We start from the raw sequence: 102,400 nt of genomic DNA on the forward strand, positions 1-102,400 counted from the left end.
ATTTTTCGACATATAAGTTGCTGTTATGCAGACTGCAACACCACCTGTACTCGCTTTTTCCCTTTGTTTTAAAACATCGCATGTGGCAGGAAAAGGCCCTGACCGCTTCTATGCACGGCCAGATGCTCTCGTCCTCCCCTAAAAAGAAAGAGGTTTTTATGTCGGTTTTTTAATTCGTATTTATATAGTATCGATAATTTGTAACAAAGTCTCCATTGATAGCAATGGAGACTTATATTATGTAAAAAAGCCATTCTACTTCTATGCTCAAAATTTAAAAATTTCGATATAATCCTTCATCGGTTGCAAATATACCGTATTCTCTTTTTTGTATAATGGATTCTCATGATTGTTTTATGAATATATGGCTATGGCACTTGACTTGGGATGGGTATATTGTTAATTATTATATTTAAATAAAAGGTTATTATGAGTGTTTTAAATAAGAGAAATGTTTTTACATTATTATAAAAGAACAGCGGGGATTCTAGTTATGAAAAAAAGAATTGTAATTGTGGAAGATGAAGAGAATATTAGAGAAATATGTAAGCGGTATTTAGAGAGGGAAGGGTATGAAGTATATACAGCTGAAAATGGAGCAGAGGGCTGGGATGCATTTCAACAATATCAGCCAGATTTAATGATTTTAGACTTAATGATGCCCAAAAAAGATGGTTGGGAACTATGTGAGGAAATTCGTCAACAATCTAATGTTCCTATTATTATGTTAACTGCTCGGGGAGAGGAAAGAGATCGAATTTTAGGTTTAACAATGGGAGCAGATGATTATGTGACAAAGCCGTTTTCGCCGCGTGAATTAGTATTGAGGGTTCAAATTATATTAAGAAGAGGAAGTCAGCCAGCAGTACAAACGAAAGAACCAGAATCGGAGCTAGAATTAGAAGTGATAGAGTTCTCAGATTTGGAGATTTATCCAACGAAGAGATGTGTATTTGTTTGTGGACATGAGGTTGAGTTAACAGTGAAAGAGTTTGAAGTACTTTATACGATGGCAAAACATCCAAAACAAGTGTTTTCTCGGTCGCAACTTCTTGAACAGATTTGGGAGTTTGAATATGACGGATGCACAAATACAGTAACGGTGCTAATGAGTCGCTTACGCGAAAAATTAGATAAGCATACGACAAAGAACCGTTGGATTCATACAGTTTGGGGCATAGGGTATCGTTTTGATCCAAATGGAGGAAATGAAGCATGAAACTACGTTATCAATTGTTACTGATGAATTTATTAAGCACGAGTATCATGGTCATTGCGATATGGTATAGTGATACGAAAATGTTCTTGGCACCGGAACAAACACGGTTATTAACAGGAATTGCGCTTATAGCAATGCTTTTGTCAACGTTTATTTATTGGTTATTAACACGTCCTATTATGAGATCGATTCAAAATTTAATCGCATTAACGCAACAATTTAGTGATCGACAATTTGAAACAATCTATATAATTGGACAGGAACCACGAGAGTTTAAAGAACTCGCAACAGCTTTTCAAAAGATGGCTAAAAAGTTAGAAGAAGGGTTTACGAAGTTAGAAGAAGGGGAAAAAGCACGTACAGAGCTCATTGCGAATATTTCACATGACTTACGAACCCCTATAGCCAGCATACAATTGATGATAGAAGCACTACAAGATGATGTGATTGAAGACCCTGACATGAAAAAGCAGTACTTAGCGACTATATTACAGGAAATACAAAGACTAAATGGCTTAATTAATAATTTATTCGATCTTTCTAAGTTAGAACTCGGGCAAGAAGAGTTTTATCCAACTTTAACACATGTGGACAGAGTGTTAATAGACGTACTAGATTCACATTCTATTTTACTAGAGGAAAAACAGATGCATTTAGAAATACATGTTTCTGATACATTGCCTCAGCTTTGGATGATGCCATGTAAAATAGTACGTGTGATTAGTAACTTGTTACATAATGCGATTCGATATTCTCCTGCATCTTCTACAATTGAGCTGATTGTGCAGGAAAATAAGCAGAAGCAGTATGTTCAATTTATTGTGCGTGACGAAGGAGAAGGCATTTCATACAATGATCAATTACGCATATTTGAGCGTTTCTATAGAACAGATCAGTCAAGAAGTTCACAATCTGGCGGATCGGGGCTTGGGTTAGCTATTGCGAAGTCATTAGTTGAAATGCATAAAGGAGACATTGGTGTGCGCGATCGCATAGATGGAAAACAAGGAAGTGAATTTTGGTTTACACTTCCTATCACATCAGAAAAGAAATAAGGCGTGAAAGACTTTTGTAATAGTTATGTTATGAAAATGAGAGATTTTCTTGCTAATATATAAGTGTTAGAGGAGGGAATTTAACTTATGAAAAGAAAATATATATTCCTTATCGGAGCATTTATAATTGTTGGGGGGATATTGTGGTCCTTGTTCCGCCCAGAGAAATTATTTATTGATAAGAAAGTAAATGAAACATTGCCGCAAACAGAAATGAAGTCAAAAGAAACGAAGCAGGTAATAAGTGAAGGGCAGTTTCAAAGCGGTGTCCATGAAACAACGGGAACAGCAACAATTCACCAATTAGCAGATGGAAAACGTATTTTACGCCTTAGTAATTTTGCAACTTCTAACGGTCCAGACGTTCGAGTTGTGTTGGTTCCTACGAAGCAATTGAAAAATAATGAAGATGTTAAAAATTATAAGTATATTGAATTAGGAAAATTAAAGGGCAACAAAGGCGATCAAAACTATGAAATTCCTGATGAGATAGATGTAAGTACATACGGAGCAGTTTCTGTATGGTGTAAGAGATTTAACGAGAATTTTGGTGCAGCCTATTTTGCAAAATAAGAAATAATAAAAGCAGGTAATAGAATTGAAGTCTATTGCCTTTTTTTGTATATAAATCTATTTTAAGTTTTCGAAGTAAAAGTCGTTGTTATGCATGGTTAGATTCTCTAGCTCATCTAAAAAGAAAAGTAGATAAATTGGAAGAGAAAATAATTAAGGGCAATAAATTCATTTAGCTCATTAAAACAAATGAAAGGAAGCGGCTTGTTTCAAGAAATAACAACCCCCACAGAGAACAAGAATGTTCTTTGTGGGGGTTGTTATTTTAAAAAGGCTTGGGGGAAGCTCTTTTTTATTTCGTCATGCCTGTAAATATTGCGATATCAAAATATACAGTTAATGGGTTGATTCGCGCATGTATTCGCGATAAGTTTATCTTACTTTTAATATCTTTCAAATTACTTTCATAAATGTTATAAAAGTCTTTCATAAATATTACAAAAGTCTTTCTTTGACTGCAAAGACTTTCAGGCAATAGGAATGAAAAGTAAGTGAATAGCAGTCTCTAATGCATGTTAACAATAATCTTAATTAATGGGATTTAAAAGCAACAATTGTTAATGCTCTTCGAGAATATTTATTGCTTTTTCAAGTAAAACATCAAATGCATATGATATATATACTGTATTCTATAATACAATAACTGAAATAAGAGGCTGCAGATCACTTGCTCTATGCAATTGATCCACATACGAACAATCAAGAATTTCTCCTAATCGATTAAAAATACATCTCAAGTAACATTATATATTGCTTCTCCTTTATTCAAGCAATATGTACATGTCTTCTATTTTCAACACGCTGTAACCATTTTAACACTTGTTGATACATATTTTCTTAATAAGTATTTTAATCTCCTCACATGAATATTTAATACTTTCCTTATTACAAATTAAGATCAACGAAAGCTTTTTGTAACATTTACGAAAGTCTTTTGTAATAGTTATGAAAGTAATTTGAAAGATATTTAAATTAAGATGGGATTCCGAACATTAAATTCTTTTTAATCAGTAGGGAAAAACATACATACATACATACATACATACATACATACATACATACATACATACATACATACATACATACATACATACAAAGTGAGGAATGGCGTTATGAAAAAAAATTTAAAAACAACTGGAATTGGAAAAAAGGTAATCCCTGCAACAGCAGCATTAGGTATTCTTTTTTCTATGGCCCCTGTTGCAGAAAATAAGGCTAGCGCAGGGATAGGTACGGTACTAGATGTAACGATTACTGCATTAGGTGCTGTAGCAAACATTTATGAGGGACTTGGATTAGCTCCAGGGGATATAGAACCAAGCACTACTATTGATGTATATGCAGAAAATATAGGTTACAAAGCTCCTAATTTTGCATCTGGGGAATTTAATATTTCCATGCATCATACAAAAGGTGATTCAAATTTTACTAAATCAGTTAAAGTACTCTATCCAAATGGGAAAATTGAAATTCATAAATTAAAATCTGGGCAGCAACTTAAAATTACTCAAGCGGGTATAATTATAGATCTAAACCCTGATGCAAAATCTGTCTCAGAACACGATCTTCTTTACATTACGCAAGCACAATTAGACGAAGGAAAGACCGGAGTTGTAATGAATCAAGATCACACTGCATTTGTAGAAAAAGCATCTGGTAAAAATCCAAGATTGCTTAATCCACTTTATAAAAAATATTCAGGCGATTCGGCTCAAGACTGGAGCGTGATTGTTTATAGTCAGGATGTCCTATTTGATTATATATCAAATAAATTATCAAATGAGCAAAAACAACTAGTAACATTGACTTCAAAACCAGTATCCAAAGATGTTCTTTGGAATTATCTCACAAGCGATTCTGAAGCTCTTGCAGATTTTCATGATCGATCAGTAAATATATTAGCAGATACGACTCAGGCTCTAGAAACATCTATTAGAGTAGGAAACTCTGTATTAGACGATAAACCTTATCAAATTATCCCAATTAAAAAAGGAAGCAATAAAGTAGTTGTAAAAAAAGGTTCAGAGTATCTTTCAGGGAAAGATAGAACTAAGTTCCAATATTCACATTCAATTGGGGATGACGAAATATTAGAACTTGTCCCAATCGAAAATTCTGATGACAATCAATTTAATCTGGTAAACAAGAATGGAGAACGTTTGGCGAATGATACCCTTCGTTTCAAAGGAAAAACAAACAATGAAATTCATAATTGGCTAAGAGAGTGGTATCCAGGTAAAGAAAATGAGAAACAGAAGCATGACGGGATACAGATAGTACCTGATGAAAAGGATTCTAGAATATGGACTGCAAAAGATTCTTCTGGGAACGTGATAAAAAACAGTTGGGTAAGATATGGTGGTGATCATTATCATTATGCAGGTTCTGATGGAGTTTTCGTGAAGGGCTGGCATGATGTTGAAGGGAAGACGTATTATTTTGGTTCAAATGGTGCATTCCGAGGAATGTATATTAACCCAGATATTGATGGTAAGCAATACCACTTTGATCATGAAGGTGTTTTGCAAAAATCAGCATGGCTAAATAAAAAATATTCTGATCATACTGGAGCATTTGTTAAAGAAGGTATACGAGAAATTGATGGTAAAATTTATTATTTCCAAAATTATGAGGCCACTACAAATGAACTGCGTCTAGAAGATCAATATACCATTCTTCACTTTGATGATAAAGGCGTACTTGAGAGAGTTACTGATCTGAATGGAAAAGCGCCAGGTAGCATAACTTATGTTACTCTTGACGAGAAAAAGGTAGCGTTTGAAAAAGATGGGTCTATTAGGAAAAAAGGAGTCTCTAAAATCTTTCTACCTGGAATTACTATGGAAGAAAAAGACCAGCCTACACTAGTTTATTACAGCTTGGAAGAAGGGCCTTTCTATTCTGGTTGGAAGGAAATCGATGGTAAAAAATATCATTTTCAGAATGGTAGACACTTTACTTTTGATGGTCATGAACCTATTGACGGAAAAAGATATTATTTTAATCAAGACGGAGAGGCTAAGTTAACTGGGTTTGATAAAGTTAATGGTAAAATATACCATTATAACGATAAAGGTGAAATGCAAACAGGGTGGCAAGAAATCAATGGTAAGTGGTATTACTTCGATGAGTCTGGAGCAGCTAAAATAGGATGGTTCCAAGTTGGTGGCGGATACCACTTCCCTGATTACGGATACTTTACTTATTATGCTAAAGAGGATGGTTCTATTTATACAGATACCAAGGTTGAAATTAATGGAAAAACCTATAAGTTTGACAGCCATGGACACAAAGGCTATTAAGTAATACAAAAAAAGTCTATTTTTATAAGTATCACTCGTTAAAAGGGATGCTTTTACCTGACTTAAGCATACAACCCTGAAAAACTAAAAATGACGGTTCCACTCAGTGAGTGAGAAAATCGTTTGAAGAGTTAGCTTATATATACAAAAATGGGTCATATTATGTACTGGATTTTATTCCTATAATATGGTCCATTTTATTTTTACAGGTATACTCATTTCTTGTTGATTCTATCTTTTGAGATTGACGAAAATATAAATATTTTTGCTCAATTGAAATCACTCTATGAAGCTTTGAGAATTTCTTACTGTACAAAAAAGTTGAAATGTATATAACCGCTCTAAAAAAGTAAACCCTAACTCAATTTGTATAGTATTGGAGGTGTAACAAATACATATAAAATTATCTCTCATTCAATTATTTCTGTTAATACTGAACTTATTTATATTTTCTTCAGCCATGCCATTTTTACCTTGGTTTATCGAGAGCGCTTTCGGATGGTTAGGGATCTTGGCTACTACTCCTTTATTGTTAATTATCGGTAGAATCATGCCACAACTAAAAAAAAGCGAAGGATTTTGCATAACAAGAACAAGACAAGTTGTTCCTTTTATTGCATCCATTGTTTCACTATGTATCATGTTATTACCTACCATTGAATTATCGATTGTAATAGCTCTTGCGGTGAATGGTTTAATGGCGATCATCACAATTGCATTTTTGTTGCAAGATTTCTATAGATTGAATAAAAAACATAAGTTCATAAGGTTTATTATATAAATCTGATTTAATTTTTCGACATCAATATGGTCGCTACTTACTTGCTCCCTTCCTTATTTTGTTTTAAACCTTGCATGTGGCAGGAAAGGGCACTGACCGCTTCTATGCATGGCCAGATGCTCTCGCCTGCCTAAAAAGAAAGAGGGCTTTTATGTCAATTTTTTAATTTATATTTATAGAGCTTGTTTATTTCTATCAGCCTTACAGAACTGTCATCTTTATGTAAGGTTAGTAGATAGTTTATTTAATATTTAAATGTAATAATAAAATCATAAGAAGTGATAATAAATTTTTAGAAATGATAAGAAAGTGTTGTTCGTAGTTATAACAACAACTAAAAAATGATTGAGAAAAAATTCAATATATACATAATAAATGGAGGTAAATGTAATGGCTTTAAAATTATTCGGTATCGTTCTTGGAGTGGTATTAATCTTATGGGGTTTATATAGAATGAAAAGAGATGATGCATTCGTAGGAAAAACTCAAACAAGAAAAAATCTTTTCAATTTGTTGATTCTTGGAGAGGCTTCTGGGTTAGGACAATTATTAGGTGGAATTCTACTTGTCATTTTAGTAATCGTATCCTTTATAATAAAATAATTTGCAAATAAAAGGAGCTAAGATCTATAGTTTAGCTCCTTTTGTTGTGATAAAACCTTTAAGTAAGATTAATAATTTTTCTAGGTAAGGAGGGGGTAGCATTAGCAACCTATAAATTCCGTGTTCGCTATCTACCCTCTCACGATAAACTCTTGTATATATTTAAACTATATCTTATAATCTAGATACGGACATTTATTAAAGCGGTAAGTTATTACCAATCCATTTTCTTACCTTTTTTCAACAAATCTTTTTCGATGAACCTAGTTTCCTTAGGTTCTTTTTTTTATGCAACAACTAAAGTATATAAATCAATTTTAATTTTTCGACATATAGATTGCAACTATGAAGAGGGTCCTGCACTTATTGTCTACTTTTGTTTTCAAACCTTGCACGTGGCAGGAAAAGGCCCTGACCGCTTCTATGCATGGCCAGCCCTTCTCGCCCATTTAAAAAAATGCTTTTCTGTCGGTTTTTCATAAAGTAACTGAGTAGTTACCTTTTTTCTAATAATTCTTCATTTCAATTCTTTTGAGTTTCACGTTTGTTGAACTAGTTGATTATATAAAAAAAGTACCCTCCACAATCAGAAATCTTTTCAGATGTGGCGGGTTATTCTTTGAATCGTTTCCGTCCCTTTAGGGATCTTACTCATACAAATGATCTGCATATCAATAATACATCTTTAATATACAGATCATTTGTATGATAATTCTTATAAATAATAACTGAATGATAAACTTACATAAATGCTTTTAAAAGTTCTTGAACTAATGGAAGTACTCCGCCTATAAATTTCAAAACTGCCATTGCGATTTCCATATTATTTCCTCCTCTTTTTGTGTGTTAAGATGTGATACATCTTTATACTTCTATTATAGTAAGCGCTTACAATTATATCAACACATTTTAATATGCAATATTGCATATTAAAATGTGTTTTAAACTCTCTTCTTTTTTTATCCTCTTTACAAAAGGGACATTTTAAAGGGATATTTTTCATCATTTTTAAATTAATATAGTTCGTTCACATCTAAATCGAATAATTTTAAGGGGAATATATGCCAATCCTCTTATATAGGGGAATAACACATGCCCCTCAACTTAAGTAATTTTAATACTTTCAAATATACAAAAACGTTATTTTTATGCCGCTACTGGTACTTTACTTAGCCTTGAGGGTTTAAATGCTAAAGCAGATACAATAACTAAAAAATGATTAAGAAAAAGTTCAATATATACATAATAAGTGAAGGTAAATATAATGATTTTAAAATTATTACTGATCGTTATTGGAGTGGCATTAATCTCATGTATCTTTTATCATTAAATAATTTGCAAATAAAAACCACCCGTGATAATGGGTGGTTTTTGTTTACGGATGGTAAACTCCAAATGCGTAATGATAAACAGTATCCTCATTAACTGTCGGAATTGGGTTAGTTTTGTTAGGTCCATTGTAATATCCAAGAGTTACAATGTCATAATAATGTGTTGATCTTGAAGCATCAAAAGTGTACTCTCCCTTACCAGTAGGGATTTCTGTTGAACCTTCAAATGCACCATTTTCTCCTACAGTACATAAAATATCCTTTTTAGAAAAAGACATAACGGCATCGAAATAAATGTAAAAAGTTGTACCAGCAGGTACTGCTTTTCCTTCTGCATCATATGCAAAACCTTTAAATGTGGCATTTTTATGTGCATTAACACGATACTTCTTACCTTGGCCATAGTTAATGTACTCATTATTACCTATGTTAGTAATTTGTACTTTGTTTACAAGTGGAGTGTTTTCAGCTGCACTTGCATTAGTGTTTGGTAACATAAAACTAAACACCATTAATCCAATAAACATAAGTGACGATATAATTTTCTTCATCATTAAATCCTCCTGTATATTTTTTACAACCCAAATTTTACATGTTTTGAAAATATATTTCAATATCTTTATATAATAATACAATATGCAATATTGCATATTGTATTATTTTGTTGTAATAATATGTTATTTTTTGAAAGGAAAATATAAATGGAGGTAGTATTATGAACAAGAAATCAAAATTTACCCAAATGATGCTAGGCATTAGTACAATGGCCTTATCATTTGGAAGTATTCAAACACAAGTGTCAGCGGAAGAAAACACACCTTATAATGTATTGCAAAAGAAACCAATTGGGATAGAAACTTCAACAGATGAAATTGCACATTCTACAATAGCAGACGAAATGTTGTCTTATGAAGAACGTTTAAAAGTAGGCGATTTTTCACAACGTCCAGCTAAGGCCGTGAAACGAGCAGCGGCAAAACAATATCAGCAAAAGTACTCTGTGGCAGAGCTGAATAGAATGAGTGATGACGAATTAATTGATACATTAGCAAATGTTAGTTGGGAGCAAATCATAGATTTAGGTCAATTTAATGAAGAAACAAAAGCGTTTTATCAAAATAAAGAGCGAATACAAGTTATTATTGATGAATTAGGTCGCCGCGGAAGCACATTTACACAAGATGATACAAAAGGAATTGAGACGTTTGTTGAAGTATTATATTGCGGTTTTTATTTAGGCTTTAATAATAAAGAATTAGACTATTTAAATGAGCAAAGCTTCCATGATAAATGTTTACCGGTATTAAAAGCAATTGCAAAAAATCCGAATTTTAAACTTGGTACAGATAAACAGGATACAGTGGTATCTGCATACGGTAAATTAATTAGAAGTGCTTCTTGTGATGCTGAAACGGTTCAATATGCAGGGAATATATTAAAACAGTATAACGATAATCTTTCTACATATGTAAATGACAAGAATAAGGGAGATGCTTTGTATAATCTTCTCCAAGCGATTGATGAGGATATACAGTCTTACGTGAGTGGTACAAGAAAAAAAGCAGATGAAACAATATGGTATGGGAAAATTGATGATTTTATAAATGAAATCAGTCGACTGGCTCTTCTGAATCAAATGACACCAGAAAATACTTGGTTAATTAATAACGGTGTTTATTATACTGGTCGTTTCGGGAAATTCCATAGTGATTCAAATAAACCTTTAGAAGTACTTACACAAGCAATGCGTATGTATCCTCGTTTTAGTGAAGCTTATTTTAATGCTGTGCAAGGAATCGCAACAAACTATGGTGGAAAAGATTACAACGGAAATACAGTAGATTTACAGAAAATTCGTGAGGAAGGCCAACAGCAGTACTTACCAAAAACGTATACATTCGATGACGGTTCTATCGTATTTAAAACAGGAGATAAAGTAACGGAAGAAAAGGTTAAGAGACTGTACTGGGCTGCTAAAGAAGTAAAGGCGCAATATCATCGTGTCATTGGAAAAGATGCAGCGTTAGAAGCCGGAAAAGCTGATGATGTACTGACAATTGTAATTTATAATAGTCCAGATGAATATAAACGAAATAGTCAACTATATGGATATGACACGAATAATGGTGGGATTTACATTGAAGGAGTTGGAACGTTCTTTACATATGAGCGTACACCGCAGCAAAGCCGTTATAGTTTGGAAGAATTGTTCCGTCATGAGTTTACACACTATTTACAGGGAAGATACGAAGTTGCAGGGTCATGGGGACAAGGAGAAATGTATCAAGATCAACGCTTAACTTGGTTTGAAGAAGGAAATGCAGAGTTTTTTGCGGGATCGACTCGCACGAATAATGTTGTTCCACGCCAAAGTGTAATTAGCGGGTTATCATCTGATCCTGCACAGCGTTATACAGCAGAACGAACATTATTTTCGAAATATGGAGACGGACCAGATAAATGGGACTTTTATAATTATTCTTTTGCACTGCAGTCTTATCTATATACTCATCAATTTGAAACTTTCGATAAGATTCAAGATTTAATTCGTACAAATGATGTGAATGGTTATGATACATATCGTGAAGCTTTAAGTAAGGATCCAAATTTAAATAAAGGATACCAAGACTATATGAAGCAGTTAGTTGATAATCAGGGTACATATAATACCCCGCAAGTATCAGATGATTATTTAGCTGACCATGCACCAAAGCCACTAGCTGAGGTAAAGAAAGACATTACAGATGTAGCAAAGATAAAAGATGCAACAATGACAAAGCATAAGTCTCAATTCTTTGACACGTTTACATTAGAAGGAACATATAGGGGCGGCGTAACAAAAGGAGAATCTGAGGATTGGAAAACGATGAGCAAGAAAATCAATCAATCTTTAGAACAGTTAACGCAAAAAGAATGGAGCGGCTACAAAACAGTTACAGCGTATTTTGTCAACTATCGTGTGAATGCGAAAAATCAATTTGAATACGATGTTGTATTCCATGGCGTTGCAACGGGAGAAGAAGAAAAACAGACTGTTAAAGTAAATATGAATGGACCGTACAATGAGATATTAAATGAAAAAGTTGAGTTTCATAGTGATGGTACAGAAAGCACAGGCGGAAAAATTGTTTCTTATCTTTGGGATTTTGGAGATGGTACAACAAGTACAGAAGCAAATCCTACTCATGTATATGGAAAAGAAGGAACATATACTGCAAAGCTAACAGTGAAAGATAATAAAGGAAAAGTGAGCCGAGGACAAACAACGGTTACCATAAAAAAGGATGAGCCGGCAGGTCATAACTATCAAGAGGCAAAGGTACTTAGTTTTAATAAGCTTTCAAAAGGAAATATGGATCGACCTAATATGGCGTATATGTACACATTCAATGTCACATCTCCAAAAGAAGTAGATATTTCTTTTATAGATGAACAGGGAATTGGGATAAAATGGGATGTGTATCACGAATCAGATCTAGGAAATCCTGTCATTACGGGCCAGGCGGATGGAAATAATATTAAAGGGAAATTTGAAGCGAAACCTGGGAAGTATTATTTAGTTGCGTTTTTTGAAGAGGAAAATAGAAATGGAACATATTCATTAATAGTAAAGTAAATCTACTTATGATTTATATATAGGATAGTTGTACAAGCTTCCTCCTATCATTTTTCCTATCATATTATGAAAAATGATAGGAGGTTTATTCATTTGAGGAATAATTTCAATGAAAACAATGCCCAGCTTTCACCGCCTTGGAACACATATTTTAATGAAATCAAATTTTCTATCGGGGCAGATCCAGGAGCAACAGTTGGACCACTTATTCCTGCTGGTAACAATTATATTATTCTCGTAACAGTAACAGGGAATGAAAAAGCGAGAGCACTTGCAACACTTCTCAAACCTACAATGAATTTTGGAAATGTGAATGTAAACATTTTTGTTTCAAATAGAGAAGGGCAGCTCGTTTCGCCGTTACCTTGTCCGTTAAATGCGTTTGGAATAACATCTTTAGTTCAAGTGGCATTAGAAGGGAATCCGTATTTTGCGAAAGTAGTTGCACAGCCCCAATTACCGGGTGGAAAGAATGTGGTGTGCCAATTTTGTTTTCTACAAATTGTAATGAAACAAGAGCAGTTAGTGAAAAGAAAGCGGATGTTGAGATGAAAAATAAAGGTATCTTACCGCGTCTTTTTTATAAATGAAAAGAATATCTTAAAGCAACCAAATGCATGATGAATTTGGTTGCTTTCTAGATTAATACCACCATTTCTCCTGCGGCAGCAAGACAACATTTACATTGAAATTTTGCGCAAACCAATCATACATGAGTGTCTTTTTTACTAAATACTCCGATGCAGAGTGGGAAACACCAATGAGTGACATATTTGTATGCGGTATGTACTCTTTCATGATGGCATATTTCTTTTTGCCGTAGTCGTTATCAATATGACAATGCACTTCCCCGGTAATATAAGCCTGCGCTCCTTTTTCCTCAGCTTCTTGCATCATGCTCACTTTATCACCGCAGCCAGCGATAATTGCGATTTTCGTAATATGAGAACGTGTTTGTCCTTCAAAGTCTACATACGGGATGTCAAAAATCTGTTTTGCTTTTTCTATTAGTTCATTTGTATTGGTTGGGGCAATTTTACAAATCAATCCATCGCCATTAGCAAATGTTTCATTTACTGATGCGTGCAGTGCTTTAGCAATGGCGATACTTGTACCATATGTTTGATGGCGGTCCATTGGTGCATGGCATGTATATACGGATAGCCCTTTTTCTTTTATTGCTTGTAAATAATGCTCTGGAATAGGAACAAAACCGCGCCCTGGTAGGCCATGCGGATCGCCGCATTCCATAACAAGCGGGTGATGCATGAATAGTAAGTCTCCAGCTGTTCCTTCAGAAAGAAATCGATCCAGGACTTCGTCAGTTGGAAAAACAGCTAAAAAGACGTTGCGTACAACATCTGATCCCTTTATCATGAGCCCATTAAAGTATGTCACGAAATCATCTTCAAAGAATCTTTGCCAAGGAAACGAAATGGGATCATAAGCAGCTGGGAGGAAACGGCTAAACCCAGGGTCTATTCCATATTGGTGCACAGAAAATAATGAATGTAATTGATGTTCTATCTCTTGAAGTTTTGGCATGAGGAAAACCTCCTTTGGAAAAATATATCAATTCAATTATATAGTTAAAAGAATTTTCTGTATATATAAATCAAACCGATTCATAAAAAAGAATGCTACAATAGGATAATCGTGATAGATGTAGGAGGAAAAATAATGAATGTTACAGTGACGGATGCAGCATATGCGAAAATAAAAGAGATGATTCCGAGTGAGACAAAATATATAAAATTATTTTACGATACAGAGGGATGCGGCTGTGTGATGAGTGGCATTATTGACTTAGTTGCTGTGTCTGAAAAAGATGAGCGCGACGTAGAAATTTCATCAAACAAGTTTCAATTCATTGCCGATCGAACGAAGCTTGTTTTTATGGATGATAATTTGACTGTTGATTTTTCTGATGTCGGAGGAAACTTTCAATTAAAAAGTCCGAGTCAATATTATAATCCGAATATGAAGTTACATGTTCGGGTGTAATTGATGAAATAAAAAGAAGAAAGCAGATTATATTTGCTTTCTTCTAATTTATTACCAAACATAAAATATCAAAAATTAACGAATATTATTTATGGTAATTTCTTAGTGAAAAGTGAAATTAGGCATATTTTATTGCGGAATCTATGCTATGTTTCTTTTTTTTATTTCTTATAATGCTTCTTAAAAGAATGAAAATCATCAACATAATGAAAGTAGTAATAGAAGTGTAAAAGGAGAATTTTTGAATACCTGTTCCTGGGTATGATATTTCTATTTTACCTTTTCCTTGGATCGGTACTTCTATCAATCCGTTGTTAGACATTTTTACAGGAACTATTTTGTTGTTAATTTTCACTTCATAGCCTTTGTAATAAATCATTGGAAGTTCTAAGATATCTTTATTCTTTGCATCGAAATTTATATAAAGTTCATTGCCTTCCTTTACTATACGACTTAATTTCGTTGTATGATTTCTTGTTTTCACTTCGTCTTTCTTTCGTGATTTTAAAACATCAATCTTTGTAACAGAAGGTAGGTATTCAGAACCTGCACCTATATCGTATGAATCTTTAAAAGTTTGCTCTCCTCTAAATTGATTTTTGTCATGTATACGAAAATCTTTATAATATTGAGCTATTGTCGATGCATTATTGATTGATAGAGACAGAAGAATAACTAGCAAACCGATTAAATGATATTTTTTCTTAACAGCATAGGCTATATAAACAGAACAGCTAAATGCCATTAATAATGTTACAAGTGCAAAAAGTCTAAATGTGAATTGTATAACGTCTAGCATATGGAAGTGTTTCCATGGGAAATAGTTTGTTGTCATTAGTAAAAATATCATTGCGATTAATAAGCATTTGTCAGCAAAACTAATTATTGTATTTTTCTTTTTAATATTAAATCTATATATTAATGGTAAAAACGGAACGTATCCTAATCCTATAATTGCAGAACCTTTATTGTTTAATGTAATACTTCTCCATAATGTTCCAAGTGAATACATCGTATCGCTAGGTGTTGTCAAAGTATATGTATTGAGATAGAAGGTATTCGATGCCATTTGCTCTACCATTGGAAAAATAAAAAAAGATGATAGTAAGATTGTTACTCCGCCAGCAACAACAAAATAAATTATTTTTGTTTGGAGTCTATTAATTGAAAGGAGCAGGAAGAGCAGTAACATGCAAAAAGCTAATACACTTGATAAAACATGAGTATAAATTATTCCAGTGAACCCAATCGTTAAAATGTACCACTTTTTTTTCTGTCCATATAAAATTTCATAAATTCCATACAATATAACAGGAAGAAAGATAAACGCCAATGATTCCCCAAGTGCAGCTCTTTGATAAACATCGAATGCTCTATAGAGTGAAAAGACATACAATATAGTCATAAAGCTTGATGAAGTTACTTTTTTGCTCATTTTATAGGTACAATAATAAGTTACGCATGCTGTTGCTATTGTATAAATTATTATATAAGTTTTATAGGAAACAACTAAACTGTATCCTAAATTCAATAAAATAGCCATTGGAAATAGAAAGAGGTTAGAATAAAACCAATTTGTTGCATAACCATATCCATTTAAAAAGGTGCTATCAATGTAAAATGGGTAGTGAGATGTTTTGATTGCTTCAGCTAATCCGAATACACGATTTAAATGGAATCCTATATCATCTCCCGCCAATACTAAATCTTTGTCCCAAAATAAATTTATTTGTATAATAACACATATTAATATAAGAACGATGATAGCCAAGAATGCTAAAACATCTTTTTTATTAACCTTTATTAAATCCACGATTCTTTATCCTCCGTATATTTTGATTTATATATATTATATGGGAATATAAGGTTATCTTAACAAATAAACAGTAAATATTTTGTCTAATTTTTGTCTAATTTACGAATGGAAAGAAAAAGGTATTACTTATAAAAAAAGAGGAAATGTTTGAGTGCTATATTTCTCCTGTGAATGGCGAGATAAATATAGTACTCAAGATGTAGAGAGAAGCGAGGAAGATAGGTGGGAATAGTTCAATGGTCCTATGGTTTGTAAAGTTGGAGAAACAGGTAAAAGAAAATATATCAAAATAAGAAAGCAGAGTAGATCTACTTTCTTATTTTTTGATTTTCGGTAAGAAAATCAGATATAAAATTGCGATAACAAATGGAATCCAGTTAAGAAAAGGGAAGTGGAAATAAGTGACGAGAATCATACCAGTGAGAAGAACGCTGAGGACGGCATAGAAAACACTATGTTTTGGTGTATACCAATATAATGTTAAACCGATAAGAGCTGGAATAATAAAATGAATAAGAGCAATCAGAAAGAAGAGCAATGGAAGTCCCTCCTTTATTGTGAACTTACTATATCATATCCATATTTTGTTAGAATGATATCTTTTTTTATAAAAAATGTTTGAAAAAACGACACAATTCGACTCGTTATTTACAAAAGAAGTTTTGTATAATGTTATTTCTTAAACATATTTAACAATATAAACACTATCGAAATAGTTAGAACTATATAAATTCATTTGGATGTTCCAACATATAAAGCATTGCTATGGAGAAGTGATTTGTTTTTGTATTGCGTGTGATATGGAATGGATTACATTACATACATTCAACCGCCAGTGGTTTTTAAGTTGTGGATGAAGTAGATATAGAGATTTTGCAGTAGAGGAGTCAAAAGATGATCAATATGTCGTTACAAACATTTAAAGTACAAACGTATTATATTTTAGCATTTATGATGCTCGGCTGGGCATTTACTCCGTTTTCGCCGCATTTTTTAGGAATCGGTCTTGGTTTTCTAGTGAGCACGTATTGTGTTTGGATTTTAGGACGCCGCATTGAAAAAATCGGAGAGAGTATAGTGAAGAAAAGTAAGTCACCAACTCTTGGTATGATAAACAGATTTGCAGCAGCGATACTTGGTGCCATTATTATGTATGAAATTGAACATCATATGGTGATGTGGGCATTTGCTGTTGGTATTATGGGCGGATATATATTAATTGTGATTAATTTAGCATATTACAGTATGAAAGATACGGAGAAATAGGAAAGAGGCTTGCGAGATTACTCGTAAGCCTCTTTTTATATGTAAGTATGTGCATTACAAGAAAACGTGGGCTTTGTCGGTGAGTACTCGTTTTCTTGCAATAACAACATACTTATTCACATGATTTAGGATATTTCACAGTAAAGTCAGGTTAAGCGATTGGACCGCCAAGTTTTACAATTGTTTCAGAAACAGTATCAAATTTCTTGAAGTTTTCTTTGAACTTATTTGCAAGTTCAGTTGCTTTTACTTTATAAGCTTCTTTATCAGCCCATGTTTGTTCTGGCATTAATACTTCATCAGGTACACCAGGAACATGAAGTGGTACTTCAAGACCGAAGATATCATGTTTTGCTGTTTCAGTGTTGTCAAGCTCGCCGTTTAATGCAGCTTGCACCATTGCGCGTGTATGACCTAAGTTCATACGTTTTCCAACGCCATATTCGCCGCCAGTCCAGCCAGTGTTCACTAAGAATACTTTTGCACCATGTTTCTCGATTTTTTCACCAAGCATTTCTGCGTAGCGAGATGCATCAAGCGGTAAGAATGGAGAACCGAAGCATGTTGAGAATGTTGCTTGCGGTGAAGTAATACCGCGCTCAGTTCCTGCTAGTTTACTAGTGTAACCGCTTAAGAAATGATACATAGCTTGCTCTTTCGTTAATCTACTGATTGGAGGCAATACGCCGAATGCATCAGCAGTTAAGAAAATGATTGTATTTGGATGACCTGCAACGCTAGGTAATACGATGTTATCAATTGCATCAATTGGATAAGCTGCACGCGTATTTTCTGTTAGTGTTGTGTCATCGTAATTTGCAATGCGTGTATGCTCATCAAGCACAACGTTTTCTAAAACAGAGCCGAATTTAATTGCATCAAAGATTTGTGGCTCTTTCTCGTGAGATAAGTTCACACATTTAGCATAGCAACCGCCTTCAATATTAAACACACCGTTATCAGACCAACCGTGCTCATCATCACCAATTAATTTGCGATGTGGGTCAGCAGATAATGTTGTTTTCCCTGTTCCAGATAAACCGAAGAATAAAGCAACATCGCCTTCTTCGCCTACGTTTGCAGAGCAGTGCATAGAGAAAATGTCTTGCTCTGGAAGTAAGTAGTTCATGATAGAGAAGATTGATTTTTTCATTTCACCAGCGTATTCTGTACCACCGATTAACACGATACGCTTTTCAAAAGAAACGATAATAAATGTTTCTGAATTTGTACCGTCAACTTCTGGATCTGCTTTAAAGTTTGGTGCAGATACAATTGTGAATTGTGCATCATGATTTTGTAATTCTTCCTCAGTTGGACGAATGAATAATTGATGTGCAAATAAGTTATGCCAAGCGTATTCATTAATAACTTGAAGAGGAAGACGGTAGTTGCGGTCTGCTCCTGCAAATCCTTTGAATACGAATAGTTCTTCTTTTTCTTTTAAGTATTCCAACACTTTTGTATATAATTTATTGAAATGTTCTTCAGAAATTGGTTGGTTTACAGATCCCCAAGCAATTTTATCCGTAACAGATGCTTCGTCTACAATAAATTTATCTTTCGGAGAACGTCCTGTATATTTTCCTGTTGAAACAGAAACAGCGCCAGTAGAAGATAATTGACCTTCTTTTCTCATTAATACCTTTTCCGTTAATTGCGGAACGCTCAATTGAACCTGTGCATTGCTTCCGTTCAATAGTTCATGTAATCCAATTTGGACATTCGCAGTACTCATATTTATATACCATCCTTTATTTGATTTATGAATATTCATCGTAATCCCCACCAAAAGTATAACACAATCATATAAATAATGTATACTATTTATTTATTTTTGTTTGTGTTATTATATTATTTTTTTCCATAAATTTCTGGTGTGAAAAACTTATAGGAATATGTGTATTTGGATTGACAAATGAAAGTCATTTCTTTAGTATAGTTGAGGACGGATACTCTCTTATCCCGAGCTGGCGGAGGGACAGGCCCGATGAAGCCCGGCAACCTCACTTGTATGGATAACAAACAAGTGAATAGGTGCTTAAACCTGTGCGAGGCGAATAGTCTCGAGCGATAAGAGCGAAGGGCAAAAAGCAGTATGCAAGTAGCAAATACAACCTTTCCTCTATAAGGAAAGGTTTTTCTTTTGCACTTGTGTGGGAAAATACATGAATGTCGCAGTTTGTGGCAAATTAAGGATGAGTTCCGTACAATATATACAATTACTGTAGGGAGGTTTACCACATGACAAAAAAACGTCATCTGTTCACATCTGAATCTGTAACTGAAGGACATCCAGATAAAATTTGTGACCAAATTTCTGATTCTATTTTAGATGCAATCTTAGCAAAAGATGCAAACGCACGTGTAGCTTGTGAAACAACAGTAACAACTGGTTTAGTATTGGTAGCGGGAGAGATTACAACTTCTACTTATGTAGATATTCCAAAAATCGTTCGTGAAACAATTCAAGGAATCGGTTATACTCGTGCAAAATACGGATTCGATGCAGAAACTTGTGCAGTTTTAACATCTATCGATGAGCAATCTGCTGACATCGCAATGGGTGTTGACCAAGCGTTAGAAGCACGCGAAGGTCAAATGACTGACGAAGAGATTGAAGCAATCGGTGCTGGAGACCAAGGTTTAATGTTTGGTTTCGCATGTAATGAAACAAAAGAATTAATGCCACTTCCAATCTCACTAGCTCATAAATTAGCTCGTCGTTTAACGGAAGTTCGTAAAGATGACACATTACCATACTTACGTCCAGACGGTAAAACACAAGTAACAGTTGAGTATGATGAAAATGGTAAACCAGTTCGCGTCGACACAATCGTAATTTCTACGCAACATCATCCAGAAATTGCTTGGGAACAAATCGATCGCAACTTAAAAGAATTTGTAATTAAACCAGTTGTACCAGCTGAATTAATCGATGAAGAAACAAAATTCTTCATTAACCCAACTGGCCGCTTCGTTATCGGTGGACCACAAGGTGATGCTGGTTTAACAGGTCGTAAAATTATCGTAGATACTTACGGCGGATATGCTCGTCACGGCGGCGGTGCATTCTCTGGTAAGGATGCGACAAAAGTTGACCGCTCTGCAGCATACGCAGCTCGTTACGTTGCGAAAAACATCGTAGCAGCAGGACTTGCTGACAAAGCAGAAGTACAACTTGCATACGCAATCGGCGTAGCACAACCAGTTTCTATCTCTGTTGATACATTCGGCACTGGTAAAGTATCTGAAGAAGTACTAGTAGAACTAGTTCGCAGCAACTTCGATCTTCGTCCAGCTGGTATCATCAAAATGTTAGACTTACGTCGCCCAATTTACAAACAAACAGCAGCTTACGGCCACTTCGGACGTACTGATGTAGATCTTTCATGGGAACGTACAGACAAAGCTGAAGCTTTAAAAGAGCAAGCTGGTCTATAATATAGGAAGAAACACGGAGCTGAGCAAATTTTGCTCAGCTCTTTCTATTGCTTAAATTCGCCGATAAAATTTGTAGCCTCTTAGTTATTTTTCTGTTTTTCTAATTTCCCAACGCAAGAAGTACAATACACTTCTCCGCTAAGTTCAATATGTTTTTGCATATTTGTCATCCCGCTTGGCGGATATTGCATGTAAATCCAAGAACGTTCGTGTACCGCAATTTCTTTTCCGCATGATGTACACATAGTTGATTTTTTACCAAACATAATTAGTCCCCTTTACGATAACGAATTTTTCCTGCGCAAAAAGCCGAACAGAGTAAAAAGAGTGTACCAAATCCCCATCCGCCTATTGCTGCGTATGGTACAACATCTTTTAATGCCATGCCAGCGCTAATGGAAGCTACGAAAAGGAGAATGAATAGTGTTGTTAATTTTCTCATTGTATCCATGTGAATCTCCTCCTTTAGAAATCCTTTATTTAAATTATAAGGTAAATTATAGAAAAGAAGTGTGACAGGTTTTACATTTTTTTGTGGTTGTATCGTGTATGATAAAATTGAGAGAGGTTTATGAATGGGGAGGAAAATAGAATGAGCGTCACCGAACATAAAAAACAAGCACCTGTACAAGTTCGTTGTAAAATTATCACGATTTCAGATACGCGAACAGAAGAAACGGATAAAAGTGGACAATTATTAAAAGAGTTATTAATAGAAGCAAATCATCAAGTAACAGCGTATGAAGTTGTAAAAGATGATAAAGAAAGTATTCAGCAAGCGGTTTTATCTGGATATCATCAAGAGAATGTTGACGTTGTATTAACCAATGGAGGAACAGGTATTACAAAGCGTGATGTGACAATTGAAGCTGTTTCTCCATTATTAGATAAGGAAATCGTTGGTTTTGGTGAGTTATTTCGAACGATTAGTTATTTAGAAGACATTGGCAGCGCAGCAATGTTAAGCAGAGCGATTGGCGGGACCATTGGTAGAAAAGTCGTCTTTTCGATGCCAGGGTCAACAGGTGCGGTGCGCCTTGCGATGAATAAGTTGATTTTACCAGAGCTTGGCCATATTACATTCGAGTTGCATCGTCAATGAAAATAGCAGGAATTGTATTAGCCGGCGGAAGATCAAGCCGTTTTGGAGAGCCGAAAGCATTAGCAATGTGGCAAGGAAAAACGTTTATTGAGCATAGTGTAGAGGCACTAAAAGAAGTTGTTACAGGCATTGTTGTCATTAGCCATCCAAGCATTACAAATGAGCTTTCACAAATACTGAATGTCCCTGTTGTAGAAGATATCGATTTATATAAAGGAAACGGCCCCCTTGCTGGTTTGTTAACAGGCATGGAATTTGTAAGCGCAGATTGGTACGTCGTTGCACCATGTGACACACCAAACGTTTCGAAAGGGTGGGCATTAGAATTAATAGAACGAGCCGATGAAACATATGAAGCAATTGTTCCGCTCGCTGAAGGACGAAAACAATCGCTTTTAGCGCTATATCATTATAAGGTAAAAGAAAAAATAGAGCAGTTATTAAAGGAAGAGAAAAGAAGCATGCAGGGGTTATTATCACAGTGTAACGTTCAGTATGTAATGGTGGAAGAAGCTGATGTATTTGTTAATGTGAATACAAAAGAAGAGTATAACGAATTACAGAAGAAAAAGAGCTGAGACTCTTTTTCTTTTTTTTGTAAAAAATGCTGAAAATTATTATTCTTCTGGTAAAATAAGTAAAGAATACTTTTAATATTGGGATATAAAGTTTTTAATAAAAGAATGTTAAACAAAAGGAGCATAAATAATGGAAAGCGAATTACTAAAAATATTTGATGAACATAGAAACCCAGTCGGCGTTGCAACGCGTGAAGAAGTACATAAAATAGGGCATTGGCATGAAACATTTCATTGCTGGTTTATAAGTAGAGAAAATGGAGTGAATTATATTCATCTGCAAATTCGTAGTCATACAAAAAAGGATTATCCGAGTTTGTTAGACATTACAGCGGCGGGACATATACTAGCTCATGAAACTATGTATGATGGAATACGCGAAGTGCAAGAAGAAGTAGGGATTAATGTCTCGTTTGATGAACTTATACCATTAGGTATTATTAATTATTGTATTACAATGGAAGATTTTATTGATAAAGAATTGGCTCACGTTTTTTTATATGAAATGAAAGGCACAATGGACGATTATACACTGCAAGTAGAAGAAGTGTCAGGGATTGTCAAAGTTGACTTTAATCATTTTTCTGAACTTTGGTTAGGAGAAAGAAATGAAGTTACAGTAGAAGGGTTTGAAATGAATGAAGCGGGAGAAAAAGTTTCTATTCATAAAACGGTAGATAAAAGTCATTTTGTGTCGCATGAGCTTTCGTATTATGAGAGTATTATTACGCTGATCAGGGAGAATATGAAGGTATTGTTCTAAAAAATGATCGCTCTGTATTTACGAATCTCCTAAAAAACAACTACATAAGATTGAATTAGAGCAAAAGCGCTCAAATATGAGCGCTTTTGCTTTTTGTTTTAAACCCTGCATGTGGCAGGAAAAGGACCTGACCGCTCCTATGCGTGGCCAGATGCTCTCGTCCTCCATAAAAAAGAAAAGGGTTTTATGTCGTTTTTTAACTTATATACATATAGAATATCTAAAGCATCAATCCCATAATAAGAGTATTATAATACTTACCATTTATATACGTATCTTGTTCCAATAATCCTTCTTCTTTAAAGCCAACCTTCTTATAAAGTTCTATTGCTTTATCATTGTCTTCGCGAGTTACAAGATGTATTTTCTTCGTTGTGTCATTCTCTCCTGCCCATTCAATAAGTTCTTCCATCAATTTTCTACCTAAGCCAAATCCGCAGTACTTTTCTGCAATTACGATTCCGAGCGTTCCGACATGTTTCGTTCGCGCCTTTTGTCCGGAGGTAATAGAGGCAATGCTGATAATCTTATCATCCATTGTTGCTAGTAATATAATTGAATGATGATCTGCTTTAGTGGATTCTATGAAGTTTTCATAATCATGTAGAGACATACTGAACTCATTTTTTCCGAACGAAAGGAAATCGGTCTCTCCGCCGACTATATTATAAAATTTGATCATAGACTGAGCGTCTTCTTGGGTAGCCTCTCTGATTAGCACTTCTTTTCCATTTTTTAAACACATTTTTTTCATATTTCTCAACTTCTTTCAATGTTAATTTTTTGATATATAATTGGCGGCTATGCAGAATACAACATGACCGCTACTTGCTTCCTCCTTTTGTTTTAAACCTTGCATGTGGCAGAAAAAGGCCCTGACCGCTCCTATGCGCGGCCAGATGCTCTCGTCCTCCAAAAAAAGAAAGGGGTTTTTATGTCGGTTTTTTAACTAGTATATATAGTTATGTTCATCATAATATTAATGTTTAAAATTTTATACTGTTAATTTTTTAAAGTGGTTAGTGAACAAAAAAAAGCGAAGAATCTTTATGATTCTCCGCTTTTTTGAAATAGAATACTAGGGTATCTTGCTATATATGAGGTAATTTCACTCACTATATATTGTAACACCGTAAACCACCCAAATTTTATGCAATATTGCATATCCTAATTGTTGGATTTTATTAATTTGTCCCGCTATTCGCGGGCAGTAATACTCCCGCCTCAAAATTCAGCAAAGGCATTGTCCAGCTTCAGTGGCTAGAATGTTTGGTGGCCTTGCTTCTTCCTACGAGGTAAAAAACACCTCTACGTCAGAAACTCCATCCCCCTCACATTCTGAACGAGCCACTTCCGCATTTCTTAAGAAGTTAGGTGGGAGATAAACTGCCCATAAAAGCCCGATTGGTTTAACTAATAATCAGTGGGGGGATGAAGGCCCCCCACTGATTAAAGTTTCACTTTATTATTTACGTTAAGAAACACACATAAAGTTTCTAATTTGTGAATATCGATAGCTTACTTTGCGTCGTCGTCCTGCTCTCCATGTATATCCAGCTACTCCGTGTGTTCTTATTTCAGTAGGGTAAAACCAAAAATCTCTTCCAAAAGGTCCTTGTCCTTTTAACCCAATAAATCCCCATCTTCCTAAACAATTACACATCGCTGCTCGTATTTGCCCCATTTGTATAGGAGAAGAAAATGCTGATGGTGCTGATGGTGGCTGTGCTGGTGGTGCTGATGTTGGCGCATCTTCAGCATCGTCGGGACGATATACGTCATCATCGATTTCTCTCATGTCCCCTAAGGACTGATAATTAGGATTTTGCGGATAATACTGTGGTTGATGATAATTTGGATGCGGAAAATACATTGGTTGATTATTCATGAAAACATCACCTCATCTTTTTTTATTCACATTTACAATATTAGTATGTAGTGTGCTTCCTATATGAAGCTTATTCGTAGCCTAAAAATGCCTGTATCTTCTTTTTGAAAAATTCATAAAATGTTCATAAATTGTTGGGAAATAATATGAAATATTACATATTTAGTTATTTATATTTAATGATATGTTATTTTATTTTAATGATATACAGATATGGGGGAGAATTATGAAAAAGAAAATGAATAAAATTATGCTTGGAGTTAGTACAATGGCATTGTCGTTAGGGGCATTGCAAGCTGAAGTATCAGCGGAAGAAAAAGTACCTTACAATGTACTGCAAATGAAACCAGCAGGGATAGAAACGCCAAAAGATGCCATTTCTCATTCTTCAAAAGCTGATGAAACATTATCATATGAAGAGCGTTTAAAAGTCGGGAACTTTTTACAGAAGCCAGCTCCCACTATGGAAAGTGTAAAAGAGAAGCAGTCGCAACAAAGCTATACTTTAGATGAGCTGAATAAAATGAGCGATGAGGAGTTAATTGATACATTAGCAAATATTCGCAGCGGACAAATTAAAGATTTATTTCAGTTTAACGAAGCAACAAAAGCTTTCTATGGAAATAAAGAGCGTCTGCAAGTAATCATAAACGGGTTAGAGAAAAAAGGAAGTACATTTACAAAAAATGATGCAAAAGGAATTGATACGTTTACTGAAGTGCTTCGATCTGCTTTTTATGTCGGATATAATAATAATGAATTAAGCTATTTAAATGAGAGAAGCTTCAAAGATAAGTGTTTACCGGCATTAAAAGCAATTGCAAAGAATCCAAACTTTAAACTTGGTACGGCTGAGCAGGATTTGGTTGTAAATGCTTACGGCGATTTAATGAGGAATGCTTCTAGTGACGTTGAAACGGTGCAATATGCAGCAAAAATTTTAAAACAGTATAATAATAATCTCTCTACATATATAAGTGACCGTGCAAAAGGAAACGCTGTATACGCTTTAATACAAGCCGTTGATGTTGATATATATACTGATTGGATCCTTTCGGGTAAAGAGACAAAAGCGTCAATGTGGTATGGAAAGATTGATAGTTTCATAAATGAAGTCAATAAAATGGCGCTTATAGGTAATGTGACGGATAAAAATGGTTGGCTCATTAATAATGGGATTTACTGTGCAGGACGTTTAGGGAAGTTTCACAGTAATCCGAAAAAAGGATTAGACGTTGTTACCAAAGCGATGCAAATGTATCCATATTTAGGAGAACAATATTTTGGTGCGGTACAGCAAATTGATACAAATTACGGCGGAGTAGATGCCAACGGAAAAACAGTAAATTTAAATCAAATTAAAGAAGAGGGCAAGAAGAAATTTTTACCTAAAACGTATACATTTGATGACGGCGCAATTGTCTTTAAAACGGGAGATAAAGTGACAGAGGAAAAAATCCAAAGAATGTACTGGGCTGCGAAAGAAGTAAAAGCACAATATCACCGTGTGATTGGAAATGATAAAGCAATGGAAAAAGGGCATGCGGATGATGTATTAACAGTCGTAATTTATAACACGCCAGATGAATATCAATTTAACCAGCAATTGTACGGCTATGAAACAGGTAATGGTGGTATTTATATTGAAAACGTCGGAACGTTCTTTACATATGAACGTACACCGCAGCAAAGTATTTATAGTTTAGAAGAATTGTTCCGTCATGAATTTACACACTATTTACAGGGAAGATATGAAGTGCCTGAATTATTTGGGCAAGGAGACTTCTATCAAGATGAACGTTTGACATGGTATGCAGAAGGGAATGCGGAATTCTTTGCAGGATCGACGCGTACGAATAACGTAGTGCCACGTAAGAGTGTAATAAGAGGTTTATCAAACGAACCAGCAAAACGTTATACAGCAGAGCAAACATTATTTGCAAAATATGGATCATGGGATTTTTATAACTATTCCTTTGCATTGCAGTCTTATATGTATAATCAAAAATTTGATACATTCGACAAAATGCAAGATTTAATTCGTGCAAATGATGTGAAAGGTTATGATGCATACCGAGAGGCGTTAAGTAAAGATGAACAATTGAATAAAGAATATCAAACATATATGCAGCAATTAATTGATAATCGAGAAAAATTTACTGTGCCGCAAGTATCAGATGATTATGTAGTAAGTCATGCACAGAAGGCACTAACTGAAGTGAATCAAGAAATTGCGGATGTTGCGAATGTAAAAGATGCAAAGCTTACAAAGCACAAGTCTCAATTCTTTAATACGTTTACAGTTGAAGGTACGTATACAGGCAATGCAACGAAAGGTGAATCTGAAGACTGGAAAACGATGAGTAAACAAGTGAACGAATCATTAGAGAAGCTTTCACAAAAAGAATGGAGCGGTTATCAAACAGTAACAGCGTATTTTGTAAATTATCGTGTGAATAATGAAAATCAGTTCGAATATGATATTGTTTTCCACGGTATTGCAACAGATGAAGGCGCAAGTCAAGGAACGATTGTAAGAAGAAAAGATTCATATTCCGGGGAAGAAAATAACGAAATTCAGTTTAAAAGCGATAGTTCAAAAATTGAAGATCGAAAAATCGTTTCTTATCTTTGGGACTTTGGAGATGGGGACACAAGTACAGAAGAAAATCCTACCCATGCATATGAAAAAGCAGGAACGTATATGGCAACCTTAACAATGAAAGATGATCAAGGGAAAGAAAGTAAAGAACAAATGACAGTTCATGTAGAGCGAACAAAAGCAACATATTTCGGGGAAGAAAATAGCGAAATTCAGTTTAAGAGCGATAGTTCAAAAGCCGAAGGTCGAAAAGTTGTTTCTTACCTTTGGGACTTTGGAGATGGGAAAACAAGCACAGAAGAAAATCCTACCCATACATATGAAAAAACAGGAACGTATACGGCAACCTTAACAACGAAAGATGATCAAGGAAAAGAAAGTAAAGAACAAATGATAGTTACTGTAGATCAAATAGGAGCAACTGAAACAGAACCAAATGATCGTCTTGAGCAAGCAAATGAAATTCCGTTTAATACGCTTCTTAGAGGTTCACTTGAGGCTGATGATTCTAAGGATATTTATACATTTAACGTGTCATCACCAAAAGAAATGAATATTTTGGTCAAGAACAAAGATAACATCAATATGATATGGGTGCTTTTCCATGAATCAGATATGAAAAAATACGTTGCATCCGCAAGACCTGAGGACAACCCTGATGGAAATATGCTTAAAGCAAAGTTTACTGCAAAACCAGGGAAGTATTATTTATATGTGTATGCTCCTGGTTTTGTAACTGGGACATATTCTGTTAAAGTAAAATAAAGTGAATCCCCCATCAATGGGGGCTTACTCCCCAAGAATAGCGGGATAAAGATAGAAATAGAGATACTTCTTCATAGAAAGAAGTGTCTCTATTTTATTTATTGAATCGTAACTTATGGAAATTGAGACAATTTTATTATAAATAAACCCGCTAAAACTATTCATTAGCGGGTTTATTTATGATTTTGATATTAGGACATTTTTCTTTTAATAAATCGATAAACTTATCTTCTTCTTGTGGTACACAAACTGTTAATGTATTAAATAAACCATACGTAATTTCTAATCGTTGTCTCGTCCATTTTTTTGAATGTAGTGATTTTCCGTAGTATTTCATATGTTGAATATCTTTAAAAGGGATTTCAGTGTCTGTAAAATAGTATTTAATAATGAGTGATTTATCGGTGATTGTGTAAGTGGATCTATAAACAAATAAAAAATTGATTATGTTTAACAAAATCATACAACTTAAGTAAACATTATTGTCCTCTTGTATGAAAAAAAGTGCAACAAAAACGAAAATAGTAACTAATAGTATAAGCATATGAAAAGGATTTTGTTTTACTTTGAATTTCATGTCTATCCACCTCGGAATTTTAGGTACATAAAATAATTATAATACAATAATTACCATAAAAAATATGCATAATTGCATATTTTATCTTTTTGTTAATGAGGTAAAATTTTTAATAGATTTTTATTATGAAAATCTATTAAAAAAGAAAGGTCTTGATCAAATGCTAGGAATTAAAGTTACAAGGGTAGAAGAAGAATTAATGATTGAATGGCAACTAGCAAAAATTTGTATTCCGCTAAAGGAAATTATTGAGGTCACTGAAGATGATACTTACGGTGGAGAAGAAGCGAGTGTAATTCGAATTGGAACGCCGTATGGGACAACGGATCGAATTTTGATTAGGACTGAAAAACATAATTATTTGTTGTTTACTACAAATAAAACTTCAATTTTGAATGAAATACATTTATCTTAAAAATTTTTCATTTTAAAAGCTCTTGGGAAGTGTCCTAAGAGCTTTAGTTTTTTATGAAAAGCGGAATGAATTGATAATAAGAAACAATGCCGGCTATTGATCCGAGACACATGCCAACGAGTACATCAGATGGGTAGTGCAGGCCGAGATAAATACGCGAAATGCCCACGCTAATTGCAACAGGAAGTAGCAAGAATGTCATGCTTGGTTCATATAATAAGAAAGGGATAATAACAGAAAAGATAGCAGTCGTGTGTCCAGATGGAAAAGAATGATCCATTAATGGATTCATTGGATACTTTGCATTATGAATTGTTAAATAAGGGCGTTTTCGCGGATAAAACTTTTTTAAAATTTGCACAGGAATATGGCTAATTGCTAGGGAAATAGCACTTGCAATTGCTATGCCTCGTAAAGATCCGTTTGTGAGAACAAGTAAGAATATAATAAGAGAGATTGTAAAAGTTGCACCGCCCATGTGAGTAATGGTGCGAAAAAAGATGTTTAATGTTTTGCGTTCAAAATATCGATTAATTCCTTTGAAGATGTAGCACTCTATTTTATATAAGGAGCTGATGAATCTAATTTTCATCAAATTCTTCCTCCTTACTACATATATTTGAAGTATCACTGTTATTTTAATAAGTTTTCATTGAGGGAATACTAAGATTCTGTAAAGAAAATGTAGAGTTTTACAAAGAAAAGGCTGCCATGTAAGGTGGCAGCTAAAAAAATTATTTCGTTTGTAAACTTTTATCCCGCTATTTGTGGGCAGTAATACTCCCACCTCAAAATTGAGCAAAAGCATTGTCCAGCTCTAGCGGCTAGAATCTCCGGTCGTTTCGCCCCCTCGTACGAGGCAAAAAGCGCCTCTCTGTCGGGGACTCCAACGTCCTGTGATTCTGGGCGAGCCGCCTCCGCTTTTCTAAAGAAGTTAGGTGGGAGATAAACTGCCCATAAAAGCCCGATTGGTGAGGGCTAATAATCAGTGGGGGATGAAGAAAACCCCCACTGATTAAAGTTTCACTTTATAATATTGTCCTTTTTCGACGTATTGACGACGAATACGAGCCATATCTTCACGGTCTTCTTCTGTTAGTTCACGAATTACTTTAGCCGGACGACCGAATGCAAGTGTATTTGGCGGGATTTTTTTTCCTTGCGATACTAAACTGCCAGCACCAATAAATGCACCTTCACCAATTTCAGCTCCGTCTAAAATAATGGAACCCATGCCGATTAATGCATCTTTTTTCACTGTACAACTATGTAAAATGACTTGATGCCCAATTGTGACATCATCTTCTAAAATAAGTGGATACTTTGGACTTTGATGAAGTGTACATTGATCTTGGATATTAGTCCGGTCTCCGATAATTGTTGGAGAAACATCCCCGCGGATGACAGTGTTAAACCAAATGCTTGATTCTTCACCGATTGTAACATCACCTGTAATTGTGACATAGTCAGCGATAAATGCACTATCAGCAATTTTTGGATTTTTGTCTTTGTATGGATAAATCATATAAGTAACCTTCCTCTCCTAGAAACTAATATTAGTGTAGCAAATTATGAAATAGAGTGAAATGGAGGAATTTTATGTGGAATTATGAAGCAGAAGAGGCGAAAGGTGTTATAGTTATGGTACATGGTGCAATGGAGCATCATGGACGTTACGAAGCACTTGCAGATACGTGGCGTCATCTTGGCTTTCATGTTGTGATGGGAGATTTACCTGCGCACGGAACAACTTCAAGAAATAGAGGACATATTACGTCATTTGATGAATACATAGAAGAAGTAAAGACATGGATTAAAGAAGCAAGAAAATATTACTTGCCCCTTTTTCTATTCGGACATAGTATGGGAGGGTTAACCGTCATTCGCGTACTGCAGGAAACGAAAATGGATGTGCAGGGAGTAGTCTTGACTTCGCCATGTTTAGGGGTGTTATCAACGCCGAAACTACCGATTCGCACCATTGCGAAAGTGCTAAATGTCGTGGCGCCGAAAATGCAATTTCATTCCAATATTACAGTTGAAATGGCAACGCGCAATCATGAAATTCGCGATGCGATGGAAAATGATTCATTGTTCTTGCGCAAAGTATCAGTTCGTTGGTATAGTGAGTTAATTAAAGCTATAGAAGTTGCACATGAAAAACGAGATGAATTTCCAGACGTACCACTCTTGCTAATGCAGGCATGTGAGGATAAACTTGTAGATAAAACACGTGTCCGCAACTGGTTTGATAGTCTGAAAATTAGTGACAAAGCATACAAGGAATGGCCGAATTGTTATCATGAGCTGTTTAATGAGTATGAAAAAGATGAAATTTTTGCATATGCAAAATCATTTGTGGAAACACATTTAATTCAAGAAACAGAAATAAATAATTAACAGTATAAATTTTATATTCATTTAGAGGAGATGAAGAAAGAAGTGAAAGTACCGAGTAACCCCATAACGCTCATGGCGAAAGTATACCGAGATGTGTTTCCGGTCGTACACCATGAGCTCGCAATGTGGAAAGAACGCGCCTACCATATTCCGAATGATGAACTCCATAATCAAGCGTTAGCGAGTATTGAGCATAAAACATTTCACTGTGAAGGCGGCGGTATTTTAGCGCTGCTTGCCGATGAATATCGCGAGGAATGCATTCGATTCATTGTAGCATATCAAACAATTAGTGATTATTTGGATAATTTATGCGACCGTAGCACATCACTTGATCCCAATGATTTTGCAGCGCTCCATGAGTCAATGCTGGCAGCGCTAACACCAGGGAGTGAAGGAAGCAACTATTATCGTTACCGTGATGATCAAGATGATGGTGGTTATTTAGATGAACTTGTAATAACTTGTCAAGAAGTGCTTGCGAAGACGAAGCATTATAACAAGATTGCACCAATTCTTCACGAACTTGCTTGTTATTACTGTGATTTACAAATTCATAAACATGTAAAGCAAGAAGAAAGAGAAGAGCGCTTAAAAACGTGGTTTGCAGCACATCGTGAAAAAGTCCCGCCAATGAGCTGGTTTGAGTTTTCTGCTTGCGCAGGTTCAACGCTTGGTATCTTCTGTCTTGTAGCGTATGCATTCCATGATGAATTAACAGATGATGATATTATGAAAATTAAACAAGGGTATTTTCCTTATGTACAAGGATTACATATTTTACTTGATTACTTCATAGACCAAGAAGAAGATCGTATTGGCGGAGATTTAAATTTTTGTAGTTATTATGAAAATAAAGAAGCAACTCTTGAGAGATTGCAACATTTTGTAATAGAAGCAGAAAGAAATTTAGAACAACTGCCGCATATGAAATTCCATCGCCTCATAAGCCGAGGGCTGCTTGGCATTTATTTATCAGATGAGAAAGTGTCGCAGCAAAAAGAAATGCAATACATGGCACGGCGCATCGTAAAATACGGAGGCTTTACTTCACGCTTTTTCTATTGGAATGGAAAGATGTATCGGAAGAAGATTGCACAGTAATGAAAACGAGCTGTATTCTACAGGAGGTGGGATGCAGCTCGTTTTTTATATTAATGCATAAAAGGGTCATTCCGATGCTGATCATCTCTTCCTAATTCCTCATGAATAGTTTGGTTATCTGATTTATTTGGCGCTTCGGATTTATATTTTCGCTGTAAGAAAAAACCTACACTAATAAGCAAAATGCAAATGGACCAAAATATGATACCGAAGATTGTCATGTATTCACCTCCTTTTTCTATTATATGGTAAAATGTAAATACGGAGGTGCTCAGATGAAAAAATTCTTTAAAAAGTTATATGATAATATCGAAGTTTCGTTATTAGTGTGCCTTTCGATTTCATTTGTACTTGGCATTTATAATATGCTGATGAAAGCAGGTGGACCAACAACTGTAGATTACATCGCGCAGGCGGTATTAGCAGTTGTTATTATTGTGGATATTTGGTTCTTAAGGCATCAGGAAGAAACGAATTAAGGAGCGCTCATACTTTTGTATGGGGGCTCCTTTTTTTAGTTGTATTCATATCGAATCATGTCGAAAGGTCTTTAAATCGTGTCGAACCGCCGATATATTTTAAAAGTCGCCGATATATGATGAAAAACGGTCGATATATTTCAAAAGTCGCCGATATTTTGATGAGACACCTGCTAATTGCCAGAATCTATCAAAAGAGAACGGCAATATTGAATACACCGTTCCGTGGAGTCAATTAGTTCTTGATCTCCCTTTTTCAATCGTATTTGTAATGCTCTTTGAAAATAAGTGAAAGCTGTAGAAATATCTCCTTCGTCGATTTTACATTTTCCGTAATGCTGATAGAAAAAGTCCTCATACGTAGTTAACTCATTTTGCTGTAATAGGTGTAAAAGTTCATTGAAAATTTTATGTGCTTCTTCAAAGTTTCTTTCCCAGTGATAAACGTGGGCAAGGCGGAGCTTATTAATAAAAAGTCCTCGTATATGCTGGGAAGTTTCATATTGTTCGATAGCTTGCCGTAAGTAGAATTTACTTTCAGATAGATTTCCTGCGATACGTTCATAGGTCCCGATTAAACCGCATTGTTTTGCATAGGATATACCTGAAGTAGTTAAATTTGTTTTCAAAAATGCAATACCTTGTTTCATCTGTTCAAGAGATAAAGGCTGTTCACGGAGGTTTTCATCAAATGTATAGCCCATTTCGAATGGGATATGTTTCATTTTTTTTGTGTCTCCTTTTGATGAGATAAATACTTGTTTACAACTGCTTTGGCAAGACATGTTGAAGAATCTACAATGTGAAAATGATTTTGTGATGTCTCTATTACGACATTTAAATCTGTACACGCGATGACAACAGCATCGACAGTTTCAGCTAATTCTAAGCATAGTGTATTCCACAAGTTACTTGCTTCGGTTGTTTGTCCGATTTTTATTTTATGAATCATTTGATTTATAGCAGTTTGCCAGCTATCTTTTTGGATATAATTGATACCACGTTTTACAAATCCCTCTTGGTATATACCGGATTGAACGGTTGAATCAGTTGCTAAAAGAGATACTTTTTTAATGTGCGGAGGGATTTCCTTTAGCGTTTCATCCACCATATTTAATACTGGAATTGAGAGGGATGCCTGCAGTTGAGCAAAATAAAGATGTGCCGTATTACATGGCATAGCAATAAACTTGACATCCGTACTTTCTAGTTTTTGTGCCCCGTTTATAATCGCTTTTTCCATCTCTTCATGATTAATGGCTTTATCGATATAAAACGGTGTTGGACATGAGTAAATCATCATATGAGGAAAGTCCATGTCATCTTTCGCTCCGTAAATTTCTTGGCATTGTTTTACTACGTTATCAACGAATGGCCCGGTAGACTTTGGTCCCATTCCTGCTAGTATTCCAATCATTGTTGTTCATCCCCTTTGTTTTAATTCGGATATAGAAATTCTTGTTTCGAGTTAGAGAATCCTGCTTAGACAAAAAAATACGCGCAGTATGCACGTATTTTTAAGGGTGTAATTATGTTGTAATTTGTCGAAGTGTCTTTATCCGGTGTCGAATCGCCGATATATGATGAAAAACGGTCGATATATCGAGAAAAGCGCCGATATATCCACGAGAAGCTCTATCTTTTTTCAATCGCAATAATAAACGGCGGGTTATTTTGTTGATTCATAAATTCGTACTTCAGTACGTGTGCTTCTTTTTGATCTAGCTGCCCTGCAAATTTGACAACGGCGTCGCGTTCTATTTGTCCTTCAGGATGTCCGTGATAGATGACAAGGACGATGATTCCTTCTGGTGCCATAACTTCTAATAACTGCTGCAAGGCAGAAAGAGTTGAGTTTGGTTTTGTGACGATGCTTTTGTCACCGCCAGGAAGATAACCTAAGTTAAAGATAGCTCCTGTTACTTTTCCTTTTGCGTCTTCTGGTAATACAGTTGTTAATGCATCGTGGCTATCATGAATAAGAACGGTACGCTCAGCCAGTCCTTTTTCTTGTAGCCGTGCGCTTGAGTTGGTGATGGCTTCTTCTTGAATATCAAAGCCGAATACTTTTCCATTCTCGCCGACAAGCTCTGCTAAAAAGCACGTATCATGTCCGTTGCCAAGCGTTGCGTCAACAGTGTAATCGCCTTCTTTCACCGCTCGTTCTAGCAGCGTGCGAGCAAAAGGCAAGATGCGGTCTAATTTCATACTGGCTTCACCTCATTTGCATATTTACCTTGCCAGCTGCCGCGGCGTACAAATTCAGCATCAATTGCATTTAATACTTCCCACTTGTTCAAGCTCCACATCGGACCGATCATTAAGTCGGGCGGACCGTCACCTGTGATGCGGTGTACGATGACATTTGATGGGATGATTTCAAGCTGATCAACAACGAGATTTACGTAATCTTCAAGAGAAAGAAATTGGAGTTGTCCTTTTTCATATTGCTTCACCATAGGCGTTCCTTTTAATAAGTGCAGCAAATGAATTTTAATCCCTTGAATATCAAGCTTTGCGACTTCGCGTGTTGTTTCCATCATCATGTCATAGTCTTCAAGCGGGAGACCGTTAATGATGTGTGAGCACACGTTAATGTTATGCTTACGAAGTTTATTGACACCTTCTACATATAAAGGATAATCGTGAGCACGGTTAATCAGAAGCGCTGTCCGTTCATGCACAGTTTGCAAGCCAAGTTCGACCCAAAGGTACGTACGTTTATTTAAATCAGCTAAATATTCGACAACATCATCAGGTAAGCAGTCTGGCCTTGTAGCAATCGAAAGACCGACAACGCCTTCTTCTTTTAAAAGAGGTTCAAATTTTTCTTTTAGCACTTCAACAGGAGCATGTGTATTCGTATAAGCTTGGAAATAAGCAATACACTTACCGTCTTTCCATTTCGTATGCATTTTTTCTTTCATTTCATGATATTGCGTAACAACATCATCGCGGCGGTCACCAGCAAAGTCTCCAGAACCAGCCGCACTACAAAATGTACAGCCGCCGTATGCAACTGTGCCATCACGGTTTGGGCAGTCAAATCCAGCATCTAAAGAAACTTTGAAGATTTTCTCGCCGAAATGTCCGCGCAGATGGTAGTTCCACGTATGGTAACGTTTATTGTCATTTGAATATGGGAAAGGATTTTGGACTTTCATGTTATTCCTCCTCAATGATATGAGCAAAAATCATTATAACATACTCATAAGGTTCATATAGAACGGACAAGCTAAAGGAGAAATATTGGTAAGGAGGAACAATCATGGCAGAGCGTGAATCACTGGAAGCATGTATTCAAAATGCACATAAAGCAATGGAGTATGCAAAAGAACAATTAGAAATTGGAATGAGACAAGAACATTACAATACGATGGAATATTCTGATGCACAGCTTCAATTAGAACAGGCTTACAATGAGATGCAAACGATGCAGCACTATGCAAATGATGAACAACGCGAACAATTAAATCGCGCACGTATGGCAATACGACAATTACAACATCAAATGATTATTACACCGCATTAATAAGGAGAGATCGAAATGGCAACGCGTTCAGATCAAAATAACCCAGAGCAAAAAACACAAAATGGACATAACGCTGAGTTTTCCAATGAACTTGATCCAGTTGTGCAAGCAAAACAAAACAATCGTAAGAAAAGTCAGCCGCAAAAATCGAAGCAATCTGAATAGAAGAGAAAAGCCGCCAACATGAAACCACTACCACATGATTGTGTTAGTGGTTTTTATTATACAAATAACATTTTATTCTTATATAATAATAAAAAGGAAAAAATAGATAAAAAAGCAATCTTTTATAAAACTAAACACAAAGGGAGCGGTACAGATGTTTAAGAAAATGTTAGCAAGGTTTGGGAAAGGAGCAGCTAAAGTTGATTTACGCTTTGAGAGTCGTCCGTATGCAGCGGGAGAGACTGTATATGGAGAAGTACATATTCAAGGCGGTGAAGTAGAACAAAAAATAAATAGTCTGGCTGTAAGTTTCATGATGCGCTTTATGACAAAACAAGATACGGTCCGACGTGAAATAGCAATGATTCCATTAAGTGGAGCACAAATGATTTATCCGAGCGAACAAAAAGTCATTCCATTTTCTTATGTGATTCCAACTCATTTGCCAATTTCTCGAGAAGGTGTTTCTTATTATTTTGATACGCATTTAGATATTCAAGGCGGAATAGATCGAATGGATTTTGATGATGTTGTTATAGATGCTTCTAAGGAAGTACAAACCATTTTTTATGCGCTCAGAAGTCTAGGGTTTCAGGAGAAATCGAAATCCGGTAAGGTAGATACATATGGACAAGAATTTTCTTTTGTTCCTACAGAGTTGTTTGTAATGCAGGTGAATGAAATAGAGATGCGTCTTGCTTATGAAGGAACAGGAATCCGAATTTGGTTAGAGATAGATTGTCGTAATCGTTATGAAGAGATCGAAGCGAAACGTGAATTCTTTATTTCACAAGATGTGTTACGGGATACAAGACAGGTAGCGTTTCTTTTAAAACAGTATATAACAGAAATAACGTCCAATCCTTATGGATATATCCAACCGTTTTCTTATGAAACATATCATCATTCATCTCATAGACAAGTGGGAAGCCCAATTGCGGGTATGGTAGGTGGATTAGCAGTTGGAATATTAGGTGGCGTATTATTAAATGAATTAATAGATGATGTGGATATAGAGGAAATAATAGAAGAAGCAGTAGAGGAAATAGAAGAAGACGCAGTGGAAGAATTAGAAATAGAAGAAGAACAAGAAGAATCATTTTTTGGGGATGATGAGGAATAATTGAAAGAGTGTTCTGTACATGCAAATAAAGAAAATCTCCACTGATGGAAGTTTCACTTTATTTTAAATGAAGAAAAATCGCTTGAAAGAACTCGGTTGGTACTTGATTTAGTCGACGTCCAAGCTGCGAGAAACTAATTGATTCCAGATTTGTTGTCTGGCTGAGTTCTTCTGAAAATAAACAGTCTGAAAGTGCCCGTAAACTCTCCGTTTCATGGAGCTGTGCGTAAAGTAGTGCCTTTAAAAAAGAAGGCATAAAAAGCTTCTTCGTATAGCGATGTAAGTGATAGGCTTTCACCTGTTTAGTGATTAAATGGTCTGAAATCGGTAAAAACCATTGTTCAAATGATGTTTTTCGTGTAATCTTATCCATGAGTTTGATCCTTTTTAGTGGATTGGGATAGGTTACTACCACCAACCATTATAAAGGATTTTTTTATGCAAAAATGATATTACAGATAATTCTGTCTATCCAGGGGTGTTGAATTATTTTAATGCGACGCTAGCGAATGAAAATAGATATTATTAAAATAATAAATGGCTCCATACGTTACGTGTTTACACGTAACGTATGGAGCCATTTTCTTATATGACAAAAATGTAAGATAAATGTAAGTTTAATCTATGGCAGATAATGCTTGAAAGGAGCAAAATAGGAACAGGAAAACAAAGTACAGGAGGATTTATATGAAAACACCAGTTGTAGACGTGAAAAATATTCAAAAAGTATACGGTAAAAAAGGTGAGAGCCAATCACATGCATTAAAAGGCGTATCATTCTCCATTCAAGAAGGTGAATTTGTTGGGATTATGGGACCATCTGGTTCTGGGAAAACAACATTATTAAATGTTATTTCAACATTAGATAAGGCGACGGACGGCATTGTTGAAATTGCAGGTACAGATATTACGAAAATGAAGCAAGGAGAATTATCTGATTTCCGTTCACAAAAATTAGGCTTCATATTCCAAGATTTTAACTTACTAGAAAATCTATCAATTTATGAAAACATTGCATTGCCTCTTTCACTGCAAGGCGTTCCTTCAAAAAAGATTGGACCGAAAGTAGAAAAGGTAGCGGAAATGCTAGGGATTTCAGAGATTCTTCAAAAATATCCATCTGAAGTATCTGGCGGACAAAAGCAACGTTCAGCAGCGGCACGTGCACTTGTACATGAACCAGCCATTATTTTAGGTGACGAGCCAACAGGAGCACTTGATTCAAAAAACGCAGCAAGTTTGCTAGATGCGATGACAAGCTTAAATGAAGAACAAGGTGTTTCTATTATGATGGTTACGCATGACCCCTACAGTGCAAGTTATTGCCGACGTATTTTATTTATCCAAGATGGTGAGTTATATAAAGAAATTCATCGCGGTGGTACACGGGAAGAATTTTACAAAGAAATTTTAGATGTGCTGGCAGACTTAGGCACACAAAAAGCGTAAGAAAGGAGAGGTAGATATGTTATTTAAGCTTTCCATGTCAGGACTGAAAAGTAAGCTGAAAGACTATATCGTTTTACTAACTGGTCTTGTTATGTCAATTTCTATTTTTTATATGTTCCAAACGCTTGCGCTGAATAAAGCGTTTCTTGAATCTAATTCCGTTATTAGTACAGCAATCGGATTTGTCTTTCATGCTGGTTCATTCTTATTAGCAATTATAACGTTCTTCTATATTTTATATGCGAACTCGTTCTTATTATCTCTTCGTCAAAAAGAGTTCGGTATGTATATGATGTTAGGAGCAAAAAAGCATAAGGTTACATTGCTTATGTTTATAGAAACAATTGTAATTGGATTCGTGTCTCTTATAATCGGGATTGCAGTTGGTGCAGGGCTAGCACAAGGAATCGGTCAGTTACTTATGAAGCAGCTTGAGTTTCATGCGGACGGTTATCATGCATTTTATGTTCCATCGATGACGGTTACATGTATTTTCTTCGTTTCATTATTTGTGTTATCAGCAATTATGAATAGTATTAAATTATCACGTATTTCAGTATTGCAGCTTGTGCATGCAGATGCGCAAGCAGAGCGCGTTACTGTAAAAGGAAAAATGACTGTTGTTGTTGCATTTCTTGCACTAATCTTATTAGCAATTGGTTATGCTGCTATGATTTATATGGACAAATTACAACAATTTGGTATCATCATTGCATTGATTACAACAACATCTGGAACGTATATGTTGTTTGCTTCTGTCCTTCCGCTTGTAATCAAAAAGCTGAAAAGTAATAAAAAGCGAAGTGAAAAAGGGCTTAATGCTTTTACATTTGCACAGCTAAACTTCCGTATTAATAGCTTAACGAGAGTGTTAGCAACGGTAGCGATGTTAGTTGCACTTGGTGCGGGGGCTATTTCTGGTGGTATGGCATTTAAAAATAACAGTATGATGATGGTTGATGGTTTTGTAATCTATGATTCGGTCATCCATAACCCAACAGCAGAAGAGAAGAAAATATTAGATGATATTACATTCAATGAGAAAAATGAATATCGTTATAAAGTCGATGATAAATTTGTTTATTATTTAAAAGAAGATTTAGAGAAACATCCCCCATTAATACATGATGGTGTAGGAAAAGAAAGCTTTGGTAAATTCAAGCGTGTTTCAGGAGAGCTTCCTGTAGGTGCCGTTTCGAAAGAGGGTCAAGAAAAAGTAGTAGTAATCCCAGAAAAATGGGGCGAGGCGCTAGAAAGTATTCAGCCAGTTTATTTATACCGCAATCAAGCGATCAAAATTGTCGATCAGAAGATGTACAATGAAGTAAAAGGAAAAGAAGGCATTGCCTTCATTGGAAAAACAGATGATTTTATTGCACACAAAAATGGGTGGAAAAAACTTGATGAGTTGCAACTAAAGAAATATAAAGATGTAAAAGCAAATGATTTAGCAACGAAATATGCGATGTATACTGGATTTTATGGCTTTGCGAGCGGAACCGTATTTATGGGCTTCTTCTTAGGAATTGCGTTCCTAGCAATGATGGCAAGCTGTTTAATGTTTAAAATCCTATCAGGAGCATCAAAAGATATTACACGTTACAACATGCTTCGTAAAATTGGTGTACGTCGTGAGTTGTTAACGAAGTCAATTTATAAAGAATTGTTCTTAGTATTCTTATTCCCTGCAATTATCGGGATTGTGCACGTATTAATTGGAATGAATATTTTTAGCTTCATCTTAATTAATCCATATTTCCGTATTTGGCTTCCAATTGTTATTTTCGTAGTCATTTACGCAATTTATTATTTCATTACCGTTCAATTGTATAAAGGAATTGTTCTTCCGAAAGAGGAATAGAACTTGGGAAATACCGAGCGATGGTGCTCGGTATTTTTTACATCTACAAGAATGATTTAGCATATTAAACTGTTATAAAACCTTTTGTGTTAGATGACGGGAAAAGAATTACATTTCATGTAGTATCGTTTAGAGCTGAACAATACTATGACGAAGCATATGTTCAATGTGTTGGAAACAAAACGATCTATCACTTAAATAAAGAAGATGCAACAGATATAGGAATGCAATTTGTTAATCGATAATTTGCTAACTTTAAAAAGCACTTATGAAATTTTCAAAAGTGCTTTTTTTAATGAACAAGGATTTTATACACAAATCCCCCCTTATCAAGAAGGGTAGCTTGATAAGGGGGGACGCTAAAAAGAAAGAGTAGGAGAAACACAAGCATGGAAGTGAACAGTAAAATAGTTAAATACTTAATTTTCGGAAAACTTTAAAACTAAAGGGTTTTTTCGTTTTTACTCTTTCTTTATGATATGAGTGTATCATTAAAAATAAAATAAATCAACGAAAAAAAGACAATATTCTTATTAATTCGACATTTTTCGATAATTTGACAAATTTCATTCCAATAGAATACTTTTCTCTAAAAAGCAGGGGGTTTTATGTAAAAAAATTTATACATGACTAAATTATGAGTGTATAAATTTTTTTGATTATTCCGTCTAAAATGTGGCTATTTTATGAAATTTAATATTGGCACAGTTCTTGCAAAGATAAAATAGGGAAGGAGGAAGTTTAGCAGAATTTGCAATAAGGGAAGAGCTATTGAAAATATTGGTGCTGATTTTACCAGTATCATGGGGGATACTGTTGTATAGTAAATGTGTATGAAAAAAGTTTCGGTTTAAAAAGTCAGAATTTTCATTATTTTTAAGAAAAGAGGAAAATAGTATGGTGAAACACTCGAAATTTTATAAACTGATGCTTGGTGTGGGACTTGTTACAATATCATGTAATGGGATGCACATTCAAGCAGAGACAAAAGAAACAACTGCGAAGAATGTATTACAGATGGAGCCGGTAGGAATACAGAAATCCGTTGATGAGATAGCGCACTCTTCGAATGTACAAGAAAATGCATCCTTTACAAAACGGTTAAAGCTAGCAGATTTATCGCAGCGTCCACCGATGCCGAAAGAAAATACTAAACAGCTAGCTGAAGAAAGAAAATATTCAATGGCCGAATTAAATCAATTAAGCAATAAACAATTAACTGATCTTCTTGTTACGATTCAATGGTATCAAATTCCGGAATTATTTCAGTTTACGAATGATAGTTTGAAGTTTTATCAAGATGATAGCCGCATGCAAGCAATTATTGATAAACTAGCAGAACAAGGTCGAACGTATACGCAAGATGATTCAAAAGGAATTGAGACATTAGGAGAAGCTTTACGTGCGGCATTTTATTTAGGTTTTTATCATGATGAATTAAGCAAACTAAATGAGCGTAGCTATCATGATAAATGTTTACCAGCTTTAAAAACGATTGCCAAAAATCCAAATTTCAAACTTGGCACATCGGAACAAAACAAAGTTGTTTCATTGTATGGAAAGCTAATTGGAAATGCATCAGCTGATGCTGAAGTGATTCAATATGCAGGTAAAATCTTCAAACAATATAACGATAATCTTGCAACTTTCATTGAAGACTACACAAAAGGAAATGCTGTGTATGAATTGATGAAAAATATTGATTTTGATGTTCAGACGTATATGTATGATACGGGCAAAGAACCAAAAGATACGATGTGGTATCGAAACATTGATAGTTTTATTAATGAAATAAATCGTTTTGCATTAATTGGTACAGTAACAGATAAAAACGGATGGTTAATTAATAACGGAATTTACTATGCTGGCCGACTTGGTAAGCTTCATAGTACACAGGCAATAGGACAGCAGGTTGTTACAAAAGCGATGCAGATTTATCCATATTTAGGACAGCAATATTTTGTTGCGTTAGAACAAATTACTACAAATTATGGCGGAGTAGATGCGAACGGAAAAACAGTAAATTTAGATCAAATCCGAGAAGATGGTAAGAAGAAATATTTGCCTAAAACGTATACACTTGATGACGGGGCAATCGTCTTGAAAGCGGGGGATAAAGTTAACGAAGACAAAATTAAACGTTTATACTGGGCGGCAAAAGAAGTACGATCTCAATTTTATCGTACAGTTGGTAGTGATAAGCCGCTCGAAAGTGGACATGCTGATGATGTGTTAACAATGGTGATTTATAATAGTCCGGATGAATATCAATTTAACCGTCAATTGTACGGCTATGAAACGAATAATGGCGGAATTTACATTGAAGGAATTGGAACGTTCTTTACATATGAGCGTACACCACAGCAAAGTATTTATAGCTTAGAAGAATTATTCCGTCATGAATTTACACACTATTTACAAGGCAGATACGAAGTTCCTGGATTATGGGGACAAGGAGACTTTTATCAAAATGAACGCTTAACCTGGTTTGAAGAAGGAAATGCGGAATTCTTTGCCGGATCAACACGATTAGATAGCGTTGTACCGCGAAAAAGTATAATTGGCGGATTATCCAATGATCCAGCGAAACGATATACGGCAGAGCAAACATTAAATGCAAAATACGGAACGTGGGATTTTTATAACTATTCGTTTGCATTGCAATCTTATATGTATAATAACCGTCCTGAAATGTTTGATAAAATACATGATTTAATTCGTACAAATGATACCTCAGGTTACGATGCGTATCGCTCTGTATTAAGTAAAGATAATCAATTAAATGCAGACTACCAATTTTATATGCAAATGTTGATTGATAATCGTGATAAGTATACAGTTCCACAAGTATCAGATGATTATTTAGCACAGCATGCTCCGAAAGCGATTTCGGAGGTTGAAGCAGATATTACCAATGAAGCGAAGTTAAAAAATGTGAAAGTAACAAAGAATAAATCACAATTCTTTAACACATTTACACTACAAGGAACATATACAGGAAGTGCGTCAAAAGGAGAAAATGAGGACTGGAAAGCGATGAATCAAGCAACGAATGACATGCTGAAACATCTTTCCGAAAAAGAGTGGAGTGGATACAAAACATTGACTGCCTATTTCGTGAATTACCGCGTCAATTCAGCTGGACAAGTTGAATATGATGTTGTGTTTAGCGGAATAAATACGGAAGAAGATACTGCGGTAGAAAAAGAACCAAATAATACATTTGATAAAGCGAATCCACTGTCTTTAAATATATTATTACGAGGCAGCTTAAGTGATCAAGATCAAGTTGATCGGTTTGTTATTGATGTAAAAGATCCGAAAGATTTACAGATTACCGTTACGAATGAACAGAACCTTGGAATGAATTGGGTATTATATTCTGAATTAGACTTAAATAATTATGCCGCATATGCAACAAAACGAGATGGAAATAAATTGCTTGGAAATTATAATGCGAAGCCAGGGAAATATTACTTAAGTGTATATAAATATAGCGGTGGAACAGGGAATTATACGGTAGAGGTAAAATAGTTGAATGTAACAGTTAAAAATCCCGCTACGGAGAAAAGATAGTTTCTCTGTGGCGGGATTTTACATTGTATCCTCATCGTATTCTGACAAATCATTATGTGATAACCAATTTTCGTAGAAATCATTTTTTGCTTTTTTTGAAAAAACAACAGCAGGAGTTTTATCTATTTCTTTGAGCAACTCTCTTGCTGTCGTTTCTCCAAAGTCTCTTATGTAGACTTTTTGATCTAATGGGAATTCCCATATCTTCCAATTTGCTGCGTGTTCTTTTCCAACTGGATCCCGTAACCAGTAGAAGGCGATTTCTTTGTTGTAACTGACCACAACTTCATAATCATCTGTACCGATAGCATAAGCTTTCAGTTCTTTCTCGTCTTTTCTTCTTTTCATGTGCTCCTCCTCTAGTTAATTTGAAGTCAGCCTTTTTTCCGTTATCGACCGTTTTTTGCAATATATCGGCGCTTTTCACAATATATCGACCGCTCTTTAGAATATATCGGCGATTCGACACAATATAAAGACTCTTCGGCGATATTCGACATTTAAGTAGTCGATTCGCTGACCTGAGTCATACTAAAAAGCTCTTAAATCATAAGAATTAACGGAAGTATGTGAAATAGTCCATCCCCTTTTTTGGTCAACCCCATTTTATCAAAATAGTGAAACAATAAGTGTTATAATAAAAAAGAAACAAATAGGGTGGGGAATAGTAATGAAACAAGCTTTAGTTGTCATTGATATGCAGGAGATTTTCTTTCTTGAACCGCAAAACTTTTTATATGATAAAGAACGCGTAGTTGAAAATATCAACAAATTAATTACGAAAGCTCACGAAAAAAATATCCCAGTTATTTTCATTCAACATACGGATGCAGAGGAAACAGATGAAATGTTTGAAGGGAAAGATGGCTGGCAATTACATAAGGAGCTAGTGAAAACTTCCTCAGATAAAGTGATTCAAAAAACGAAATGGGATGCATTTTATCAAACAGAGCTATTAAACTACTTACAAGAAAAAGAAATTGAGCAAATTATTTTTGCAGGAGCTCAAACAGAGTTTTGTTTAGATACTACAATTCGAGCTGCTTATAGCTTAGGATATCAAAATAACCTTCTTGCTAAAAATACACATAGTACAATAACGAGTGCAGTATTAGAAGCAAAGCAAATTATTCAGCATCATGAAAACATTTGGAATAACCGATTTTTAAAAATTGTCGAATTGGATACAGTGCTGTAAATAAAAGCTAGCAAACGATGTATTTGTTTGCTAGCTTTTTTGTTAACGAGTGATATACGTAATTGCAAAAATGACGATTAGCATTGCAATAAACCATAGATTATCACCGATATCAAATTTCTTTTTATACTTTTCTTCTTTTAAACTGCGCACCTCATCTTTTAATTCAGTAACAGATGCCTTTAATTCGTTAATTTCTTGAGTTAACTTCGTCGTATTATCCATTCTATTCTCTCTTTTCTTTTGTATTTATCCTAAACTTCCACCTGGTAAAGAAATATGAAGATCATCCCCTATGCTTAACTGCCAGCCTTCAAAAAAGCTACTATCATGAAAAATATCTAAAAAGATATTTTCGTCAAATTCAATTGTTAAATCGGAAATGGGTGAAAAATGATGTACTTTTTGTACTTTCCGATTTCGTAGTAGTTTTTTTGCGATTTTACGAAATCTAGATCCATCCTGATTTGTAAGTTCATAGTCTGGTTTTCCTACTTGCACTTCACGAAGGTTTCTTATACGCCATGCACATTCTACTGTTAAGCATCCATCGTCAAATACGATGATAAGAGGAAGTTTTACTTCAGGGTTTATTTCTTTTACTGATTGACCAAGTAAATCTGAGAAATTGTACTCACTTATATTTTGCATACATAACCTCCTGTTCTAAGAAAGGGTTATTAAAATATCCAATCGAAGGCAGTATACATACCAAGTAGAGCAAACAAAATGATTAATATAAACGCCGAGATGCATCCAAAAGGAATGAGCTTATCCTGCCACGTTTCTTCAGGTTCTTCGATCATTTTTTCTTTTACTTTTTTTTGAAGAGAAGATGCGATAGGTTCAGAACATAACTTTTGAATTATCTCGTTATCTCCTTTAAATTTTAAGGCTCTAACTATCTGTTTAGCGTCGTTTCTCATAGATTTTTCAAATAGAGAACACGCTTCAATCATCTCAGGTGTTTTCTGCTCTTCTAAGTACCAATATCGACCAGCCATTGCAGGGTGTTGTAATTTGTAATAGATATCTCCTAATTTCTTACGAAGGTCTAATGCATTAGGATAAGTCGAAATTAAACCATGTAGTCGATCTCTTGCTTTTCCTAAATCATTATTTTGAATATCGTTTTCGATCTTTTTTAACGTTTTTTCAGGTATGTTGTTAATGAGATAACTCTCCTTTTCATTTTACAAATTGCTTAGGATATTCTCTTATATGGTTTTCATCATCACGCCAATCGTACGTTTCTTGTTTCGGAATATGTAAAGTTTGATTGCCGATTTTCACTGTAGTTTCATCAACCCATTCAACGAGTGGATCGTTATCTGGGTAATTCCAGTATATCGTTTTAGTAGAATTCGTTTTCAGATGGACTAATTCGCCTCTAACAGCGTCTGCACTTAATGATCCGCCATCATGGAAATAAGTTTTCAGTTTATAATCTCCATTTGGGGATTCAATCGTTCGAATTAATTTTCCGGTTGGAACACCTTGCAAACTAAAAAACTTCCAATATACAAAACAAGCTCCAACAATTAACGTAGAAAGTAATACAATTCCTACTTTTGTTTTCTTGATTTTATTCATTTGCTTCTCCCTTAAAAATGGTTATATGTATTTTATACCATTTTGTGGATAATTTCTATGTATGGTCAGGTGCCTGTGTTTTTAGAGGAAATCGCTTAGAAGGAAAGGAATTCGAAAATATTTTTTATTTTTTTGTCACAAATAGCGAATTTATGGTTTCTTTATAGTAACAGTAGCTAATAAGGAGGAAGAAATGAGTGGAGGTGAAAGCTTCATTGTTAAATATATATGAACAAGATTCAGTTTCCAATATAGAGTTTCAAGATGTATTTAAAGAATATTATGCTCATGTTGTGAGACAAATTATGAGGATTGTGCGAGATCAAGCAATTGCTGAAGATTTAGCGCAGGAAGTATTTTTGCAATTATATCATACAGAATGGAAACAGATTGAAAGTTTATCAGCATGGCTTGCAAAGGCATCCATTTATGCAGCATATAACTATTTGCGATCTGAAAAAAGGCATCAAGCAAGAATCGAAAAAGAAGCAAATTATAAACAGTCAATTAGTAGTCCATCATCGGAAGAACAATGTATTCAAAAAGAAGAAATTACTCGTGTACAAAGTACATTAAAAGAAATGGATGAACGTGAACGTACCCTCTTATTAATGAAGTTTTCTGGATTTCAATACAAAGAAATCGCGGAGGCTACTCATATGGAAGTATCCTCGGTTGGAACATTACTAGCACGTGCGAAAGCGAAATTTCGGAAGATGTATAGAGGGATGAAGGAGGGGTAACAAATGAAATGCCAAGATATTGGATTTATTCAGGCGTATTTAGATGGAGAATTAAACCGCGATGACAGAAAGCAATATATTCAGCATCTTGACCAATGTAAAGCATGTCAACAGAAGTTAGAAGAGGTGAGCAAACTTAATCAATGGGAACAAGTGATATTGGATGATGAATTTGCAAACGTTAGTCAAGATATTGATATCAATGTTGATAAAGCTTGGAAAACCTTTGAACAAAATATCCGAACTCATAAAACAAAAGAAACAAACAGTGAAGAAATTAAAAAGAAGGGAAGATGGCATAACATGAAGAAATCATCTAAACGTTGGATTACTGCAGCAGCAGCGGCGGCAGTTGTGTGTGTGTCTTTAACAGTTCCAGAAGTACGGGCAGGAGCAAGCAACTTGTTATCGATTTTTCGAGTAAAGGATGTGCAGTTCGTTCAACTTACCGATTCGGACTTACGTGAAATTGAAGGATGGATCTCTAAAACGGAAGAAGGAGAGAAGTCCATTAAAGGAATTGGGAAAATAGGAATTAAAGATAATGGAAGCAAAAAAGATGCTCATTTTCAGTCAGAACAGCAAGCAAAAGAAGCTGGATATGCTGTTCCAAAAGTACCAAATGGATATCGTATAACGAGTGTGGATGCGAACCCGTCATTTATTATGCAATTTGAACTCGATACAGAAAAAGCTAATAAGTTGTTGAAACAACTACAGAGTAATACGCAGTTTGAAAGTGCTTTGAATGGCAAGCAGTTTTCAATCACAGTTCCAGAATCAGTACGTACACAAATAGAAGTTGAGGGTAATCGAACATCAAGCGCTTTTTCTTATAATGTGATTGATGCACCAAAAATTTCTGTTCCAGAAGGTGTAGATGTTGCGAAATTACAAAAAACAGTTTTAGAGCTTCCGATTATTCCTGGAAATGTGAAAACGCAACTTGCAGGTATTCAAGATTGGACACATACATTGCCGATTCCTTATGTAGCAAAAGATGCAAAAGTATCAGAGACAAAGGTTCAAGGAGTAAAGGCCGTTTTATATAATACAGAATATGAAAACGTGCTGATTTGGGAGAAAGACGGAAAAATGCACATGATCGAGCAACATAAAGAGCAGGGGAAAGATATGAATGCAAACGATCTTACTAAACTTGCAAATGAATTAAAATAATGATTGGACAAGAGCGGCTCCGCAAAAAGGGGCGGCTCTGTTCCTGTATGGAGCGGAGGTAAAACATGAACGAAGACTGGATTATTCAAACAAAGAACTTAACAAAACAATATAACGGAAAAGGCGGTATCCGTAACATTTCATTAGACGTTCCGCGCGGTACTGTATTCGGATTTATAGGTCCGAACGGTGCCGGAAAAAGTACGTTTGTGCGAACGATGCTTGGATTGATTCATCCGGATTCTGGAACGGCGCAAATGCTAGGACAGCCGATTGGGACAATTGAATCAAAACGACGCATTGGCTATTTACCTGAGCTGTTTCGCTATCCAGATTGGCTGACTGGTTGGCAGTTACTTGAAACGCATGCGAAATTATGCGATCTTCCTTTTCGGGAGCGGAAAGCAAAAATGAATGAGGTTATTGAAAAGGTAGGTCTAAAGGGAAGGGAGAAAGAAAAAATTCGCGGTTATTCAAAAGGAATGCAGCAGCGTATCGGGCTTGCTTGTGCCCTGCTTTCTGATCCTGAATTGATTTTCTTAGATGAGCCAACATCAGCACTTGATCCAATCGGGCGAAAAGAAGTGCGTCATTTAATGGAAGAGCTTCGTGACCAAGGGAAAACAGTATTTTTGAACAGCCATCTATTAAATGAAATTGAACATGTATGTGATCACGTGGCGATTATTAATAAAGGAGAGCTAATTGTCCAAGGAGATTGGCGCTCATTGATGATGATTCAAACGGAAGTTGAAGTAACACTCGGTGAGAAGAGCGAATTATTTTTTAAACAACTGCCTTCGTTTATTAAAAATGTAAGGAAGATAGAAGAACGTGAAAATCGTAAACGTTGGATTATAACGCTGCAACAAGAAAATGACATTCCTAGATTGTTAGAAGCATTTGTAGCACTACACATTCCTGTGTATCAGTTAAATCCGGTTCACCCGCATTTGGAAGATGTGTTTATGTACTGGGTAAATAAGAAAGAGGGGACGCAGCATGTGGACAATCGCCAAGTTATCATTTAAAGAAATTTTGCTAAAACGTATTTTTACCATTACGCTATGTATGACTTTTGCCTTTTTACTATTTTATGGAGTGGCCATTCATTATGCCGTCAGTGAAATCCTTCCAGGAGAATCTAGTGGTATTTCGGCAGCACAAGATTTTATGAGCAAAACTTTTATTTCTACACAACTTCTAGGGGTTGGGTTATACTTTTCTTCGTTTATTACTGCACTGTTAGCTATTTTAAGTAGTGTTGGAAGTATTGCTAATGAAATTGAAAGTCATCAAATTGATACATGGTTAACGAGACCGATTTCACGCTTTTCCTTTTTAATGGGGAAATGGATCGGCTTATGCTTGTTACTGATTGCGTACGCGGCCTTCCTGTTTATAAGTATCGTGATTATTCATCAAACAATGGGAGGTAGTACGTTCCATTTAGATTTCACAGCCGCGCAGATTATAAAAGCATTGGCTCTTTTCTTACTCCAGCCTGTTATTTTAATTAGTATCGCAATATTACTAAGCACGCGTATGGCAACATTAAATGCTGGCATTGTGTTAATTATTTTATACGGAACTGGATTTATTGGCGGATTTGTTGAACAAATCGGTACATTGGCACAAAAAACAGCACTTGTGAACATGGGCATAATCGCAAGCCTTTTATTCCCAATTGATACAATGTATCGTAAAATGACAATCTACTTATTCGATTCATCAGACAATCCTTTATCAATCGCCTCACAAGGAGTGTTCGGGAGTGTTTCAACACCGAGTAACATGATGGTTGTTTATGCTGTTTTATATGTGTTAGCAGCTATTTTTATAGCGATTCGTACATTTAAATCACGTGATTTATAGGAGGATGAAACTTTAGTGTATTTTCCCAATCCTGTAAAGTGTGAGAAATAACCATTTCGATTTTGAGATTAGTATAAGCTTTATCCGACTATTTGCAGGAGATGAAAAAATACTGACGGAAGACTCACTTTATATATTATAGTTAAAGCTCCTTCAATTGTAGAGAAGGAGCTTTAATTATGAGTTTAAGGATAATATTTACTATGATATAATTCCAATAAATGGAGATAAGGAATGTTATGGAATTTATTGAATCAATAGACCCTTTTCTGATGCAGTTGTTCATTGTTCCGCTTATAGTAATTGGATTAGGGCTTTTAGTATCTATTCTTGAAAGGTATTTGTTGCAACCCTTTGGAAACGTTCCATCCAAGTTTTCAAGCGATTATGAAAGTTATTAATGTGTTGAACGTGGTAGATTCCTTTCTTGACACGCTGTTTTTGTCGTTCATTGACCGTTTCTATGCGTGGCCAGATGCTCTCGCCTGCCTAAAAAAAGAGGGTTTTTATATCGATTTTTTAATTTGTATTTATATAGTTTATATTTCATTATCTGAATTTCACCAACTATTAATCAGTTGCCTTCTTATTTAAAAACGACTACAATTTTATTGTTATATAAGAACGAAAAAAAAGAATCGGAGGGGAACTATGCCAAGGAAAGTATGGCTATTAGTAGCCGGGATGATTATTAATGTCACGGGTGCTTCTTTTTTATGGCCTTTTAATACAATTTACTTACATGATCATTTAGGAAAGTCATTATCTGTGGCTGGAATGGTATTAATGATTAACTCGTTAACCGGAGTAATTGGTAATTTACTCGGCGGTGTTTTATTTGATAAGTGGGGCGGATATAAGTCGATTTTAGTTGGAATTGTGATTACATTATTAGCGATTTTAGGTCTTGTATTTTTCCATGGCTGGCCATTTTATATTATTTGGCTTGCGTTAATTGGATTTGGTTCTGGAATGGTCTTCCCGGCGATGTATGCGATGGTCGGAACGGTTTGGCCAGAAGGCGGCCGAAGAGCATTTAATGCGATGTACGTTGGACAAAATGTTGGGATCGCTGTTGGAACGGCGTGCGGTGGTTTAGTTGCCTCTTATCGCTTCGATTACATTTTCTTAGCGAACTTTATTTTATACTTTATTTTCTTCTTAATTGCTTTTATTGGATTCCGAGGTATGGAAGATAAGAAAGAAAAACGTGTAGCGGTAAAAGAAAAGACGAAAAACGGTTGGTCACTTACACCAGGATTCAAGGCGCTTCTTATTGTGTGTGTTGCATATGCTTTATGCTGGGTTACGTATGTACAGTGGCAAGGGGCGATTGCGACGCATATGCAGGAGCTGAATATTAGTCTTCGCCATTATAGTTTATTATGGACGATCAACGGGGCGATGATTGTTTGTGCACAGCCGTTAATCAGTATGATTATTCGCGCGATGAAACGTTCTTTAAAACAACAAATTATGATCGGAATTGGTATTTTCGCAGTGTCGTTTATCGTGTTAAGTCAAGCGCAGCAATTTACAATGTTCCTTGTCGCGATGGTGACATTAACAATTGGTGAATTATTTGTTTGGCCAGCTGTGCCAACGATTGCGAATATCCTTGCACCAAAAGATAAGCTTGGCTTTTATCAAGGTGTTGTAAATAGTGCAGCGACTGTTGGAAAAATGTTTGGACCGGTTGTTGGCGGAGCAATTGTTGATTTATATAATATGGAAGTATTATTTATCGCGATCATGGTCATGCTTGTAATAGCAATTATCGCAACGAGTATGTATGATAAGAAAGTACGTGTTGAAGAAACAGTAGACGAAAAAATTGCAGTTTAGTTTGACGGAACATGTAACTTGTTTTAGAATATATTTTAAATAACTCATATGTAATAACAGTGAGAAGGAGTAGTAGTAATAGAAACTGGTTTAGAGAATTGACGGTCGGTGCAAGTCAATCCACGTTTCGTTATGAACTCGCCTTTGAGTTGCAGTTGTGAAACAAAGTAGCAATTGCCGTCCATCCACGTTACGGATCTAAGCGAATGTATATTAGTGCTTGTTCAAAAAGGAGGATAAAGAAATCGGATAGCGATCTTTACCGGACGTTTTGAACATCCTTTATTACATTAATTTAGGGTGGTACCGCGGGAATCTATAACCTCTCGTCCCTTTTCTGGGATGAGGGGTTTTTTGTATTTTTGGCGGTGAAAATATATAGAATTTGAATGGAGGGTATTTCATGAGCTTCAATCATCAAGAAATTGAAAAGAAGTGGCAAGCGTATTGGGAAGAAAATAAAACATTCCGTACGCCAGATGAAACAGAAAAACCAAAATTTTACGCACTAGATATGTTCCCATATCCATCAGGTGCAGGGCTGCACGTAGGACATCCAGAAGGATATACAGCAACGGACATTTTATCTCGTATGAAACGTATGCAAGGCTATAACGTTCTTCATCCGATGGGATGGGATGCATTCGGTCTTCCAGCTGAGCAATATGCACTTGATACTGGAAACAGCCCAGCTGAATTTACAGAGAAAAACATTAACACGTTCCGTAACCAAATTAAAGCATTAGGCTTCTCTTATGATTGGGACCGTGAAGTAAATACAACAGATCCAAACTACTACAAGTGGACGCAATGGATCTTCTTACAGCTATTTGAAAAAGGATTAGCTTACGTAGATGAAATCCCTGTAAACTGGTGCCCAGCACTTGGTACAGTACTTGCGAACGAAGAAGTAATCGATGGCGTGAGTGAGCGCGGCGGACATCCTGTTGAACGTCGTCCGATGAAACAATGGATGCTGAAAATCACTGCATATGCAGATCGTCTTCTAGAAGACTTAGATGAACTTGACTGGCCAGAGAGCCTAAAAGATATGCAGCGCAACTGGATTGGCCGTTCTGAAGGTGCTGAGGTTCACTTCAAAATTGACGGTACAGATGAGAAATTTACTGTATTTACAACGCGTCCAGATACATTATTCGGTGCAACGTACTGTGTACTTGCTCCAGAACACGCGCTTGTTGCAGAAATTACAACAGCAGAGCAAAAAGAAGCAGTGGAAGCGTACATTGATTCTGTAAAAGCGAAAAGTGATTTAGAGCGTACAGAACTTGCGAAAGAAAAAACCGGTGTATTCACTGGTGCTTATGCAGTTAACCCAGTAAACGGTGAGAAATTACCAATCTGGATCGCTGACTATGTACTTGCTACTTACGGAACAGGTGCTGTAATGGCAGTTCCAGCTCATGATGAGCGCGATTACGAATTTGCAAAAACATTTGCCCTTCCTATGAAAGAAGTTGTAAAAGGCGGAGACATCACAAAAGAAGCACATACGGATGATGGCGAACACGTAAACTCTGCATTTCTAGATGGTTTAAATAAAGAAGAAGCAATTGTAAAAATGATTGAGTGGCTTGAAGTAACAAGTGCAGGAAATCAAAAAGTAACATACCGTCTTCGTGACTGGTTATTCAGCCGTCAACGTTACTGGGGAGAGCCAATCCCAGTTATCCATTGGGAAGATGGCACAATGACAGCTGTGAAAGAAGAAGAATTACCATTAGTTCTTCCAAAAACAGAGAACATTCGTCCATCTGGTACAGGAGAATCTCCACTTGCAAACATCGAAGAGTGGGTAAATGTTGTCGATCCTGAGACTGGTAAAAAAGGTCGTCGTGAAACAAACACAATGCCGCAATGGGCAGGTAGCTGCTGGTATTACCTACGTTACATGGATCCAAACAACAGCGAAGCACTTGTAGATCCTGAAAAAGTAAAACAATGGCTTCCAGTTGATATTTATATCGGTGGTGCAGAGCATGCAGTACTTCACTTACTATATGCACGCTTCTGGCATAAAGTATTATATGATATCGGTGTGGTTCCAACGAAAGAGCCATTCCAACAACTATTTAACCAAGGTATGATTTTAGGAGAAAACAACGAGAAAATGAGTAAATCAAAAGGTAACGTTGTAAATCCTGATGATATCGTAGCAAGTCATGGTGCAGATACACTTCGTCTATACGAAATGTTCATGGGGCCATTAGATGCTTCGATTGCTTGGTCTGAAAATGGCCTTGACGGAGCACGTCGTTTCTTAGATCGTGTATGGCGTCTATTTGTTCAAGACAATGGTGAACTAAGTGAGAAAATTACAGATGCACCAAACAAAAATCTTGAAAAAGTATATCACCAAACAGTGAAGAAAGTAACGGAAGATTATGCAGAGCTGCGCTTTAACACGGCAATTTCTCAAATGATGATGTTTATTAACGATGCATATAAAGCAGAAACACTTCCGAAAGAATATGTAGAAGGTTTCGTGAAAATGATTGCACCAGTTGCACCGCACGTTGCGGAAGAACTTTGGAGCAAGCTTGGATATAGCGAAACAATTTCATATGCAAGCTGGCCAACATTTGATGAGTCTAAACTTGTAGAAGACGAAGTGGAAATCGTTGTTCAAGTCATGGGTAAAGTACGTGCGAAGTTAACAATGAAAAAAGACGCATCAAAAGAAGAAATGGAACAACTTGCACTTGAAGCAATTAAAGAACAAATTAAAGGGAAAACAGTTCGTAAAGTAATTGTTGTTCCTGGAAAACTTGTAAATATCGTAGCGAACTAATGAAAAAGGGCACCTATTTTTAGGTGCTCTTTTTATGTTTTAAACGGGATGAAAGAGTTGAATTTTAGCATAGACAAACACCTATTTTTCTTTTTGCAATATGATAACATCGACACGTTAAATTCGGAGGAAGAGGTGAACGGAATGAATTATAGTGAACAACGACAAATGCCAAGTCCATATGGTATGGGCGGATTTCCGCAGGCGCAAGTAGGACATCATCCACATGGAGGCTATCCTTATGGCTATCATCATGTGGGGTATCATCCATATCATCATCATTATCCATATCATCACCATGGCTATCAACATGTTATTTATCATCCGCATCATCATCATCACCATGGCCATCATTATGGCATGCCGTATCAAGGCCAATAAAATGTAAAATTTATCAACTATGTAAAATCTCCTTCTATGCAAGGAGATTTTTTATTTGGGAATGATAAAAAAGAAGGGGGTGTTACATATGGGTAAAGGAAGAAGCAATAACGCTGTAAAAAGACAGCCAAACTTTGATGATTCATCTAATTTCTCTAAAGGGAAACAAAGTCAAACGACAGCACCGAAGAAGAAATAATATAGAAGGAGCCATCTGTAGATGGCTCCTTTTCAAAGTATTCATATATCGGCGATTTTTAGCATATATCGACCGTTTTTCATCATATATCGGCGACTTTTAAGATATATCGGCGACTTTTAAGATATATCGGCGCTTCGACACAACATAAAGACCCCTCGACAATAAATGACAAGATCTCACCGTTATTTTCCTACTTTTTCAAGTGCTTCTTGACGCTGGCGTTCAATTTCAGCACGAAGTTGTGGTTCTGGTGCTTCCCATCCTTCAGGTTTTAAAATTTTGCCGTCACCTTCGCGGAAGCGTGGTTTTCCGTCTGGGAATAATTTTGCCATGTTTGCATTGTTTACAATTTCAAATCCTTTATCAGGACGTACACCCATTTCGGCAAACGTTCCAAATGCAAAGTAAATTAAGTCAATTAGTGCATCATATTGATCTTCTACTGTGTTTGCTTCTAAGAACTCTTCTAGTTCTTCTTGCATGAAGCTTGCACGAATTTTTGCACGCTCTTCTGTTAATTTTGTTGGTGCATCTGCAACAGGGTGACCGAATATTTCATGCATTTTCGCAACAAGCTCGTAACCTTTATCTAAACCTTTTTCGTTTGTCATGTTATTTCATCCTTTCTCGTTCTTTTCCGACTGTTATTGTAACATGATTTCGGTTAGGGCTGTGTACATTCTACTTTTACAAATGCTATTCTTTTTTTTCTGTTAAGGATAGCGCGATATCTATTCCAAACATTCCAATGATAAGTACCGGTACTGTTACAAGGAGATAACGTGTAAGGGAAGCGTTTTTTAAATATGTATGAGCAAATAAAAAGACAGTACAAAAGAGAATGATATGTAACATAGGCTTTATCAATTTTTTAGACACGGTGCCACCTCATTTATAATTCTTACCTTTTAGTATATGGAATGAAATGTACTATGAAAAGCCATTTTGCGTTTGATCCTCTTTCAAATTAAGAGGAGTTTTTAGGTTCATCACCGTAACATGGGGTTGATTTTTTGAAAATGAATCATTTTTAATACACCACTCGGAGTGGAGTGTGCATCTATCTATATGTCACCCCCGTCTTTTGGTGATGAACCAGTTTTTATTCAATAACTCCTGAATTTGTAATATCAACCTCATATTGTACTTTTACCGGAACATCTTTGTACATTTTTCTCCATTCTTTTAATTGAAATGGTCTGTAGTGCTCTTTAAATTTGGCACCTAAAGCAAGTGAGTCTGCACCTAGAGATTGAAGTTTTTTAACTAATTTTGCACCATCTGTATTCAAGTTCTTTACGACATCTTTTCGTATTATTTCTACATTTTTTTTATTTTCTAAGTTCGTATGTTTTGAAATCTCTTGAATACGCGCTGCCATTTTTACGCGAATAACAAAGGAAGGTTTTCCGTCCTTTACATGTACATGATAAGAAGGGGAAGAACGAATATTGTTAATGATCGTATAGCCTAACTTTGTTTTAAACTCATGGGAATCCAGTTGGCTTTTCTCGAGCAGCGTTTTGAAAAGAAACATATCTTTTTCTTCTACTTTTCCGACATATTTATCTTGTTTGAAAAGAGCAATACTTGTAACTTTAATGCTATTCTTTTTTTTCTTTAATATAGGCATATACGTATCTTGTCCGTCACGATAATATCGGAAAGTTTGCATGTATAAATTATCGTTTGGTAAGAGACCTGTTTTCATATTATGTTCCAGCATTTTTTTGATGTAAATTGCTACGTTAGAAGCAGTGCTGTATTTGCCCGATAAAAGTTTCTCACCTTCGTTATTACCGCCTCCTTCTAGGATACCGACATATACTAAGTTTCCGATATTTACATCGCGAATAAGTGTATCGAATGCACTAGAGAGCCCTTTTTTAGCTAATTTTTCTGTGAAAAGAGTAACGCGTATTTGTCCGCTTGCAAGAGGCTGTCCCGATTCTAAAGAGGTTGTTGTTTTCACTTGTTTAATTGTATTTCCATACCCTTGAAGTACTTGTACTTTATTTCCTTTTCTTTGAATTGGACACACGTAAGTTACTTTTACTCTTCCACGGTCTGAACCCGCATCTGAAGCGACATCAAAAACAGCACCTTGAATAAGGCTAATATCGTCAATGATATTTTTTGGGACACATGCGGTTGTAAAAAGTAAACATAAGCTAAAAAGGAATATTACTTGTTTCTTAATGTTTTCCATTTCTTTTTCACCCACATTATAAGAAATAAGATTGGGATGTATACAAACACAATCCAAAAGCTTGCTTTTGATATATAAGAGATAAAATTATTAATGTCATGCCGTTCTGTTAGGAGCTGTGAGATAATGACGGTTATGAATAATAAAGAAAGTAATATGTACTTTTGTTTTACATGAAAGACTTCGTGTAATCCTCTTGTTGCAGCCCATAATGGTAAGACAATACTTGCAATGACAATGAGGGCATAGCCAGAAATCGCAATATATTCTAGACGCTCAATGAAAGGAAGATGAATGACTTGCGTGATCGATAGCTGTGACCAAATTGTCTTTGACAATTGTTTTTCGCTAAAAAAGGTAAAAGCAAGGATTGTACTTAATAAATATAAAAAGTTAGAATATAAAACACCATATTGTGCAAATTTATGAGATTTCTCAGGCGTTTTGATAAATGGATACATCATCAAAATAACTTCAAAACTAATCAGTGTATAAGTCGATGCTTGAGCTGCTTTTAAAATATCCCCAAAAGAATGATTGAATATAGGAAGTAGGTTTCCGAAATTTCCATATTTAATGACCACAAGTAGCAGCATGATATATCCGCATGTAGCGACAACAGAAACAACGCAAATACCGGTCATAACTCGAAAGCCGGATGAAATAATGTAATAACTAAGTATCGATAAAAAGATTGTTAATTTCCATGTGGCGGCCGTTGGGAACATCCAAACTTGAATAATTTCTACGTACGTGCGCATAACGGAGACACTGACAAGAAAGAAATATGCCATAAAGATTAGAGTGCATGCATTGCCTATCCATTTTCCGAATAGATGTTGATGTAATGTAATCAAGTTTCCGTTTACACCTTCTAATAAACGGTATATCATCCACATAAGAATATGAACGATGATACCCGCAATAATAACCCCGATCCATGCATCGTATCCGGCCGCTTTTGCAATAACACGTGCAAATCCAAGAACACCAACACCGAATTGCGCGCCATGGACTAAGAAAAAAACAAAAATGGGAGATACTTTATAGTTGATTTTAACTGTACTCATATGCGCTCCTCGCTTTTTATTCATCGAAATCTGTCATACGTTTTTTAGACACTTCTTTTACATAACGACTAACATGTTGTGGTCTTTCTTGAACCCCGCGCGTAGTTATTTTAGATAAGGGCATTCGTACGAAGGCGTCTTTTGCTAACTGTTTGCGAAATGGATAAACAAATGCATACGGTTTTCGAAGAGATGATAATCGAAAAAGCCGTGTTAATAGAATGATAAATCCTAGCGAAATTCCTAATAATCCCCATAACTCGGCAAGTATGAGAAAGGGGAAGCGAAGTAAACGAATAGCATTTCCCATTTTATAAATCGGTGTAATAAACGATGCAAGTGCAGATAGGGCGACGATGATTAATAAAATATTACTTGTTAATCCCGCTTGGACTGATGCCTGTCCGATAACGATACCGCCTACAATACCGAGCGTCTGCCCGACCTTCATCGGTAATCGGGCTCCTGCTTCGCGGAGAAGATCAATAGCTAACTCCAGAAAAATAGCCTCTATGATAGGTGGAAATGGTACTTGTGCCCGCGATAAAATCAATGTCTCAAGCAAGTCACTTGGAATTAATTCATAGTGATAACTAAGCACGGCTACATATAGGGGCGTTGCACAAATGGAAAACGTAACTGCGACAAGACGTAATAAACGGGAAAACGTTGCATAAAACCATGACACGCTGTAATCTTCTGGAGAGATAAAGAAATCCAGTAGAGATACAGGTGATAATAAAACATTTGGCGAGCCATCAACAAATATAGCAATTTTGCCATCAATGAGCCCGTTGCTGACACGATCAGCCCGTTCTGTATTAATAAATGTTGGAAAAATAGATGTATTGCCCATTAGCTGGGGAATATAATAGCTATCATTAATTTGCTCATATTGAATTGTGTTTAAGGTATCTTCTAAATATGTAACGTTTTCTTTTTCTGCTACATTACTCAAATACATGATAACAACTTTTGTTTTGGAGAATTCTCCAATTAACAGTTCTTTCGTTTTCAATTCAAGAACTGGCAACCGTTTTCGAACAAGGTTTATGTTTGTATCGATATCCTCTACAAATCCTTCTTGCGGTCCGATAACTGTTGATTCGTTCAATGGGATAGTCGGTAATCTATATTTTTCAATTGCAATGTTTGCAAGTAGGCATTCCGTATCATGCTCATGTAGTTGAATGATAGCATGCCCTTTTAAAACCATTTCTTCAATTTTTTTCACGTCACTTGTAATGATGAGTCCGCTTATTGGAACCATTGCCTTTATTTCTTCTAGTGTTTGTGCAGTATGGTGCAATAAAGCAGGCATTAAATAATTTTGTAATCTCATCCCATCCATTGACGTACGAAAAAATGAGATCCAATAAGGTTTAGCTGGGTCGTCAGAAGTTTGATAGCGAACAAAATCGCTTGATTCTCGTAATTTTTTGATAAGCTCTTGTAGTGAATGCGCAGTTTCATGCTCTGGTTTACTAAAGTCAAAAATGCCGTTTTGACTTTGCTTTGATTGTTGATTCGTTGTAGTTTGCTTGTTTGCTTGAGTTTGCTGTTGATTTGCTTGCTGCTTGTTTGTCTGCTGTTTGTTGTTTTGAGCCTGCTGTTGGTTTGCTTGTTGTTTGTTGTTTTGAGCTTGTTGCTTGTTTGTCTGCTGTTTGTTGTTTTGAGCCTGCTGTTGGTTTGCTTGTTGTTTGTTGTTTTGAGCTTGTTGCTGATTTTCCTGCTGCTTGTTCGTTTGCGCTACTTGATTACTGTTTGTTTGTTCATTTTGTTTCTTTTTCGTATCTGTATTGTTCTTTTCTACTTGCTTATTATCGTTCTTCTTTTTGTGAAACCATTTGAAAAACATATGTATTCCCTCTTTACCCAAATAAGATAACTTTAGTCTGTGGGAATTTTTATATATTATACATATATTTGTGTGCGAAAAAGTGAAATACGAATAGCGCGGGAAGCAATTTTGGATACAGAGTAATATGAGTTTTAGAGGAAATAATAATTGAATAAATAAAGGAAATGTGGAGGGGGAAAATGTAAGTAAAGAGATTGAAAATGTATGAATGAAAGGAGAGTAATAGATGAAAACAACACGTTCTTGTAAAATCAAAACCATCAAAATGGAACAAAGGGAACAACTTCTTGATTTGATTCGTACATTCGAAAGTGCCAAACGTTATAGTTTTAATCGTTTAACAGAAGGACATCACGATAAAGAATTGATCAAGAAATTACAACACGTGTATTCCTTAAATAAACGTTATTGTGAAGATGCAGTTTTACAAGCACAAACCATCATTTCCTCTCAAAAAGAACTCCTTCCTGTTTATGTAGAAAATAATCAAAAAAAGTTAGAACAAACCATACAAAAAATAGAAGAATATGAAAGTGGTCGAAAAAGACCAAAAAAAGTACTATTAGACGTTTGTTTAAACGGTTTACGAAAGCGAAAACAAAAATTAGAACAAAAAATTGCGATGTATGAAACGCATATTGCAAACGGTACATTACCGCCTGTTATTTTCTCAACATGTTGGCGGCATTGTGCTAGAAGATTTACATTTTCAACAATCTCATGATACAGACAAATACAGTAATCGCAAATTTTATCAGTTTACTTACAAGAAGATGGTAAGTAGTTTAATCAGAATGGGGCTTCGCAATGGATTTTCCGTCAAAACGGTGAACCCTGCTTATACAAGCGTGATTGGAAAACTAAAATATAGTAAAAAGTATGGGATTAGCGTTCATGAAACTGCTGCGTTTACGATTGCACGTCGTGGACTCGGACTACAAGAAAAACTACCAAAAGAAATGATTTCTTTGTTACAAAACCAAATCTCAACAAAACTTCATATTCTTATTGCTTCATTGGAAGAAAGCAATAAGAATACAAAGAAGGTATATAAGAAATGGTTACAAACCATCGCAACATGGAAAGACCATCACAACTGGAAATTATGGAGTATCCTTCATAAAACAGTGTATATGAGTAATCAACAAATTTTATTTCAAATCAAGAAGGGAGGGAACCTGGTTTAAAACTTATATCCCTTTGCGTATAGTTGACTCGGATGAATGATTATGCGCAAAACAAGACCGTTCCTAACAGGAACCTGCCGTTATTCTTTCACAGTAGGTGAAATGAGAAGGTGATAGCCTTGCGGACAGGAAAAAGGTGAGATTCCTTTTCGGTAGTTGGCTTTTGTCTTGGTTCGCCAACGTTTTGATAGATTTTTATAAGTTTTTTAAACCAGGCGAAAAGATGTTATATGTACAAAAGCAAGTATTTCGGCTAGAGAAATATACATTTGAAGACGGTACATCAATTCCAATCCAAATTGGCTATGAAACATACGGTACGTTAAACCGTGAAAAATCAAATGCTATTTTAGTTTGTCATTATTTTAGTGCAACGAGTCATGCGGCAGGAAAGTATACAGAGCAAGACTTAGTTCCAGGTTGGTGGGATGAGTTAATTGGACCCGGAAAAGCGATAGATACAAATAAATATTTTGTGATTTGTACAGATAATCTTTGTAATGTACAAGTGAAAAATCCTTATGTTGTGACAACAGGACCAAAAACGATAAATCCAGAAACAGGCGCAGAGTATGGAATGAAATTTCCAGTCTTCACGTTTCGTGATATGGCTCGTATTCAGTATGAATTAATAAAGGATATGGGGATTATTAGGCTGCACACAGTTATTGGTCCATCTGCTGGAGGTATGATTGCCCAGCAATGGGCTGTTCATTATCCGCATATGATGGAACGAATGATTGGCGTGATTACAAATCCGCAAAATCCAGTTGTAACGTCTATTAATGTTTTGCAACATGCAATCGATGCAATTCAATTAGACCCAGCTTGGAAAGAGGGAAATTACGGAGAGCAGCAGCCCATAAAAGGTTTGCACTTAGCAGCGAAAATGATGTTTATAAATGCATATGATGCCCACTATTATGAAACGAAATTTCCGCGGGACAGTACAGAATCAGCACCGTATCAAGACTTCAGTACATTAACTTCATTTGAAGAAGCAATTAACGAAGCAACGTTACAGAATATCGCCTATGTTGATGCAAATTCATGGATGTACACCGCAAAAGCAACTATATTACATGATATTGCTCATGGGTTTTCTTCATTAGAAGAAGCGCTTCGGCAAGTAGAAGCGAGCGTCCTGATGATTCCTTGTAAGCAAGATATACTACAGCCTTCCCGCTATAATTATCAGATGGTCGAATTGTTGAGAAAGAACGGGAATTTTGCAGAAGTGTATGAAATTGAAAGTATATACGGACATATGGCAGGTGTGTTTGAGACGTATTTATTTGCTGGAAAAGTGCATCAATTTCTTAATCAGTAAATCCCAAGTATGATGTAACTCCTACACATAACTTGTTTTCTAAGTGGTGCATGCTAAAATTGAGGGGAAAGAAGGAGGAGAGTTCATGACTGAAGTGAAAACAATTATGCCAGAAGAAGTACAAGAGCGTTTAGAAAAAGGAGAAACGCTATTTTTAGTAGATGTGCGTGAAGATGAAGAAGTAGCATACGGAAAAATTCCAGAAGCAGTTCATATTAAAATGGGGGATATTCCGCATAAAGTAGATTTATTTGATAAAGAAAATGAATATATTTTTATTTGCCGCTCTGGTATGCGCAGCGAAAATGTTTGCCATTATTTAAATGATCTAGGTTATAAGACAGTAAACATGGTTGGCGGTATGATGCAGTATGAAGGAAAAGTAAAGTAAAACGCTACTGCCAGTTAAAGTGTAATTATTCTTTTGAAAACTTGAAACGCGTCCGTTTCAAGTTTTTTTCTTTTGCATACAGTGTAGAAAGCAGGAGATATTGTTAAGAAAGGTGGCTCAAGAGTGAATTCACTTATTCGAAAAATCAAAATTATAAACAATAAGGGAGCAATCAATATGGGGAATTGTTACGATCTTTCTCCATTTGTTGCGACGAAGGTATTTAGCGGGGCTGGTGGATCAAGTGCTGCGACATTTTTAAATGGGAAGTTAACGCCGCCAAGAGCACCACAAGGCACTGAATTTATTCCGCCGCTAGAGGAAAGTTCAACAGCCGGAGTATAATAGAAAGGTTGTATAAAAATGGGAGCTTGTATTAAGGAATTTGTTATCGTCAATAATTCTGGGAATATTTTCACAGGCGATAATTTACGAGATACTTCGTTTGTTGCTTCGAAAACATTTACGGGATCAACCGGACCAACGTGTATAGATGTTGTCGTCGTTATTGGGAATACAAATGAAGTTTGCTTACGACCAGGTGATACAGTGACAACTACGATTACACGAGGTACTGGACTAACAGGTAGTGGTTCAAGTAGTGGACAAAGTAATAGCTCAAATAGCCAAAGCAGTAGTTCAAATAGTAGCGGTGGGAGTGGTTTACCAGCAGCTCCTAGTACAGAGAATATAGATTCTGGAGTAGAATTTTCGTAAAAGAACTATTATGTATTTCAATGAAATGCTTTATAAGTAAGACCCCCGTTTCTTTAAGCGGGGGTCTTACTACTTCTAAAAATCCGATTCGTTCAATGAATCGGATTTTTAGAAGTAGTAATTTGGTTATAGATTTTAATATAGTATAATCGCAGATAGAAGTACGGACATTTTAGGGATATAGTACTAAAATGTATACTAATGGAGAGTGATGAGATGGAGAAGGAGAGTATACGTCGTTGTTCGGTAGAAGTCACATTAGATGTAATCGGTGGGAAATGGAAAGGCGTTATTCTATTTCATTTAATAAATGGAGAAATTCGCTTTAATCAATTTTTACGATTGATGCCCGGTATTACGCAACGAATGTTAACGAGACAATTAAGAGAGCTAGAGGCTGATGGTGTGATTCATCGTGAAGTATATAAGGAAGTACCTCCGAAGGTTGAATACTCATTAACCGAATTTGGAAAGTCATTGATTCCTATTATTGTAATGATGCGTGATTGGGGAAATGAATATCGAATGCAAATAGAGTAGGGATAAAAGAAGTGTGCAATTAAGGTTGCACACTTCTTTTCATTAAAATTTTACCGGTTTTCTTTTCCGATAAATGATATAACTGCGTCGTAAGTATTTCACTGGTACGCTAAAGACATGAACAAGTCTTGTAAATGGCCACGTTGCAAACAGTCCCATGGCGGCGATGATGTGAATTTTAAACCAAATTGGCACCTCCGCCATATATTCCGCTTTAGGCTGGAATATAAAGAGGCTGCGGAACCACGGGCCAATTGTTGTTCGATAATCAAAACCGTTTGAATCGATATTTAAAAATGTAGAAGAAAGTCCTGCAAGCATTACAATGAGCAACAAGATAAGAGCGATATAATCTCCAGTTGTACTTGTTGCAATAATCCGTTTTACCGTAAAGCGACGATACGTTAAAATGAATAATCCGATTACAGAAGCAATACCTGCCGGAAGGCCGAAGCCAATTGCCATTATATGATACGTATGTTCAGAAATGCCAAGGGAACTGTAGACAGATTCGGGGATTAAAATTCCCATAACATGCCCGCCAATTACGAACATAATACCAAAATGAAATAGTAAACTTCCGATTCGGAGCATTTTCTTCTCTAATAGTTCACTAGATTTTGATGTCCAGCCCAATTGATCGTAGTTGTATCTAAAAATATGTCCACCAATGAAAATAGCTAAAATGATATAAGGGAAGATTACCCATAAAAATTGATCCATCATTCTTGACTCACTCCTTTCTATATAAATCCATTTTGACTTTTCGACATATAGATTGCTGCTATGCAGAAAAAAAGATTTTGCTACTTTCTTTCTCCTTTTGTTTGAACTTCGCATGTGGAAGAAAAAGGCCCTGCCCGCTTTTACACATGGCCAGACGTTCTCGCCCACCCAAAAAGAAAAGGCTTTTTATGTCGTTTTTTTAATTAGGATTTACATAGTTTATTTCATACTGCCATGCACGAATAGCTGTAAGGATGCATCGGACAATTGGTTCGTGCATACTGTTTGTGTCTTGTAATTGTTGATGCAATGCTTCAATATTGCTTTCATATTTTTTCATAATCGGTTCACTATCTTCTTCACCAGCATTTGCGAGAAACTCTAACATAAGCGGTAAATAATCAGGCAGTTCTTTATCTGTTACAGCGAGGCCTGCTTTTTGATAGTGTTGTTTAAGTTCTAGTAGTTCAATCCCTCGTTCTCGTTGTTCACCAGTATTCATATAAGTGAGATACATATTTGTTTTTTTGCCAAAATCAAATGTATATACAAATGATTGAATTAATTCATCGCTTGTTTTTTGCTTTGCTTGTTCGATAAATGTTGTAAGGATAGTGCGAATTTCCTCATGTTCGATAGTTTGAATATCACTTTGTAAATGAGTAAGCGCTTCTCTCCATCCCTGTTCAGGATAGGAGAGAAGAAAGGAAGAACAAGAGAAAGCTGTTTGTAAACTTTGATTCATAATTGTTACCTCCTTTATTCTAAGAAATTGTCATGCAAGAGCCAGGACCGCCGGCAAAGGAAAGACCACAGCTTCCTTGCTCGTTATAAAGATCTGCCACTTGTTCGCGGTGAGAAGTTGGGATGACGAAACGATCTTTATATTTCGCGATTGCAAGAAGACGATACATATCTTCAATGTCTTCTTTTGTTAAGTTTAGTTCTTTTAATATATCTTCATTAGGTTCTTTATTTATTTGTAATGCTCTCATATGAGTACGCATGATAGCCATTTTTTTCAATGTAAGACGAATATGAGATTCATCGCCTGCAGTTAATAAATTTGCTAAGTATTGAATTGGAATACGCATATTATCAATAGCAGGGAAGATTTCTTCTGCTTGCCAGTTGCTTCCTTTTCCTTCGACCATGTTCATAATTGGACTTAATGGTGGAATATACCAAACCATTGGCAATGTACGATACTCTGGATGAAGAGGAAGAGCAATTTTCCAATCGATAATCATTTTATAAATTGGTGATTGCTGAGCAGCTTTAATCCATTCTTCTGGGATACCTTGTTTCTTTGCTTCAGCAGCTACTTCTGGATCGTTTGGATCTAGGAATACGTTAAGCTGAGACTCGTATAAGTCTTTTTCATCTGGTACAGATGCAGCTTCTTTTACTTTGTCAGCGTCATATAACATAACTCCGATATAACGAATACGTCCAACGCATGTTTCCGAACAAATTGTTGGCATACCAGCCTCAATGCGCGGGAAGCACATTGTACATTTTTCAGCTTTATTCGTTTGCCAGTTGAAATATACTTTTTTATAAGGGCAAGAAGATACACAGAATCTCCAAGCACGGCATGCATTTTGGTCAACAAGAACAATGCCATCTTCATCACGCTTATACATAGAACCGGATGGACAAGAAGATACGCATGACGGATTGATGCAGTGTTCACAAATACGCGGTAAGTACATCATGAATACATTTTCAAAATCCGTTTTAATTTCTTCTTCCATTTTCTTGACGTTTGGGTCTTGTAAGCCTGTTATATGCCCGCCTGCTAAATCATCTTCCCAGTTTGGTCCCCATTCAATTTTATCGATAAATTCACCTGTAATAGCTGACTTCGGACGAGCAACTGGTTGGTGCTTTCGCTGTGGACTGTTTGTTAATGTTTCATAATCGTAGTTCCAAGGCTCAAAGTAATCATCAATTGTAGGTTGATCCGGGTTATGAAAAATGTTCATGAGACGCTTCGCTTTTGAACCGGATTTCAACTGAAGGTCTCCGTTTTTCAGCTCCCAGCCGCCTTTATATTTTTCTTGATCTTCCCATTGTTTTGGATAGCCAATGCCCGGTTTTGTTTCCACGTTGTTAAAGTACATGTATTCAGCACCTGGACGATTCGTCCAGGTGTTTTTGCAGGTTACGCTACAAGTGTGACAGCCGATGCATTTATCAAGGTTCATTACCATTCCGACTTGCGCTTTAATCTTCAAGCCAATCTACCTCCTTCAGTTTGCGGATGACGACATTTAAGTCGCGTTGGTTTCCAGTTGGGCCATAGTAGTTAAAGCCGTAACTTAATTGACCGTATCCGCCAATCATATGAGTTGGTTTTACGTGAATACGCGTCGGGCTATTATGTGTTCCGCCGCGGTTACTTGTTAAATTCGTACCAGGCACGTTAATATGGCGATCTTGTGCATGGTGCATAAAGGCCATTCCCCGCGGCATGCGGTGTGTGACAACAGCGCGTGCAACAACAACGCCGTTTCGGTTAAAGCACTCAATCCAATCATTATCAGCAACACCGGCTTCAGCAGCGTCATCTTTATTCATCCATACTGTTGGTCCGCCGCGGAACAGTGTTAACATCGGCAGTGCATCAAAATACATACTATGAATGGACCACTTATTATGCGGCGTTAAGTAGTTCAGCGTAATTTCTTTTCCTTCTACTTCAGGACGAGATTTACGGAACGGCTTATGCTGTAAAATTGGTTTGAACGTTGCCATTGTTTCACCAAATTCTTTCATCATGTCGTGATCTAAGTAGAAAGATTGACGCCCTGTTATTGTTCGCCACGGAATGAGGCGCTCTACATTTGTTGTAAATGGTGAATAGCGGCGTCCTCCTTTTTCTGAACCACTAAAAGCAGGTGATGTAATAACCGTTTTTGGCTGCGCTGTAATTTGTTCGAATGTGAAGCATTCTTCTTCACGCTCTTCTGCCAAATCACGCAGTTGTAAATCCGTTTGTTTTTCAAGCGCTTCCCATGCTTTTACTGCCATATGACCATTTGTTGTTGAAGAAAGAGTTAAGACTGCTTCAGCAGCATTGATTGCTTCTGTTATGTTAGGGCATCCTTTCGCGATGGAGTCTGTACGGATGACACCTAATTTACTCTTTAATTGTTCATATTCTTTTTCCGCAGACCAAGAGATGCCTTTCGTGCCAATCGGTTGCTTTCCAACGTTTGGTCCAAGTGCGGTCATTTTGTCATAAATCGTTTTATAATCACGTTCCACAACATGAATTTGCGGCATTGTTTTACCTGGGATTGGTTCACATTCTCCTTTGCTCCAATCTTTAATTTGTCCAAGCGGTTGTGCTAATTCTTGCGGTGTATCGTGAAGAAGCGGTGTTGCAACAACTTCTTTCATTGGCTCAAGGTCTAATTTTTGCGCTAAATCAGAAACTGCTTTTGAAAGAGAGCAGAAAATATCCCAATCAGAACGAGCTTCCCACGGTGAACCAATTGCCGGATTAAATGGATGCACGAACGGATGCATATCGGTACTGCTTAAATCATGCTTTTCATACCACGTTGAAGCAGGAAGAACGATATCAGAGTATAGTGCTGTTCCAGCCATACGGAAATCTAAGTTGATAAGTAGATCTAGTTTTCCTTCAGGTGCTTCTTCATGCCACTTTATTTCTTCTGGTCGTAATGAATCACTATCGTCGTTCATTAATCCATTTGTCGTACCTAATAAATGTTTTAAGAAATACTCGTGTCCTTTACCAGAACTTGAGATTAAGTTCGCGCGCCATACGAATAAATTGCGCGGGAAGTTGTTTTTGTTATCAGGGTCTTCAATCGCAAATTTGAGTTCTTTGTTTTTTAGCTTCTCTGCAACATATTTCCCGATTTCTTCCTGGGTTGTTGCACCACTAGCGACCGCTTCTGTATATAATTCAATTCCGTTTTTCTCGAAAGTCGGATAGGATGGTAACCAACCGAGTCTTGCGGCCAACACATTGTAATCACCGTGATGTTGATAACGTGAGTTGCCGACAACTGGTGACGCTAAATGTCCAACTGGTGTATCTTCATAGCGCCACTGGTCTGTAACGAAATAGAAGAAGGATGTACCGTTTTGCAGTTTTGGCGGACCTTGCCAATCCTTTGCAGTTGCAATAGTTTGCCAACCTTCTGCTGGGCGTAATTTTTCTTGGCCGACATAATGAGCCCAGCCGCCGCCGTTTACCCCTTGTGCGCCAACAAGCAGAACGAGGTTTAAGACAGCACGGTAAATTGTATCAGAGTTAAACCAATGGTTAATACCAGCGCCGACAATAATCATCGAACGTCCATTTGTATCAACGGCATTTTGCGCAAATTCACGAGCGATTTGAATAATAAGTTCTCGTTTTACACCTGTCATTTTTTCTTGCCATGCTGGTGTAAACGGAACATCTTCATCAAAGCTCTTCGGTTCTGGGCCGCCAAGACCGCGGTCGACGCCGTAGTTTGCTAATGTTAAATCATAGACAGTTGTTACGAAAAGATCTCCGTTTGGCGTTGTAATCTTTTTCACTGGAATGGTACGTTCTAATACTTCATTTCCGTCATCAGAAAAGTATGGAATTTGTACGGTTCCAATTGCATCCTCCATACCAAGTAAAGAAAGACGCGGATCAATTTTTTCGCCTGTTTGTTCATCTTCTAAACGTAAGTTCCATTTTTTCTCGTTATCCCAGCGTGATCCCATTGTGCCGTGCGGCGTAGCGAAATCAAGACTGTTATCGTTCCAAAGAACAGGTTTCCATTCGCCAAGCTTTGTTTCCCGGCCGATATCAGTGGCATTTAAGAAACGATCTGCAACAAATTGACCTTCTTGCTGTTTTAACGTGACAAGGAACGGGAAATCAGTGTATTGTTTTGCATAATTTATGAAGTAGTCTACTTGTTTGTCCACGTAGAATTCTTGTAAAATAACGTGCCCCATTGCCATTGCAAGTGCACCGTCTGTTCCTTGTTTTACGCTGATCCAGTCATCAGCGAATTTTGTTGATTCGGCAAAATCAGGGCTAACAGAAACAACTTTTGTTCCTTTATAGCGCACTTCTGCTAAGAAGTGGGCATCTGGTGTCCGTGTTAGCGGAACGTTAGAGCCCCATGTCATAATGTAACCAGCATTGTACCAATCACTACTTTCTGGCACGTCTGTTTGATCCCCCCAAATTTGCGGCGAAGCTGGCGGTAAGTCAGCATACCAATCGTAGAAACTCAGCATCGGCCCGCCCATAAGCTGCATAAAGCGGCTGCCTGCTGCGTGACTTAACATTGACATCGCAGGAATTGGCGAGAAGCCAACATTTCGATCTGGACCGTATTTGATTACTGTATATAGTAAGGAAGCAGAAACGAGCTGTAATACTTCATCCCAATTTGCACGAATGAAGCCGCCTTTTCCGCGAGCACTTTTATATGCGCGTGCTTTTTCTGGATTTTCAACAATGCTTTTCCAAGCATCTAACGGCGATTCATGTTTTTGTAGTTCTTCTTGCCACATATTCCAAAGGACGCCGCGTACATATGGGTATTTCACGCGAAGCGGACTATAAATATACCAAGAAAAGCTTGCTCCGCGCGGACATCCGCGTGGCTCAAAGTCTGGCATATCAGGACCAGTAGACGGATAATTTAGTTCTTGTCCTTCCCAGGTGACAATTCCATCCTTTACGTAAATATTCCAGCTGCAAGAACCGGTGCAGTTTACACCATGTGTGGAGCGGATTACTTTATCATGTTGCCATCGTTTTCGATAGGCATTTTCCCATTCCCGGTCTTCATACGTTTCTTGCGTATGATTATCGTTATAACGATCTATTGGAGAAAAATATTTTAAACGTTGCATGAGTGGTGATAGTTTCTTTTTCATATTGTTCACTCCTTTTTTGCGTCTCTCTTGCTTACTTTCACTATAAGAGGGCACACAAAATAGAGATGTGATATCCATCACAGTTCAACAGATTGTCAAAAAATTATTGATATATAAGGGAAAATGAAAAAAATGTGATATTTTGCACATCGTAAAATATGTTTTGTATGTAAAGTAGGGGGGAGAAAGAAAAAAGAGCAGCATCCTCAATCATATATCCATTTTAAATTTCCGACACATAAGCTGCTGCTATGCAGAATAAAACATGATTGCTACATGCGTGCTCCCTTTGTTTGAAACCTCGCAATGTGGCAGGAGAAGGCTCTGACCGCTTCTATGCACGGCCAGATGCTCTCGTCCCTCCTTAAAAAGAAAAGGGTTTTTATGTCGGTTTTTTAACTTGTATATATAGAATGCTACTCAATACTACAAATAGAAGTAGGGCAATCTTCACAAGCGATTGCACATTTTAAAAAGTGTAAATTATGGATGGTAATCTTGCCTTTATGAATAGAAATAATGTCTTGTTTCTTTAAATCATTTAACATGCGATTGACACTTTCACGGGAGGTTGCACAGAAGTTTGCAAGTTCTTGATTCGTTAATGGCAGATCGATAAGAATGCCATCTTCTTTTAAAATGCCATAACTATTCGTCATGCGAATGAGAGTGGAATAGAGTGCTCCCTTTTTGCCGTGCAATACTAAATCACGAAACTTCGTTTGCATTCTTCGTAAATGTTCACTAACCCACTTCATAAATTCAAAGGCAAGAGCTGGTTTTTCCAGCAATGCTTTTTCTAATGCATCCCGCTTAATGACGCCGATTTCTGCATGTTCAAGCACTTTTGCATTCAATAAATATTTGGCGTTTTCCGTAAAGAGTGTAAGTTCCCCAATAATATCATTCTCCGAACAAATGCGTAGTGTCAATTCTTGACCGTCGGCGCTAATCTTACTAATTTGCACTTTTCCCGAGTGAATAATATATAGTTCTTTTGCCTCCATACCTTCTTGGAAAATATAATGGGCTTTGCTCACTTGCATTTTATATTCAACAGATGCGAGTAATTCTTTTAAATCATTTGATAATGCAGTACTGTTTGCCACAGCAGTCACCCCTTTTTTCCGAATAGTCTATTTCTTATTTTGAATATAAATATAGTGAAAATGCAAGCGTTTTTTTCCTTTTCCGAATTGTGAACAGTTTTTGAACACATTTGTGAAGAATTTTCGAATGAGGAAATTGATGTGAGAAATATCACAACAAAGATTATTGTTCTTTTTTATGATGAAGACAAATGAAAGGCACCCCAAAAAAAGATAAAGTGCAAGAGCAAAACCACCCTAGTGTAAAAATATATTATAATAGAATAAAAGTGTATATACAGCAAGAAGGAGGGGTGAAGATGGCTGAGAAGATTGTAGATGTATGGCAGCGTCCACTTCAAGATTTACGCATTTCTGTTATTGATCGTTGTAATTTTCGGTGCATGTATTGTATGCCGGCTGAAGTGTTTGGGCCAGATTATGCGTTTTTAAAAGAAGAGTTTCTGCTTACGTTTGATGAGATTGAGCGATTGGCTAAGCTTTTTGTTCGCATGGGCGTCAAGAAAATTCGCTTAACTGGCGGCGAACCGTTACTTCGTAAAGATTTACCACAGCTCATTACACGTCTTGTGAAATTAGAAGGCTTAACAGATATTGGGCTGACAACGAACGGCATTCATTTAACGAAGCAGGCAAAGGCGTTAAAAGAAGCAGGTTTACAGCGAGTAAACGTCAGCTTAGATGCGTTAGATGATGATGTGTTTCGAAGTATTAACGGCCGCAATGTAAGTACAAAACCTATATTAAGAGGAATTGAAGAAGCAAGATCCGCCGGTTTAGAAGTCAAAGTCAATATGGTCGTGAAAAAAGGAATGAATGATAACCAAATTTTGAAGATGGCCGCTTATTGTAAAGAGCAGTGCATCCCTCTTCGCTTTATCGAATTTATGGATGTTGGAAGTACGAACGGTTGGAACTTTGAACAAGTCATTACAAAGAAAGAGTTAATTGATATGATTGGACGTATGTATCCAATTGAACCGATAGATCCTCATTATTTCGGTGAAGTAGCCAAGCGATATCGATATGTTGGAACTGAGGCCGAAGTTGGTTTTATTACTTCTGTTTCTGAATCATTTTGTTCTTCTTGTACGAGAGCGCGCATTTCAGCAGAAGGTCAGTTGTATACCTGTTTATTTGCGACGACAGGAACAGATTTGCGAACGATGATCCGTGGTGGAATAGATGATGAGGAGTTGTTTCAGATCGTACAAGATGTATGGAATAAGCGTAATGATCGTTATTCAGATGAACGAACGGAAGAAAGTGCAAATAGCCGCCCGAAAATTGAAATGTCATATATTGGCGGATAGAGAGAAGGGGTTAAGATGCAAGAGCGGTACTCACGGCAAATACTATTTTCTGAGATTGGGGAAGCTGGGCAGCGCAATTTAAATGAAAAACACGTATTAATCATTGGTGCTGGTGCACTTGGTACAGCAAATGCTGAGGCACTTGTTCGGGCAGGAATTGGCAAGTTGACGATTGCAGATCGTGATTATGTTGAATGGAGTAATTTACAAAGGCAGCAATTATATACGGAAGAAGATGCGAGGTGTTATGTGCCGAAAGCAGTTGCAGCAGCGCAGCATTTGAGGCGAATAAATTCTGATGTAGCTATTAGGCCAGTTGTAACGGATGTAACGGTACAAGAAATGGAGCAGCTTGTGCAAAACGTAGATATCATAATTGATGCGACAGATAATTTCGATACGCGTCTTCTTATTAACGATATTTCACAAAAGTATAACGTACCGTGGATATACGGTGGCTGTGTTGGGAGTTACGGTGTAACATATACAATTATTCCAGGGAAAACACCATGCTTTCGCTGTTTAATGGAGCATCCAACGAGCAGTGCAACGTGTGATACAGCGGGAATTATTCAACCAGCCGTGCAAATGGTTGTTGCGTATCAAGTTGCGGAAGCTTTAAAAATATTAGTTGGAGACTTTGAAGCACTAAGGGAAACGATGGTATCATTTGATCTTTGGAACAATCAGTATATGGCATTTAAAGTAAACAGGCAGAAGAAAGAAAACTGTCTATCGTGCGGCAAGCTTCGAACATATCCAAGCTTAAAGTTTGAAGCACAAACGAAAACAGAAGTATTATGCGGCCGCAATACAGTTCAAATTCGCCCAGGCATAAATCAGCCTCTTAACTTAGAAGAAATAGAAAAGCGCTTACAAAGAAGCGTGCCAGTACAGAGGACGCCGTATTTATTATCATTTCACACTGATGAATATCGCTTCGTTTTATTTCAAGATGGGCGAGCCTTTGTTCATGGTACAAATGATATACAAGTGGCAAAACGACTATATGCACGTTACATAGGTTGAATCCAAAGGTGAGTACCTTTGGATTCAACGAGAGAATTTAAGATAGATCTCGTGAATAATCACCGCTTTTGCCGCCTGTTTTTTCAAGCAAGTATGTTTCACCGATGATCATGCCTTTGTCGACAGCTTTGCACATGTCATATACAGTAAGAGCGGTAGCAGAAGCAGCTGTTAAGGCTTCCATTTCAACACCAGTACTGCCTTCTGTTTTCACTTTTACTTCAATAAGCAAAAGATATTGTTCATCTGCAATATGCCAGTTAAAGGAAATATCGACACCTTTTAGAAGGAGTGGATGACACATCGGAATAATATCAGAAGTGCGCTTTGCCGCCATAATACCGGCAATTTGTGCAACGGCTAGGACATCGCCTTTTCCGATTTCATTATGAGTGATTTTATTATAAATTCCTTTTGTCAAGGTGATGCTTGAACGAGCAATAGCTGTGCGCACAGTAATTTTCTTATCACTAATATCGACCATCTTGGCGCGGCCTTGGTCATTAAAATGAGTAAATGAAGACATGAAATTCCTCCTTGAAGTAATTGCTATTATGATTAGCATTGTACAATAAAAATTGTAATAAAGATGTGATATTTTGCAAATGCGGGGTGAAAATGATGCTAGAAAAACGAATACCAATTGCTGTTAGTGATGCAGTAGCACGTGTAATGGAGTATGCACGGCGCGGAGAAATTGAGCGCGTACCGCTTACGGAAAGTTATGGACGAATTCTTGGGGAAGATGTAGTTGCTGATCATGATGTGCCTCATTTCGACCGATCGCCGTACGATGGTTTTGCGGTCCGGGCAGAAGATACACAAAAAGCAAGTTATGAACATCCAGCCGAATTTGAAGTTGTCGGAGAAATTGGTGCTGGTTCTGTTTTTACGGAGGAAGTGAAGGCATTTCAAGCGGTGCGAATTATGACCGGTGCAGCGATTCCAACTGGCTGTGATGCGGTTGTCATGCTTGAGCTTACGGAAGGTTTTCAACAAGGCGAAAAGACATATATGAAATTGAAGCGTCCGTTTCAGTCAGGTGATAATATTTCACGCAAGGGTGAAGATGTCAGGAAACATCATGTGCTTGTCGAAAAAGGAACGACGATTAACCCAGGAGTGGCAGCGCTTCTTGCAACGTTTGGCTATAGTGAAGTAGCCACCGTAAAGCGTCCGGTTATTGGAATTGTGACGACAGGAAGTGAATTGTTAGAAGTTCATCAGCCGCTTGAACCGGGGAAAATTCGCAACAGTAACTCATATATGATCGCTGCGCAAATTATGCGAGCAGGCGGAACGGTTCGGTATTATGGACAATTCGCAGATGACTTTGACACTTGCTATGAGATGGTGAAAAAGACAATGGAAGAAGTTGATATTCTCATTACGACAGGCGGTGTGTCAGTTGGTGATTATGACTACTTACCAGCTATTTATGAGACTATTGGAGCGAACGTACTGTTCAATAAAGTAGCGATGCGCCCGGGAAGTGTAACGACAGTAGCGGAAGTAAATGGAAAGTTACTGTTTGGATTATCAGGGAATCCATCTGCTTGCTATGTTGGGTTTGAATTGTTTGTACATCCGGTTGTTCGAACATATCTACAGGTGAAAGAGCCTCATATGTACCGCGGTGATGCCATTTTAATGAAGGGGTTCCCGAAAGCAAATCCATTTACACGCTTTGTTAGAGGGAAAGTAGAAATTGAAAAGGGAAGGCTACAAGCCGTGCCAGTTGGACTTGATAAATCCAGTGCTATTTCTTCACTCGCCGATGCGAATGCGTTTATCGTTCTGCCAGGTGGCACGCGTGGTTTTGAAGAAGGTATGACGGTTACCGTCCTTTTATTAGACAAAGAGCAAGGAAGTGAGTGGCCGTGGAAAGAGCCGTTCCAGTCTTACAAATCGTAGGATATCAAAATAGTGGGAAGACAACTTTGACAGAGAAGCTGATTAAAGCGCTAACGAATGAAGGTGTGAAAGTAGGCGCAATTAAGCATCACGGCCACGGAGGATATCCAGAATTGCCGCTGCAAAAAGATAGCGAACGCCATAGAGAGGCTGGAGCGATTGTCAGCGCGGTAGAAGGGGACGGATTATTGTCTTTATCCGCTAAGGGCGACTGGTCTTTAGAAAAACTCATTCGTTTGTATACATGTTTTGAAGCAGAAGTCATAATCGTTGAAGGCTATAAAAAAGAACGATACCCGAAAGTTGTTTTACTTCGGTCAGAGGAAGATGCTTCTTTATTAGAAAGTGTAGAAAATGTGATCGCTGTTATTGTATGGGATGAGGCTTTAAAAACAGGACAAGAAAGCTATCAAGTTTTTCATATAACAGAAGATGAAAAGTTTATAAATTGGTTCGTCCAAAGAATGAGGGATGCAAAATGACAAAGACGTATTTTGAAGTAGTGGATACACCGATTTCTATTGAAGAAATAGCGCAGAAAGTGATTCGCCGTGAATGCGGCGCTGTGACGACATTCATTGGTACAGTGCGCGAATTTACGAAAGGACGACGTACGCTTTATCTAGAATATGCTGCGTATCGTTCGATGGCAGAAAAGATGCTTGCCAAAATTGGAGAAGAAACGAAAGAAAAATGGCCAGGAACACATGTAGCAATTTCGCATCGCATCGGTACATTGCAAATTTCTGATATTGCGGTAGTTGTTGCTGTATCGACGCCGCACCGAAAAGCAGCATACGAGGCAAATGAGTACATTATGGAGCGTATTAAACAAATTGTTCCCATTTGGAAGAAAGAGTTTTGGGAAGACGGTGAGAAATGGATTGGCGATCAATTAGAGAAAACATCGTATCCAAACGGAGAACCAGAAAAGGAGAATGCGGAATGATTACAGTATTATTATTTGCTCATTTGCAAGAAGAAGCTGGAACACACCAATTACAAATTGATGCACAAAACCTTGCAGTAGCAGAGTTAAAGGAGCTTGTAACGAAAGACTATAATATCTCCCTTTCTCAGCACACAATGGTAGCAATTAATGAGGAATATGCGAATGAAGATGATATCATCCAAGATGGTGATGTAGTCGCATTGATTCCACCAGTAAGCGGCGGGTGATTCTTTCCTGCCTAATCATGAAAGAGCGTGATTAGGCAGAAGGGAAGCAATAGAAAATGTGAAATATTGAACAAAACAGGAGGAGAGACTGATGAAAAGTCCGAATTTTCAGTTAGGATTACAAACTTCAAATCTTATACTTGGCTTTATGGTATGGGTGATTTTATCTTCTTTAATGCCATTTATTAAAGCAGACATTGCATTAACAGCGGGGCAAATTTCTCTTGTCACGGCAGTACCAGTGATTTTAGGCTCTATTCTTCGCATTCCAATTGGTTACTGGACCAATCGTTACGGAGCAAGAAAATTATTCTTTATTAGTTTTATTATTCTATTATTCCCTGTCTTTTATATTAGTATGGCAACATCGATGCTAGATTTAATTATTGGCGGTTTATTTGCTGGAATTGGCGGTGCTGTATTCTCTGTAGGGGTAACATCTCTTCTGAAATACTATCCGAAAGAAAAGCATGGTTTTGTAAACGGTATATACGGGATAGGAAATATAGGAACAGCGGTTACATCGTTCCTTGCACCAGTACTTGCAACTTCATTTGGCTGGAGAACAACGGTACAAATGTACTTAATATTACTCGCTGCATTTGCATTAGCAAACTTCCTGTTAGGAGATCGTAACGAGAAAAAGGTAAATACATCATTAACGGAACAAATTAAAGGTGTTTATAAAAATGAAAAGCTTTGGTTCTTATGTATTTTCTATTTCTTAACTTTCGGTTCGTTCGTCGCATTTACAGTTTATTTACCGAACTTCCTCGTATCTCACTTCGGCTTAGCGAAAGTAGATGCGGGATTACGTACAGCTGGTTTTATTGCATTAGCAACAATTATGCGTCCGATTGGCGGCTGGCTCGGCGACAAATTTAATCCATTTAAAATTTTAATCTTTGTCTTTACCGGTTTAACATTAGCAGGAATTATTTTATCATTCATGCCAAAGATGAATGTATACACATTCGGTTGTTTATTAGTTGCTTTTTGCGCTGGTACTGGAAATGGAACAATCTTTAAACTTGTACCAATGTATTTCTCCAAGCAAGCTGGTATTGTAAATGGTCTTGTATCGGCACTTGGTGGACTTGGTGGTTTCTTCCCGCCATTAATCTTAACGTTATTATTCCAACTGACAGGCCATTATGCAATTGGATTTATGGCGTTATCAGAAGTAGCACTTGCTTGTTTAGTTATTACAGTTTGGATGTATAGTCAAGAGAAGTTACTTGCGGTGTTACAGCATAGATAGGAAAAGAGGGTGTCTCCAAGTTGCGATTTTGGAGACACCTTTTTGAGTTTGAAAGAGAGTGTGTTCATAAGTTTACATAAATAAATGAGAGAGGAATTATCTCAATAGTATAAGCATACTAGTTTATAGAGTTTATCTTTATGCATAAGGGGAATGAGGATAATGAACAGGGTAGGAAAAGCTGATTTTGTTTCTGGATTTGTACCAAATCATAACCATGGGTCAGTGGATTATACATCTGTTGCGGGAGGACATGTACATCAATGCCTAGATGTAACATCTCCGCCCATTAAGACACAAGAGGGCGGGCACATACATTATACAGAAGGATATGTTTTGTTCGAAGATGGACATACGCACTATTACAAGGCGTACTCAGGACCAGCAATTCCAGTTGGAAACGGAATGCATGTTCATTATTACGATTTTTATACGACGGAAGATAACGGGCATAAACATCGTATTAAGGGCGTAGATCAAGCTGCTCCAGGTGATAAATAAAAGCTCTCGTAGCTTAAAAGGAGTGATTGTATGTCTCAAGACCAACCTGTCTCTGAACAATTTGTGATGGATCCTCAGCGAGCTATGCTCCTACCTCCAGAGCTGAAAGCAGCACCTTCTGAATCATTAACAGAACAATTATTTATTGAAAGGTCCTTAACAGAAAATCAATTTTGGCTGCGAATTATGAAGGAGCATGCCCTTTTTCTTAGTGAAGGGTTTGATAGACATGAGAAAAGTTTAATTCAACAAGTAGAAGTATTTTATCATTTGTTTGACCGGCATTTACAAAAAGCATTTTCTGTTCCTCACACAGTGCAAGCAGTTCGGAAATTAAATGAAGAAAGTATTGAGCTAGTTTACGCTTTCCGTAATTATAAAAGAAATCTTTTAATTTTAATTATTAATTGTAAAGCAAAAGGGTTTAATTTCCCGCTATTAGTGGACCATACTGCACGAGAAGCGGAATATTTTATGAGGACACTCCAGAAATTTAACGAGGGAAAAATGGATCCGATTCAAGATTCAATCATTAGTGAAAATGTATTTTGGTTACGAATCATGATGGAACACTCTCGTTTTATTGCATCTCTGCTTGATCAATCAGAAAGAAATTTAGTTCATACTGCGTCGAAATTCGGTGACGATTTTGAGGTTCTCCTCAATCAAGCTAGAGATGTTGAATCCATGTTATATAAGAAACAACCAACATATCCGATTATTGGTAAAATGAATAAAGATAGCGAAAATGCGACTGTTGAATTAAGAAACTTCAAAAAAGCAGGACTGGAGTTCATCCAAACATGTCAAATTAAAAATGTAATTAATCCTTTACTAGCGGATCATGTTTTAAGAGAAGCGAACCATTTCCTCTTTATGATCAGCGTTTTAGAACAGCGATTAAAACAAAAACAAATGGAACAATCCGGACAGTAATCATATAGCTAGGATCTCTAGTTTTAATATGGATATTGAATCATACTCTACAAACCTTTATTATGAATATATTGGATGTTATGTATTATTTTGGTTCATCACCGTAACATGGGGTTGATTTTTTGAAAATGAATCATTTTTATTAATACACTTCACTGTGAGTGGCGACTCCTGCCGGAATAGCGAGGAAAGTGAGACCCCGCAGGCTTGCCGAGGAGGCTCGCTCTCGCCCGCGGAAAGCGTCCACTCGGAGTGGAGTATACATCTATCTATATGTCACCCCCGTCTTTTGGTGATGAACCATTATTTTGAAGTTTTTTATTTTTTGACATATCAATTGCAGAATTTGCGTTGGCTTTTATGTCAGTTATCTATACATAGTAAAGGTGGATTTACATGTTCTTTCAGAAATATAAAGGTTTAATTCTTGCAATAGCTGGTGCTGTTATTTACATTGTCACAACACTGTATTTGAAAGATTTAGAGTATGTATATCGAGTGTGTATTAAAATCTCTGCAGGAATCATGATAGTTGTTGGGGGTATTATAGTCGAGGATTCCAATCGCTTCTATAAAAAAAAGCAGAGAGATAACAACGTATAATCGTTTGGAACGATATATGAACGGGGAGTGCCTGCTGAGTATAAACTTGGAGGCGCTTTGTTTTTATATAATAAAAAGGAGAAAAGTGTATGAAAACAAGGTACATGGTTCAATTCGGGATCGCTATTGTATTCTTCAGCGTTTCTGCTCTTATTAGTTGGTACGAAGGAAGTAATTTAATCGAAGATTCATTTGAATGGAAGTATTCCGCTAAGTTTACGAATTATTTTCAAGGGCCAGTTTCAAGTTATGATGATATTTTGCAAATTGATTTCTTTGTATATGCAGCTAAATTTTATCCTGTGCCAGTGCTGATTATGGTTGCGAGTTTTGGCTATATGTTGTTTTTAAGTGTGTATATTATTTTGAAAAAAAGGGACATTTATCCAGTTTAGAAGTAGTTATGTATACTGGTAATCTGATTTCCCCTGAAAAACAGATGAGCGTTTCACACATTTCATTCATAGTACGATTTACTATTCTACTTTGTCATGAAGTAAAAAGAAATCAAATTTATCCTCATAAAAGGATATAATCTGATTTCTTTTTTTAATTCTATTATTGTCCTTCTCGTTTCGCTTTTCTTCGCAAGAACCAAGCTCCAAGGAGTGCAAGAACTCCGGCGATTCCTGTTGTTTCAACAGCAGAACCTGTTTTTGGAAGTGATTTTGATACGGTTGATTTGATAACTTGACCGGTTCCATTTGTGTTACTGTTGTTATTGCCACTGTTAGAATTTCCGTTGTTACTGTTATTATTGTTATTCCCATTTTCATTGTTTGTATTATCTGTTTGTGAGAATACTAGTTTTGTTGCTTCACTTTCTAACCATTTATCAGTCTTTTTATATCGAATGAGGGCTTTTTTGCCTTCTTCAACTGAAATGTATCCATCAATCACAAAGTCATTCCATGTTTTCCCTTCATCAAGAGAGTATTCCATATGATTAGATACACCTAAAATCTTCTTGTTTTTCATATCAACAAAGACAACTGGCGCATCTGGACGATCACTGTGAGTGGAGAATTGATAATCAAAATAATAACCAAAATCAGTTTGCTCATTATCATTTTCAGGCTTGAAATTTTGCTGTAACAATTCGATATGCTTTTTCGCAAATGGTCCATTTTTTAAATTAAATTTATTTTCTCCGATATTTAAATAAAGAAGTTTAGATGTATTTAAGTTAGGCAAGTCAGTCAGTGCATTGTTATTTAATTGTACATTGCGAAGTATTCCGCTTGAATTGAACTGTATAGAAGAAAGGGCATTGTGTTCCGCAAAGAGATCGTGCAATGCGACTTGATTTTCTAAGTTCAAACTTGTTAGGTTATTGTTCGCTACATCGAGTATTTGTAGTTTTGATTGTTTTGGTAAATGTAATTCTTTTATACCATTATGTGCAGCTGACAGAACAGTTAGTTCAGTTTGCTTAGATACGTCTAAAACAGTAATTTGATTGTTTTCTAAATGCAAAGATTGGAGATCTTTATTTTCAGATAATGAAAGGGCATTGATTCCTAAGTTGCTTATAGCTAAGTGTTTTAGTTTCTTATTGCTTGATAGATCAATAGAAAGAGCAGATGCCTTGTTTACTTTATTATTTGCATACAAATTGAGTTCTTCTAAATTTGATAATAAGTGAAATCCTTGTAAGGAAGTGAATGTTCCCTCATTCGTAATGTCAAGCATTGTTACTTGCTTTAATTCTTCTTCTGTTACTTTATCATTAGGTGTTTTTTCAAGCTCACTAGCAATTGCACTGGCAATGGTTGCGTCAGGGAATATTTCTGAAATTGTTTGTTTTACTGGCGCTTGTGTTTGTTGATTTACTTCCTTTTTTAAATTCTCCTCTTTTGTAGGTGCTGTTTGCTGAGGTGTTGGTTTATTTTCTTGAGAAGATGGAGCGGTTGTTTTGCTTTGTTCTTGTACAGGTTTCGTTTGTTCAATTGGCTTTTGTTGTTGTTCGGGCTTGGATTCTTGCTTTTGCGCAGCTTCAGGAGTATTCGTTTGTTTTGATTCAAGTTCTTTCTTATGTACAGTTTCTTTTGCTTCTTCTAAAGTGACAGTCTTCGTTTCGTTCGTTTGAGCGAACGCGCTCATAGGTTGCAGTAATAAAGATGTAGCTGCGACAGCTTGTAAAGCGTGCTTTTTCTTCACTAAAAACCACCTCTAAATTTTGAATTTTTTAAAAAATACCAATAAGAAATTTATACCAAAAATTACAATAATAATCAATAGTGATGGATTTTTTTGTAAAATTTTCTGTATATATAGCGAAATTTTACCTTATACCAATCTTAAGTGTGGTTGCTAGTTTTGGATATATGTTACTTTTAGGTGTGTATATCATTTTTGAAAGAAAGGATGATAAAAATGAAACGAGAACGAAAAGTAATTTTATACATTGGAACTTCAATTGATGGATATATTGCAAGCGAAGATGGGACCTTAGAGTGGTTAGAATCAACAGAAACTGAAGGAGATAATGGATACGGTACCCTTCTTGAAAGAATTGATACTGTTGTAATAGGAAAAAGAACATATGACGTAATTCGTGGGTTTGATATGGATTATCCTTATGCTAACTACGCTAATTATGTTTTTTCAACTTCTGTAGATGGTAGAGATGAATATGCTCAATTTTTAAAAGAAAATGTAAAAACATTTATTACTAACTTAAAAAAACAGCCGGGAAAAGATATTTGGTTAATTGGTGGTGGTAATTTAGCACGAGAATTTTTCAAAGAAAACTTAATTGATGAATTTCAACTTGCAATCGCACCTATCATTTTAGGTAAAGGCATTTCTCTTTATACTGACGGTGACATTGAAACAAAATTCACACTAACAAAGATAGAACAACTTGGTCAACTTGCGATGTTACATTACGTTAAAAAATAATGGTTACTCAGTTACTTTATGAAAAACCGACAGAAAAGCATTTTTTTAAATGGGCGAGAGGGACTAGCCATGCATAGAAGCGGTCAGGACCTTTTCCTGCCACGTGCAAGGTTTGAAAACAAAAGTAGACAATAAGTACAGGCCCCTACCCTTGTTCGCATGACAGCAGTCTATATGCCAAAAAATGAATTTACAAGTAATAGACAGACACATCTTCACTAGAATCATACACTTTTCTAAATTTCTAAAAGGTATAGCTGAGTAGTTACAGATAATGTTTTAATAAGAAGCCAAATAAAAAAGTCGGTTCTTCTGTTAGTGAAGATAGTCGCTATTAGCTCTAAAGAAAGCATATCCCCTTCAAATTCATTCATAAAATAAAAAATCTTTAATACAATAAACCAATCCGTTCTTTTTCGAAAGGAGGGGTGGGAGATGAGCCGTATAATTAAAATTGATATTACAGACAAGGTAGTGGCGAAATTTAAGACAGATTATTTGGAATTATACTCTAATAAATTTATGATTGGTAAATTTTATGTCTATACTGAAGAGAAGCAATATGTATTAGAAGATGGTTATTTATATGAAGATGGTAAGTTTTATCGCCTCATTGATACGCGCCGAGATAACAGTCCAGCAGTAGAAGGCTGTGACTTAGGATGGTGTTAATGTGATTCGCGTGAAGATCTTTGATGAAAGTCATGAAAAAGATTTAGAAGAGGCCATCAATGTCTTTTTGAAAAAAATGGACGAAGAACAAATTGTAGATATTAAGTACCAAGTATCGGTTTCGAACAATGATGAAGAGAGTCAAATTTATTGTTTCTCTGCGATGGTTGTATATCGGTCTTAAATACAAAAAAGACGACGCGAAGTCGTCTTTTTTGTATTTATCCCGCTATTCGTGGACAGTAAGACCCCCACCTGATGGAAGTTTCACTTTATCGGCGGAAATCCCTCATTTATCGGCGACTTTAAGCAATATAAAGACATTTCGATACAATATAAAGACCCCTTGACAACACCTGACACGAATCGCCCTTTCTACTGAGGTACAGTTATAACAGAATGTCTACTTCATTTTCTACAGTGCAGTGCCTTTTTGCTGCGGTGCAACTGTTTCTTGTTGTTTAGATTGTATACATAGCCATGCAATAAATAAACTGATAACTGCTAATATAAATGTGCCGCTAAAGATAATATGAACACTAGAAGCGAGTACTTCTTGCGATCCAGTAGCAGTACTTCCATGCTCTGAAGTTACTAAGTTTACATTTCCGTCTCCTGCGCTGTGGATGACTGTATTGAAAATCGTTCCAAATATTGCTGCGCCTAGCGTTTGGCTAAATGTATTAATAAATGTATTTAACCCGACTGCTGTTCCGCGTTTATTCGCAGGGACAGAAGCTTGAATTGTGACCATAAAGATTGGTGTCATCAGTCCCATTCCCATGCCGAACATGCCCATTGCAATGTAAATAAGAGATGGATGCGAATGAGTAGATAGTATGAATAACAAGAACGTTGAAGCGGATAAAATGCTGCCGCCAAGTAAAATAATTTGTTTTGTTTGTAAACGGCCAACTAAGTTACCAGACATCATCGCGCCAACTGTCCAAAATACAGGAATTGGCATTAGAATCATCCCAGCTTCCGTTGCGTTTTTTCCTAATACCCCTTGTGTCCAAATTGGAAGGTACATTGTAATACTAATAATCATCGCACCAGCAATTAATGTTAATACGTTGACGATAGATACAGTTCGGTTAGAGAACAGATCCAACGGAATTAATGGTTCTGGTGATTTTTTTTCTACGAATAAGAAAAGGATAAATGCGAAAACTGCAAATACTAGTAGGCCGATAATTGTGATATCGCCCCAGTTTTGATGCTGACTTCCTGTTAGTAATGCATAAAGTAAGGAAATCGTACTAAGTGAGAAGATAACAGCACCTGGATAATCGATATGATGTTTTGCAGGTTTGATAGATTCTTTATAGGAAATCGCAATCATCGCACAAGCAAAGATTCCAAATGGAATGTTTAAGAAAAAGATATAACGCCAAGATAGTGAATCGACTAAAAAACCGCCAACTAACGGTCCGACAACACCAGATACACCCCAAACGGCACTTAGCCAACCTTGCGCTTTTGCCCGATCTTTTGCTTCGCTATATAAGTCACCGATAATTGTCATTGTAATCGGCATAACAGCACCTGCTCCTACTCCTTGCAGGGCGCGGAACAGAATTAATTGCTCCATTGATGTTGCAACGCCGCATAATGTAGAGCCGATTAAAAAGATGGCAGCTCCAATTAATAGTACTTTTTTACGTCCAAATAAATCTGCTAGCTTTCCGTAAATCGGTGTTGTTACTGCGGTCGCTAACATATAAATCGCATATACCCAGCTTACAAGTCCTACTCCTGAAAGTTCGCTTGTAATGCGAGGCACCGCTGTGCTAACAATCGTTCCTTCAACAGCAGAAAGAAACGTCATTAACATTAAAGATATCATTACTTTTGTTCTCATCTGTTTTCCCCTTTTGCTTTTTTACAATTACAAATGAAAAGGAGACTAGTAATTAGACTCCTTTTTTACTACTATATGGTAGCATTTTGACCAGCAGTCATTCCAGCAATTCGGCCTGTAACGAATGCGGAAGTAATATTATACCCGCCCGTATAACCGTGAATATCAAGAATCTCTCCGCAGAAGTATAAGCCGTTCATGACCTTGGATGACATTTCTTTCGGATTAATTTCTTTCACTGACACCCCGCCGCCTGTTACGAATGCTTTTTCAAGTGGCTGCGTTCCATTTACGCTAAAGGTAAATCCTTTGAAGTCTGCAGCAAGAGCGCGGATTTTTTCATGAGAAATTTGCCCGCATTGCTGACTGCCGTCAATTTCATTTTTCTCTAATAGGAATAAGAAATAACGCTCAGGGACATAGCCTTTTAGTACATTCTTTACTGCTTTTTTCGGATCTTCTTTCATTTGTTTCATCATACGCTGGAATAGTTGTTCGCTGTGTTCTTCTGGGAGCGCATCGATGCTCATTGTTACTTTGTTTGTTTTAAACTTTTTCATCGTTTTCAGGGCGAACTGGCTGCAGCGAAGTGCTGCTGGCCCAGATACACCGAAATGGGTAAAGAGCATATCCATTTTGTGAGAGATAACTGCTTTTCCTTTTGGATTTAATACGCTTAGTTCTACATCACGAAGCGCTATGCCCTGTAATGTACGGTCGCGAATAAATGGTTCACTAGAAAGGAGTGGTACTTCCGTCGGGAATAATTCTGTAATGGCATGCCCTGCTTTTTCCGCCCAAGCATAACCATCTCCAGTAGAGCCTGTATGCGGCACTGATTTCCCGCCAACGGCAATAACAACATGGTTCGTTTCAATCACTTCACCATTTTGCAGAATGACCGCTTTCGTTTGTCCATTTTCATATTCTACAGTTTTAACAGGGAGATTTGTCCGAATGGTAACGCGCAGTTCTTTTAAACGTGTTAATAACGCGTCTACAACGGACTGAGCTTTGTTTGATACAGGAAACATTCGTCCATGATCTTCTTCTTTTAATTTAACACCAAGTTTTTCGAAGAACTGAATAATGTCTTCGTTATTAAAAATAGAAAAGGCGCTATATAAGAAACGACCATTTCCCGGAATATGTTTTACAATTTCATCAAGCGGAAGACGGTTTGTTACGTTGCAGCGTCCGCCGCCAGAAATAGCAAGCTTTCTTCCTAATTTGTCACCTTTATCAAGAAGTAACACGCGAGCACCTTCTTCAGCAGCACCGATCGCTGCCATTAATCCTGAAGGACCTCCACCAATGACAATTACATCATAATGCATATTAATCGACCTCATTTTCTTATTTTGCTGCATTCAAGAATATCATGTTTTCATAGAAAAGAAAAATGGAGGGATATGCTGTTTCGAGGAGAAAGTATGGTACAATACAAAAGTTGGAGTTCAGCGTTTGAAATAATGTAGGAGGATTTTTTTATGTCCGATTCAAAATTTTTGCGCGGAACGCTTATTGTGACGCTTGGGACATTTTTAGTGAAGTTCCTCGGCATGATTTATATTTTTCCGTTTCATGCGTTAGTTGGCACAGAAGGCGGGACGTTATACACGTATGGATATATTCCATATACAATCTTTTTAAGTATCGCAACGGCAGGGGTGCCGCTTGCAGTTTCGAAGTTTGTTTCGAAATATAATGCGCTTGGAGATTATAAGACGAGCCGGAGAATGTTTCGCTCTGGTATGGTTATGATGATCATAAGCGGCATACTTTCCTTTTTAGTCTTGTATATGACAGCACCGTTATTTGCGGAGGCAATGCTAGGGAAGAATAGTTTACATAACAGCTTAGAAGATGTCACAATGATTATCCGTCTCGTTAGCTTTGCACTTCTTGTTGTACCAGCGGCGAGTTTAATTCGCGGTTATTTTCAAGGGTACCAATCAATGGGGCCAACGACCGTTTCACAAATTATTGAACAAATTATTCGTATTGTATTTTTACTTATCGGTAGTTTTATCGTTATAAAAGTGATGAAAGGTTCAGTCGCAACAGCAGTTGGCGTGGCGACATTCGCAGCGTTTGTTTCCGCTGTCGGAGCATTGGCTGTCCTCATTTGGTATTGGATGAAGCGAAAGCATCATTTAGATCAATACATCATCAATCAAACCGTAGCAGAATCAACAGTTGGGACGTTTGATTTATTTAAAGAACTGTTTGCCTATGCGATTCCTTATGTTGTCATTGGGTTAACGATTCCGCTTTATCAGCAAATTGACACGTTAACGTTTAACGCAATTATGCAAGCCATTGGACAAGGGGATATTGCCGAACGTGCTCTTGGTATTTTTACAATGTGGACGCATAAGTTAATTATGATTCCAGTATCGCTTGCAACGGCGTACAGCTTAACGCTCGTACCAGCGATTACTAAGTCGTTTACAGAAGGACAGTTCCGTTATTTGAAGCAGCAAATTACCCAAACGTTTCAAGTGAATATGTTTTTAACATTACCAGCTGTCGTTGGAATATCCACTTTAGCGTATCCAATTTATACAGCGTTTTATGAAGCTGATCCGCTCGGTGGAAAAGTATTAATGTGGTACGCGCCAGTCGCGTTATTGTTTGCATTATTTACAGTAACAGCAGCTATTTTGCAAGGGATTAACCAGCAAAAGCATGCGATCATTGCACTTGGCATGGGCGTTATTTTAAAATTCTTATGTAATGTGGTGTTCATTCGTTATTTTGGAACAATTGGTGCAGTTGTAGCAACGGGTGTAGGATTCGCTGTATCCATTTGGTATACAAATAAACAAATTCGAAAATACGCGCACTTTTCATTTGCGCTTGTGTATAAACGAACGTTTCAAATTGCAGTATTAACAGCTGGGATGGTTGTGGTAGTTAAGATATTATTATGGATTCTTTCCTTTATGCTTCCATTTGAGACAAGTCGCCCTGCGGCACTTGTTACAGTCTTCATTTGTGCAATCGGAGGAGCGGCTGTGTATGGCTATTTAGCATTCCGTACCGGCGTAATAGAGCGAGTATTTGGCGGTGAATTTTTAGAGAAGATTCAGCGCAAACTTGGTGATAGATTGAAGATCAAAACGAAAGGGGCGTAAATTGTGCGCCTCTCTTTTTCTAATTATATAAAGCAGGTGAAACGATGAGATTAGATAAATTATTAGCAAACATGGGCCATGGTAGCCGTAAAGAAGTGAAAAAACTATTAAAGGACGGCGTTGTCAAAATAGATGGCGTATCAGTGAAAGATGCAAAATATCATGTGAACGTAGAAGAACAAGAAGTTACGATTCACGGTGAAGTAGTGGAGTATAAAGAATTTGTATACTTAATGATGCATAAACCACAAGGGGTCATTTCTGCAACAGAAGATGACAATCATGAAACAGTTATTGATTTATTAGAAATGGAAGATGCGATTTTTGATCCGTTTCCAGTGGGAAGACTTGATATCGATACAGAAGGTTTTCTTTTATTAACGAATGACGGAAAGTTAACGCATCAACTTCTTTCTCCGAAAAAGCACGTTCCGAAAAAATACTTTGCAAGAGTAGCTGGAAAAGTGACAGAAGAAGATGTTGCTGCGTTCAAAAAAGGCGTTATTCTAGATGATGGATATGAAACAAAACCAGGTGAGCTAACAATTCTCCAAAGCGATGACGTGTCTGAAATTGAACTTGTTATTACAGAAGGTAAGTTTCATCAAGTAAAGCGCATGTTTGAAGCAGTAGGGAAAAAGGTTGTGTACTTAAAACGCACAGAGATGGGTCCTTTAGTATTAGATGAGGAACTAGAGCTTGGACAGTACCGTGAATTAACAGACGAAGAAGTAGAGATGCTGAAATCCTATCATACTCAAATAGAAATATAAGTTGAAAAAAGAACATAAAAACCCTCTTTTTTAAGGTGGGAGAGAGGTCCTGGTGATGCATAGAAGCGGTCAGGGCCTTTTTTTTGCTACGTACGATGTTAAAACAGAGAGATGAAACGAGAGCAGGTCACTTTATGTTTTCGATAGTGGTGAATTAGCGGTTGAGAATAGAATAGACAAGTGTAAAAACGCTCTTTTTTAGATGAGAGGGAGGTTCTGGCCGTGCATAGAAGCGGTCAGGTTCTTTTTTTGCTACGTGCGAAGGTAAAATATAGAGGGAAAACGAGTAGAAATCACTTTTTGTTTTGGCTAGCACAGATTTATATCATAATCAAAAAGACCCCCATTCTTCTATTAAGAATGGGGGTATGTATATACTAAATCAGGTTATACTCATTACGAGGTCATTCTCACTTTCTTTCCTGTTGTTGTCCACTTGCCGCGGCAAGGGCTATACACGAGCTCATTAAATTGCAACACATTCAGATCGCGTTGTATCGTTCGCGGTGTGATCCCAAACTCATCTACAAGGTCTTGCGTCGTTACGGTGCCTTTCTCATTAATGTAAATATAGATTGATTTAATGCGTGTTAGCATACGAGTAGTTGTAGGTTTTATCAAAAAACCACTCCTCTACAAGTTTTTTGACCCATTCAGGAAAGAAGGTCGTTATTTTCATTGTACTCCAGATGAAAAAAAACATGCTCTAACTTGCTCAAATTTTACAAAATTTTAATGTGAGATAGAGTTTGTAGAAAGAAAGTTGTTGATATTCTGTTTCTCTTTATCAATTATCTCATAAATTTCTACGTAAAACGTCAAATTCCTGCAAAAAAATTAAAATAATAAGAAAAAAATATGAAAAAGCTAATTTTAATTATCTGAAATATTAAAATTGTTCGTTATTAGACTGGAGCTTGCTAGCATAAAAAGGGTTCGTTTGCTATGATGAAAGAGAGAACAAAGAAGAAGGTGGAAGTATGACAAATATAAATTGGATGCAAGAAGTAGAGAAACGAAAAGATGCTCTTATTCATGATGTACAGCAATTTTTACAAATTAAAAGTGTATGGGAAGAAGAAACAGCAAAAGAAGGTGCACCGTTTGGAGAAGGTGTAGCAAAAGCATTATCTTTCATGTTAGATAAGGGAGAGACTGATGGATTTCTTTCTAAAAATTTAGAGGGATATGCAGGGCATTTAGAGATGGGACAAGGAGAAGAAATTGTTGGTATTTTATGTCATGTTGATGTAGTACCAGAAGGAGACGGCTGGACGACGCCTGCATATAGCGCGGATATTCGCGACGGTAAAATCTTTGCACGCGGTGCGATTGATGATAAAGGTCCAACAATGGCAGCTTACTATGCAATGAAAATTGTAAAAGAATTAGGATTGCCTCTTTCGAAACGCGTTCGCATGATTTTAGGAACGGATGAAGAAAGTAACTGGAAGTGTGTAGACCATTACTTTAAACACGAAGAAATGCCAACAATGGGATTTGCTCCAGATGCAGATTTTCCAATTATTAATGCGGAAAAAGGAATTTGCGATTTATATGTAGTTCAAAATAAAAAGGAACATACAGCAGGAGAAAATGTATTAGTATCCTTCTCATCCGGGCGCCGATTAAATATGGTTCCTGATTTCGCAGAAGCTGTCCTAACGAGCGAAAAAGCAACAGAACTTGCAAGTCAGTATGAACAATATATACAAGAAGCAAAGAAAAACGGGAAAGCAATTGTGGAAGGAAATACAATCAAACTGCAAGTAGAAGGGATTTCGGCACACGGTTCTACGCCGGAACAAGGAGAAAATGCAGGTTTAACACTTGTGAATTTCTTAACGACAATCTCTTTAGATGAGCAAGGTGGGGCATTTGCTAGCTTAGCTGCGGAAACATTTACAAATGATACGCTTGGAGAAAAAGCCGGCATTGCGTATGCAGATGAGATTACAGGTCCATTAACAGTAAACGTTGGTCTTCTTTCTTATACAAAAGAAGAAGGCGGTAAACTTGGATTGAATATTCGCTATCCAGTTACAACAAACCTAGAAGGAACGCTGCAAACATTAACAAATTATGTGAATGCAAAAGACTTTGCTATCACAAATGTATCAGATTCTCGTCCGCATCATGTTGATAAAGATCATGTATTAATTCGTACACTTCAGCGTGTATACGAAGAGCAAACAGGAGAAAAAGCCGAGTTGTTAGCAATTGGCGGCGGTACATATGCACGTTCATTGAAAGCTGGGGTTGCGTTCGGTCCGCTATTCCCAGGGAAAGAAGAATTAGCACATCAAAAAGATGAGTATATCGAAATTGAAGATTTACTGAAAGCAACAGCGATTTATGCACATGCAATTTATGAATTAGCGAAATAGTAGTATGGAAATGAAAAACCAAAAAACCGTTCTTTTTTAGGTGGCGAGAGGAACTGGCGATGCGTAGAGGCGGTCAGGGCCTATTCCTGCCACGTGCCGTGTGGAAACAAAGAGAGAAAACAAGCGTAGGGCATATTTTATTTTCCTTACCGGCGGCAGATGTACCGAAAAGAATATTAAAACCTTTATTTTTAAGGGAGGCGAGAGGGACTGACCGTGCATAGAAACGGTCAGGGCCTATTCCTGCCACGTGCTGTGCGAAAACAAAGATAGGAAACGAGTGCGAGGTCACTTTGTGTTTTCCGTACAGGCGATTTATGTGTTGAACAATCGAACTTTCATTAGTGAAGTAAACAATGGACGAACCGCTCTCGATAAGGAGAGCGGCTTCTTTCATATGTATGGAGAATCAGCTTCACACGAATAATAGATGTATCCTGGGAAAAGGAGAGAGAAAAGATGGCGAGACATTATTTTATTGCAGTGAAATTACCAAATGAGATAAAGAACATACTAGCAGAGTGGAAAGAAATAATAGAAGGAACAACGCCGTTTCGTTCTTGGGTCTATACAGAAGATTATCACATTACACTTTCGTTTTTAGGAAGTGCTGAGGAAGGGCAACTTGAGAAGCTAAAACTAGACTTGCAGCAACTGGCTAAAATGTCGCGTTTTTCACTTACATTGCAAGGGTGTCATACATTTGGTGTAAAAGAACAGCCGCGTGTGTTTTGGGTAGGAGTGGAAGAAGAACGTGCTTTGTTTGATTTACAAAAACAAGTGTATACGATATGTGAGCAAAATGGTTTTCAATTGGAAACGCGGCCGTATCATCCTCATATTACTGTAGCTCGTAAATGGAAGGGAGAAGAAGCATTTGATAAAAGTCAGCTTCCTGCCCTGCCGCCGTATATATTTGAAGTGGCAACAGTAACGTTATATGAAACGCATGTAGAACGAGTGCCGAAGTATGAAGCGATTTATGAAATATCTTTACAGAATGCATAAGCTTGAAAACGTTTTCTGATTTTTTGAATATACTATAGAAAATGGAATGTCTCTTGGGAGGGTGTGGATACATATGTTAAGCATACAGCGTACGTTTGAAGCATATTTAGATGAAATGGACAAAATTACTGTTTTACTTCCGCATGCGTACGGGACGAGTGGCATATTCCATTTAAAGCAAGGCACAACTGAATGGGAACTTCCAATTACTTGTGTTACCTCTCTTCCACATGCAACGAAATATGAATGTAAAGTGAATGAACCCATTACATTGAGTAACTGTTATATCATACGCGATGAACAGGGGGCAGAAACGGACTTACAGATGGGTGCTGTTATTCGGACAGAGAAATTTGATGAGTTATATATGTATGAAGGAAGCGATTTAGGTGCCTCTTATTGCAGTAATCAAACTGTATTTAAAGTGTGGGCGCCAACAGCTACGAAAGCAAAAATTCGTATTTATGAAACAGGGGCAGTATATAAAGATTATGAAATGGAAGGGCAAGAAAAAGGTGTTTGGAGTTGTGAGTTAGCGGGAGACTGGGACGGTGCGAAGTATACCTTTCTTGTTTGTATTAATTTAATTTGGAGAGAAGCGGTTGATCCATATGCAAAATCAGTGTCTATAAACGGTACGTACGGAATTGTCATAAACCTTGCGAAAACGTCTGTGCACGATGAGGAAGCATTACCTATCATGACTTCTATGACGGATGCTGTTATTTATGAGGGACATATTCGTGATATGACAGTTCATCCTCATAGCGGCGCAATGTATAAAGGGAAATATCTTGGTCTAACAGAAGAAGGAACGACAGGAGAACGAGGAACGTTAACAGGCCTTTCTTATATAAAGGAATTAGGCGTTACACATATTGAGCTATTACCAATTCATCATTATGCCGGAGTCGATGAGAAGCAGCCATTTGCAACGTATAATTGGGGGTATAATCCGCTATTTTATAATGTTCCAAATGGTAGCTATGCAACAAATCCATTTAATCCGTACAACCGAATTGTTGAATGTAAACAAATGATTCAAGCGCTTCATCGAAATGGTCTGCGCGTCATTATCGATGTTGTTTATAACCATGTGTATGAAAGAGAAACATCTTCTTTTGAGAAGCTTGTACCTGGATATTATTTTCGGCACGATGAAAATGGAATGCCGTCAAATGGGACGGGGGTTGGGAATGATATTGCCTCAGAGCGTAGTATGGTACGCAAGTTTATTGTCGATTCCATTTTATATTGGTTAACAGAGTATAAGGTGAATGGTTTCCGGTTTGATTTAATGGGGATTTTAGATGTTGAGACAATGAACGAAATTCGTCAGAAGGTAAATGAAGTAAAAGAGCATGTCATATTATTAGGTGAAGGATGGGATTTACAAACACCACTTGCTGCGGATCAGAAGGCAACGTTACAAAATGCAGCGAAACTACCACATATCGCGCAGTTTAATGATCAATTTCGCGATGGGATTAAAGGAAGTACTTTTGACGTGCAAAAACGTGGGTATGCACTTGGCGAGACAACAAATAAAGAGCATATCCAATACTTGCTTACAGGAAGTATCCCTTATATTAAAGAAAGTAGCTTATTTATAGAACCTGTACAAAGCATTAACTATGTAGAATGTCACGATAACATGACGATGTGGGATAAGATTAGCGGCAGCAGTAAAGAAGAGGAGCATATGCAAAAACGCCGCCATCGCCTTGCAACAACGATGACATTATTAGCACAAGGCATTCCGTTTTTACATGCTGGTCAAGAATTTTATCGTACAAAGCAAGGAAACGAAAATAGTTATAACGCCCTGGACTGTGTCAATCAAATGAACTGGAATCAAAAAGAGCGCGAAGAAGAAACCGTTTCTTATCTAAAAGGAATCATTCGAATTCGCAAATCACACGGTGCCTTTCGTTTTTCATCTTCTGAATTAATTAGGCAGCATATGTCTTTTTTAGATACAACTCCGTCTGTCATTGCATATTATTTACAAGATGTGCAGCAATTTGGAAAATGGAAAGAAATTGTTGTGCTATTTCATAACGGAACAGAGGAGCAAACCGTTTCTTTACCTAAAGGTGGTACATGGCACATCCTTGCAAATGAGGAAAAGGCAAATGAAGATCCAATTTCTTCATTTGAGGGAGATACAATTGCCATTGCTCCGATTAGCACGTATATATTGACGAAATTGTGACGAATCGACCCTTGACGATGCGAATGTAATAAATGTAGAATTAATCAAGGTGGCTATTCAGTTAAGTTGCCAGTCTATTATTATTTTTGTAAAATAAAGTAAAAGAGTGAGCAGCTTGTTTGTTTTTTCACTTTTACTTACATTGAAGCAGAATGAATGGAAACCCAGGGCATATGTTTGGAAATGTTGTGGTTTTTCTTTTCATAACTATAAAAGATAAGGATTTGTTAACGGGTAATGAACATGGAATGGTTGGAACAATTGTTAGGAAAAGAGTGGAAAGTAATGCCGGCCGGAGGGGCGACAGGGGATGCCTACATTGCGCACAACGAACAGCATAAAATCTTTTTAAAGCGTAATTCATCGCCCTTTCTTGCGGTATTGTCAGCAGAAGGAATTGTTCCGAAGTTACTTTGGACAAGGCGATTAACAAATGGTGATGTAATTTCGGCACAAAAATGGCTCCCAGGACAAAAATTAGAACCAGAGGATATGAATTCTGAGCGAGTGGCAGTATTGCTGAAAAAAATTCATTCTTCTGAAGCGTTAGTGCACATGATTCAAAAGCTTGGGAAACAGCCTTTGCATGCGCAAGATATATTAGAAGAAGCGCTTCGCACTTTGCAAGAGGATGTAAAGCAAAATGAAGTCATTCAAAAAGGACTTCAGTATTTACAAAAGTCCCTTCAGAATGTAGAATTTGAACATCTTGCTGTTTGTCATTGCGATGTCAATCATAACAATTGGTTAGTAACAGATGATAACGAATTGTTTTTAATTGATTGGGATGGAGCAGTTATTGCAGACCCAGCTCTTGATATTGGGATGCTGCTTCATTGGTATGTTCCAAGAGAGGAATGGCACGAATGGCTTGAGCATTACGGATTAGAACTTACTGATTCTTTGCTAAGCCGTATGAAATGGTATGTTATACTGCAATGTATGATTTTCGTACAATTATATAGAACAAAAAATAAGCAAGTAGAAGCAGAATATTGGCTTCAATATTTAATGCAACTACTCGCTTCAGAATAAGTTAAGAAAAACTATCCATTCCTGTAATCCATTGTGACAGTTGTTCTTGATGACCAGAAATATGGTTATCTAAATCTGGAGAATATTTACCCGATTGACTATAGTAATATACATCGTTTAACATAGATTTAACCTCATTACTCACACTGTCATTTACGAGCAATGATTGAATGAGACGTTCTAATTGTTCACATTCAGAAACCGTTCCACAGCAATCACTTTGATGATTGACTAAGATGTCTTTTAAGATTGTCATTTGATGTTCATGATTAAGTGGCATTTTAACACATCCTTTTCAGTTGTTATCGTAACAATGAAACGAGCGTAACGAACCGCTGATGGAAATTGTATTTTATACACTTTGTAGTTTCCATCAAAATAGTAAATTTTATACTTGAAAGAAACGGACCGAGTGCTCGTACGTACTTGGTTTTTTATATGATACACACATCTTGGAGTGCAGAGAGGGAGAGAACTATGCGTTTAAGACATAAACCATATGCAATGGACCGAACGAAAGAATATTCACAGTTTGTAATTGGAAATCCAGAAGAGAGTAACGGAAAATGGAACGAGTTATTTGGAAATGACAACCCGATTCACATTGAAGTTGGAACAGGCCGCGGCCGCTTCATGTACGAAATGGCAAAAGCAAATCCAAACGTAAACTATATTGGAATTGAAAAATTCACAAGTGTAATTGTAGATGCACTTGATAAATTAATTGAAGAACCATTGTCGAACTTAAAACTAATTAATAAAGATGCAGAAGATTTAACAGTATTCTTTGCGGAGAATGAAATTGATCGCGTATATTTAAACTTCTCTGATCCATGGCCAAAGAATCGTCATGAAAAGCGTCGTTTAACGTATAAAACATTTTTACGTAACTATGAAACAGTACTTGTAAAAGGCGGGGAAATTCATTTCAAAACAGATAACCAAGCTTTATTTGAATACTCTCTTACAAGTATGGCGGAATATGGCATGCTGCTGCCTTATATTAGCTTAGATCTTCACAAAAGTGACTTCGAAGGAAACATTATGACGGAATACGAAGAAAAATTCTCAAGCAAGGGAAATCGTATTTACCGCGTTGAAGGAAAATATCGTACAGAACCTGCGCAATAATGCGCGGGTTTTTTATTATTACAAAGTATCGGGAAGGTTCACCCATATTACCGCACCCATTGGATGTTTGTATGGTATTGGTTCTTTCAATGGAGTTGGATTTTGGAAAATCCAAGCATGTGTGTACTTGTACGGTTCTTGAAGACAATTTTGGGCTGGTACTTTATGAAATGATTCACTTTGTTGATATTCTTCAAGACTTAATTTCTTGCTATCTATTAAATCAACAGTTCCAAATACCATTCCACTGCCACTTTTAATAAGAGCTATTTTTCCTCGTATCTTCGTGTTAGCTCCTCTTATTTCCCAAGTTTTTTTACCTTCTAAAATTAGCTCAATCCAAGGTGATCTAATGATGAGACCTTTCATTGTTTGTGCCACCACCTAATAATTAATAACTATATTTTACCACGAATAGAGGAGTGTAATAGAAAAGAAAAAAGCTGCCACAAAGTCTAGCTTCGTGACAACTTCTTGAAAGGATAAAGAAAGAGCGGGAGCAGCACAAGAATGTCAATGAAAGTTAAAAAGGTTTTAAAAACTTAATTTTCAGAAAACTTATAAGCTTAAGGGTTTTTCGCTACTCTTTCTTTATTAATTAAGAGTTTAGCATTAAAAATAAAATAAATCAACGAAAAATAGACAATTTTCTTTAAAATTCGACATTTTTAATAATTGATCTAAGAACACTTCTATTAATTTCATGTATCTAGGAAGTTAGGTTATAGTAAAGAAATATCATATATGTTTATATAGGAGTGAAAAGAAGTGTTTCAGTTAAACAAAGGAGATCAAATAGGAGTTTTTTCACCATCATTACCAGGTACATATACATCACCTACTAGATTCGAGCGTTCAAAACAATTTATGGAAAGTAAAGGATTTATTATCGTTGAAGGAAGTCTTACTAGAAAGTGTGATGGTTATCGATCTGGGAGTATAAAAGATCGTGCTCAAGAGGTGAACGAATTCATTTGGAATCGAGAAATTAAGTGTATGATGTCGTCTGTTGGAGGAAGCAATTCGAATTCGTTACTTCCTTATTTAGACTACGAAGCAATAAAAAAACATCCGAAAATTTTCGTTGGGTATTCTGATGTCACTGCCATTTTATTAGGTATTTATGCGAAAACAGGTATGACAACATTTTATGGCCCGTCCTTAATTTCATCATTGGGAGAATTTCCTCCATATGTAAATAATACATTTTCATCATTTGAAGATGTGTTAATAAAAAATGCAGCACTTCCATATGAGTATCCTGTATATCCTGTTTGGACAGATGAGCAATTAAATTGGCAGACACAAAATCGGCCGAAAGCAAGTTATCCGAATGAATGGGTTTGCGTCAAAGAAGGCGTCGCAACTGGTCGGTTAATAGCTGGGAATTTAATGACGATATTAAGTATATGGGGAAGTCCTTATATGCCTGTTATTCATGAGGGAGATATTTTAATGATCGAGGACTGTAAAAAAACAGCAGCGATCGTTGAAAAGCATTTTAGTTTCTTGAAAATAAACGGTGTATTTGAAAAGATTGGCGGGATCATCTTAGGAAAACATGAACAATTTGACGATCAAGGAATAGGGTTGACACCATATGATATTTTGCTCGAAGTAATCGGAGACACAGATATTCCAATCTTAGCTGATTTTGATTGTTGTCACACACATCCGATTGTTACAATGCCTATTGGCGGAACGATTGAATTAAATGCAACGCAGAAGACGGTTCGGATTTTGGAGTTTTAAGGAGCTTGCATTGATAGTAGAAAACATAGGAGAAAATTTAGGGAAGCTTATATATAAATACAAATTGAAAAACCGACATAAAAACCCCCTTTTTTTAGGGGAGGGAGAGAGCGTCTGACTGTTCATAGGAGCGGTCAGGACCTTTTCCTGCCACATGCCAGGTTTGAAACAAAAGGAGCAGACCAGTAGCCGGGCATGGTGTATTCTGCATAGTTGCGATTTGTGTGTTAAAAAATCAAAGTGGATTTATATATCATATAACGCACTGAAATTATGTCTTAACTTACTTAAAGTACAGGGGCTGACCCAAAAGGCACAAAAGTGCCTTTTGAACTCAGTCTATTTTCCGTTATCGACCGCTCTTTGCAATATATCGGCGCTTTTCACGATATATCGACCGCTCTTTGTAATATATGGTTCTGTCAAGAAGTCTGTGTAAATTAATGAGACTTAGTACTTAGGTCTATCCAGTATTTAGTTATATGTTTTTTTCTCTTAGGGGAGGAGGAGTGA

General features: G+C 36.6%; 99 protein-coding genes, 6 pseudogenes, 1 riboswitch and 1 other annotated feature. Of the genes and pseudogenes, 62 read left to right on the forward strand and 43 right to left on the reverse strand.

The window, feature by feature from the left end:
• Nucleotides 1-493 precede the first annotated feature (493 nt).
• From Q9306_RS10385 to Q9306_RS10400, 4 genes are all read left to right on the forward strand, one after another.
• Nucleotides 494-1,219 carry a response regulator transcription factor gene (locus tag Q9306_RS10385; protein WP_306198006.1) on the forward strand — a complete coding sequence of 242 codons (726 nt, stop codon included), beginning with the start codon at nucleotides 494-496 and terminating at the stop codon, nucleotides 1,217-1,219.
• The gene (locus tag Q9306_RS10390; protein ID WP_306198008.1) at nucleotides 1,216-2,274 is read left to right on the forward strand and encodes a sensor histidine kinase; all 1,059 of its coding nucleotides are present in this window, start codon (nucleotides 1,216-1,218) and stop codon (nucleotides 2,272-2,274) included. Before Q9306_RS10385 ends, Q9306_RS10390 begins: the two co-directional genes overlap by 4 nt.
• A gap of 87 nt (nucleotides 2,275-2,361) precedes the next feature.
• A complete protein-coding gene (locus tag Q9306_RS10395) occupies nucleotides 2,362-2,847 on the forward strand; it encodes a DM13 domain-containing protein (protein ID WP_306198011.1) in 486 nt (161 codons plus the stop codon).
• Nucleotides 2,848-3,959: 1,112 nt separating this feature from the next.
• The gene (locus Q9306_RS10400; RefSeq protein WP_306198013.1) at nucleotides 3,960-6,149 is read left to right on the forward strand and encodes an N-acetylmuramoyl-L-alanine amidase family protein; all 2,190 of its coding nucleotides are present in this window, start codon (nucleotides 3,960-3,962) and stop codon (nucleotides 6,147-6,149) included.
• A 414-nt stretch (nucleotides 6,150-6,563) separates the two neighbouring features.
• Here the strand turns inward: Q9306_RS10400 and Q9306_RS10405 are convergent, their stop codons facing one another.
• Nucleotides 6,564-6,791, reverse strand: coding sequence for a hypothetical protein (locus Q9306_RS10405; protein ID WP_306198015.1), 228 nt, complete (start codon nucleotides 6,789-6,791; stop codon nucleotides 6,564-6,566).
• A 529-nt stretch (nucleotides 6,792-7,320) separates the two neighbouring features.
• Here Q9306_RS10405 and Q9306_RS10410 point away from each other — a divergent pair.
• Complete coding sequence (locus Q9306_RS10410; protein WP_306198017.1) at nucleotides 7,321-7,533, forward strand: hypothetical protein; 213 nt, start codon at nucleotides 7,321-7,323, stop codon at nucleotides 7,531-7,533.
• A gap of 741 nt (nucleotides 7,534-8,274) precedes the next feature.
• Here the strand turns inward: Q9306_RS10410 and Q9306_RS10415 are convergent.
• Together Q9306_RS10415 and Q9306_RS10420 are read right to left on the reverse strand one after the other, a co-directional pair.
• Nucleotides 8,275-8,461 (reverse strand): annotated as a pseudogene (locus Q9306_RS10415) (hypothetical protein).
• A 447-nt stretch (nucleotides 8,462-8,908) separates the two neighbouring features.
• The gene (locus Q9306_RS10420; protein WP_306198019.1) at nucleotides 8,909-9,415 is read right to left on the reverse strand and encodes a hypothetical protein; all 507 of its coding nucleotides are present in this window, start codon (nucleotides 9,413-9,415) and stop codon (nucleotides 8,909-8,911) included.
• 164 nt (nucleotides 9,416-9,579) lie between these two features.
• On the opposite strand from Q9306_RS10420, the gene colA reads away from it, so the two are divergent.
• Both colA and Q9306_RS10430 read left to right on the forward strand, forming a co-directional pair.
• The gene (gene colA, locus Q9306_RS10425) at nucleotides 9,580-12,480 is read left to right on the forward strand and encodes a collagenase ColA (protein ID WP_306198022.1); all 2,901 of its coding nucleotides are present in this window, start codon (nucleotides 9,580-9,582) and stop codon (nucleotides 12,478-12,480) included.
• 66 nt (nucleotides 12,481-12,546) lie between these two features.
• Nucleotides 12,547-12,960: pseudogene (locus tag Q9306_RS10430) on the forward strand (hypothetical protein); the annotation flags it as partial.
• 162 nt (nucleotides 12,961-13,122) lie between these two features.
• Here the strand turns inward: Q9306_RS10430 and Q9306_RS10435 are convergent.
• A complete protein-coding gene (locus Q9306_RS10435) occupies nucleotides 13,123-14,025 on the reverse strand; it encodes a Nif3-like dinuclear metal center hexameric protein (protein ID WP_306198024.1) in 903 nt (300 codons plus the stop codon).
• Between the two features lie 135 nt (nucleotides 14,026-14,160).
• Here Q9306_RS10435 and Q9306_RS10440 point away from each other — a divergent pair, with 135 nt between their 5' ends.
• Entirely contained in the window at nucleotides 14,161-14,484 is a 324-nt protein-coding gene (locus Q9306_RS10440) for an iron-sulfur cluster biosynthesis family protein (RefSeq protein WP_306198026.1), read from the forward strand.
• Between the two features lie 118 nt (nucleotides 14,485-14,602).
• Here Q9306_RS10440 and Q9306_RS10445 read toward each other — a convergent pair whose 3' ends face one another.
• Together Q9306_RS10445 and Q9306_RS10450 are read right to left on the reverse strand one after the other, a co-directional pair.
• Nucleotides 14,603-16,297 (reverse strand): glycosyltransferase family protein, encoded by a 1,695-nt coding sequence (locus Q9306_RS10445; protein WP_306198028.1) that lies wholly within the window; start codon nucleotides 16,295-16,297, stop codon nucleotides 14,603-14,605.
• 319 nt (nucleotides 16,298-16,616) lie between these two features.
• The gene (locus Q9306_RS10450; protein WP_306198030.1) at nucleotides 16,617-16,838 is read right to left on the reverse strand and encodes a hypothetical protein; all 222 of its coding nucleotides are present in this window, start codon (nucleotides 16,836-16,838) and stop codon (nucleotides 16,617-16,619) included.
• A gap of 356 nt (nucleotides 16,839-17,194) precedes the next feature.
• Here Q9306_RS10450 and Q9306_RS10455 point away from each other — a divergent pair, with 356 nt between their 5' ends.
• Nucleotides 17,195-17,566 (forward strand): ATP synthase subunit I, encoded by a 372-nt coding sequence (locus Q9306_RS10455; protein WP_306198032.1) that lies wholly within the window; start codon nucleotides 17,195-17,197, stop codon nucleotides 17,564-17,566.
• A gap of 151 nt (nucleotides 17,567-17,717) precedes the next feature.
• On the opposite strand, the gene pckA is transcribed toward Q9306_RS10455, so the two are convergent.
• On the reverse strand, nucleotides 17,718-19,304 hold the full coding sequence (gene pckA / locus Q9306_RS10460) for a phosphoenolpyruvate carboxykinase (ATP) (protein WP_306198203.1): 1,587 nt from the start codon (nucleotides 19,302-19,304) through the stop codon (nucleotides 17,718-17,720).
• A 219-nt stretch (nucleotides 19,305-19,523) separates the two neighbouring features.
• Nucleotides 19,524-19,646: riboswitch (SAM riboswitch) on the forward strand.
• Between the two features lie 164 nt (nucleotides 19,647-19,810).
• Here pckA and metK point away from each other — a divergent pair.
• Nucleotides 19,811-21,010, forward strand: coding sequence for a methionine adenosyltransferase (metK, locus tag Q9306_RS10465; RefSeq protein ID WP_020060222.1), 1,200 nt, complete (start codon nucleotides 19,811-19,813; stop codon nucleotides 21,008-21,010).
• Between the two features lie 80 nt (nucleotides 21,011-21,090).
• On the opposite strand, the gene Q9306_RS10470 is transcribed toward metK, so the two are convergent.
• Both Q9306_RS10470 and Q9306_RS10475 read right to left on the reverse strand, forming a co-directional pair.
• Entirely contained in the window at nucleotides 21,091-21,276 is a 186-nt protein-coding gene (locus tag Q9306_RS10470) for a hypothetical protein (protein ID WP_306198035.1), read from the reverse strand.
• Nucleotides 21,277-21,278: 2 nt separating this feature from the next.
• Nucleotides 21,279-21,461: a hypothetical protein gene (locus tag Q9306_RS10475; protein ID WP_306198037.1), complete on the reverse strand. Its 183-nt coding sequence runs from the start codon at nucleotides 21,459-21,461 to the stop codon at nucleotides 21,279-21,281.
• A 141-nt stretch (nucleotides 21,462-21,602) separates the two neighbouring features.
• Here Q9306_RS10475 and Q9306_RS10480 point away from each other — a divergent pair, with 141 nt between their 5' ends.
• The 3 genes from Q9306_RS10480 to Q9306_RS10490 all read left to right on the forward strand — a co-directional run bounded on the left by Q9306_RS10480 (nucleotide 21,603) and on the right by Q9306_RS10490 (nucleotide 23,453).
• A complete protein-coding gene (locus tag Q9306_RS10480; protein ID WP_306198040.1) occupies nucleotides 21,603-22,112 on the forward strand; it encodes a MogA/MoaB family molybdenum cofactor biosynthesis protein in 510 nt (169 codons plus the stop codon).
• Nucleotides 22,109-22,690 (forward strand): molybdenum cofactor guanylyltransferase, encoded by a 582-nt coding sequence (mobA, locus tag Q9306_RS10485; RefSeq protein WP_306198042.1) that lies wholly within the window; start codon nucleotides 22,109-22,111, stop codon nucleotides 22,688-22,690. Before Q9306_RS10480 ends, mobA begins: the two co-directional genes overlap by 4 nt.
• Nucleotides 22,691-22,820: 130 nt before the next feature.
• Nucleotides 22,821-23,453, forward strand: coding sequence for an NUDIX hydrolase (locus Q9306_RS10490; protein ID WP_306198044.1), 633 nt, complete (start codon nucleotides 22,821-22,823; stop codon nucleotides 23,451-23,453).
• Between the two features lie 220 nt (nucleotides 23,454-23,673).
• Here Q9306_RS10490 and Q9306_RS10495 read toward each other — a convergent pair whose 3' ends face one another.
• Both Q9306_RS10495 and Q9306_RS10500 read right to left on the reverse strand, forming a co-directional pair.
• Nucleotides 23,674-24,207: a GNAT family N-acetyltransferase gene (locus Q9306_RS10495; RefSeq protein ID WP_306198046.1), complete on the reverse strand. Its 534-nt coding sequence runs from the start codon at nucleotides 24,205-24,207 to the stop codon at nucleotides 23,674-23,676.
• 720 nt (nucleotides 24,208-24,927) lie between these two features.
• A complete protein-coding gene (locus Q9306_RS10500) occupies nucleotides 24,928-25,341 on the reverse strand; it encodes a hypothetical protein (protein WP_306198048.1) in 414 nt (137 codons plus the stop codon).
• Nucleotides 25,342-25,567: 226 nt separating this feature from the next.
• Between Q9306_RS10500 and Q9306_RS10505 the strand changes: the two are divergent.
• Both Q9306_RS10505 and Q9306_RS24780 read left to right on the forward strand, forming a co-directional pair.
• Nucleotides 25,568-28,114: pseudogene (locus Q9306_RS10505) on the forward strand (collagenase); the annotation flags it as partial.
• A complete protein-coding gene (locus Q9306_RS24780) occupies nucleotides 28,097-28,708 on the forward strand; it encodes a PKD domain-containing protein (RefSeq protein WP_306198205.1) in 612 nt (203 codons plus the stop codon). The pseudogene Q9306_RS10505 and the gene Q9306_RS24780, both read left to right, overlap by 18 nt.
• 157 nt (nucleotides 28,709-28,865) lie before the next feature.
• Here Q9306_RS24780 and Q9306_RS10515 read toward each other — a convergent pair whose 3' ends face one another.
• Nucleotides 28,866-29,285 (reverse strand): PH domain-containing protein, encoded by a 420-nt coding sequence (locus Q9306_RS10515; protein ID WP_306198050.1) that lies wholly within the window; start codon nucleotides 29,283-29,285, stop codon nucleotides 28,866-28,868.
• Between the two features lie 160 nt (nucleotides 29,286-29,445).
• Between Q9306_RS10515 and Q9306_RS10520 the strand changes: the two genes are divergently transcribed.
• Nucleotides 29,446-29,700 (forward strand): SunI/YnzG family protein, encoded by a 255-nt coding sequence (locus tag Q9306_RS10520; RefSeq protein WP_306198053.1) that lies wholly within the window; start codon nucleotides 29,446-29,448, stop codon nucleotides 29,698-29,700.
• A 43-nt stretch (nucleotides 29,701-29,743) separates the two neighbouring features.
• Here the strand turns inward: Q9306_RS10520 and Q9306_RS10525 are convergent, their stop codons facing one another.
• Together Q9306_RS10525 and Q9306_RS10530 are read right to left on the reverse strand one after the other, a co-directional pair.
• A complete protein-coding gene (locus Q9306_RS10525) occupies nucleotides 29,744-30,292 on the reverse strand; it encodes a phosphatase PAP2 family protein (protein WP_306198055.1) in 549 nt (182 codons plus the stop codon).
• A 423-nt stretch (nucleotides 30,293-30,715) separates the two neighbouring features.
• The gene (locus Q9306_RS10530) at nucleotides 30,716-31,225 is read right to left on the reverse strand and encodes a gamma carbonic anhydrase (RefSeq protein WP_306198057.1); all 510 of its coding nucleotides are present in this window, start codon (nucleotides 31,223-31,225) and stop codon (nucleotides 30,716-30,718) included.
• 74 nt (nucleotides 31,226-31,299) lie between these two features.
• Here Q9306_RS10530 and Q9306_RS10535 point away from each other — a divergent pair, with 74 nt between their 5' ends.
• Both Q9306_RS10535 and Q9306_RS10540 read left to right on the forward strand, forming a co-directional pair.
• The gene (locus Q9306_RS10535; RefSeq protein WP_306198059.1) at nucleotides 31,300-32,100 is read left to right on the forward strand and encodes an alpha/beta hydrolase; all 801 of its coding nucleotides are present in this window, start codon (nucleotides 31,300-31,302) and stop codon (nucleotides 32,098-32,100) included.
• 42 nt (nucleotides 32,101-32,142) lie between these two features.
• A complete protein-coding gene (locus Q9306_RS10540; RefSeq protein ID WP_306198061.1) occupies nucleotides 32,143-33,204 on the forward strand; it encodes a tetraprenyl-beta-curcumene synthase family protein in 1,062 nt (353 codons plus the stop codon).
• A 50-nt stretch (nucleotides 33,205-33,254) separates the two neighbouring features.
• On the opposite strand, the gene Q9306_RS10545 is transcribed toward Q9306_RS10540, so the two are convergent.
• On the reverse strand, nucleotides 33,255-33,425 hold the full coding sequence (locus Q9306_RS10545; RefSeq protein WP_306198063.1) for a hypothetical protein: 171 nt from the start codon (nucleotides 33,423-33,425) through the stop codon (nucleotides 33,255-33,257).
• Nucleotides 33,426-33,479: 54 nt separating this feature from the next.
• Between Q9306_RS10545 and Q9306_RS10550 the strand changes: the two genes are divergently transcribed.
• On the forward strand, nucleotides 33,480-33,683 hold the full coding sequence (locus Q9306_RS10550) for a hypothetical protein (RefSeq protein WP_306198065.1): 204 nt from the start codon (nucleotides 33,480-33,482) through the stop codon (nucleotides 33,681-33,683).
• 173 nt (nucleotides 33,684-33,856) lie between these two features.
• Here the strand turns inward: Q9306_RS10550 and Q9306_RS10555 are convergent, their stop codons facing one another.
• The 4 genes from Q9306_RS10555 to mnmL all read right to left on the reverse strand — a co-directional run bounded on the left by Q9306_RS10555 (nucleotide 33,857) and on the right by mnmL (nucleotide 36,847).
• Nucleotides 33,857-34,408 (reverse strand): tetratricopeptide repeat protein, encoded by a 552-nt coding sequence (locus tag Q9306_RS10555; protein ID WP_306198067.1) that lies wholly within the window; start codon nucleotides 34,406-34,408, stop codon nucleotides 33,857-33,859.
• Nucleotides 34,405-35,100 (reverse strand): aspartate/glutamate racemase family protein, encoded by a 696-nt coding sequence (locus Q9306_RS10560; RefSeq protein ID WP_306198069.1) that lies wholly within the window; start codon nucleotides 35,098-35,100, stop codon nucleotides 34,405-34,407. The genes Q9306_RS10555 and Q9306_RS10560 overlap by 4 nt, the downstream gene beginning before the upstream one ends.
• A 218-nt stretch (nucleotides 35,101-35,318) precedes the next feature.
• A complete protein-coding gene (gene mnmM, locus Q9306_RS10565) occupies nucleotides 35,319-35,891 on the reverse strand; it encodes a tRNA 5-(aminomethyl)-2-thiouridylate-methyltransferase MnmM (protein WP_306198070.1) in 573 nt (190 codons plus the stop codon).
• Nucleotides 35,888-36,847, reverse strand: a complete 960-nt coding sequence (mnmL, locus tag Q9306_RS10570) for a tRNA modification radical SAM protein MnmL/YtqA (RefSeq protein ID WP_306198073.1) — start codon at nucleotides 36,845-36,847, stop codon at nucleotides 35,888-35,890. The genes mnmM and mnmL overlap by 4 nt, the downstream gene beginning before the upstream one ends.
• A gap of 104 nt (nucleotides 36,848-36,951) precedes the next feature.
• Between mnmL and Q9306_RS10575 the strand changes: the two genes are divergently transcribed.
• The 3 genes from Q9306_RS10575 (at nucleotide 36,952) to Q9306_RS10585 (ending at nucleotide 38,503) form a co-directional block, all read left to right on the forward strand.
• Entirely contained in the window at nucleotides 36,952-37,215 is a 264-nt protein-coding gene (locus Q9306_RS10575; protein ID WP_306198075.1) for a YtzC family protein, read from the forward strand.
• 15 nt (nucleotides 37,216-37,230) lie between these two features.
• On the forward strand, nucleotides 37,231-37,380 hold the full coding sequence (locus Q9306_RS10580) for a glycogen biosynthesis protein GlgD (RefSeq protein WP_306198077.1): 150 nt from the start codon (nucleotides 37,231-37,233) through the stop codon (nucleotides 37,378-37,380).
• Between the two features lie 154 nt (nucleotides 37,381-37,534).
• On the forward strand, nucleotides 37,535-38,503 hold the full coding sequence (locus Q9306_RS10585) for a sporulation protein (RefSeq protein WP_306198079.1): 969 nt from the start codon (nucleotides 37,535-37,537) through the stop codon (nucleotides 38,501-38,503).
• A gap of 64 nt (nucleotides 38,504-38,567) precedes the next feature.
• On the opposite strand, the pseudogene Q9306_RS10590 reads toward Q9306_RS10585, so the two are convergent.
• Nucleotides 38,568-38,876: pseudogene (locus Q9306_RS10590) on the reverse strand (DUF4372 domain-containing protein); the annotation flags it as partial.
• A 314-nt stretch (nucleotides 38,877-39,190) separates the two neighbouring features.
• Between Q9306_RS10590 and Q9306_RS10595 the strand changes: the two are divergent.
• The 3 genes from Q9306_RS10595 to Q9306_RS10605 all read left to right on the forward strand — a co-directional run bounded on the left by Q9306_RS10595 (nucleotide 39,191) and on the right by Q9306_RS10605 (nucleotide 45,347).
• Nucleotides 39,191-39,952 carry an ABC transporter ATP-binding protein gene (locus Q9306_RS10595; protein WP_306198082.1) on the forward strand — a complete coding sequence of 254 codons (762 nt, stop codon included), beginning with the start codon at nucleotides 39,191-39,193 and terminating at the stop codon, nucleotides 39,950-39,952.
• 16 nt (nucleotides 39,953-39,968) lie between these two features.
• A complete protein-coding gene (locus Q9306_RS10600; RefSeq protein WP_306198084.1) occupies nucleotides 39,969-41,813 on the forward strand; it encodes an FtsX-like permease family protein in 1,845 nt (614 codons plus the stop codon).
• Nucleotides 41,814-42,710: 897 nt separating this feature from the next.
• On the forward strand, nucleotides 42,711-45,347 hold the full coding sequence (locus tag Q9306_RS10605) for a collagenase ColA (protein WP_306198086.1): 2,637 nt from the start codon (nucleotides 42,711-42,713) through the stop codon (nucleotides 45,345-45,347).
• A gap of 60 nt (nucleotides 45,348-45,407) precedes the next feature.
• Here Q9306_RS10605 and Q9306_RS10610 read toward each other — a convergent pair whose 3' ends face one another.
• Nucleotides 45,408-45,737: a hypothetical protein gene (locus Q9306_RS10610; protein WP_306198088.1), complete on the reverse strand. Its 330-nt coding sequence runs from the start codon at nucleotides 45,735-45,737 to the stop codon at nucleotides 45,408-45,410.
• 322 nt (nucleotides 45,738-46,059) lie between these two features.
• Between Q9306_RS10610 and Q9306_RS10615 the strand changes: the two genes are divergently transcribed.
• Entirely contained in the window at nucleotides 46,060-46,587 is a 528-nt protein-coding gene (locus tag Q9306_RS10615; RefSeq protein WP_306198090.1) for an isochorismatase family protein, read from the forward strand.
• A 42-nt stretch (nucleotides 46,588-46,629) separates the two neighbouring features.
• Here Q9306_RS10615 and Q9306_RS10620 read toward each other — a convergent pair whose 3' ends face one another.
• Genes Q9306_RS10620 through Q9306_RS10635 form a run of 4 tightly spaced genes read right to left on the reverse strand, consistent with a single transcriptional unit; the run spans nucleotide 46,630 to nucleotide 48,180 of the window.
• Nucleotides 46,630-46,812, reverse strand: coding sequence for a hypothetical protein (locus tag Q9306_RS10620; protein WP_306198092.1), 183 nt, complete (start codon nucleotides 46,810-46,812; stop codon nucleotides 46,630-46,632).
• 24 nt (nucleotides 46,813-46,836) lie between these two features.
• Nucleotides 46,837-47,238 (reverse strand): hypothetical protein, encoded by a 402-nt coding sequence (locus tag Q9306_RS10625; RefSeq protein WP_306198093.1) that lies wholly within the window; start codon nucleotides 47,236-47,238, stop codon nucleotides 46,837-46,839.
• 29 nt (nucleotides 47,239-47,267) lie between these two features.
• A complete protein-coding gene (locus Q9306_RS10630) occupies nucleotides 47,268-47,759 on the reverse strand; it encodes a DUF6584 family protein (protein WP_371932374.1) in 492 nt (163 codons plus the stop codon).
• A 16-nt stretch (nucleotides 47,760-47,775) separates the two neighbouring features.
• Nucleotides 47,776-48,180 (reverse strand): DUF5412 domain-containing protein, encoded by a 405-nt coding sequence (locus Q9306_RS10635; protein WP_306198095.1) that lies wholly within the window; start codon nucleotides 48,178-48,180, stop codon nucleotides 47,776-47,778.
• Nucleotides 48,181-48,395: 215 nt separating this feature from the next.
• On the opposite strand from Q9306_RS10635, the gene Q9306_RS10640 reads away from it, so the two are divergent.
• The 4 genes from Q9306_RS10640 (at nucleotide 48,396) to Q9306_RS10655 (ending at nucleotide 51,977) form a co-directional block, all read left to right on the forward strand.
• Nucleotides 48,396-48,923 (forward strand): RNA polymerase sigma factor SigX, encoded by a 528-nt coding sequence (locus Q9306_RS10640; RefSeq protein WP_306198209.1) that lies wholly within the window; start codon nucleotides 48,396-48,398, stop codon nucleotides 48,921-48,923.
• Between the two features lie 3 nt (nucleotides 48,924-48,926).
• Complete coding sequence (locus Q9306_RS10645; protein ID WP_306198098.1) at nucleotides 48,927-50,102, forward strand: anti-sigma factor family protein; 1,176 nt, start codon at nucleotides 48,927-48,929, stop codon at nucleotides 50,100-50,102.
• Between the two features lie 65 nt (nucleotides 50,103-50,167).
• Nucleotides 50,168-51,133, forward strand: coding sequence for an ABC transporter ATP-binding protein (locus Q9306_RS10650; RefSeq protein WP_306198099.1), 966 nt, complete (start codon nucleotides 50,168-50,170; stop codon nucleotides 51,131-51,133).
• On the forward strand, nucleotides 51,105-51,977 hold the full coding sequence (locus tag Q9306_RS10655; protein ID WP_306198101.1) for an ABC transporter permease: 873 nt from the start codon (nucleotides 51,105-51,107) through the stop codon (nucleotides 51,975-51,977). The genes Q9306_RS10650 and Q9306_RS10655 overlap by 29 nt, the downstream gene beginning before the upstream one ends.
• 342 nt (nucleotides 51,978-52,319) lie before the next feature.
• Here the strand turns inward: Q9306_RS10655 and Q9306_RS10660 are convergent.
• Nucleotides 52,320-52,439, reverse strand: a pseudogene (locus Q9306_RS10660) (IS1595 family transposase); the annotation flags it as partial.
• Between the two features lie 189 nt (nucleotides 52,440-52,628).
• Here Q9306_RS10660 and Q9306_RS10665 point away from each other — a divergent pair.
• From Q9306_RS10665 to Q9306_RS10675, 3 genes are all read left to right on the forward strand, one after another.
• Nucleotides 52,629-53,822 (forward strand): MDR family MFS transporter, encoded by a 1,194-nt coding sequence (locus tag Q9306_RS10665; protein WP_306198103.1) that lies wholly within the window; start codon nucleotides 52,629-52,631, stop codon nucleotides 53,820-53,822.
• Between the two features lie 50 nt (nucleotides 53,823-53,872).
• Nucleotides 53,873-54,159 (forward strand) — a binding site (T-box leader).
• Between the two features lie 66 nt (nucleotides 54,160-54,225).
• Complete coding sequence (gene leuS, locus Q9306_RS10670; RefSeq protein WP_306198105.1) at nucleotides 54,226-56,634, forward strand: leucine--tRNA ligase; 2,409 nt, start codon at nucleotides 54,226-54,228, stop codon at nucleotides 56,632-56,634.
• 144 nt (nucleotides 56,635-56,778) lie between these two features.
• Nucleotides 56,779-57,015, forward strand: coding sequence for a hypothetical protein (locus Q9306_RS10675; RefSeq protein ID WP_306198107.1), 237 nt, complete (start codon nucleotides 56,779-56,781; stop codon nucleotides 57,013-57,015).
• A gap of 384 nt (nucleotides 57,016-57,399) precedes the next feature.
• Here Q9306_RS10675 and Q9306_RS10680 read toward each other — a convergent pair whose 3' ends face one another.
• The 5 genes from Q9306_RS10680 to Q9306_RS10700 all read right to left on the reverse strand — a co-directional run bounded on the left by Q9306_RS10680 (nucleotide 57,400) and on the right by Q9306_RS10700 (nucleotide 62,354).
• Nucleotides 57,400-57,828, reverse strand: a complete 429-nt coding sequence (locus Q9306_RS10680) for a pyrophosphohydrolase domain-containing protein (RefSeq protein WP_306198110.1) — start codon at nucleotides 57,826-57,828, stop codon at nucleotides 57,400-57,402.
• 85 nt (nucleotides 57,829-57,913) lie between these two features.
• The gene (locus Q9306_RS10685) at nucleotides 57,914-58,096 is read right to left on the reverse strand and encodes a hypothetical protein (RefSeq protein ID WP_306198112.1); all 183 of its coding nucleotides are present in this window, start codon (nucleotides 58,094-58,096) and stop codon (nucleotides 57,914-57,916) included.
• A 223-nt stretch (nucleotides 58,097-58,319) separates the two neighbouring features.
• Entirely contained in the window at nucleotides 58,320-59,426 is a 1,107-nt protein-coding gene (locus Q9306_RS10690; RefSeq protein ID WP_306198113.1) for a Ger(x)C family spore germination protein, read from the reverse strand.
• The gene (locus Q9306_RS10695; protein WP_306198115.1) at nucleotides 59,402-60,496 is read right to left on the reverse strand and encodes a GerAB/ArcD/ProY family transporter; all 1,095 of its coding nucleotides are present in this window, start codon (nucleotides 60,494-60,496) and stop codon (nucleotides 59,402-59,404) included. The genes Q9306_RS10690 and Q9306_RS10695 overlap by 25 nt, the downstream gene beginning before the upstream one ends.
• Before the next feature lie 16 nt (nucleotides 60,497-60,512).
• On the reverse strand, nucleotides 60,513-62,354 hold the full coding sequence (locus Q9306_RS10700) for a spore germination protein (RefSeq protein WP_306198118.1): 1,842 nt from the start codon (nucleotides 62,352-62,354) through the stop codon (nucleotides 60,513-60,515).
• A gap of 229 nt (nucleotides 62,355-62,583) precedes the next feature.
• Between Q9306_RS10700 and Q9306_RS10705 the strand changes: the two are divergent.
• From Q9306_RS10705 to Q9306_RS10730, 6 genes and pseudogenes are all read left to right on the forward strand, one after another.
• Nucleotides 62,584-63,544: pseudogene (locus Q9306_RS10705) on the forward strand (IS200/IS605 family accessory protein TnpB-related protein).
• A 223-nt stretch (nucleotides 63,545-63,767) separates the two neighbouring features.
• Nucleotides 63,768-64,874: an alpha/beta fold hydrolase gene (locus Q9306_RS10710; protein ID WP_306198120.1), complete on the forward strand. Its 1,107-nt coding sequence runs from the start codon at nucleotides 63,768-63,770 to the stop codon at nucleotides 64,872-64,874.
• A gap of 85 nt (nucleotides 64,875-64,959) precedes the next feature.
• Nucleotides 64,960-65,265, forward strand: coding sequence for a rhodanese-like domain-containing protein (locus Q9306_RS10715; RefSeq protein ID WP_306198123.1), 306 nt, complete (start codon nucleotides 64,960-64,962; stop codon nucleotides 65,263-65,265).
• Between the two features lie 123 nt (nucleotides 65,266-65,388).
• The gene (locus tag Q9306_RS10720; protein WP_306198125.1) at nucleotides 65,389-65,610 is read left to right on the forward strand and encodes a spore germination protein; all 222 of its coding nucleotides are present in this window, start codon (nucleotides 65,389-65,391) and stop codon (nucleotides 65,608-65,610) included.
• An 18-nt stretch (nucleotides 65,611-65,628) separates the two neighbouring features.
• A complete protein-coding gene (locus Q9306_RS10725; RefSeq protein ID WP_306198127.1) occupies nucleotides 65,629-65,982 on the forward strand; it encodes a hypothetical protein in 354 nt (117 codons plus the stop codon).
• Nucleotides 65,983-66,198: 216 nt separating this feature from the next.
• A complete protein-coding gene (locus Q9306_RS10730; protein WP_306198129.1) occupies nucleotides 66,199-66,522 on the forward strand; it encodes a winged helix-turn-helix transcriptional regulator in 324 nt (107 codons plus the stop codon).
• Nucleotides 66,523-66,564: 42 nt separating this feature from the next.
• On the opposite strand, the gene narI is transcribed toward Q9306_RS10730, so the two are convergent.
• The 5 genes from narI to Q9306_RS10755 all read right to left on the reverse strand — a co-directional run bounded on the left by narI (nucleotide 66,565) and on the right by Q9306_RS10755 (nucleotide 74,270).
• Nucleotides 66,565-67,248: a respiratory nitrate reductase subunit gamma gene (gene narI, locus Q9306_RS10735; protein ID WP_306198130.1), complete on the reverse strand. Its 684-nt coding sequence runs from the start codon at nucleotides 67,246-67,248 to the stop codon at nucleotides 66,565-66,567.
• 199 nt (nucleotides 67,249-67,447) lie between these two features.
• A complete protein-coding gene (narJ, locus tag Q9306_RS10740) occupies nucleotides 67,448-67,993 on the reverse strand; it encodes a nitrate reductase molybdenum cofactor assembly chaperone (protein WP_306198132.1) in 546 nt (181 codons plus the stop codon).
• 19 nt (nucleotides 67,994-68,012) lie between these two features.
• A complete protein-coding gene (gene narH / locus Q9306_RS10745; protein ID WP_306198135.1) occupies nucleotides 68,013-69,488 on the reverse strand; it encodes a nitrate reductase subunit beta in 1,476 nt (491 codons plus the stop codon).
• Nucleotides 69,478-73,161, reverse strand: coding sequence for a nitrate reductase subunit alpha (locus tag Q9306_RS10750; protein ID WP_306198137.1), 3,684 nt, complete (start codon nucleotides 73,159-73,161; stop codon nucleotides 69,478-69,480). The genes narH and Q9306_RS10750 overlap by 11 nt, the downstream gene beginning before the upstream one ends.
• A gap of 416 nt (nucleotides 73,162-73,577) precedes the next feature.
• A complete protein-coding gene (locus Q9306_RS10755) occupies nucleotides 73,578-74,270 on the reverse strand; it encodes a Crp/Fnr family transcriptional regulator (RefSeq protein WP_306198139.1) in 693 nt (230 codons plus the stop codon).
• Between the two features lie 299 nt (nucleotides 74,271-74,569).
• Here Q9306_RS10755 and moaA point away from each other — a divergent pair, with 299 nt between their 5' ends.
• Together moaA and Q9306_RS10765 are read left to right on the forward strand one after the other, a co-directional pair.
• Entirely contained in the window at nucleotides 74,570-75,583 is a 1,014-nt protein-coding gene (gene moaA / locus Q9306_RS10760) for a GTP 3',8-cyclase MoaA (RefSeq protein ID WP_306198141.1), read from the forward strand.
• A 15-nt stretch (nucleotides 75,584-75,598) separates the two neighbouring features.
• Nucleotides 75,599-76,612 (forward strand): molybdopterin-synthase adenylyltransferase MoeB, encoded by a 1,014-nt coding sequence (locus Q9306_RS10765; protein WP_306198143.1) that lies wholly within the window; start codon nucleotides 75,599-75,601, stop codon nucleotides 76,610-76,612.
• Nucleotides 76,613-76,649: 37 nt separating this feature from the next.
• Here the strand turns inward: Q9306_RS10765 and moaC are convergent, their stop codons facing one another.
• Complete coding sequence (moaC, locus tag Q9306_RS10770; RefSeq protein ID WP_306198145.1) at nucleotides 76,650-77,138, reverse strand: cyclic pyranopterin monophosphate synthase MoaC; 489 nt, start codon at nucleotides 77,136-77,138, stop codon at nucleotides 76,650-76,652.
• 95 nt (nucleotides 77,139-77,233) lie between these two features.
• Here moaC and Q9306_RS10775 point away from each other — a divergent pair, with 95 nt between their 5' ends.
• The 9 genes from Q9306_RS10775 (at nucleotide 77,234) to Q9306_RS10815 (ending at nucleotide 83,401) form a co-directional block, all read left to right on the forward strand.
• Nucleotides 77,234-78,526, forward strand: coding sequence for a molybdopterin molybdotransferase MoeA (locus tag Q9306_RS10775; protein ID WP_306198147.1), 1,293 nt, complete (start codon nucleotides 77,234-77,236; stop codon nucleotides 78,524-78,526).
• On the forward strand, nucleotides 78,487-79,008 hold the full coding sequence (gene mobB, locus Q9306_RS10780; protein WP_306198149.1) for a molybdopterin-guanine dinucleotide biosynthesis protein B: 522 nt from the start codon (nucleotides 78,487-78,489) through the stop codon (nucleotides 79,006-79,008). Before Q9306_RS10775 ends, mobB begins: the two co-directional genes overlap by 40 nt.
• Nucleotides 79,005-79,475, forward strand: coding sequence for a molybdenum cofactor biosynthesis protein MoaE (locus Q9306_RS10785; protein WP_306198151.1), 471 nt, complete (start codon nucleotides 79,005-79,007; stop codon nucleotides 79,473-79,475). Before mobB ends, Q9306_RS10785 begins: the two co-directional genes overlap by 4 nt.
• Complete coding sequence (gene moaD / locus Q9306_RS10790) at nucleotides 79,472-79,705, forward strand: molybdopterin converting factor subunit 1 (RefSeq protein ID WP_306198153.1); 234 nt, start codon at nucleotides 79,472-79,474, stop codon at nucleotides 79,703-79,705. Before Q9306_RS10785 ends, moaD begins: the two co-directional genes overlap by 4 nt.
• Nucleotides 79,706-79,796: 91 nt before the next feature.
• Complete coding sequence (locus tag Q9306_RS10795) at nucleotides 79,797-80,966, forward strand: nitrate/nitrite transporter (protein ID WP_306198155.1); 1,170 nt, start codon at nucleotides 79,797-79,799, stop codon at nucleotides 80,964-80,966.
• 162 nt (nucleotides 80,967-81,128) lie between these two features.
• The gene (locus Q9306_RS10800; protein ID WP_306198157.1) at nucleotides 81,129-81,467 is read left to right on the forward strand and encodes a YmaF family protein; all 339 of its coding nucleotides are present in this window, start codon (nucleotides 81,129-81,131) and stop codon (nucleotides 81,465-81,467) included.
• Nucleotides 81,468-81,497: 30 nt separating this feature from the next.
• Complete coding sequence (locus Q9306_RS10805; RefSeq protein ID WP_306198160.1) at nucleotides 81,498-82,403, forward strand: DUF2935 domain-containing protein; 906 nt, start codon at nucleotides 81,498-81,500, stop codon at nucleotides 82,401-82,403.
• A gap of 396 nt (nucleotides 82,404-82,799) precedes the next feature.
• Complete coding sequence (locus Q9306_RS10810) at nucleotides 82,800-83,006, forward strand: hypothetical protein (RefSeq protein WP_306198162.1); 207 nt, start codon at nucleotides 82,800-82,802, stop codon at nucleotides 83,004-83,006.
• A gap of 89 nt (nucleotides 83,007-83,095) precedes the next feature.
• Complete coding sequence (locus tag Q9306_RS10815) at nucleotides 83,096-83,401, forward strand: YjdJ family protein (protein ID WP_306198164.1); 306 nt, start codon at nucleotides 83,096-83,098, stop codon at nucleotides 83,399-83,401.
• Nucleotides 83,402-83,564: 163 nt separating this feature from the next.
• On the opposite strand, the gene Q9306_RS10820 is transcribed toward Q9306_RS10815, so the two are convergent.
• Entirely contained in the window at nucleotides 83,565-85,166 is a 1,602-nt protein-coding gene (locus Q9306_RS10820) for an internalin N-terminal domain-containing protein (RefSeq protein WP_306198166.1), read from the reverse strand.
• Between the two features lie 216 nt (nucleotides 85,167-85,382).
• Here Q9306_RS10820 and Q9306_RS10825 point away from each other — a divergent pair, with 216 nt between their 5' ends.
• The 3 genes from Q9306_RS10825 (at nucleotide 85,383) to Q9306_RS10835 (ending at nucleotide 86,766) form a co-directional block, all read left to right on the forward strand.
• Nucleotides 85,383-85,910 carry a dihydrofolate reductase family protein gene (locus Q9306_RS10825; RefSeq protein ID WP_306198167.1) on the forward strand — a complete coding sequence of 176 codons (528 nt, stop codon included), beginning with the start codon at nucleotides 85,383-85,385 and terminating at the stop codon, nucleotides 85,908-85,910.
• 435 nt (nucleotides 85,911-86,345) lie between these two features.
• Nucleotides 86,346-86,582: a DUF2553 family protein gene (locus Q9306_RS10830; RefSeq protein WP_306198169.1), complete on the forward strand. Its 237-nt coding sequence runs from the start codon at nucleotides 86,346-86,348 to the stop codon at nucleotides 86,580-86,582.
• Between the two features lies 1 nt (nucleotide 86,583).
• The gene (locus Q9306_RS10835; protein ID WP_020060291.1) at nucleotides 86,584-86,766 is read left to right on the forward strand and encodes a sporulation protein Cse60; all 183 of its coding nucleotides are present in this window, start codon (nucleotides 86,584-86,586) and stop codon (nucleotides 86,764-86,766) included.
• Between the two features lie 231 nt (nucleotides 86,767-86,997).
• On the opposite strand, the gene Q9306_RS10840 is transcribed toward Q9306_RS10835, so the two are convergent.
• Both Q9306_RS10840 and Q9306_RS10845 read right to left on the reverse strand, forming a co-directional pair.
• A complete protein-coding gene (locus Q9306_RS10840; protein ID WP_306198176.1) occupies nucleotides 86,998-88,446 on the reverse strand; it encodes an MDR family MFS transporter in 1,449 nt (482 codons plus the stop codon).
• A gap of 71 nt (nucleotides 88,447-88,517) precedes the next feature.
• Nucleotides 88,518-89,783, reverse strand: a complete 1,266-nt coding sequence (locus Q9306_RS10845; RefSeq protein ID WP_306198178.1) for a BaiN/RdsA family NAD(P)/FAD-dependent oxidoreductase — start codon at nucleotides 89,781-89,783, stop codon at nucleotides 88,518-88,520.
• Between the two features lie 153 nt (nucleotides 89,784-89,936).
• On the opposite strand from Q9306_RS10845, the gene Q9306_RS10850 reads away from it, so the two are divergent.
• Together Q9306_RS10850 and Q9306_RS10855 are read left to right on the forward strand one after the other, a co-directional pair.
• On the forward strand, nucleotides 89,937-91,586 hold the full coding sequence (locus Q9306_RS10850; protein WP_306198181.1) for a putative polysaccharide biosynthesis protein: 1,650 nt from the start codon (nucleotides 89,937-89,939) through the stop codon (nucleotides 91,584-91,586).
• A 44-nt stretch (nucleotides 91,587-91,630) separates the two neighbouring features.
• On the forward strand, nucleotides 91,631-92,359 hold the full coding sequence (locus Q9306_RS10855) for a pseudouridine synthase (protein ID WP_306198183.1): 729 nt from the start codon (nucleotides 91,631-91,633) through the stop codon (nucleotides 92,357-92,359).
• A 396-nt stretch (nucleotides 92,360-92,755) separates the two neighbouring features.
• On the opposite strand, the gene Q9306_RS10860 is transcribed toward Q9306_RS10855, so the two are convergent.
• Nucleotides 92,756-92,977 (reverse strand): DeoR family transcriptional regulator, encoded by a 222-nt coding sequence (locus Q9306_RS10860; RefSeq protein ID WP_090918771.1) that lies wholly within the window; start codon nucleotides 92,975-92,977, stop codon nucleotides 92,756-92,758.
• A gap of 362 nt (nucleotides 92,978-93,339) precedes the next feature.
• Here Q9306_RS10860 and pepV point away from each other — a divergent pair, with 362 nt between their 5' ends.
• The 5 genes from pepV to Q9306_RS10885 all read left to right on the forward strand — a co-directional run bounded on the left by pepV (nucleotide 93,340) and on the right by Q9306_RS10885 (nucleotide 99,004).
• The gene (pepV, locus tag Q9306_RS10865) at nucleotides 93,340-94,746 is read left to right on the forward strand and encodes a dipeptidase PepV (RefSeq protein WP_306198185.1); all 1,407 of its coding nucleotides are present in this window, start codon (nucleotides 93,340-93,342) and stop codon (nucleotides 94,744-94,746) included.
• A 59-nt stretch (nucleotides 94,747-94,805) separates the two neighbouring features.
• Entirely contained in the window at nucleotides 94,806-94,970 is a 165-nt protein-coding gene (locus Q9306_RS10870; RefSeq protein ID WP_306198187.1) for a hypothetical protein, read from the forward strand.
• Nucleotides 94,971-95,205: 235 nt separating this feature from the next.
• Nucleotides 95,206-95,754 (forward strand): RNA 2',3'-cyclic phosphodiesterase, encoded by a 549-nt coding sequence (gene thpR / locus Q9306_RS10875; RefSeq protein ID WP_306198189.1) that lies wholly within the window; start codon nucleotides 95,206-95,208, stop codon nucleotides 95,752-95,754.
• 73 nt (nucleotides 95,755-95,827) lie between these two features.
• The gene (pulA, locus tag Q9306_RS10880) at nucleotides 95,828-97,969 is read left to right on the forward strand and encodes a type I pullulanase (RefSeq protein ID WP_306198191.1); all 2,142 of its coding nucleotides are present in this window, start codon (nucleotides 95,828-95,830) and stop codon (nucleotides 97,967-97,969) included.
• Nucleotides 97,970-98,206: 237 nt separating this feature from the next.
• Nucleotides 98,207-99,004 carry a phosphotransferase family protein gene (locus tag Q9306_RS10885; RefSeq protein ID WP_306198193.1) on the forward strand — a complete coding sequence of 266 codons (798 nt, stop codon included), beginning with the start codon at nucleotides 98,207-98,209 and terminating at the stop codon, nucleotides 99,002-99,004.
• Between the two features lies 1 nt (nucleotide 99,005).
• Here the strand turns inward: Q9306_RS10885 and Q9306_RS10890 are convergent, their stop codons facing one another.
• Nucleotides 99,006-99,284, reverse strand: coding sequence for a YtzH-like family protein (locus tag Q9306_RS10890; RefSeq protein ID WP_306198196.1), 279 nt, complete (start codon nucleotides 99,282-99,284; stop codon nucleotides 99,006-99,008).
• A gap of 197 nt (nucleotides 99,285-99,481) precedes the next feature.
• On the opposite strand from Q9306_RS10890, the gene trmB reads away from it, so the two are divergent.
• Nucleotides 99,482-100,135: a tRNA (guanosine(46)-N7)-methyltransferase TrmB gene (gene trmB / locus Q9306_RS10895; RefSeq protein ID WP_306198198.1), complete on the forward strand. Its 654-nt coding sequence runs from the start codon at nucleotides 99,482-99,484 to the stop codon at nucleotides 100,133-100,135.
• A gap of 18 nt (nucleotides 100,136-100,153) precedes the next feature.
• Here trmB and Q9306_RS10900 read toward each other — a convergent pair whose 3' ends face one another.
• The gene (locus Q9306_RS10900) at nucleotides 100,154-100,504 is read right to left on the reverse strand and encodes an ASCH domain-containing protein (protein WP_306198200.1); all 351 of its coding nucleotides are present in this window, start codon (nucleotides 100,502-100,504) and stop codon (nucleotides 100,154-100,156) included.
• A gap of 399 nt (nucleotides 100,505-100,903) precedes the next feature.
• On the opposite strand from Q9306_RS10900, the gene Q9306_RS10905 reads away from it, so the two are divergent.
• Nucleotides 100,904-101,887, forward strand: coding sequence for a S66 family peptidase (locus Q9306_RS10905; protein WP_306198202.1), 984 nt, complete (start codon nucleotides 100,904-100,906; stop codon nucleotides 101,885-101,887).
• The last annotated feature ends 513 nt before the right edge of the window (nucleotides 101,888-102,400 follow it).

This window comes from Bacillus multifaciens, from assembly GCF_030756675.1.
In the GTDB taxonomy this organism is placed as follows: Bacteria; Bacillota; Bacilli; order Bacillales; family Bacillaceae_G; genus Bacillus_A; species Bacillus_A multifaciens.

Bases quoted from the DNA above. Each gene is read 5' to 3' on its own strand.
- Q9306_RS10750 (WP_306198137.1), bottom strand. From the start codon at position 73,161: ATGAAAAAGAAACTATCACCACTCATGCAACGTTTAAAATATTTTTCT.
- Q9306_RS10575 (WP_306198075.1), top strand. From the start codon at position 36,952: ATGGCAGAGCGTGAATCACTGGAAGCATGTATTCAAAATGCACATAAA.
- Q9306_RS10870 (WP_306198187.1), top strand. From the start codon at position 94,806: ATGCGTAGAGGCGGTCAGGGCCTATTCCTGCCACGTGCCGTGTGGAAA.
- Q9306_RS10595 (WP_306198082.1), top strand. From the start codon at position 39,191: ATGAAAACACCAGTTGTAGACGTGAAAAATATTCAAAAAGTATACGGT.
- Q9306_RS10845 (WP_306198178.1), bottom strand. From the start codon at position 89,783: ATGCATTATGATGTAATTGTCATTGGTGGAGGTCCTTCAGGATTAATG.
- metK (WP_020060222.1), top strand. From the start codon at position 19,811: ATGACAAAAAAACGTCATCTGTTCACATCTGAATCTGTAACTGAAGGA.
- Q9306_RS10520 (WP_306198053.1), top strand. From the start codon at position 29,446: ATGCTAGGAATTAAAGTTACAAGGGTAGAAGAAGAATTAATGATTGAA.
- Q9306_RS10385 (WP_306198006.1), top strand. From the start codon at position 494: ATGAAAAAAAGAATTGTAATTGTGGAAGATGAAGAGAATATTAGAGAA.
- Q9306_RS10555 (WP_306198067.1), bottom strand. From the start codon at position 34,408: ATGAAACATATCCCATTCGAAATGGGCTATACATTTGATGAAAACCTC.
- Q9306_RS10600 (WP_306198084.1), top strand. From the start codon at position 39,969: ATGTTATTTAAGCTTTCCATGTCAGGACTGAAAAGTAAGCTGAAAGAC.
- Q9306_RS10800 (WP_306198157.1), top strand. From the start codon at position 81,129: ATGAACAGGGTAGGAAAAGCTGATTTTGTTTCTGGATTTGTACCAAAT.
- mnmM (WP_306198070.1), bottom strand. From the start codon at position 35,891: ATGAAATTAGACCGCATCTTGCCTTTTGCTCGCACGCTGCTAGAACGA.
- Q9306_RS10580 (WP_306198077.1), top strand. From the start codon at position 37,231: ATGGCAACGCGTTCAGATCAAAATAACCCAGAGCAAAAAACACAAAAT.
- Q9306_RS10545 (WP_306198063.1), bottom strand. From the start codon at position 33,425: ATGACAATCTTCGGTATCATATTTTGGTCCATTTGCATTTTGCTTATT.
- Q9306_RS10550 (WP_306198065.1), top strand. From the start codon at position 33,480: ATGAAAAAATTCTTTAAAAAGTTATATGATAATATCGAAGTTTCGTTA.
- Q9306_RS10585 (WP_306198079.1), top strand. From the start codon at position 37,535: ATGTTTAAGAAAATGTTAGCAAGGTTTGGGAAAGGAGCAGCTAAAGTT.
- thpR (WP_306198189.1), top strand. From the start codon at position 95,206: ATGGCGAGACATTATTTTATTGCAGTGAAATTACCAAATGAGATAAAG.
- Q9306_RS10515 (WP_306198050.1), bottom strand. From the start codon at position 29,285: ATGAAATTCAAAGTAAAACAAAATCCTTTTCATATGCTTATACTATTA.
- Q9306_RS10410 (WP_306198017.1), top strand. From the start codon at position 7,321: ATGGCTTTAAAATTATTCGGTATCGTTCTTGGAGTGGTATTAATCTTA.
- Q9306_RS10675 (WP_306198107.1), top strand. From the start codon at position 56,779: ATGAATTATAGTGAACAACGACAAATGCCAAGTCCATATGGTATGGGC.
- mnmL (WP_306198073.1), bottom strand. From the start codon at position 36,847: ATGAAAGTCCAAAATCCTTTCCCATATTCAAATGACAATAAACGTTAC.
- Q9306_RS10850 (WP_306198181.1), top strand. From the start codon at position 89,937: ATGTCCGATTCAAAATTTTTGCGCGGAACGCTTATTGTGACGCTTGGG.
- Q9306_RS10815 (WP_306198164.1), top strand. From the start codon at position 83,096: ATGAAAACAAGGTACATGGTTCAATTCGGGATCGCTATTGTATTCTTC.
- Q9306_RS10490 (WP_306198044.1), top strand. From the start codon at position 22,821: ATGGAAAGCGAATTACTAAAAATATTTGATGAACATAGAAACCCAGTC.
- Q9306_RS10645 (WP_306198098.1), top strand. From the start codon at position 48,927: ATGAAATGCCAAGATATTGGATTTATTCAGGCGTATTTAGATGGAGAA.
- Q9306_RS10700 (WP_306198118.1), bottom strand. From the start codon at position 62,354: ATGTTTTTCAAATGGTTTCACAAAAAGAAGAACGATAATAAGCAAGTA.
- Q9306_RS10525 (WP_306198055.1), bottom strand. From the start codon at position 30,292: ATGAAAATTAGATTCATCAGCTCCTTATATAAAATAGAGTGCTACATC.
- Q9306_RS10480 (WP_306198040.1), top strand. From the start codon at position 21,603: ATGAGCGTCACCGAACATAAAAAACAAGCACCTGTACAAGTTCGTTGT.
- Q9306_RS10615 (WP_306198090.1), top strand. From the start codon at position 46,060: ATGAAACAAGCTTTAGTTGTCATTGATATGCAGGAGATTTTCTTTCTT.
- leuS (WP_306198105.1), top strand. From the start codon at position 54,226: ATGAGCTTCAATCATCAAGAAATTGAAAAGAAGTGGCAAGCGTATTGG.
- Q9306_RS10695 (WP_306198115.1), bottom strand. From the start codon at position 60,496: ATGAGTACAGTTAAAATCAACTATAAAGTATCTCCCATTTTTGTTTTT.
- Q9306_RS10785 (WP_306198151.1), top strand. From the start codon at position 79,005: ATGACAAAGACGTATTTTGAAGTAGTGGATACACCGATTTCTATTGAA.
- Q9306_RS10435 (WP_306198024.1), bottom strand. From the start codon at position 14,025: ATGCCAAAACTTCAAGAGATAGAACATCAATTACATTCATTATTTTCT.
- Q9306_RS10620 (WP_306198092.1), bottom strand. From the start codon at position 46,812: ATGGATAATACGACGAAGTTAACTCAAGAAATTAACGAATTAAAGGCA.
- narI (WP_306198130.1), bottom strand. From the start codon at position 67,248: ATGATGGATCAATTTTTATGGGTAATCTTCCCTTATATCATTTTAGCT.
- moaD (WP_306198153.1), top strand. From the start codon at position 79,472: ATGATTACAGTATTATTATTTGCTCATTTGCAAGAAGAAGCTGGAACA.
- Q9306_RS10690 (WP_306198113.1), bottom strand. From the start codon at position 59,426: ATGGAAAACATTAAGAAACAAGTAATATTCCTTTTTAGCTTATGTTTA.
- pulA (WP_306198191.1), top strand. From the start codon at position 95,828: ATGTTAAGCATACAGCGTACGTTTGAAGCATATTTAGATGAAATGGAC.
- colA (WP_306198022.1), top strand. From the start codon at position 9,580: ATGAACAAGAAATCAAAATTTACCCAAATGATGCTAGGCATTAGTACA.
- Q9306_RS10400 (WP_306198013.1), top strand. From the start codon at position 3,960: ATGAAAAAAAATTTAAAAACAACTGGAATTGGAAAAAAGGTAATCCCT.
- Q9306_RS10420 (WP_306198019.1), bottom strand. From the start codon at position 9,415: ATGAAGAAAATTATATCGTCACTTATGTTTATTGGATTAATGGTGTTT.
- Q9306_RS10395 (WP_306198011.1), top strand. From the start codon at position 2,362: ATGAAAAGAAAATATATATTCCTTATCGGAGCATTTATAATTGTTGGG.
- pepV (WP_306198185.1), top strand. From the start codon at position 93,340: ATGACAAATATAAATTGGATGCAAGAAGTAGAGAAACGAAAAGATGCT.
- Q9306_RS10810 (WP_306198162.1), top strand. From the start codon at position 82,800: ATGTTCTTTCAGAAATATAAAGGTTTAATTCTTGCAATAGCTGGTGCT.
- Q9306_RS10390 (WP_306198008.1), top strand. From the start codon at position 1,216: ATGAAACTACGTTATCAATTGTTACTGATGAATTTATTAAGCACGAGT.
- moaC (WP_306198145.1), bottom strand. From the start codon at position 77,138: ATGTCTTCATTTACTCATTTTAATGACCAAGGCCGCGCCAAGATGGTC.
- Q9306_RS10825 (WP_306198167.1), top strand. From the start codon at position 85,383: ATGAAACGAGAACGAAAAGTAATTTTATACATTGGAACTTCAATTGAT.
- mobA (WP_306198042.1), top strand. From the start codon at position 22,109: ATGAAAATAGCAGGAATTGTATTAGCCGGCGGAAGATCAAGCCGTTTT.
- Q9306_RS10635 (WP_306198095.1), bottom strand. From the start codon at position 48,180: ATGAATAAAATCAAGAAAACAAAAGTAGGAATTGTATTACTTTCTACG.
- Q9306_RS10775 (WP_306198147.1), top strand. From the start codon at position 77,234: ATGCTAGAAAAACGAATACCAATTGCTGTTAGTGATGCAGTAGCACGT.
- Q9306_RS10765 (WP_306198143.1), top strand. From the start codon at position 75,599: ATGCAAGAGCGGTACTCACGGCAAATACTATTTTCTGAGATTGGGGAA.
- Q9306_RS10710 (WP_306198120.1), top strand. From the start codon at position 63,768: ATGTTATATGTACAAAAGCAAGTATTTCGGCTAGAGAAATATACATTT.
- Q9306_RS10405 (WP_306198015.1), bottom strand. From the start codon at position 6,791: ATGATACATAGTGAAACAATGGATGCAATAAAAGGAACAACTTGTCTT.
- Q9306_RS24780 (WP_306198205.1), top strand. From the start codon at position 28,097: ATGACAGTTCATGTAGAGCGAACAAAAGCAACATATTTCGGGGAAGAA.
- Q9306_RS10855 (WP_306198183.1), top strand. From the start codon at position 91,631: ATGAGATTAGATAAATTATTAGCAAACATGGGCCATGGTAGCCGTAAA.
- moaA (WP_306198141.1), top strand. From the start codon at position 74,570: ATGGCTGAGAAGATTGTAGATGTATGGCAGCGTCCACTTCAAGATTTA.
- Q9306_RS10610 (WP_306198088.1), bottom strand. From the start codon at position 45,737: ATGAAAAGAAGAAAAGACGAGAAAGAACTGAAAGCTTATGCTATCGGT.
- Q9306_RS10455 (WP_306198032.1), top strand. From the start codon at position 17,195: ATGATCAATATGTCGTTACAAACATTTAAAGTACAAACGTATTATATT.
- Q9306_RS10725 (WP_306198127.1), top strand. From the start codon at position 65,629: ATGGGAGCTTGTATTAAGGAATTTGTTATCGTCAATAATTCTGGGAAT.
- Q9306_RS10900 (WP_306198200.1), bottom strand. From the start codon at position 100,504: ATGAAAGGTCTCATCATTAGATCACCTTGGATTGAGCTAATTTTAGAA.
- Q9306_RS10500 (WP_306198048.1), bottom strand. From the start codon at position 25,341: ATGAATAATCAACCAATGTATTTTCCGCATCCAAATTATCATCAACCA.
- Q9306_RS10470 (WP_306198035.1), bottom strand. From the start codon at position 21,276: ATGTTTGGTAAAAAATCAACTATGTGTACATCATGCGGAAAAGAAATT.
- Q9306_RS10890 (WP_306198196.1), bottom strand. From the start codon at position 99,284: ATGCCACTTAATCATGAACATCAAATGACAATCTTAAAAGACATCTTA.
- Q9306_RS10665 (WP_306198103.1), top strand. From the start codon at position 52,629: ATGCCAAGGAAAGTATGGCTATTAGTAGCCGGGATGATTATTAATGTC.
- Q9306_RS10535 (WP_306198059.1), top strand. From the start codon at position 31,300: ATGTGGAATTATGAAGCAGAAGAGGCGAAAGGTGTTATAGTTATGGTA.
- Q9306_RS10560 (WP_306198069.1), bottom strand. From the start codon at position 35,100: ATGATTGGAATACTAGCAGGAATGGGACCAAAGTCTACCGGGCCATTC.
- Q9306_RS10830 (WP_306198169.1), top strand. From the start codon at position 86,346: ATGAGCCGTATAATTAAAATTGATATTACAGACAAGGTAGTGGCGAAA.
- Q9306_RS10715 (WP_306198123.1), top strand. From the start codon at position 64,960: ATGACTGAAGTGAAAACAATTATGCCAGAAGAAGTACAAGAGCGTTTA.
- Q9306_RS10475 (WP_306198037.1), bottom strand. From the start codon at position 21,461: ATGGATACAATGAGAAAATTAACAACACTATTCATTCTCCTTTTCGTA.
- Q9306_RS10530 (WP_306198057.1), bottom strand. From the start codon at position 31,225: ATGATTTATCCATACAAAGACAAAAATCCAAAAATTGCTGATAGTGCA.
- trmB (WP_306198198.1), top strand. From the start codon at position 99,482: ATGCGTTTAAGACATAAACCATATGCAATGGACCGAACGAAAGAATAT.
- Q9306_RS10730 (WP_306198129.1), top strand. From the start codon at position 66,199: ATGGAGAAGGAGAGTATACGTCGTTGTTCGGTAGAAGTCACATTAGAT.
- narJ (WP_306198132.1), bottom strand. From the start codon at position 67,993: ATGAATCAAAGTTTACAAACAGCTTTCTCTTGTTCTTCCTTTCTTCTC.
- pckA (WP_306198203.1), bottom strand. From the start codon at position 19,304: ATGAGTACTGCGAATGTCCAAATTGGATTACATGAACTATTGAACGGA.
- Q9306_RS10680 (WP_306198110.1), bottom strand. From the start codon at position 57,828: ATGACAAACGAAAAAGGTTTAGATAAAGGTTACGAGCTTGTTGCGAAA.
- Q9306_RS10440 (WP_306198026.1), top strand. From the start codon at position 14,161: ATGAATGTTACAGTGACGGATGCAGCATATGCGAAAATAAAAGAGATG.
- Q9306_RS10805 (WP_306198160.1), top strand. From the start codon at position 81,498: ATGTCTCAAGACCAACCTGTCTCTGAACAATTTGTGATGGATCCTCAG.
- Q9306_RS10495 (WP_306198046.1), bottom strand. From the start codon at position 24,207: ATGAAAAAAATGTGTTTAAAAAATGGAAAAGAAGTGCTAATCAGAGAG.
- Q9306_RS10625 (WP_306198093.1), bottom strand. From the start codon at position 47,238: ATGCAAAATATAAGTGAGTACAATTTCTCAGATTTACTTGGTCAATCA.
- Q9306_RS10650 (WP_306198099.1), top strand. From the start codon at position 50,168: ATGAACGAAGACTGGATTATTCAAACAAAGAACTTAACAAAACAATAT.
- Q9306_RS10605 (WP_306198086.1), top strand. From the start codon at position 42,711: ATGGTGAAACACTCGAAATTTTATAAACTGATGCTTGGTGTGGGACTT.
- Q9306_RS10885 (WP_306198193.1), top strand. From the start codon at position 98,207: ATGAACATGGAATGGTTGGAACAATTGTTAGGAAAAGAGTGGAAAGTA.
- Q9306_RS10840 (WP_306198176.1), bottom strand. From the start codon at position 88,446: ATGAGAACAAAAGTAATGATATCTTTAATGTTAATGACGTTTCTTTCT.
- Q9306_RS10655 (WP_306198101.1), top strand. From the start codon at position 51,105: ATGTGGACAATCGCCAAGTTATCATTTAAAGAAATTTTGCTAAAACGT.
- Q9306_RS10795 (WP_306198155.1), top strand. From the start codon at position 79,797: ATGAAAAGTCCGAATTTTCAGTTAGGATTACAAACTTCAAATCTTATA.